Genomic DNA, 115343 nt, shown 5'->3' with positions numbered 1-115343 from the left:
GAGACGATAAATACAGAACGCACGCCTAATAAATCGGCTAACATCCCTACTCCTAAAGCGGAGATACCGAAAAATCCCGTAGTAATTGCACCTAAGCTCGTATAGACAGTGACTAATTTATCCTTTGATACAGCGCGTTGGATAATCGTCTGCTGAGGAATATTTTTTAGCTGTCCAAATAGACCAATTCCTAATGACAGAATGAGCGCAGTCCAAGGATTGTGAACCATTCCAAATATGATTGTTAGTATTCCTGCAGCAAGCACACCTAACCCCATAAAATAGAATTTATTTCGATCGACAAATGCGGCAAACCTCATGCAAAGGATGCTTCCGAGTAAAAAGCCAACAAAGAAAGCACCGTTTAGATAGCCCCACCACTGCTCTGATTGACCGATTGCCTGCTCCACATAAATATATAAGATGGCGGCAATCCATGCGACACTTGCAATTGTCTCTATTAAATCCATCCATACAATCTTTCGTAAGACCAACGTTTCACGAACTACTCTCCACCCTGCTGTCAGCTGTTGCCAAAACCCTTCTTCTTCCTCTTCCTCCGTCTTGACCACTTTTGGAAGCGTAAGCCAAAGAACGAGTGCGAGAATATAAAGCACACTAACCGTCCATAGCACACCGGCTGGATCAATCATTAGTAACAGCATGCCCCCTAAAAACCAGGAGCCAATTTGGATTAGCTGATTAAGCGTCTCCACCAGACTATTTGCTTTCAGGAGCTTTGTCTCCTCCACCAGCTGTGGCAAATACGAGTGGATGATAGGATTGGCGCAACCATCTAGGAAGGCGACAAGACTAATAATCACAAACACTACCACATAGTTCTCGCTGTCTAAATAGAAGTAGCAGAACAGGCCTAGTAGCAACATAAGCAACGTTTTGCTAGCCTGTGACACGACAAGAATCCTCTTCACTTGAAATTTCGCAACCACGAGTGGTGTTAATAGACTGGAAATAAATAAGGATGTCGTGATGACAACAGGTACCAATGTAGTCACAAAGGCAGAATTTGAAATCGTATACAGGAGAGAAATCACTCCAACGATATATAGAACATCTCCTAAATTGGCTAGGCTTTGCCCGATTAATAGACGGTTCAATTGTTTATTCATTTTATTATCCCCCAATATTATTTAACTTTGGATAGTTAAATAGGGGATCAAATTGGATAAGTCATTTTATATTATCCCCCAATAATATTACTGTTGGTAAAATCGGGGGATCTTAAATTGGACAGTTCATAAAGGAACTCCTTTTCTGAAGCAACGAAAATAAAATCCACGGGGGATCCTGGATTTTATTTCCCAAGCAATATTTGTATTTATAGCTTAATCTACCATTCTTTTCTTGTAAATAATGGTTGTTAAAATAATTGCTAGTACTGCCCAAATGCTGATGATTCCTAAGTTGGAAAGGATATCTACGAAGCCAGCTCCCGCTTCTATGCTTTCTGCTAAGTAGATCAGCTGTAGGTTTGGCATATAATCCGCTAGCTGAAGTACAGGATATTTATCGGCAAAGGCCGTAAGGAAAGATCCCATTGTGAAAATACCCACAACTGGTAGAACAAGCACGGATGCTTCCATAACCGACTTTGCAATCAACCCTAAAAGGGTACCTACTGCGATGTAAAAAATAGTTGAAACAATAACTCCAGCTCCAAATGCAACTAAATTCTTTGGAGTATACTCAGCTACAAATATACTAGCACTAATAACCAAAATCGTTAATACAAAGGACAGAAGGCTTTTTCCTCCCAGAATATCAAACGTACTTGCCGGGGATAGCATCAATCCACGTAATGTGTTCTTTTCCTTTTCTTCAGCAATTAAACAGCATTGGACATAGGTAGCAACAAAAGCGAAGGTCATATTAATATATAAGAAATGCATTTGAAGGTTCTCCGTTCCCATTCGCCCATAGATTGCTGCAATAATGATTGGCAGAAAAACAACTACGCTTACTGCCATGTTTCTAAAAAAGTCTTTGTAATCCTTCATAAAAATTGCGCTTAATCGTTTCCATGAAAATGTCATTGTAATTCTCCTCCTGTCACTTTTACAAAAATATCACCTAAGGTTGGCTCGTTCGAATGAATCGTCACTACTCTATTTTCTTTCATTAAACGGTATACTTCCTCTGCTCCATCGTCATTCTTTGAAAGCGTGATGGTTTCATTTGTATCTAACTCAATCGTCACACTGTTATCTGCAAACTTTTTCTTTAGCTCGCTCGGCTTATCCAGCAATTGAATCTTCCCTTTATGTAGGAAAGCCACTCGATCACAAAGCGTATCCGCTTCATTCATATCATGCGTTGTCAAAAAGATGGTAGTCCCTTTTTTATTTAAGGCACGAAGTCCTTCATATATATGAAGCGTGTTCACAGGGTCTAGTGCCGATGTTGGTTCATCTAAGAACAGCAGCTCAGGCTCATGTAGGATTGCACGGGCTAATATCACCCTTTGTGTCATCCCTTTGGAGAGCATACTCACCTTCTTTTTCTTTTCCTCCGTTAAGTTCACAAAAGAAAGCGCCTCTTCTATTCTAGATAGTGGAAGATCATACAGCTCACAGTAAAGCTTTAAGTTTTCATAGATTGTCAGCCTTCCATATAAGCCGCTGTTATCTGTCAGAACACCGAAACGTTTTCGTGCACTTGGTGTTTTTAATTCTGCAACTGGAGTTCCAAATACCTTTGCATCTCCTCCGGTTGGATCGAGCTGACCAGTTAAAATTTTAATAGTAGTTGTTTTACCAGATCCACTTGGGCCTAAAAATCCAAAAATCTCACCCTTCTTTACTTGAAAGTTTACATCCTCCACTGCCTTATAATTGGAGAAGTATTTTGCCAAGTCCTTCACTTCAATCACGTTTTCCATTTTTGTTCCCTCCATGTTTAGATGTCGTATGTACATCCTTAGATTACGAGGAAATGAGCATGTCTGCCTTATATTTTCTGTGAAAGGAGCTATTTTTAGGGTGAATGAGCGTATTTTTAGGGTGAATGGAGCTTATTTGAGACCCAACATTCCCTTTAGTTCCGCCATTTTGGTCTTTGAAAGTGGAATCGAGGATTTTCCGATGTCTTCTAAAACCAAACTATAGCTATTTCTTGTCCAGGTGATAACCTCTCTCACTTTTTGTAGATTTACAATGTAGGATCGATGACAGCGGAAAAATCCGAAAGCCATTAATCGCTCCTCTAATTCATTTAACGTAAAGGTACAAGGAAAGCTTTCTCCTCGAATATGTAAATAGGTTTGTCCTTCTGTACTTTCTATGTAGTCAATCTCCGGCGGATCAAAGAGGACAATTTTTTCATTGACCTTGGTAGGAATTTTTTCAAACCGAATTGGTTGAACGATTGGTGCTTCCTCTTCTATTTGAATTTCCTGTGCCTCTTTCTCCTCTGCATCCTCCAACTGCACATTATGTAAACCATTTTCGTCCAGCCTGTATACTTCATCCGAATAAGAGATAGCCTGTTCAATCCCACTTGTCAGGATGAGCACGGGTTTATGTAAGTTTCTCAGTTCATTCATCCAGGTAATAAATAAGCGTTTGGATTCTAAATCTAAATTTTGATCGGGCTCTTCGAGGATATATACATCTGGATTTTGAAGATATAAATTGGCAAACTGTACTCTTTTTCTTTCTGAAAAGCTCAATTCTCTCAGTTTTTTTCGTTGAAAGTCATCAATCTGAAGCAAACGCATTGCATGTTCTACAGGAACGGACGAATTATAGATAGAATTTGTAAAGGCTAATGATTCTTTCACGGATAATCGTTCATAATAACCTTCCTCTAAAAACAAAAAGCCTGCCCTCTCACTTTTGATAATCTCTCCTTTCGATAGCTTCCCTTTCCCTAATAAAATCTTGAGTAGCTGCTCCCGAATATTTAAGCTGGATGAAATCGCTGCCACTTTCCCCGGGGATACCTTTAATTCGATAGCAGGAAATAAAAGGACATCATGCAACTGCTTTTCTGCTTGGATAAATTGAATAGACATCGTGTAACCTCACTTTTATCTTCATCACCATCCGAGAATCAAACCTCCCTTATTTGTGATGAACAGTATTTTTTTACATTCATTATATTATTATACCAATTTATAATAGTATGAATAGTAAAAAAATCACGAGACCTACGAATAGGCTCGTGATTAACGCTACGCTGTAATAGCAGCTGCTTTGTTTCCTTTATTCTTCGTTAAAATCTGGATTACTACTAGCACGATAAATATAACTAAGCCAATCATGTCTGAATATCCTTCTGGATAAATCAATAATAGACCAGCAGCTAGGGCCACAATTCTTTCATACCAGGCAACTTTTCGATACCAATACCCGATGACTCCTGCTCCAATTGCTATCATTCCCGTAATTGCTGTAAACACAACCCAAAGTATCTGAGGAATAGTGGTATCAATCATTAATAGCTCTGGAGAGAAAATAATCATATATGGGATAATGAAAGCTGCAATTGCTAGCTTAGCAGAATTTACTCCCGTTTTTATCGGGTCTCCACCTGAAATACCAGAAGCAGCAAATGCTGCGAGAGCAACCGGTGGTGTGATATCCGCAATAATTCCGAAATAGAATACAAATAAATGTGCAGATAAGGCGATAACTACAGGTACTTCTGCTCCTGCTGGCATATCTAGCATTAATAAGGTAATGATTGCCGGTGCAGCAATGGTAGAAGTAATTACATAGTTAGCTGTCGTTGGCGATCCCATACCTAGAACAATGGAAGCAATCATCGTAAAGAATAAGGTAAGTAGGATACTTCCTCCAGAAGCAGAGATTAATCCATTTGCAAGACTTAACCCTAATCCTGTTTTTACTACCACCCCTACAATAATCCCTGCCGCCGCAGTAGCCGCTGCTACTCCTAGTGCAGTTCTAGCTCCATCTGCTAACGCTTCAATGATATCTCGTAAGCTTAATCGAGTTTCCTTGTTAAATGCGCTTACAACAATAGCAGCAACGATACCCCATAAGGCAGCTTGTATTGCCGGCACTCCAGTAAACATCAACACGATGATCACTATGATTGGGAGTAATAAGTAAATCTTCTTAAATACTTCTTTTTTGTTCGGAATCTCTTCAGGTGGGAGACCACTCAAGCCAACGCGCTTTGCTTCAAAGTGAGTCATGATCCAAATTCCAGAGAAATAAAGGATTGCCGGTATGGCAGCAGCCTTGGCAATTTCCCAATAAGAAATACCTCCAATAAACTCTACCATTAAGAATGCAGCTGCCCCCATGATTGGTGGCATCAACTGACCTCCTGTGGAAGCTGCAGCCTCAACTCCACCTGCAAATTCCTTTCGATAACCAAGTTTTTTCATCATTGGAATCGTATAAGAACCAGAAGTAACAACGTTCGCTACGGAGCTACCTGAGATAGTCCCTTGAAGCGCACTAGAAAAGATTGCAACTTTCGCTGGTCCCCCAGTTAATCTCCCAGCCAATGCTACAGCTAAGTCATTAAAATATTGACCCACACCTGTTTTTACAAGGAATGCTCCAAATAGTAGGAATGCAAAAATGTAAGTGGCAGAAACACTAATCGGTGTACCTAAAATACCGTCCGTTGTAAAGAACATTAGTTGAATAAGACTTTCTAAATCCTGCCCTCTATGAGCAAGGAATCCTGGGAAATATTGTCCAAAAAATGCATAAGCCAAAAACGCAATGGCGATAATGGTAATTGGTAGTCCAACAGCCCTTCTAGCTGCCTCTAGTACAAGTAGAACGGCGATTATACCTACTATTAAATCTAGTGTGGTTACTGCACCGAGACGAGTAACTAGCTGATCAATATTTAATGGCCAATATAATCCAACACCAATAGCTAGTAGAGAAAGTATATAATCATAAAACGGGATTTTTCTCTTTTTCTCCCCTTTAGCCTTCTTACTAACAGGAAATAATAAGAAAATGATGGATAATGCAAAGCCTAAATGGATCGAACGTTGAATATAGGCAGTAAATTGACCATCAATAGCTGTATAAAGCTGGAAAACAGAAAACGCAATGAGTGCAAAAAATATAACCTTTTTTGTGATACCTTGAACATTTCTAGTATTGGATTCGGGATCGTATTTTTGAAGAAGCTCAAGCTGTTCCTCTTCCGATAACTGTTGAAACGTTTCTTCCTTCTCATGGGACTTGGAATTATTCGTCATCCATCTTAACTCCTCTCATTTGCTGGTAAACTGACATTTTCTTCACTTGAAATTGATAAGATTTACCCTTGGTAAGTTGCTTCTTTAAGTCTATTTCCTTCTTGTCATAAATGAAAACCAAATCTGTATCAATCGTTGAAATAAATATTGTAAAACTAGGCAGGAAGTAATTGTCATGTCTTAATACATATTTTCCATCCTCTATTTCAAACGTCTGTCCTTCCTCTGCATAGCCCGGCATACCAATGGCTAAATCCTCATACTCCATGGAGACTAGCTGAATATGATTGTCCTCACTAGCTTGATATGTTTCTAAAACGTCAGTTTTATGTATGGAATGTGTGTATCTAATTTGGAATTCGTTTGATTGAAAAGGTATATAATGCACCGTAGGATGGTCAGTTCGAGTTTCAGTAAAAACAAAGGAATTTTTATAGGGTACAAAAAGAAGTGATAATAAAAGACATACTAACAATACAAGCAGTATTTTTTTGAGGATACGCATCGTCCATCCTCCATTTCATTCAAAAGAAAAGGGACTTGAAGCTTACGCATCATGCCCCTTTCATTTCGGGAAAAATATCTATTATTTATTTACTTCATCGAAGTATTTTTGAGCACCTGGATGCACCTTGATACTAATACCTTCTAAGCCCGTTTCTGCTTTAATTAGTTTTGCTTTCGCATGCTGAATGCTGCCAGCGTTTTCATAAATAGCCTTCGTCATTTCATAAACTAGGTCTTCTGGAAGTTCGTCACTTACAGCAAGCATTGCAAGAACAGAAACTGTTGGTACATCTTCTGTTAAGCCGTAAGTGCCAACCGGTACCGTGTCTTTTGCATAGTACGGATATTTTTCAATTAATTCATCCGCTTTACTATCTTCTACTGGTACAATTACAACATTTGCTACAGCGTTTAATGCCTCAACTGCTCCTGTAGGAGTACCAGCTGTAATAAATGCTGCATCAATTTGACCTGATTGAATACCATCAGTAGATTCACCAAAGTCTAAGTTTTGTGCTTCAATATCGTCTTCAATAGATATTCCATGAATTTCTAATAGTTGTTCAGCATTCGCATAAGTACCTGAACCAGGAGCCCCTACGGATACCTTTTTACCCTTTAAATCTTCAAAGGATTCGATTCCTGAACCTTCAGTTGTTACCAGTTGAACTGTTTCTGGATAAAGTGCACCTAATGCAGAGATATTGTCTACCTTGTTCCCTTCAAACATTAACTGCCCCTCAGTAGCGTAATATGCAATATCCGTCTGAACGAATGCGATTTCCCCGTCTTTTCCTTCTTGAAGTGCAGTTACATTCGCTGCAGATGCTTGTGAAACGGTTGCAGTTGTGTCAATACCTGTTTCTTTCTCAATTAAATCTGCAAATGTACCACCAAGAGAATAATAAGTCCCTTGCGTACCGCCCGTTAAAATACTTAGAAATTTAATATCTTCTTTCGTCTTTTCTCCGGAACCGCTTTCATCCGATCCACAAGCTGTAAGAATAAATAATACCAATACACTTAGAACGGATAACCATTTTAATTGTCTCTTTTTCAAATAAATTCCTCCCCTTTATATTAGTAAAATACTAATCTTCTCAATTTTAACACAACGTTTTCTCTCTTTGTCAACCAATTGCCTTTATTCTGCAATTTTTCCGCAAAAAAATACACATTTAACTAAATCTAGTCAAATGTGTATGAATTCATTAAGAACAGCTATCTCCAGCTGAATTTCTTACTTTCGAGCCTGTTTCTCCTCTTAGTAAATCTCCACCTGTGTCTTTAATAATATGATTGGTCACGTTATTGGAGATGGAGTTTGCCACCATCTGAAGTAGGCTGTTTACATCACCCTGAGATTGCTTGAACTCTTGAACAACTGGAAGACCGTCAATCTCTTCTTCGATTGCTTCAATTTTTCCTTCAATCATTTTTAACGCCTTTTCTTTTCCAAGATGCTGGAAGTTTACTGCCTGCTTTTGCAAGCTCTTTAGGCTAGCAATTTTTTCACGGACAAATTGGTTTTCGTTTATTTGTGCTTCTGCACGCTTGAAGAAGTCCACCTCTTCTGTGTGTGCAATCATATAAGCAATCTCTCTTGCTTTTTCTAGTATCTCGTCTTTTGTATATTTGGTTGTCATTACATTCCCACCTCTTGACCGATAGATGCTTCTACTAGCTCACCTGTCAGTGACCATGTTTTGGCTTCGGTAATTTTTACTTGCACTAGCTTGCCAATAATATCTTTCGGTCCAACAAAATTCACGAGCTTACTCTTACGAGTGTATCCCGCTAGTACGTTCGGGTTATTTTTACTTTCACCCTCCACAAGTACTTCTACAATTTGTCCTTCATGCTTCTTCATTGCTTCCGCAGACATCTCGTTTACTAAAGCATTTAAGCGCTGCAGGCGTTCCTTTTTCACTTCCATTGGAATATTATCCTTCATTTTTGCAGCAGGCGTTCCTTCACGTGGTGAGTAGATGTACGTGTAGGCAATTTCAAAGCCTACTTCCTTGTAAAGGGATAACGTTTCCTCAAACTGCTCATCTGTTTCATTCGGGAAGCCTACAATAATGTCTGTAGATAGAGAAGCGTTTGGAATTGCAGCTTTAATCTTTCGTACTAGCTCCAGGAACTGCTCCCTTGTATATTTACGAGCCATGATTTTTAGAATATCGGATGATCCTGATTGAACCGGTAAATGTATATGCTCTACCAGGTTACCGCCTTTTGCGAGTACTTCGATTAAATGATCATCAAAGTCTCTTGGATGACTTGTCATAAAACGAATTCTTGCTACATCGATTTTACGTAGCTCGTCCATTAAATCACCGAAACGGAAATCGATATCCTCAAAGTCTTTTCCATACGCATTAACATTTTGTCCTAGCAACGTGATTTCCTGATAGCCTTGAGCAGCAAGCTGACGTACCTCTTGAATGATATCCTCTGGACGACGGCTACGCTCTTTCCCACGTGTATACGGAACGATACAATACGTACAGAACTTGTCACAGCCATACATGATGTTTACCCAAGCTTTAATAGCCCCTTTACGAACTCTTGGAAGGTTTTCAATTACATCCCCTTCCTTCGACCAAACCTCCACGACCATTTCCTTCGATAGGTAAGCCTCTTTTAGGATGTTCGGTAGGCGGTGGATGTTATGAGTTCCGAAAATCATATCCACTTGGTTGTAGGTTTTTAATATTTTATTAACAACAGATTCTTCTTGTGACATACAGCCACAAACCCCGATTAGAAGGTCTGGATTTTCACGACGCAGATGCTTCAAATGACCAAGCTCTCCAAACACTTTGTTCTCCGCATTTTCACGAATTGCACAGGTGTTTAAAAGGATTACGTTGGCATCTTCTACTTTGTCCGTCGGTTCATAGCCTAGTTGCATGAAAATCCCCGCCATGACTTCCGTGTCATGCTCATTCATTTGACAACCATACGTACGAATTAAAAACTTTCGATTTTGCCCCATTCCTTTAAACTCATCCGAAATGGAAAAATCTTTATGGTAAGCAACTGCCTCTTTCCCTCGCTTTTTTGCATCCTTTAAGGAAGGAGGAGTGTAGACAGATTGAAAATATTTGCTATAATCTTTCTCCTCTTTTTTGACAGGAGATTTGATTTGAGTACTTTGTAAACGTGATTCCTCGTTCATAAAAACTCCCCTTTCTATGTTACCGATACTACGCACATCCATCCTATTATACTGAATTGCATAGGACTGTCACAAGGTTTTCAGCTTAAATTTAAATATTTGGACAAATAATGAGGTTTTTTCCATTAGAAAGCGGGGAAAGAAGATGGGTTGGAGAGGAAAAATGACTCCTTAATTGGAGTAAAAATGGTCCACTGGTTACACAGTCTTGACTTTCGCTAGTAAACTGGCTGGAACCGCACGTAACCTTGGGGCGAGCGCTAGTAAGCCTTTTACTACCGCAAGTAACTGAATTCTAAGTGCAAGTATCCTTTCGGAGACCGCACGTATTGGAAACAGCCTGGAAATGCAACTCATTTTTGCAAGCAAAAATGCCTCCTATTCGGAGACATTTTCAATAGGAATGAGAATTTCGACTGTTTCATCAGATGGATTTTCTTGTAGATAAAAAATCTCTATCGGCATGGTTGCCTGCAAATGATTCACCTTTAGATTCTGATCTTCTATCCACTGATAAAGCCTCCCATATGCTTCGCCAATTGTTGCAGCCGTACATTGAATGCTCGCATAAGTCATCTTAGGTAAGGTGAAGCCAATCATGTCGTTTGGCACCTGTGATAAATCATGCACTTCTACACAAGCAAAATAAGTAGCAACGATATCATTGCACATATACGGACTGAATAGTACGGAAGTGCTTATTGCATTGGGAATACTACTCATCTGCTTCTCGAATGCCTGCTGAACGGTAATTGAGGCAGTTGGAAAGTCAGCTGCAAAATTAGCGGTAACCGATGTGCCAACAAGATGAAAGCTTTTTGTTACAGTAGTACATTGGAACATTGCTAGCTGTTCTGTCAAAACGGTCTTCCTCCCTTTCATTCATTTATAAATCTCTATGTTATTCTCACGTTGCAGGAACAAAGTAACTAAGAATATAGCAAGCCCCAACTATCAGTAGAAAGTAACCTAACACTCGATTTATCCCTAAGGCGACGTCACTTGTCTCAGCATTAGAAAATTGCCAGCCTGTTGAAAGAAACCAAATAAATGCAGGAAATTTAACATTTATTAGTCCTGCTAAAAGACACATAATCCCTATAAATATAGACATATTTTCTCCTTGAAGTTATACCATAAAATTTGTTTATACTTGAAAACTTATGTAAAGGGCTTTCAAAAATATTACCCATTTACTATACTATAAAATTGTATTTATTACCATATCAGTAATTTTACTGTAGTTTATTTAGTAGATAAAACTTCTGCAGAACGTGGATAAGAAATGATCCGCCAGATACCAGCTATTGACTTTCGCAAGTAGACCAGTTGGAACCGCACGTATTGGTAGTACCCTGGAAATACAGCCCTTACTAAGAAGCGATGATACCATACAAAAAAGACTGAAGACATCTCTACATTATGCAGAGCTTGTCTTCAGTCCATGTTTTATTTTACATAAATTCTTTCATTAAAATATCAAATTGTTCTTCCGAGATTTTAATATCTTGATCTACAAGTGGCGTTGGTGCATAGCCTGGTACCTGCTCTTGGTAAGAAGGAGCGTTTTCATCTTGATAGATAATCCCTGTTACTAGGCCTTCCTTCTCCATTACTACACGCATTGCTTCCTCGCGATTCGTATTGTCGTAGCCTTCGATATCGGATAGCTTTGTTAAATGCTCTTTGAACCAGTCGTAGGTATTTACTTTGTTGTATGTTACACATGGGCTAAACACGTTGATGAAGGAGAAGCCTTTGTGCTTGATGCCTGCTTCGATAATCGCTGTAAGCTCCTTGATATCTGTCGAGAAGCCTTGCGCTACGAAGGTTGCACCTGAAGTAAGTGCCAATTCTAATGGCTTTAGGGATGGCTCAATTGCTCCACCTGGAGTCGACTTCGTTTTGAAGCCTTCTGCAGAGCGTGGAGAAGTTTGCCCTTTTGTTAAGCCATAGATTTGGTTGTCCATTACGACATATGTTAGGTCGATGTTTCGACGAATCGAATGGATCGTATGTGCAAGCCCGATAGCAAAGCCGTCTCCGTCTCCACCAGAGGCGATGACGTGAAGGTCTTTATTGGCCATCTTCAAGCCTTGTGCAATCGGCAATGCACGTCCATGAATACCATGGAAGCCATATGAATGGATGTATCCAGAAATACGACCAGAACAGCCGATACCAGAGATCACTGCAAGCTCATGCGGCTCGATTCCTACATTTGCAGCTGCACGTTGAATAGCCGCTTGTACGGAGAAGTCACCGCATCCTGGACACCAGTTAGGTTTGACGTTATTTCGAAAATCTTTAAATGTTGCCATCTGTCAGCAACTCCTTTACTTGGTTTGCCAGCTGAATTGGTAAGAATGGCGTACCATCGTATTTTAGAACGCTTAGGATTTTTTGATGTCCTCCTACGTTCATTTTCAAAATGTTTGCAAGCTGACCTGTTGCGTTATTTTCCACCACGAGTACCTTTTTTGCATTGGCAACTAGTGGTTGCATTTCCTCCACTGGAAATGGGTGAATTAGGCGAACATGTGCATGATTCACTTTTACTCCCTGCTCGTTCAGCATTTGCTGTAATTCCTCTAATACCCCTCTTGTGGAGTTGAAGCCGACTAATAGGATGTCAGCCTCCTCGTGAGGTGCGTTCACATAAACTGGCTCTTCAAAATTCACGTAATTTAATTTACGGAAACGCTTGTCCATTTGTGCTTTACGATTAGTCGCTGCCTCTGAAGGCTTACCAGTTTCGTCATGCTCCACCCCTGTTACATGGTGAATGGCATTCTTCATACCTGGAAGAACTCGAGGAGAAACTCCGCTTTCTGTTACCTCGTAGCGCTTAAAGTACCCTTTGTCCTCTACTTCCGGAAGCTCTTCATTTATCACAAGCTGACCGCGACGGATTTCTATCTTGGAATAATCAAAAGGCTCCACTGTTTGCTTTCCTAATGAAAGCTGCAGGTCAGATAAAATGATTACCGGCAACTGAAGCTCCTCCGCGATATTAAAGGCTTGGATTGTGTCATAGAAAGCTTCCTCTCCAGTACTTGGAGCAATTACTACCTTTGGAATTTCCCCATGTGTACCGTAAATCATCTGCATTAAATCGGATTGCTCTTGCTTTGTCGGCAATCCAGTGGATGGACCTCCACGCTGTGTGTCAATAATAACAAGCGGCTGCTCCGTCATACCGGAAAGACCGATTGCTTCCATCATCAACGACAGCCCTGGACCTGCAGATGCAGTGAATGCACGTACTCCACCATAGTTAGAGCCGATTGCCATTGTTGCTGCTGCAATCTCATCCTCTGTCTGGATTACAGCTCCCCCAACTAGTGGAAGCTTTTTAATCATGTACTCCATGATTTCCGATGCCGGTGTAATCGGGTATGCAGCCATAAAACGTGAACCCGCAGCAAGTGCACCTAGTGCAATCGCGTCGTTTCCGATCATGAATAAGCGTCTCTTGCCGTCTGCAGGAGCTAGCTCCCACTCCCCTTGGCGGCCGCCAAGCTGAGTTGCCATAATTTCAAAGCCCTTTAGAATGGCCTGCATATTTTTTTCTACTACCTCTTGTCCCTTTTTACCAAAGATTTCATCCACCACGTCTTGGAATACCTCTTTGTTTAGGTTTATTAAAGCAGCTGTTGCACCAATAGCCACCATGTTTTTCATGAGGGATGTGCCTAGCTCAGCTGCTATTTCAGTAAACGGTATTGCATATAAAGGTGCAACACAGTCCTCTGGTGCAACTGGATTAAATTTCGCATCCGCTAGGATGATACTGCTTTCTGTAAGCTCTTTATAGTTTACGTCAATCGTTTCCTGATCGAACGCTACAAGTATATCTAAGTTATCTGGAATGATTCGAACTTGGGTCGGTCTTACACATATTTTATTGTTTGTGTGGCCACCCTTTATTCGAGAAGAAAAATGTCGATAGCCGTAAAGGTAATAACCAAGGCGGTTCATCGCCATTGAAAAAATTTCCCCTGTACTTTCAATTCCTTCTCCTTGCTGCCCTCCTACTTTCCAAGAAAGCTGTTGCAACATATAAACATCTCCTTACCTTCTGGTTAAATGCTTTTTCCCTTCATAAGTTTATCACGAAGTGGTGGGATTCACTATGTATTCCCTATATATTTCTAGAAAATCAGACCTTTGACGGAAACCTGGCGTCACAATTCCTTCAGAATTCGACACAACAAGAAGTCGCTACTAGTGTTAGTAGCGACTTAAGAGCTTATTCATAGTAATAAAACCCTGGTCAGATTTCTAGTTTATTTTGTTTTCTTTTCTACTAAAAGCTTTAAAGCCGTTCTATCTTCACCAGAGATAATAATATCGGTGAATGCTGGAGAGCATGTTAAGTCTGTACCACTAGGTGCGACAAAGCCTCTTGCAATCGCAATTGCTTTAATCGCCTGATTTAAAGCACCAGCTCCTACTGCCTGCATTTCTGCATATCCTTGATCTCTGATTACTGCTACTAGTGCACCCGCAACGGAATTGGGGTTTGAACGAGAAGATACTTTTAAAGAATCCACTATCATTTCTCCTTTTATCGCTATATTTATGAACTTGCATTTGTTCATAACCTAACTTATGCAGGAGAACCATTATTTAGACTTTTCTATCCCTGAAACGGATAATCTTCATTAATATAAATACGCTCTTGGTGAATAGCCTTGCCTGTTTGATTGTCCACCTCTACGAAGAAGCCGCTAAGGACCTCTCTCCCACTCTTCGGAACCTCAAAGCGTGTTGGCATATTCGTTTGAAAGCGATAGAGGACATCCTCTTTTTTCATTCCTAGGACGCCATCATATGGACCTGTCATCCCTACATCTGTGATATAAGCCGTTCCCTTTGGAAGGATACGAGAATCAGCAGTCTGCACATGTGTATGTGTCCCTACAACGACCGATACTTCCCCATCTAAGTGCCAGCCAAAGGCAATTTTTTCACTGGTCGCTTCCGCGTGAAAATCAACGAAAATGATAGGAGACACCTTCTTCGCTTCCTCTACAAGCTCTGTAGCCTTTTGAAAAGGATCATCAAAGGGAGGTAGAAAGGTTCTACCATGCATATTGATGACAGAAATCGTATGACCATTTTTGGTGATAGTGGTCATTCCTTTTCCGGGTGCTTCTGGAGAGAAGTTGGCTGGTCGGATTAAATAATCCGTATCATCAATAAAGTCCATGATTTCTTTTTGGTCCCATGTATGATTTCCCATTGTTACGACATCCACTCCCATGTGAAGCAGAGAGTTGAAGATATTTTTGGTAATCCCACGACCCGCAGCTGCATTTTCTCCATTTGCAATCACTACATCTGGCTGGTACTTTCTTTTCAGTCTTGGCAAGTAGCTCTCTAGCGTATCTCTCCCGATCGAGCCTACTATGTCACCAATAAATAATATTTTCATGTTTTCAAACGCCCTTTCACAAAAAAAAGGCTTCTTTTACGAAGCCATTCAATCAAAACAGATTGTATAAATGAGTAATTATTTTTTATTATTTTGCGTATTCTACCGCTCTAGTTTCTCTGATTACTGTAACCTTGATGTGACCTGGATAATCGAGCTCTTCTTCGATACGCTTACGGATATCTCTTGCCAAACGATGGGCTGTTAAATCATCAATTTGGTCTGGACGTACCATAATACGAATCTCTCTACCAGCTTGAATAGCGAAGGATTTTTCTACTCCATCATAGGATTCTGAAATTTCCTCTAGCTTTTCCAAACGACGAATATAGTTCTCCAGTGTTTCACTTCTTGCTCCCGGTCTTGCTGCTGATAATGCATCAGCTGCTGCAACTAATACGGCAATAACAGAGGTAGCCTCTGTATCTCCGTGGTGGGAGGCAATACTATTAATAACCACTGGATGTTCTTTATACTTTGTAGCAAGCTCTACACCAATTTCCACGTGGCTTCCTTCTACTTCATGGTCTATTGCTTTCCCAATATCATGAAGTAAGCCAGCTCGTCTTGCAAGTGTTACATCCTCTCCTAACTCAGCAGCTAGCAGTCCTGCTAAATATGCTACCTCGGTAGAATGCTTTAATACGTTTTGTCCATAGCTTGTACGATAGCGTAGACGTCCTAGAATTTTAATGAGGTCTGGATGTAAATTGTGAATACCGATGTCAAACGTCGTTTGCTCACCGATTTCACGGATTTGCTCATCCACTTCTCTTCTAGACTTTTCAACCATTTCTTCGATACGTGCAGGGTGAATACGTCCGTCCTGTACTAATTTTTCCAGTGCCAGGCGGGCAGTTTCTCTCCTGATTGGATCAAATCCTGATAGAATAACAGCTTCCGGTGTGTCATCAATGATTAAATCAATACCAGTCAATGTTTCTAGCGTACGAATATTACGTCCCTCACGGCCGATAATTCGTCCCTTCATCTCATCGTTTGGTAAGTTAACAACAGAAACGGTTGTCTCTGCCACATGATCCGCTGCAAAGCGTTGTAATGCAAGTGACAGAATTTCTCTAGCTTTCTTATCAGCTTCTTCTTTTGCTCTTGTTTCGGATTCCTTCGTCATCACAGCAATGTCTGTTGCAAGTTCATTTTCCACCTCTTGAAGAATGATGTTTCTTGCCTCTTCACGAGTAAGTGTGGAAATACGTTGAAGCTCGCTCTGCTGCTTGCCAAGTAATTCGTCCACTTCGCTTTCCTTCTGTTCGATATGCTGTTGTCTTTGCGTTAGAGCATCATCTTTACGCTCAAGGCTTATTTCTCTCTTGTTTAGAGCATCATCCTTACGATCAAGATTCTCTTCTCTTTGTAATAACCGATTTTCCTGTTTTTGCAGTTCCATACGGCGTTCACGGATGTCAGATTCAGCTTCCATTCGTAATTGGTGAGTTTCATCTTTGGCTTCTAATAGTGCTTCTTTTTTCAATGCCTCTGCTTCACGCTTTGCGTCTTCCAAGATAAGTGCAGAGGTTTGTTTTGCACCAGTCACTTTTGAATCGTTCACTTTTTTCAGATATAAATAACCAACAAAAGAACCAACAACGGCACCGACAAGAAGTCCAAGCAAAGCGGGAATGATAATATCAGTCATTCGAACACCCCCTATTGCTATTTAAGTTTCAGTCGGTACATACATGCAATGCTAATGCATTTTTGTACAGCGTTTTATTCATTCAATAAAAGAAATTATACAATTTTAATTGTATAGATGTAGAAATACTCTGTCAAGGAATCGAGAAGAATATTCTTTCCGACAATAAAAGATTTATACTCCGTAATTTCCTGCTAGATAAGGTATCTATAGCTATTCTATCAAATTAGGAAAAGAAAAAGGTCTCCCAAAATATGAGAGACCTTCCTGTTATTCGGTTCTTCCCTATAAGATATGGTTGATCTCCGTTTTGGCTGGACGCTTTCCTGGGGGCGCGGCTCCAACTAAATTGTTTCGGATGCTTCCGAAACAATTGGATTTTCCGCACGCGCTTTATCCCCTAGGAGTCGCCAGCCGACACTTCAATCAACTTTTTCTTTTATAAGTCATCCCTAACTTATGGTGAAGAACCCGTTTATACAGATTTTTACCATACAACGGAAATTGAATTCCGTTCTAGTCTTTCACCTTTCGTACCAATATCCTACTAAACTTCATAATCGAAGCAAACTATTATTTATCATCAAGAAGTAGCTCAAATTCCTCTTCGTCTTCCTCTTCGTGTGCAGCAATTGTAAAGGAACCAGCTGCCATTCCAAGAGATTCACGAATTTTAGTTGCAATTTCGTTCTTAATAGATGGATTTTCTTTTAAGAACTGCTTCGCGTTTTCACGTCCTTGACCAATACGCTCTTCATTATACGCATACCAAGAACCGCTTTTTTGGATAATATCAAAATCAGAGGCCATATCGACGATTTCGCCCTCTTGTGAGATACCTTCTCCGTACATAATATCCACTTCTGCTGTCTTGAATGGCGGAGCAACCTTGTTTTTCACAATCTTGATCTTTGTTTTGTTACCAATAATGTCTGTACCTTGCTTAATAGCTTCCGCACGTCTTACCTCTAGTCGAACAGAGCTATAGAACTTTAGGGCACGACCTCCTGGTGTAACCTCAGGGTTTCCGAACATTACCCCTACCTTTTCACGAATTTGGTTGATAAAGATAGCAATTGTATTAGATTTATGGATGACACCTGAAAGCTTACGTAGCGCCTGAGACATCAAACGTGCTTGAAGCCCGATATGAGAGTCTCCCATTTCTCCTTCAATTTCTGCTTTTGGTACTAACGCTGCTACTGAGTCAATAACGATAATCTCAACAGCACCACTACGAACAAGCGCTTCAGCAATCTCAAGGGCTTGCTCTCCTGTATCTGGTTGAGATAAAAGTAATTCGTCAATATTTACACCTAATTTTTGTGCATAGACAGGGTCAAGCGCATGCTCTGCATCGATAAATGCAGCTTGTCCGCCTGTTTTTTGTATCTCGGCTATTGCATGAAGTGCTACCGTTGTTTTACCTGAGCTTTCAGGACCATATATTTCAATAATACGACCACGTGGATAGCCGCCTATACCTAGTGCTGCATCTAACGCAAGAGAACCACTGGAGGAAGTGGAGATTTCACGATCTGTTTTTTCTCCAAGCTTCATAACAGAACCTTTCCCAAACTGTTTCTCTATTTGTTTTAAAGCCATTTCTAACGCTGCTTTGCGATCATTAGCCAAATGTATTTCCTCCTAGAAACTATCATTTTTTTTACTAACTTTAGTATACTCGGTTTCTGAGAAATATTCAAGAAAAAAGCGAACGTTTATTCGTTTATTTTTCTCGACAATACTATTGTGTGTGCAAAAAACGACCCAAAATGGAATTCTGAGCCGTTTTTCGTTAAAAAATAACTTTTGTCATAATCCTTCTTCACGCAATAGCCGAATGAGGTATTGTATGGTGAATTTTACTGTTCTCAGCCTGTTTGTATTGCGCATTCCCGAAAGGTTAAGCTTATAGGATAGTAGCTTTTCTTTGAACGCTATCCCTATCCACACGGTTCCTGCCGGCTGGTCACCATGGCCATCTGGTCCAGCAGCACCGGTTATCCCGACACCGATATCTGTCTTAAATACTTCTTTTACGCAAGAAGCCATTTCCTCCGCAACCTCGCTGGAAACGACACTAAACTGTTCAATTGTTTCTGCCTTGACACCAAGCTGGTTTATTTTTACTTCTTCTGTATAAGTAATCATCCCACCGCTTAAGGCTACTCCCATTCCAGGAACGGAAGCAAGCTCCGATTGGAAAAGACCAGCCGTCATGCTTTCGGCAGCGGAAATAGTTAATTCATTTTCAATTAACAAATCTCTTAGCTTAGAAGCCAAGGACTCGTTATTGTAGCCATATACATATTTTCCTACTCTGTTGAGGATTTCTCCTTGAAGCTGCTCAATCAGCTTCCATGCTTCCTCCTCCGAGCGGCTTTTCGCTGTCAGTCGGAGCGTCACCTCACCGTCGGATGCCAGTGGAGCAATGGTAGGATTCGTTTGATTGTCCAATAAATCCTGAACCTTCGTTTCAAGTTCCGCTTCTCCAATTCCATAGAATCGCATCACGTGTGATAAAATAATCGTCTCTTCATCACCTAGAAGCTTTGGTAATAATGGTTTTGCCTCAAATTGAAACATTGGTTCTAGTTCACTAGGAGGTCCAGGAAGCAAGAGGTATGTATGAGAATCGGTAGAAACTAGCATACCAGGTGCCATCCCATGCTTATTCTCCAGTACTGTCGAGCCTTCAAATACAAGAGCCTGTTTCTTGTTGTTCTCGGTCATCTCTCGGCCAGCACGCTTAAAAAAATCTTCGATATAACGAATGGCGTTTTGGTCGAGCACCAGCTCCCTGTTCAAGTGCTTTGCAATGGTTTCTTTCGTTAAATCGTCCTTTGTGGGACCTAAACCACCTGAAAAAATTAACAGATCTGCACGATCCTCTGCGATTTTAATCGCCTCTAATAAACGCTGAGGATTATCTCCAACAGCAGTGTGATAGAAAACATCGATACCTAACTCTGCTAAATGCGAGGAGATGAAGCGCGCATTTGTGTTTGCGATTTGCCCGAGTAACAGTTCCGAGCCAACTGCCAGTATTTCTGCTTTCATTAAAAACTTCCTTCCTACTTAGAGTCTAGTAATACTCTTCGATTGATATAGAAATAATCAAAACCAGACCATAGAGTGAAGAAGAGGCAAACATATAGCATGATCATGTCAAATGGAATTCCAAACATCTCGAAGAATACATTCCCTAGTAATAAAGAAGAGATTGCAATTATTTGGGTCCACATTTTAATTTTCCCTAGTTGGTTTGCCGCTACAACTTCACCACCGCCCGCTAAAATAAGGCGTAATCCGGTTACAGCAAACTCTCTGCTGATAATAAGTATTACTACCCAAGCTGGAGCCATTCCAAACTGGACTAAAATAATTAATGCCGCAGAAACTAGTAGCTTATCGGCAAGTGGATCTAAAAATTTTCCCATGTTTGTTACTAAGTTATGCTTTCTTGCGTAGTAGCCATCGATAAAATCGGTAATCGAAGCAATAATGAAAATGATGGCTCCGATTAAGTGCCCAACCGGAATTGTAGCGCCTAGGAAGGAAACATCTCCCCAGTTGAAGTCCACCAGCATAAAAATCATAAAGATTGGAATTAAAAATATACGAAACAACGAAATTTGGTTTGGAATGTTCATATTCATTTCAGTAAAGCTCCCTTCATTTTCAAACAAAATAGCCATCTAATCGATGACTATTTGTTGAACTGTATTACTAAGTTTTGTGGTGTTCTTTCAGTTGGAAATTCAACTAGCTCATCATTAATATATACGCTGCTACCTGGCACATAACCAACCCTAACAGTAATCTCTGTGTATTGGCTTACGTCTAGCTCATAAGAAGAGCCCGCTTCCACAGCTGCATCGTATAAGGAATTACCAGCTTGGTCTCGCAGCGTTAACCATGTACGGTCTTTCGCGTCTACCTTCAATTGATAAGTATCGGCCCCAGTAATTTGATAAGTAGTTGTAACTCCCTCTGTGTTCACCATAGTCATCGCCTGTTCTTGGACAGGCTCCTCTTCCACTGGCTCTTCTTGCTCAACAGGCTCTTCCTCGTCTGGTTGTTCTTGTTCAACCGGTGTAGAAGAAGGAGGAGGATTATTTGTTTGATACGTAAGTGCTGGGTCGTTCTCTACCACATCACTATCATCTTGTGGAGCACTCTGTTTAAGCGTCCAAACAATGACTATGATAGCGATGATGAACAAAGCGACTATTACCATTGGGAAGATTTCCATAAATCTACCTGAAGACCTTCTGCCAAGCGTTCTTCTAGAAGGAGTGACAGGAATATTTTTCGTCACCTCTTCGTTTGATGGAGAAGGAACCTCTGAGCGATAAGTTTCCAATAGCTCATCGCCATTCAGTCCTACCGCTTCTGCATATTGCTTAATAAATGCACGAACATAGAAAGATCCTGGCATAGTAGCATAATTACCTTCTTCGATACTTGCCAGATATCTTTTTTGGATTTTTGTTATTTCTTGAAGGTCATCAATACTATATCCTTTTGCCAATCTCGCTTCCTTCAAGCGAGCGCCAAGTTCTGTCAATTAAAACACCTACCCGTTAAAAATTAAAGCCTCCGAATCCTCCAAAATCATTCATCCCTCTATTAGACATGCCATGATTTTTCTCAAGCATTTCATAAGTGATTTCCTCATCTGGAGTATGGCGAAGCTCAATAATATAATCAAAATCATCGATAGAATACTCAGAGTGCTGAACAAACATATCGGGATGCTCCACTACCTTAATGGTAGGCATTCTCATCATTTCACGTACTAGCTGCAAGTGCTTCTCATCATTCGATTTCCTTGTTACAATTCCATCTAGAATGAAGATATTGCGATCACTAAATTCATCTCCAGCCAGCTGACTTCTAATGGTCTGTTTGATCATAGTAGAGGATAGGAAAATCCATTTTTTATTGGCGCATACGCTAGCTGCTACTACCGACTCCGTTTTACCTACCCTAGGCATCCCTCGAATACCGATTAACCTATGCCCGTCCTTTTTAAAAATCTCTGCCATGAAGTCTACCAAAAGCCCAAGCTCGTCTCGAACGAAACGAAACGTTTTTTTGTCGTCTGCATCTCGTTGTATGTATCGCCCATGTCGAACCGCCAACCGATCACGAAGCTTAGGCTCTCTAAACTTGGTTAAGTGGATGGTTTCCATTGTAGAAATGATATGTTCAAAGCGCTCGATGCTTTCTTTCTTTTCGGACTTTATTAGCATACCCCTTCGTCCTTCATCCACACCATTAATGGTGACAATATTAACACGAAGCATTCCAAGAAGAGAAGAAATGTCCCCTAAAAGTCCAGGACGATTTATTTGAATCTCGTATTCAAAAAACCATTCATAAGCCATGATGTTTCCTCCCTACTTAGAGACGTTAACCTAGTCTGATTAGTTCTATCATATATGATTTTTTGTTCAAATAAAAGGAAAAAAGAAAAGACAGAGAGATTATCTATTATACTGCAACCCTACTCAGTTTTTCTATCCTACGTTTTAGACAATTTTAGATTTAGTTACCAAAATACGGGTTGGCATCGACACCTAGCACAAATAACTACAGGATATCATGTAAGCAGCAGCGCCAGATTACTGGTATTACTGGCCATGCAGTTGAGCATTCAAGTTTTTTATACCCTAATTTGTTAATGATAGACAAAAATATAGATAAAAATAAAAGATTGGCGGCTTCTGAAGTTGTATGGAATTAGTAGGAAAGAATCAAAAAGTTCGGTTGATTGGGAGATAAATGGTAATACGTGTGGTTGTGGCTGTGTTACTTGCGGTTCGTCATAGTTTACTTGCGCGCCGGCTGACTTTTCTTGCGATGAGCTACCCTTTACTTACGATGCTCCCCATGTTACTTGCGATTGTCAAGCTGAAGTCTCCCTAGTTGAGGTCGATTCCTTTTTAACATATCGTCCCTTAAAATTTAGTTGCACTTTCTCCTGATTTATTTGCTATTTCCGTCAGTTCAGTTGCACTTCCCACCATTTTAGTTGCGCTAATAGCAGTTTTAGTTACAAAACGGAATATAATGGTAAATAATCAAACCCCTCCCTTTAACAAATAGTAATTATAACTCAGCAGATTACTCACGTTTATCATCCAACCCACTCTTCCCCTTCAAAAGCTTGCCTCTCTAAAAAAGGATTCAACCCAATAATCAGGTTGAATCCTTCACTATTACATATACCAGCCGCCGTTCACTCGGATTATTTGCCCGGTGATATAGCTTGCTTTTTCGCTCACTAGGAAGGCAATCATATCTGCTACGTCTTGGGGAGTACCAAACTTTCCAGCCGGTATCTCCTCTAACAATAGCTGACGTGATTCTTCATCTATATGCGCATTCATCTTTGTGTCAATAAAACCAGGGGCCACGACATTCACCGTTGTATTTTCCAATGCCGTTTCCTTGGCATATGCCTTTACAAAAGCATGCTGTGCGCCTTTAGCTGCAGAATAGGCAACCTCATAGGAGGCTCCGGTTTCTCCCCAGATAGAGCCTACAAAGATGATGGAGCTATGCTCTTGTTTGCGAAGCTTGGAGGATAGCTTGGCAATTAACAGCATCGGATGCTCAACATGGACTTGGAATAGGGAACGAATTTCGTCTGCCGTCGTTTCCTCTAAGCTTTTGTATAGGCTTTGTCCCTGGGCAAATATAACAGAACGCACAGAGAAAAGAGAGCTGGCCAATCTTTCGACAGAAGCTGCATCTAACAGATCTGCTTGGACAGGGATAAATTCTTGATCTGGATACGTGGTTTGGAGCGTAAAGACCAGCTCCGTAATACGCTCCTCATTACTGGAGTAATGCAGGTAGAGAGACCAGCCTGCTTCGGCAAGTGTAGTACTTGTAGCAAGTCCTATCTCCCCTGATGCGCCCATTACTAGTGCAAATTTATTTGTCATCGGATTTCGACGGAACTATTTTAAAGATGGTATGCGTTTCTTCCTCTTTAAAAGGTTCAAAGGCATTTTTTACTTGCTCCATTGTCAGCTTTTCAAGGGCAGGCACTACGTCGAATAAATTCATTTGATTAAACGAGTAACGAGTGAACTGATTTGCAATATATTCAATGGAATTAAGCGCTCTTAGGAAATGACCGATTTTACGGCGAGTGATTCGCTTTAAATCTGCTTCTGTAAAATGCCATTCCGCTGTATGCTTGTTAATCGCTTCTTTAATTTTCTTCGCGAGCTCATCTGGGTTAGAAGAATCAGACCCAATCATGGTAAAGCCGTAGCCCTTCTCCATTTGAAAGTCCGCACTATACGACTCATCAATCAAACCAGCCTCGTACACCTCTTGATAGAAGCTAGATGTTCTACCGAAGATCATTTCAATTGCCACCTGCATTGCAAGCTCATATTGCAGCATTTCATCTCCGGAAATATTCACATTGTTTGATTTGACCCCATAAATCATTTTAGCTTTTTGAACATCCATTTTTAAGGTACGTTCTCTTTCAGCAACTCCACTTTGCTCCTCAGGATAGAATCGTTTAATGTCCTGTGGCTCTTTAAAATCCTTGGAAGCTTGGTTTTCTTTCACAAACTCCATCATTTGTTCAGGATTTACCGCACCAACTACAAATAGCACCATATTGGATGGGTGATAGAAGGTGTTATAGCATTCATACAGATGCTCCGCTGTAATGTGGCTAATGGACTCTATCGTACCAGCAATGTCGATTCGTACTGGATGCTCTTTGTACATATTCTCAATTGCACCGAAGTACAAGCGCCAATCTGGTTGATCATCATACATCGTGATTTCTTGCCCGATGATTCCCTTTTCCTTTTCCACCGTCTTTTCAGTGAAATATGGCTCCTGCACAAAGTCTAAAAGGGTTTTCGTATTATCCAAAATGTTATCAGTGGAAGAGAAAAGGTAAGCTGTTCTCGTGAAGGATGTAAATGCATTGGCAGATGCCCCTTTTTCACTGAACTGCTGGAACACATCCCCGTCTTCCTTTTCAAACATTTTATGCTCTAAGAAGTGGGCAATCCCGTCCGGCACTGTCACTGGCTCTTCTTTCCCTAGCGGAATAAATTCACGGTCAATAGATCCATAATTTGTTGTAAAGGTCACATAGGTTTTAGAGAATCCTTTTTTAGGCAAAATATAAACATTCAGACCGTTTGGAAGCTTCTCGTGATATAGGGTTTCTTCTAGCTGTTCAAAATATGTTTTATTCATTGTCCGACCCCTCCTTGCCTGATAGAAGATATACAAATTCTTTTTCAATTGTTGAGGCCATCTCTTGAATTTGTTCTTTCGTTACATCCGCCCATTTTTCAGACCAGCCTTCGACAGAGAAATCTTCGTCGACTTCCTTGTATTGGTCATAAATCTCAATTTGGGCTCTTGGAGAGTCAAACGCTTCCTTCAGCTGGTTTTTCAGCATAGATTTCGTTTGATTCAGCTCTAAATCAGAGATTTCTCCTGCCTGAACCGCCTTTAACTGCTCGTCAATCAGCTTCACTGCTTTTTCCTGAAGGGAAGCATCAATTCCTGCTATAACAAAAATTCGTCCGTAAAGAGAAGAAAAGCTACTAGAAGCATAATAAGCCATGCTTTCCTTTTCACGCACATTCATGAAAATTTTTGAATGGGCAAAGCCACCTAAAATACCATTTGTCAGCTGCATGATTGGAAAATCTTTTGAATAGAAGGTTACTGGCGTACGGTAAGATATATGAAGCTTCCCTTGCTTCATCTCTTGCTTTTCATGTAGAAAATCCTTTTGTGTAGCTCCTTCTGGGCTTTCCGTCTCCTGTTTTAAATCAACCTTTCTACCTGGGAAGGAGAAATGCTCTTTAATTTTCGTTTTCATTTCCTCTACATCCACATCGCCTACCACATAGATGGATAGTGCATCCTGGTTAAGTAAGCTTTGGTGCATATCTACCAGCTGCTCGTTCGTAACGGCTTCCACCGCCTTCACAGACCCATTCGCATTGATAGAAGCAGGATGATTGGGAAGAATATTTTCTAATAGTCGCTGCTGTGCATATCTTGTTTTATCATCATACATCGATTGAATTCTCTCGATAACCTGTTCTTTTTCACGTTTTACAATGGAAGGGACAAATTTGCCATCCTCTAGTAAAGGGTTAAAGATTACGGTATGTAGTAAATCAAATACTTCATCGACCACTTTTTCATTGGACAGATAAGCATCATTCACTGTTTCTGCGTTCAATGAAAAAATATGGTGGCTTCCCTTCTTCGCTGTATCAAAATATAGTACCGCCCCATATAGGTCATCAAGCTTTTTTCGGAAGTCCGCGTTGGAAGGATATTTGGCATTGCTGTACTGTAAAACATTGGCTAGCACTGCTCGTATAGCTGCACTCTCCTCCTGAAGCGATTGCTTCCACTTAAAAGAAATGTTAATCGTCTTAAATTGATCAGTAGGTCGTATATAGAGCTTTACGCCTTCTTCTAAATCGAATTGCTGAAACATATATCTTCCCCCTTTTTTCCGTAGTTTTACACATATACCTATTCACTATACATCTTCTAATTATATCAGCACAAATAAAAAGGGACCAACGAATCGGTCCCTTTTAGCTAATTATCAAATATGATTAACGTTTTCCTTTGATATAAGGAATACCACTTGCTTTTGGTGCGTAAGCTTTTCCAATAAATCCAGCCACCGCTAAAATCGTAAGCGCATATGGAAGGATATACAATACGTAGCTCGGAACTTTCTCAATATATGGAATTTGTCCGCCTACAATACTTAAAGCTTGTGCTAATCCAAAGAATAAGGCAGCTCCTAATGCACCTAGTGGATGCCATTTACCGAAAATCATTGCTGCAAGTGCCATGAATCCTTGTCCATTGATCGTTGTGTGAGAGAATTCTGCTGAAATAGCCTGAGAATAAGCTGCACCACCGATACCTGCAAGCATACCAGAAAGTATTACTGCTATATAGCGCATTTTTGTGACATTGACACCCATTGTATCTGCTGCCATTGGGTGTTCCCCAACCGCACGAAGGCGTAAACCGAATGGTGTTTTATAAATAACAAACCAAGCAATGATAGCAACAGCGAAGGCTAAAATGGATGTCCAGTATACATCCTTAAATAGCATCGGCCCAAGGAATGGAATGTTCTCTAAGAATGGAATATCAAAGCGAATAAAACGCTCTTGAATATAATCTGTTTGCCCTTTACCGTAAATCATTTTTACAGAGAATAACGCTATTGCTATACCAAGCATGTTAATCGCAACCCCAGAGATGGTTTGATCCGCTCTGAAGGAAATAGAGGCAACCGCATGCATTACAGAGAATAACCCTGAAACTAGCATTGCTGCGATAAGCGCTACGAATGGGGTAGAAGCCCCAAATGTATCCACAAATGTAAGGTTGAAAACAATCCCGACAAAAGCACCCATCACCATGAGTCCTTCTAGCCCAATGTTTACTACACCAGAACGTTCGGAGAACACTCCACCAATTGCAGTAAATACTAGTGGAGCAGCGTAGAATATGGCAGCGGGAACTATGAAATATAAGACTTCTAAAAAGCTCATATTATTTCGCCTCCTTTTTCTTGTTTGCCTTTTCAAGGAAGTAGCGAATAATATATCCTGAAGCCACAAAGAAAATGATAATACCAATTACAATTGATACAATCTCTATTGGAACGCCTGCAGCATTAGGCATGTTTGAAGCCCCATACTTTAAGGAACCAAATAATGTAGCACCAAATATTACTCCAAGCGGCGTATTAGCACCTAGTAATGCTACAGCAATACCATCAAACCCAATTCCTGTAAAAGCACTCTTCATGCTGACATTTTGAAAAGTACCTAGTGCTTCCACAGCCCCAGCTAAACCTGCAAAAGCACCTGAGATAACCATGGAAAGAATAATGTTCTTACTAACATTCATACCTGCATACTCTGAAGCATGCTTATTAAATCCTACTGCCTTTAATTCATATCCAAGTGTCGTTTTTTCAAGTATAAACCACATAACTAGAACCATCGCTAATGCGATGAAAATTCCATAATGCAAACGGGAATAATCTGTAATACTTTCAAAGAATGCTGATTGTAAAGATGCGGATGGATGAATTCTTTCTGTCGTGTCACCGCCATCAGCTAAAGACTTGATTAAAGCATTTGTTATATGTAAAGCAATGTAGTTCATCATTATCGTTACAATTACTTCGTGCACCTGTAATTTAGCTTTAAGCAGACCAGGAATGAAAGCCCAAAGTCCACCCGCTACCGCTGCTGCAATTATTGCTAATGGTAGGTGAATATACATTGGAAGATCAAATGCAATTCCTACATATGCAGCTGCAAACCACCCAACAATTAACTGACCCTCTACCCCTATATTAAATAGACCGGTACGGAATGCGAATGCTACCGCAAGACCAGCTAGTATGTACGGAGTAATCTGACGGACCGTTTCTCCTAATCTATACGCGTCTCCAAAAATACCTTCCCAAAGAGCTGCATACCCAGCAATAGGGTCATAGCCACTAACCAACATAATTACGGCTCCAACAAGTAAGCCAAGAATTACAGAAATAACAGGGACAAGTATATTGATTAATCTATTCGACATTTGTTATTTCCCCCCTATTTCTTCTCTCTCTTATTTTGACCAGCCATTAATAATCCGAGCTCTTGCTCTGTTGTTTCCTTCGGATATAATGTGTCTACAATCTGGCCATCATATATAACTGCAATTCTATCTGAAACATTCATTACTTCATCAAGCTCAAAGGATAGTAGTAATACCGCTTTTCCTTTATCTCGTTGCTCAATCAAACGATGGTGAATAAATTCGATAGCCCCAACATCTAGTCCACGAGTAGGCAATGCTGCAATAAGTAAATCTGGATCACGCTCTACTTCACGCCCAATGATAGCCTTTTGTTGGTTACCACCAGATAATGCACGAGCAGGTGTATGTTCTCCTTGAGTTCGTACGTCGTAGTCTTTTATCACTTTTTGAGCAAGCTCTGAAACTTTGTTATAATTCATAAACCCTTTTTTCGAAATAGGCTCTTGATAATAAGTTTGAAGTGCAATATTATGACCAATTGGGAAATCAAGAACAAGACCATGCTTATGACGATCCTGTGGAATATGCCCAATTCCAGCCTCCGTAATCTTACGTGGCTTTTTGTTCGTGATGTCTTTCCCATTCAAGGAAACTGTTCCACTCTTCACTTTACGTAGACCAGTGATCGCTTCTATCAGCTCACTTTGACCGTTTCCATCGATACCTGCAATACCAAGGATTTCTCCTTTACGAACAGATAAATTCAAGCCTTTTACTTTTTCTACTCCACGGAAATCGGTAACTACTAAATCCTTTACAACCAACGCTTCTTGCTTTGGCTTCGCTTCCCCTTTAACCGTTTTGAACTCTACCTGACGTCCTACCATTAAAGAAGCTAGCTCATTTGGATTCGTTTCTGCAGTAATGACAGTACCGATTCCTTTTCCTTTTCGAATAATCGTCACACGATCAGATACATCCATAATCTCTTTCAGCTTATGGGTAATAAGAATAATAGACTTTCCTTCTTTTATTAAGCGCTTCATAATCTGAATCAGCTCACTAATTTCTTGCGGAGTTAAGGAAGCTGTTGGCTCGTCAAAAATCAAGATGTCAGCACCACGATAAAGCGTTTTCAAAATTTCAACACGTTGCTGCATTCCTACAGAAATATCTTCTATTTTCGCATATGGATCAACATTCAGACCGTACGTCTCAGAAAGTTCCGCAATCTTTTTTGCAGAATCCTTAATATTAATCGTTCCTAGTTTAGTAGGCTCACTACCTAGAATGATATTTTCTGTTACGGTAAAGTTCTCAACAAGCATAAAATGCTGATGAACCATTCCTATACCTAGATCGTTCGCTACGTTCGGGTCCGTTATTTTTACTGATTTACCATTTACCTTAATTTCACCGGCCTCTGGTTGGTAAAGACCAAATAGAACGTTCATTAAAGTAGATTTACCTGCACCATTCTCTCCTAGAAGAGCATGGATTTCTCCTTTTTTAAGTTGCAGGGTAATATTATCATTTGCAACAAAGGAACCAAATTCCTTTCGAATGCCAAGCATCTCTATTACATACTCCATGGTTTCACTCCTTACTTTACTCAAGCTAAATTAATACAGGAAAGACTTTATCATTTACCATGCTGTTTCCGTACCTAGTGGTAGAAACGGTTATGTCTATCTGTCTATCACTCTTTAAAATTATAAGTATTCGAAACTACTAAACTGACGGAAATCAATCAGAGGAAATATTTAAAATCTTTCTTCTATTAATTTAAAATATCATAAAGACCGAATGACTCGGTCTTTATGACAAAAAGAAACTTATTTTTCTACTGTTTCAGGAACAACGATGTCGCCAGCGATAATTTTGTCAGCGAACTCGTTTACTTGATCAAGAACTTCTTGTGGGATAGCCCCGCGAGAATCAGCAAGTACAACTCCACCTTCAGCTAAACCATAAGTAGTTGTAGTTCCACCTGGGAAGTTTCCTTCCATTGTTTCTTTCGCAATGTTTTGTACAGCTACATCTACACGTTTTTGCATAGAAGTTAGAGTGACGTTAGTGTCACCTACAGCGCCCTCTTCATATTGGTCAGAGTCAACTCCGATTACCCATACGTTTGCATTAGCGTCTTTAGTTTTACGTTCTTTTGCTTCAGCAAATACTCCGTTACCAGTACCACCAGCTGCGTGGAAGATAATGTCTACTCCTGAAGAATACATACGGTTTGCAGTTGTTTTACCAAGTGCAGCGTCATCAAATTTACCAGTATATTGAACGTCTACTTTAATATTAGGGTCTACTGCTTTAACACCTTCAATGAATCCTGCTTCGAAGCGCTCAATTACTTCAATTTCCATACCGCCAACAAAACCAACTTTATCAGTTTCAGTCATTAGAGCAGCAGCAACACCTGCTAGGAATGAACCTTCATGCTCTTTAAACATTACTGATGCAACGTTTGGAGCATCTACAACAGCGTCAATGATTGCTAATTGAGCGTCAGGTTGTTGCTCAGCAATAGTTTTGATTGGTTCTTCCAATAACATTCCAATTCCGTAAACAATATCAAAGTCACGGCGAATTAAGTTATTTAAATTGTTATTGAAATCAGCGTTTGAGTTAGACTGAAGGTAGTCGTAGCCACCATCACCTTTTGATAGACCATATTCTTCCCCAAATGCTTCAATACCTTCCCAAGCTAATTGGTTGAAAGATTTGTCATCTATTCCACCAACGTCTGTTACCATTGCGATAGAAATGTCTGCTGCTTCTTTACCAGAACCAGTGCCAGTGCCTTCATCTGTTTTAGCATCCTCATCGTTTGTCCCACAAGCTCCTAGGATAGTACCTGCAGCTAAAACAAGTGATAAACCTAAACCATATTTGCGTTTTGTCAACTTGAAAACCCCCATAATTTTTCTCTTCTTAGCAGGAACACTACTACACTCTTTTGCGCACTACATGAAAGTTAAACTTGTCAGCCCGAAAAAAGTTTTTCGAATATAGTACAACTCGATCCATCTCATCGTAATGAAGTTGTTTTAAAATTAGCAGTGAAGTCTCAGGCTCACAATTAAGTATCGGTGAAGCAACCTCATGATATCCCACTGGATCAATATAGGCTACCGCATGCGATATACGAATGTCTCCCGATTCTTCTAAAGTATTAAAAATAGAGCCTTCTTCACGAGTTAAGAAATCTTCCGGCAAATATATTTTCGGAACCTTGTCTACACAGTACACAAGCGGTTCCCCATTTGCTGTTCGAACACGCTCCATGGAGATGATATCCACATCCTCCGTACAATGAAAACGCTTAATATCCTCTTCACACGCTGCTACTTGCATGGAACTTAAATAAATAGTCCCAGGCTCCATCCCTGCATTTCGAATCATAGAGGAAATACTTGTAAGTTGTTCGATTCCCGATGAAAATACAGGCTTTGTATTTACAAAAGTACCTACACCGTGTCTTCTCACAATCACATTGTCTTCCTCTAGTACGCGAAGAGCTTCTCTTAATGTCGCACGACTAACTCCAAGTGACTTTGCAAGGTCAAATTCGGAAGGAAGCTTTTCCTTCTCCTTATATTTTCCTAATTCAATATCTTGTTTGATATGATCAATCACTTGGAGATATAAATGCCGATGGTCTAATTTAATTGTCATTTTAAAACACCACCATTACGAAGAGGTCAGACCTCAGATGTAAAACTTTCCTACTAATCAGTCATACTATATCACTTTTAATGTTAGAAATAAATACTTTATTTTAGAATATATTAAATTATTTCACACAAATTTTAAGAGAATGTAATATATTAGACATAATATATAATTAATATGTCACATTATATAGTTAATGTGGTGGCATTATTAGGTGTCTTGGTTCAAGTCATGTCTAGCTGTAAGTACCTGCCTCGGTTTGCTTCCCTCATAAGGTCCTACTATTCCAGCCAGCTCGAGCTGATCAATAATTCGCGCAGCTCTAGAATAGCCAATGCGGAACCTACGTTGCAGCATAGAAACAGAAGCTGTCTGCATCTCTGTCACGAGCTGTACCGCATCATCAAAAAGATCATCTACATCTATATTCCCTTGAGCTTCCTCTACCTCATCAGGTATCATTTCTTCTTGATAATTGGCCTTCTGCTGTTCAATGACAAAGTCTACGACGCGTTCTACCTCTGCATCTGAGAGATATGCTCCTTGCACCCTAACCGGCTTGGAGCTTCCGGCTGGAAGGAACAACATATCTCCTCTACCAAGCAGCTTTTCTGCCCCGCCCATGTCCAGAATCGTTCTGGAGTCAACGGCAGAGGAGACAGCAAAAGATATTCGAGATGGGATATTTGCTTTAATAATTCCCGTAATAACATCTACACTTGGTCTTTGTGTCGCAATAATTAGATGGATACCTGCTGCACGTGCCATTTGCGCAATTCTCGTGATAGAATCCTCCACGTCACTAGAGGCTACCATCATCAAGTCTGCAAGCTCATCCACGATTACTACGATAAATGGAAGCTTCGGATGCTTTTCTTCATTTTCTTCATTCCATTTTTCAATATGCTCATTATAACCTTGGATGTTACGGGTACCTGTATGGGAGAAAAGATCATATCTTCTTTCCATTTCAGACACAATCTTTTTTAGCGCCTGAGAGGCCTTACGTGGATCCGTCACTACAGGAGCAAGCAAATGTGGGATACCATTATACACATTAAGCTCTACCATTTTCGGGTCAATCATCATCATTTTTACTTCATGTGGCTTTGCACGCATCATAATGCTTGTAATTATCCCATTGATGCACACACTTTTCCCACTACCAGTAGAACCGGCAACTAATAGATGGGGCATTTTGTTAAGCTCGGCTAATACTGCTTGACCGGTAACATCTCGTCCAAATCCAATCAGCAGCTTTTTATTCGGCTTATTATTTTCCTTTGATTCTAATACTTCACGTAAACTAACAACTGCCACCTCTTTGTTAGGTACCTCAATACCAACAGCCGACTTACCAGGAATCGGGGCTTCAATTCGAATGTCCCGAGCTGCAAGTGCTAAAGCCAAGTCATCGTGCAAGCTCACAATTCTACTTACCTTTACCCCTACATCCGGAAGCACCTCGTACTTCGTTACAGCCGGGCCTAGGTGAACCTGTGTCACCTTTGCCTTAACGCCAAAACTCAAGAAGGTTTGTTCTAGCTTTTTCGCATTCGCTTGGATGGCATTTAATTCTCCACTTTGATCATTATGTGTGGGAGCATCCAACAAATTGATGCTCGGCAATTGGTAATCAACGTTTTCCACTGCTTCTTGATCCATGGGGATATGTAATGGCTCTGCATGGACTTCTTCCTCTTCTTTTTTCGAGATTCGCTCCGTGAATGCAGAGATAATTGGAGATTCAGGCTCCTGCTCCACCACTTGCTCTACTGAATTAGTTGGCTCTAGGGCAGTCACCGCTTCTTCTTGAATAGCCTCTCGTTTACTACGTCTTGATGCTCTTCTGGATTCCTTCACGTCCGCTTTTTCAGGCTTCACTCGTTTTTCACGTGTAAATAACTGTTTTATTTCCTCTAGCAATTTTGGATACTTCTCCACTAAGAAAGGAACTAACGCCTTTCCCGTAATCAGCAAGATACCGATGAACAGCAGAAACCAGCTAATAACCTTGGTTCCGGACGCATCAAATAAAACATGAAACGCCGCAAACAGAATTGCCCCTACCATTCCGCCCCCTAAAGAGCTTGTCTGATTCGTAATACCGCCGCTGTCCACCAGCACACGATAGCTTTCTCGCAGCACCGAATTGGTAACTAACCCATTTCCTTGAAATAACTGCTCAAATAACGCCAGATGGCTAAACAGCAGCAAGCTCCCCAGAATAAAGCCACTTCCTAAAAGGAGTCGATTATTCCACTTCGGAAAGGTTTGGTTAATCATGACAATAAGCGCATAAGCTATCATTAATAGCGGAATCGCAATATGCCAATTTCCAAATAGAAAATAGCCGACATATGCAAATGCCTGTCCTACTAATCCATATTCAAAAAAGGAAATGATCGCTATTACAATAATTAGCAGACCGATAATTTCATACATCAAAGGATGAAGACCCTTTTTCGATTTCTTCTTTGATTGTTTCTTCTTTTTCTTTTTGGCCATTTGCCTCACCTACTTCTTCTTATTATGTAAACGATTTATAGTCTCCCAGATAAGCGGGATTTTTTCGCCTTTAATCGGGAGTTACTCTCTGTTGGATATCCCACTAGTCGTTACTCTCGGATAAGCGGGGTTTACTCTCGTTCAGCTGACTTACTCTCGTTCGATGGAGATTTACTCTCAGATAGAGCAATTTTATTCTAAGTTCGATATCCCACTAAGCTTTACTCTCGGATAGCTCGTCGTTACTCTCGGTCAACCGCCATTTATTCTCGGTCGGCTCACCGTTACTCTCGGATAAGCGAGATTTACTCTCGTTCAGCTCAGTTACTCTCGTTCGACCGGTAGTTACTCTCGGATAGAGCAATTTTATTCTCAGTTCGATATCCGACTAAGCTTTACTCTCGGCTAGCTTGCAGTTACTCTCGTTCGACTGCCATTTATTCTCGGTCGGTGCAACGTTACTCTCGGATAAGCAGAAGTTATTCTCGTTTAGCTGATTTACTCTCGTTCGACCGGTAGTTACTCTCGGATAGCCTGACTTTACTCTCATTCAAAATGGTGGAAGAGCATGGCCAGGTCCACATGGTATTCGGCAAGGTGCTGTTTTCGCGGTGGCCTTTTCTTTACTCTCACTTAGAAAAGGTTTATTCTCACTCATGGAACCTTTACTCTCGGTTCGATATCCAGCTATACCTTACTCTCGGATAGCTCGCCGTTACTCTCGTTCGGCTACGATTTATTCTCGGATGGCTCACCGTTACTCTCGTTCAACCACAATTTACTCTCATTCAGCTCAGTTACTCTCGTTCGACCGGTAGTTACTCTCAGATAGAGCAATTTTACTCTCGATTCTTATGTTAAAAAGAGCACCTTATTCCATTTTATCGAAACGAACGATTCTGGTCATGGTAAATATGGCACAACCTAATAGATATGGGGCATACCAGATAATCTAGAGATTTATATTTGATACAAGTATTTCCTATTTATCCCTATTTTATCACTTAGTGACGAAAATAATCTTGATATTATTTTCACCAATGAGAATTACTATTAGGTACTCCTACTACTGGGTAAAATAAATAAATTTACAGGTTGTCTTATCTAAGAAAGTGCTCGGAATCTCGCAACCTCGTTTTGCAACTCAATCGGTAGCAAGTGCAACTAAATTCACAAGTGATTCCGCAGACAACTTCTTATCATTTACTTCATTTCGGTAGAATGTAAAAAGGATTTCCTCCCGCCAGCGAAAGGAAATCCTTTAATACTTATTTTTAGTATTCCATAATAATTGGAATGATCATTGGACGTCGTTTGGTTTTTTGGTATAAATAAGAATTTAACGTGTCACGGATTTCTTGCTTGATGTTTGTCCATTCGAACGTTTCCTTATTTACGTATTTTTCCACAATGTTTCGTACTAGTTTGGAAGATTCGTCCATTAATTCCTCGGATTCTCTTACGTAAACGAAACCGCGAGACAGGATTTCGGGACCAGAGGCAATTTTCTTCTGTGCTCTGTTTAGTGTCACGACCACGATAAAGATACCATCCTGCGAAAGGAGCTTACGGTCACGAAGAACGATGTTTCCTACATCCCCTACCCCGATTCCATCTATTAAAATATTGCCTGCTTGTACACGACCGCTCATTCGCATTTTGCCGTTTTTCCACTCTACGATGTCTCCTTTATCCGCAATGAAAATCTCGGATTTGGACATACCTAGGTCTTGTGCCAGCTTGGAGTGTGCCATTAGCATACGATATTCCCCTTGGATTGGGATGAAATATCTTGGTCTTGTCAGGTTTAACATCATTTTTAGATCCTCTTGGCTTCCGTGCCCAGAAACGTGGACATTTTTGCTAGAGGTTAGCACCTTGGCACCAGCTTTTGCGATTTGATTCATCGTTTGGAACATTCCAACCTCCATGCCTGGAGATGGTGTAAATGTAATTAAAACAGTATCTGTATCTTTAATTTTGATATCCTTATGATGCTTGCGTACCATCTTCTCTAAAGCCTCTAATGGCTCTCCTTGATTACCAGATACAATCACTACTATTTCATGATCCTCATACTTGGATATTTCCTTGACGGAAATAATTGTATCCTCTTCCACGGTAAAATACCCTAGATCAAGCCCGATTGCAAAGATGTTTTCTAGACTTTTTCCAACGATTGCGACTTTTTTTCCTGTTTCGGCTGCTTTATCCAACACCTGCTGAATACGAATAAAGTTTGAAGCATATAAAGATACAAGGATACGACCTTTAGCAGCGTGGAATGTTTCTGATAACTGGTTTTCGATAACTGCTTCTGAAGTTGTGTGCCCTGGTCTTTCAGCTTCCGTAGAATCAGAGAGAAGGATAAATACACCCTCTTCACCAAGCCCTGCTATTTTTGCGATGTCTGGACGATATTTCCCCTTCGCCGACTGATCGAATTTAAATTCTCCCGTATGAACGATCGCACCTTCTGATGTATGGAAAACGATTCCCAAAGAATCAGGAATGCTATGCGTTGTATGGAAGAATGTCACATGGGTGTTTTGGAAGTTCATTCTGCTTTTATTTGTTACTTCAAAATATTTTACCGAATGCTTTGTAGGCATTGCTTTCAAATGCGTTTTTGCTAAAGCAATCGTCAGCTTAGAACCATAAACAGGCGCTTGAATTTTCTGTAAAAGGTAAGCGATAGAGCCGATTGCATCTTCGTGTCCATGCGTCAAAAAGATTCCCTTTACTCGGTCCTTGTTTTCCTCTAAATAAGTTACCTCAGGGATGACGATATCTATGCCCAGCATTTCATTTTCAGGGAACATAAGTCCACTATCCACGACAAAGATTTCATCGTCTATCTCCACTACATACATTGCTTTTCCTATTTCCCCCACGCCACCGAGCGGGATAATACGAATTGTTTCATTTTTTACTTTAACCAATTGTTTTCCTCCTAATTGTTAACCCGACCAACATCCACTAATTTTCATTATAATGTACGCATACGATTCATACAAATAAAATTAGTTGAACGATGGAATTTTAAGTTCGCTATGTATAAAGAAAGAGTGCAGCCCTAGTCGGCGTGACGACTCGGGCTACACTTTCTAGTCGCAGAATAACTTTCTCCACTTTATTTCTTTAATTGAAGATATTGCTCCCAGATAGCATCAAATTCTTCTTTTTCCGTAGGAGTCATATCAACTAATGGTAGTCTTAATGGGCCGACTTCGAGGCCAACCTTGGAAAGTGCATATTTCACTACTACTGGATTTGGATGCTTGAATAACGCTTTGATAACCGAAAGCGTGCGTTGGTGAATCGTTGCAGCCTTCTGATGCTCGCCTGCTTCAAAGGCCTGAATCATCTGTTGCATATCCTCCCCGATGACATGTGACGCAACCGAGATTACACCTGCTCCTCCAATAGCCAATAGAGGGAGAGTTAAGCCGTCATCCCCGCTATAGACGAGGAAGTCCTCTCTAGTTTCGGCTAGAATCTTTGTCATCTGATCCAGATTGCCACTAGCTTCCTTGGCAATTTGAATAGAAGGAATTTTGCTTAACTCAATCATGGATTCGGCTTCCAAGTTTACGACAGACCGACCAGGTATATTATAGACAACTATAGGTAACGTGGTAGCCTCTGCAACAGCAGTGAAATGAGCAATCATCCCTCGCTGGTTTGGCTTATTATAATAAGGGATCACAATCATTAAGGCATCTACCCCAAGAGCCTCTGCTTTCTTTGATAGCTCGATAGTAGCTGCTGTGTTATTGCTCCCCGTTCCTGCGATTACTGGAACTCGGTTCTTTACTTTTTCCACGACGAATTTGATGAGCTGAAGTTTTTCTGCCGTAGAGAGAGTTGGAGATTCTCCTGTAGTACCACTTACTACGAGAGAATCAGAGCCAGTGCTTAATAGGTGTTCAATCAGTTGTTCTGTTGCTTCGAAATCAATGCTCCCATTAGCAGAAAAGGGAGTTACCATAGCTGTGGAAATTTTACCAATATTCATGCTTACACCTCTTTTAGTAAACCTTCCTCTATCATTGCCTCTGCAATTTGGATAGAGTTAAGTGCCGCTCCCTTCAGTAGATTGTCTGAAACAATCCACATATGGAAGCCTCGATCATTTGAAAGATCCTTCCGAATACGCCCCACAAACACATCATCCTCGTCCTCTACAAAAAACGGCATTGGATATTCTTGCTTTGCTGGCGAATCCTGTACCGTCACTCCTGGAGCTGTTGAAAGAAGCTGTTTCATCTCAGCGACTGTAACACCCTCTTTATCTATTTCAATATAAACAGATTCCGAGTGACCAGTGATAACAGGGACTCGCACACAGGTTGCTGCAATCTCAAGATTTGGTAAGGTCATTATTTTTTTCGTCTCGTTCATCATTTTATGCTCTTCAAACGTAAAGCCATCATCCGTAAATACATCAATTTGCGGGATGACATTTCCAGCGATTGGGTAATGCATCTCTGCACTCTTAACTGGCAAAATCTCAGGAATCGGATTCTTCTCTGCTATCTTTTCACTTTGTTGTGTAAGTTCCTGAATCGCAGCTGCTCCTGCACCAGATACTGCTTGATAGGTGGAGACAATGACTTTATTTAACCCAACTGTTTGTCTAATTGGTTCAAGTGCACACACCATTTGGATGGTAGAGCAATTAGGGTTTGCGATAATCCCATTATGCTCATGCAGTGCATGTTTGTTTACCTCAGGCACCACTAATGGAACATCTGGATCCATACGGAAGGCGCTTGTATTATCAATCACCACAGCCCCCCTGCTGCTCGCTTCCTTTGCTAACGCTTTGGAAATAGCTCCCCCTGCGGAGAAAAATGCAATATTTACACCCTCAAATGCTTCTGGTACTGCTTCTTCTATTGTATAGGTTACCCCATTAATGTCTATTTGCTTACCTGCGGAATTCTTAGAAGCTAATAGCTTTAATTCTCCATAGGGAAAATTTCTTTCCACAAGTTTTTCGATAATCTTTTGACCAACAGCACCTGTTGCTCCAACTACAGCAGTTGTATATTTTTGGGACATACTACAGTTCTCCTCTCTCTCTAATTAACACATATTGGCGATATTGTAACATACAATTACATGAAAATACACACTATTTAATATTTATTACTTGTAGCTAATTAAAAGAGGCTGTAGCTGTTTTTGTTGAATTGCTTGTTCAACTGTAGCACGAAGCTGCGAAAAGTCTGCGATTAATGAGTTTGGCTTGTTATACGGATTGTCTTGCCCAAAAGGGATAAAGTAAATGTTTTTCGTGGATAGCAGCTTCATAATATTCATTCCATTTAATCCTAGCGCATCGTTTGTAGAGATACCGATGACTACCGGTTTTCCGTTACGCAATGTTGCTTTTGCTGCCATTAAAACAGGGGAATCGGTTTGCGCATTCGCCAGCTTGCTAATGGAATTTCCCGTCATTGGAGCGATCACCATACAGTCGAGTGGGTTGGAGGGACCGAATGGCTCAGCCTCCACAATAGAGGATACTACTTTGCTGCCACTAGCCTCCTCTATTTTCTCCACCCATTCCTCACCTGTTCCAAATCTTGTGGCAGCGGTTAATACTGAGTACGTGATGATAGGCACTACCGTAGCACCCACATCCGTAAATTGCTTGATCATCGGAATCACTTCTTCATACGTACAATGAGAAGCGGTAATTCCAAGACCAATACGAAGACCTTCTAACACAATGTTTCCTCCTCTAAAGAGCCAGATGCTTTAAAACAGCCCTGGCAATTAACTGCCCTGCATCCTTTGGAAAATACATACCTGGTAGACTAGTAGTGAGATGATAGTTAGGAGGGATTTTTTCTGTTTCTAATAGACAGCCCGGATTAGACGCCAAATCGAATACCGCTTGAAATACTTGTGCTTGATTGCTGGAAAGCCATCTTGACGGAATCGTGTTAATAAGATAAGTGTCCCTCTGATCCCCCTTCTCCATCAACCGGTCAAGTGTCTCAAATTGAAACCCATAGCTTTTTGCTTCATATAATTGATGCTCAGAGCGCACCGAAATGATGACTTTTGCACCGAGATGATGAAGTGCAAAGGCTAGCCTCTTTCCTACCCTTCCATATCCAGTAATGATGAATTCTTTATTGTAGATAGCCTGCTTTTCATTTAAATAAAAATAATGAATAAATCCTTCTGCTGTTAAGTTGGCATTATCCCAAATCCATTCCTCATCCTCCAGATAAAAATGTATCTGACGGCCATCCTTGTTTAATTCGTCTTTGATTTCCTTATACTTTTTCCCAACAAAGAGAGTTTTACAAGACTCAGGAAAATATATCGGTGTCTCAGTTTTTAGTTGCTGAATGGGTAAAAAGATAATATCTGGCTGAAGCTCCTCTAGCTGTTCTTGCAGCCCCCTTGACCAAATCATGGTGGAAAATAGGCATGCATCTAAATGTTTTCCCACTGCCTCTTGTAAAGTAACGAGACGCTTATCAGTTCCTATAATCGCCATCTTCTTCATATATGCACACTCAAATCTCCTGCTGTATCGGACTCGTTGAAAAGAATACGATCCTTACCAATCAGAATTATTTCTTCCCATGCAATGAATTCTTTTCTAGCTGTTTTATTAGACTGGAAAAAGGAAGCTGTTCGTTGAAACACCTCAAACCCTTCAATCTTCCCTGTGGCAGGATTGAAAACTAATTCCGTGTCCGCCATCTTTCCGTATCTTGAGCCGTCCTTTACCTTAATCAGTTCCTTTTCCGCAAGCTCTGTCAGTAACAATCTATTCCCTCCTTCAATATCTCTACTTATGTATATGCCATTTTCAAAGACAAAGTGAATATAAAATAGAAATCGTACTATTGCCTAATTAGCAAATAAAATAAGAAAGCACCTATGATTCAAATCATGCTTTGAATCATAAGTGCTCCTATTTGGTAAATTCGTTTATGCAGGTCTTCCCTCATGTTTTGGTAAAATAACCGAAACCGCCGGCTTATGCTGGAACATCTCCTTCGCAAGCTCCATGACAGAATCAAATGTTACTTCATCTATCGTGTCACTTACTTCATCTAATGTGCGGTGCTTCCCAAATACCAGCTCATTCTTCCCATTTCTACTCATTCGAGAATTAGAGCTTTCCAGCCCTAGCAATAAATTGCCCTTAAGCTGCTCCTTTGCATTGGTTACTTCCATAGCAGTAAAGCCTTTTTCTAATATGGAGGAAATGGAGTGATGAATGCATTGCTGCAACTCTTCTAATTGATTACTAGAGGTTGCCCCATAAATAACTAATGCACCTGTGTCATCATAGGAGGAATGATAAGAATAAATGGAGTACGCTAATCCTTTATCCTCTCGTATCTCTTGAAACAATCTGGAAGACATATTCCCACCGAGTATACTATTTAACACCACTAGGCTATAAATATTGTCTGCCTTAACCCCGATACCAGGGTAAGCCAAGCAAAGATGCGCCTGCTCTGTATCTCGAGTCGCCTCTGTATAAATAGGCTGTAAAGTCGGTGTCGTAATAGCAGTCTTTTGCTGTCCTCTTCTTGTAAAGCTACCAAACAACTCCTGAATATACCCGAGCAGTCCGTCCGGTATATTCCCTGCCACTGATATGACGACATTCTCCGGTGTATAATGCTTTTCCATGTAAGAAAGGATCATCTCCTTCGTAAAGGAGTGAAGCGTTTCCTCCGTCCCAAGAATCGGAAGACCTAGTGGATCGCCCTTATACATTTCCTCCCAAAGATACTCGTGAATAATATCGTCCGGCGTATCCTCCACCATTTTAATTTCCTCTAGCACGACCTGCTTTTCCTTCTCCATTTCCTCTGCGTCAAACTGAGAATGAAAAAACATATCCGCTAGTATCTCTACAGCTAACTTCGCATGATGATCTAGCACCTTCACGTAATAGCAAGTGTTCTCCTTCGAAGTGAAGGCATTAATATTGCCACCAATTCGGTCAAACTCCTCGGCAATTTGTTTGGCCGTACGGGTTTCCGTGCCCTTAAACAGCATATGCTCAATAAAGTGCGTAAGGCCATTTTCCTCTGGCAACTCATACCTTGACCCGGCCTCTACCCAAATCCCAACTGCAACCGACCGTATATGTGGCATCTTTTCATGGACAATACGAAGTCCATTTTGACAAGTAATTGTTTGTATCAATCTAACACCTCTATCTACTTTTCCTATTTTCCTATCATAGCATAACTCCATATGCTTTCACTCGCTTGGATTTACCTATTTATTTTAATGCTTCTGTTCCAAAAAATGAAAAGATTAGCTCGGGGATGGAGAGAAGGAGTGGGGTATTGCTTGGTTAAGGTGGCTACTGAGCGATTCTGGGGGGCTAGTGCTCGGTTCGGCGGTTCTATCGCGCGATACGAGACTTCTATCGAGCGATAGTGACTTCCTATCGAGCGATTCCGGCATTCTATCGTGCGATGCTCTAGCTCTCGTGCGATTCTGCGGTGCTATCGCTCGGTACGAGACTTCTATCGAGCGGTAGTGACTTCCTATCGAGGATTCCGGCATTCTATCGTGCAATGCTCTAGATATCGCGCGATTCTGCGGTTCTATCTCGCGGTACGAGACTTCTATCGAGCGGTAGTGACTTCCTATCGAGCGATTCCGGCATTCTATCGAGCGATGCTCTAGCTATCGCGCGGTACGAGACTTCTATCGTGCGGTAGTGACTTCCTATCGAGCGATTCCGGCATTCTATCGTGCGATGCTCTAGCTATCGTGCGGTAGTGCGGTGCTATCGCTCGGTACGAGACTTCTATCGAGCGGTAGTGACTTCCTATTGAGCGATTCCGGTATTCTAATCGGGCGATGCTCTAGCTATCGCGCGATTCTGCGGTTCTATCGCGCGGTACGAGACTTCTATCGTGCGGTAGTGACTTCCTATCGAGCGATAACGGCATTCTATCGTGCGATGCTCTAGCTATCGTGCGATGCTCTAGCTATCGTGCGATACGAGACTTCTATCGAACGGTAGTGACTTCCTATCGAGCGATTCCGGCATTCTATCGTGCGATGCTCTAGCTATCGCGCGATTCTGCGGTTCTATCGCTCGATACGAGACTTCTATCGTGCGGTAGTGACTCCAGTTCCAGCCCACGATACGGTAGCTCTACTGGTATCTTAATAAGCAGAACCAGTTTCCCCCATCTCTTTCCTCGTCCAGCTGATACTCCATAGGAGAGTCCCTGCGTTTTCCAACAAAAAACCCGCAGCTCCAATGCTGCGGGCAGTTGCTTATTGATCTTTTTGCTCGGCACGTTCTTTTTCTTCTTTGAGAACTACCTTGCGGGATAGGTTGACGCGACCTTGGTTGTCGATTTCGATTACTTTTACCAAAAGCTCGTCCCCGATTTTTAGGACGTCCTCTACGTTTTTCGTACGTTCCTCTTGGATTTCGGAAATGTGTAGGAGACCGTCTTTGCCGTTGAAGATTTCTAAGAAAGCACCGAATTTTTCAATACGTTTTACTTTTCCTAGGTAGTATTCGCCTACTTGCGCTACGCGAACGATGTCTTCAATGATTTGTTTTGCACGGGCAATCATCTCTTCATCTGCAGAAGCAATATAAATAGTGCCGTCCTGCTCTGTATCGATTTTTACGCCGGTTTCATCAATGATTTTATTGATTTGCTTACCACCAGGTCCGATAACATCACGGATTTTGTCTGGGTTGATTTTGATCATTGCGATTTTTGGAGCATATTTAGATAAGCGTTCACGTGGCTCGCTGATTGTAGCTAGCATGCTTTCTAAAATCTGCATACGGCCAATTTTCGCTTGCTCTAATGCTTCCTCTAGGATTTGCTTAGATAGCCCATCAATTTTGATATCCATTTGAAGTGCAGTGATCCCTTTAGATGTACCTGCTACTTTAAAGTCCATATCTCCAAGATGGTCTTCCATGCCTTGAATATCCGTTAAAATTGTGTAGTGCTCGCCTTTTTTCACAAGCCCCATTGCAATACCTGCTACTGGCGCCTTAATTGGAACCCCAGCATCCATCATCGCTAAAGTGGATGCACAGATACTAGCTTGAGAAGTAGAACCGTTAGACTCTAACACTTCCGCTACTAAACGCATTGTGTATGGGAAATCCTTTTCGTCTGGAATAACAGCCTCTAAAGCACGCTCTCCAAGTGCACCATGTCCGATTTCACGACGTCCTGGAGCACGAATCGGTCCAGTTTCCCCTACACTGAATTGAGGGAAATTGTAGTGATGCATAAAACGCTTGGATTCTTCAATGCCTAAGCCGTCGATGATTTGCACATCGCCTAGTGGCCCTAATGTACAAATACTTAATGCTTGTGTTTGACCACGTGTGAATAAACCAGAGCCGTGTGTACGTTGAAGGATTCCTACTTCGGATGAAAGCGGGCGGATTTCTGCAACGCCACGACCATCAGGACGCACTTTTTCCTCTGTAATCAAACGACGTACTTCCGCTTTTACTAAAGCATCTAGAATATCACGAACTTGTTTTAACGTATCTTCTTCTGCTTCTTTTTCTGTGTAATGAGCAATTACTTCTTCTTTTACTACCGTAATTGCATCCTCACGTGCATGCTTCTCTTGCACCTGGATAGCTTGTACCAATTGAGTTTCGCACATTTGGCGAACCTCTTCAAAAAGGTCTTTGTCTAATTCGAATAAAGGAATATCCTTTTTCTCTTTACCAACCTCAGCAGCAACTTTTTCTTGGAACTCGATTAATTTTTTAATTTCCTCGTGTCCATACATAATAGCCTCAAGCACGACTTCCTCTGAAACTTCTTTCGCTCCAGCTTCCACCATGTTGATCGCATCTTTTGTTCCTGCCACAGTAAGATCTAATGTGCTTTTCTCCATTTGTTCAACTGTTGGATTGATAATAAATTCGTCACCAATCAAACCGACTTGAACGCCTGCGATTGGACCATCAAATGGGATATCTGAAATAGATAATGCCAAAGATGAGCCAAGCATTGCCGCCATCTCGGATGAGCAGTTTTGATCAACGGACATAACGATAGAAATAACTTGTACCTCGTTACGGAATCCATCCGGAAAAAGTGGACGGATTGGACGGTCAATTAGACGGCTTGTTAAAATAGCTCGCTCTGAAGGACGACCCTCACGCTTGATAAATCCACCAGGGATTTTCCCTACTGCATATAATTTCTCTTCATAATTTACTGTCAATGGAAAGAAATCAAGATTTTTTGGCTGTTTAGAAGCAGTTGCAACAGATAATACGCTAGTGTCTCCGTATCTTACCATTACTGCTCCATTTGCTTGCTTCGCAAGCTGTCCGACTTCTATTTGTAGCGGACGGCCAGCCCATTCATACGTAAATACTTTCTTTTCACTCATTTGCCTGGTACTCCTCTCAACTTCTAAAACTCCTTCAAATAAAAGGGCATATAAAAGGTTATATGTATCATAAGTAGTGTATCAAAAATAACGAAACTATGCGAAATATTTTGTTAAAACCTGCAAATGATTTCTATATATACTGTTCCCAAAAAACAACAAGGATTATACCAATAGAAAAAGCGGGAAAAATCCCGCTTTCTAAAGTCTCGCTTATCGACGTAAACCAAGTTTTGCAATTAGCTCACGGTAACGTTGAACATCATTTTCACGTAAGTATTTTAACAAGTTACGACGACGTCCAACCATTTTGAATAAACCACGACGTGAATGATGGTCTTTCTTGTGCGTACGTAAATGTTCGTTTAAAGAGTTGATCTCTTCAGTAAGGATTGCGATTTGAATTTCTGCAGATCCTGTATCGCTTTCGTGAGTTCTGTACTCAGCGATTAATTCGTTTTTGCGTTCTTGTGTAATTGCCATGTTTGTTTCCTCCTAGTTTCTAATGATCCCCGTTTCCTGAGCAATTCGTTGGAGAATCGAAAAAGCCAAGGAAAGGTTCATACATATTTGTACTTATAAAGAATAGCACATCAGGTCACGAGAAGCAACCTTTTAGTGTTGTTGAAAGTAAGCAATAGCAGCAGCCTTATCCTTTACCAGCTGTGCCTTCAGCTCCTCAATCCCATTAAACTTTTTCTCTTCTCTTAACCTTTTATACCAGTGGATAGAAACTTCTTCTCCGTAGATATTTTGGTCAAAATCAATGATATGTACTTCAATGGAAAGCTTTTTTTCATTTGGGTCTGTAAAAGTAGGCTTGTAGCCAACATTACATACTCCCTCATACCATTTTTCTTGGACATAGAACCTTACCACGTATACGCCGGTGGCAGGAATGAATTGTCCTTCTTTCGGCTGAACGTTTGCAGTAGGAAATTGAATTGTTCTTCCCCTTTTGTCTCCATGCACTATAACACCAGACACCATGAAAGGTCTACCGAGGAGTGATTGGACCTCTTCCATCTCTCCAGCCTTTAGAGCCGCTCGTATTCTCGTAGAGCTGATTTTATCGCCATCTTGCTCCTTCTTGCCTACGACAGAGACCGTATAGGCTCCATCAGACAGCTCCTCCATTTCCTTCATCGTGCCTTTTCCAAAGGACCCGAAGGTAAAATCAAAGCCTGCCGTAACATGCTTCACATTTGCCTGTTTAATAAAAGCCTGGATGAACTGAGCAGGAGAAAGCTTGGCAAAATCTGAAGTAAAGCGTACAACAAATACTGCGTCTATTTCTAACTCTTTTAGAATATCAAGTTTCTGTTCTAGAGGAGTAATGTAAAATACTTCCTCTCTTCGACCTCCTAATACGATAGAAGGGTGAGGATCAAAGGTCATGACCGCTGTTTTGATGCCTAGCGCTTCCCCTTTCTCCTTCGCCTCCTGAATTACTGCACGATGTCCCTTATGAACACCATCGAAAAAGCCGATTGCCAACGAATATGCCTCATTTTCCTCATATAAATGATTAGGATAAGATAAATGATAGACTTTCATATTAATCTCCTTCTGAAAACATTTTCTCTGGCTTCATCATACCACTTTTCGATGGGTGTTTGATATAAACTGCTTTTGGCTTGCCAGCGTGTGTATACACAAGTTTCTCATGCTCGTCTAGCAGTTCATGCATTGGTAGCACCTGACCATTGGAGATTCCTTTTGCGTTCTCTTCATTTATTTCCAGAGTTGGCCATTTCCCTAATGCCTTGCTGATTGGCTGAATAAAACCGTCTAGGCTGCCTTTATTAGCAACTTCTTCTACTTGTGCAAGTGTTAGACATTGCTCCTGACGAAAGCTGCCAGATGCGGTACGAACCAAGGATGCCATATGTGCCGGGAACCCCAGCAGTTCACCAATTTGCACGGAAAGTGTGCGGATATAGGTTCCCTTACTGCAGTCAATTCGAATTTGGAAACGGACCTCTTCCCCTTGGAATGAGTCAACCTCCTCTAGAAGCTCTAGTTGATAGATGGTTACTCGTCGAGTTGGTCTTTCTACTTCTTTCCCCTCACGTGCATATTCATATAGCTTTTTACCGTTGACCTTTACCGCGGAGTACATAGGAGGAGTCTGCTCAATTTCACCTGTAAGCTGCTGTAAAACACCGAGGATCTGCTCTCGTGTGAAAGATTTCGGGGAGCTGTCTAGATCCACTGTCTCGCCTTCTGCATCTTCCGTTGTTGTCGAACGTCCAATTGCTATGGTGGCAATGTATGTTTTTCCTTCGTCCATGACATACTCAGATACTTTCGTTGCTTGTCCAAGGCAAATCGGAAGAACCCCTTCCACAGCAGGATCTAGTGTTCCAGTGTGTCCAATTCTTTTCATTTTGAGGATTTTTCGAAGCTTGAAAACACAATCATGGGAGGTCATCCCTTTTTCCTTCCATAATGGAAGTATTCCTTCGTACATAGTTTTCACTCCATTTAATACAACAAAGAAGTCTGCTTATTAGATGAAAGCAGACTTCTTGTTCTTTTTTAATCTTCAGATGGTTGCTTGATTTGTCTAAGTAGGTTATCGATTCGATTCCCATATTCCGCTGACTCATCAAATTCAAAATGCAGCTCAGGTGTGACACGTAATCGAATACGTTGTCCTATTTCGGAACGAATAAAGCCCTTTGCTTTTTCTAAAGCTTTCAACGTATCAGCTTTACTACCGTTAAGTACAGTAACATAAATAGTTGCTTGCTGTAGGTCACCAGTTACTGCAACATCTGTAACCGTTACGAAGCCGATACGAGGATCCTTTAATTTTCGTCCAATAATTTCACCTAGCTCTTTTTTCATTTGCTCGGCAACTCGGTTAGCACGCATTGACATTTGCTACACCTCATTTATTATAAATATTCTTTTTTTATTTCCATGCATTCCCACTCTGGGTTTGATTCCAGGTACCGGATGGCATGCTGTATCTCCCGCTCCGCTGCTAGCTTATCAGAAGCGATGGCAACGATACCGATACAAGTTCGCTGCCAAACGTCCTGGTGGTCAAGCTCAGAAATGGAAACATTGAATTTTTGCTTCGTTCTTGTAAGCATACGCTGAAGAACTGCTCGCTTTTCCTTCAAAGAATGTGCAGTGGGGATGATAAATTCACATTCTGCATAGATTATCATTATCTTTTGATTTCTTCCATAATATATGCCTCAATAATGTCATTTTCTTTTACATCATTGAAGTTTTTAATGGTAATACCACATTCATAGCCTTTGGCAACTTCCTTCGCATCATCCTTGAAGCGTTTAAGTGTATCTAATTCTCCTTCAAAGATAACGATGCCGTCACGAATTACACGAACACCACTGTCTCTAGAGATTTTACCCTCGGTCACATAAGATCCTGCAATTGTACCAACTTTAGAAACCTTGAATGTTTCGCGAACTTCTGCTTGCCCAATAATTTTTTCTTCAAATTCTGGATCAAGAAGTCCTTTCATCGCTGATTCAATTTCTTCAATAACCTTATAGATAACGCGGTGAAGACGGATATCTACACCCTCTTGCTCAGCAGCACGTTTTGCATTTACGTCAGGTCGAACGTTAAATCCGATAACGATTGCATTAGAAGCTGCAGCTAGGGAAATATCAGATTCGGTAATTCCACCAGCACCTGTGTGAATGATACGAACGTTTACACCCTCTACCTCAATTTTCATGAGAGAGGCAGCCATTGCTTCAACAGTACCTTGAACGTCTGCTTTCACAATTAGGTTTAGTTCTTTCATTTCCCCTTGTTTCATTTGATCAAACAGGTTATCAAGGGTTACACGAGTTTTTTCTGAGCGTTGGTTCACTTGTGCTTGAGAAGCACGAGATTCTCCAACCTGACGAGCAGTTTTCTCATCTTCAAAGACAACAAAACGGTCTCCAGCTTGTGGAACATCACTTAATCCAGTAATTTCTACAGGCGTAGAAGGACCAGCCTCTTTCACACGTCTTCCTAAGTCATTGACCATTGCACGGACGCGACCAAAAGTATGACCTACAACGATTGGGTCTCCTACTTTTAATGTACCATCTTGCACTAATAGTGTTGCAACAGATCCTCTTCCTTTATCAAGCTGTGCCTCGATAACTGTCCCTAATGCAAGTCGTTTTGGATTTGCTTTCAGCTCAGCTACTTCTGCAACAAGTAATACCATTTCTAAAAGATTATCGATACCGTCACCTTTTAAAGCGGAGATTGGTACGAAGATTGTGTCTCCACCCCAATCCTCTGGTACTAGTCCATGCTCGGTAAGCTCTTGCATGACACGATCAGGATTTGCGGATGGTTTATCCATTTTGTTTACAGCAACAATAATTGGAACCTCTGCTGCCTTCGCATGGTTAATCGCTTCAACCGTTTGAGGCATTACTCCATCATCAGCTGCAACTACAAGGATTGTTAGGTCCGTGATTTTTGCACCACGAGCACGCATCGTAGTAAATGCTGCGTGTCCAGGTGTATCAAGGAACGTAATCTTTTTCCCATTTTCGACAACTTGATAAGCACCGATATGCTGCGTAATCCCGCCAGCTTCACCAGCAGTTACCTTTGTATTTCTGATAGAGTCAAGAAGCGTTGTTTTCCCATGATCAACGTGTCCCATGATTGTTACCACTGGTGGACGCTCTTTTAAATCCTCTGCTTTTTCTTCTGTAGATTCGAAGTGTGTTTCCAAATCAGTGATATCTACTCTGATTTCCTCTTCTACCTCTACTCCATAATCTGCACAGATTAGCTCAATTGCATCCTTATCAAGCTCTTGGTTGATAGTTGCCATTACACCAAGTAAGAAAAGCTTTTTGATAATTTCTGAAGGCTCTCTTCCTAGCTTTTTCGCTAGCTCTGTCACAGTTAAAGATTCTGTAAACGTAATCTTTGCTGGTAATTCTCTTTCCTTACGTGGAACTGGTGGCTGTACAGGAGTCGTAGGCCCTTTTCTACGCTTATGCGGACGTCCTCCTGGTCTATTTTGATTTTGACCACCTGGACGGTTTTGTCCTTGACCGCCAGATCTGTTTTGCCCTTGACCTGCCGGACGATTTTGACCACCTTGGCCGGATGGTCTGTTTTGTCCTTGACCTGCCGGACGGTTTTGACCACCTTGGCCGGATGGTCTGCTTTGTCCTTGGCCTGCTGGACGGTTTTGACTACCTTGGCCGGATGGTCTGTTTTGTCCTTGACCTGCTGGACGACTTTGACCACCTTGGCCGGATGGTCTGTTTTGTCCTTGACCTGCTGGACGGTTTTGACTACCTTGGCCGGATGGTCTGTTTTGTCCTTGACCTGCTGGACGGCTTTGACTACCTTGGCTGCTAGTAGAACCTTGTTTTTGCTCGTTTGATCCAGAAGAAGCTGGATTCGACTGATTCGATGGTCTATTGTTATTCGGTGTATTCGATGCTTTCTTGTAAATGCCATCTAGTTTACTAACAGCATCTCCTTCTAGCGTAGACATATGATTCGTAACGGAAATGTTTAATTTTCCTAATTGCTCAATTACTTCTTTACTTGATTTATTAATTTGTTTCGCGTATTCATGAACTCTGATTTTAGTCATTAGCTCACCCCCGGTTAAATTCGTTGAGAAGGCCGGACAGTTTTTTAGCGAAACCGTCATCCATAATGGCAATCGCCACTCTGGCCTCTTTTCCCGTCGCATGCCCGAGATCGTGCCGGTCTCCAAAGACATGCAGCTCAACGTTAAAAGATGCACATTTATCATTCAATTTTTTTGCCGTATTGGCAGAAGCATCCGAGGCTAGTATTACTAGCTTGGCTTTTTTACTTCTGATTTCTTTCACGACCAATTCTTCACCAGAAATGGTCTTGCGAGCTCTAGTGGCAAGTCCTAGTAGCTGTATAATTTGTTGTTCTGTTGTCATTTTAGTTTTTCTCTTTCAATAATGACAATTAGCTCGTCATAGATTTCATTTGGAATGGTTGCTTCTAAATGATTGCCCAAAGAGTTCTTCTTCTTCGCTTGGTTCACAGCCTCTGTTGACTTTGAAACATAAGCGCCACGACCAGATTTTTTTCCTGTTAGGTCGACAGAAACCTCTCCCTCTTTTGAGCGTACTACTCGAATCATTTCTTTCTTAGGAAGCATTTCCCCAGTAGCAACACATTTACGTAAAGGAATTTTCTTTTGAGTGGCCATGAAGCTCACCGTCCTTCCTTATTTGTTACTCTTCGTCTTTATAGAAATCAAAATCATCCAACTCGTTATCTAATGTTTCAATGATTGTCTGTGGAGAATTTTCGTTTGGATAAATACCCAGCTCTCTAGCATCAGTTTCACTCTTGATATCAATTTTCCAACCAGTTAGCTTAGCAGCAAGCCTTGCATTTTGTCCACGCTTCCCGATTGCAAGGGACAGCTGATAATCCGGAACGACAACCGTTGTAGATTTTTCTTCCTCATTTACCTGTACATCAAGCACCTTGGATGGGCTTAAAGCATTGGCAACAAATACTACTGGATCCTCTGACCATTCTACGATGTCGATTTTCTCTCCACCTAGCTCGTTCACGATTGTTTGAACACGTGCGCCCTTTGCACCAACGCAAGAGCCTACTGGATCGATTTCTTCGTTATGAGCATATACAGATATTTTTGAACGGTCTCCCGCTTCACGAGCGATTGATTTGATTTCAACGATTCCCTCAAATATTTCAGGAACCTCCATTTCGAAAAGACGACGAAGAAGACCAGGATGTGTACGTGATACAAACACTTGTGGACCACGAGTAGTACGTTCTACTTTTGTAATATACACCTTAATACGGTCATGTGGACGGTATGTTTCTGTTGGAATCTGTTCATTGACTGGAAGAACAGCCTCTACTTTCCCAAGTCCAACATAGATATTACGAGCATCTAAACGCTCCACGATACCGTTGACAATATCGTCTTCACGATCCACATATTCTTCATAAATTAAGCCACGCTCTGCTTCACGAACTCGCTGAGTCACTACTTGTTTAGCTGTTTGAGCAGCTATACGCCCAAAGTTTCTTGGTGTTACCTCTTCTTCCACTACATCACCAATCGCATAATGCGGATTGATTGCTTGCGCATCCTCTAGGGAAATTTGAAGTCGGCTATCCTCTACGTCCTCTACTACGTCTTTGCGTGAATAGACGATCATAGACCCATTATCTAAATTAATGTCCACTCGAACATTTTGTGCTTGGTTAAAATTTCTCTTATAAGCAGTTACTAATGCAGCTTCAATAGCCTCTATTAAGACATCTCTTGAAATTCCCTTTTGTTTCTCTAATGCAGTCAACGCATCTAATAAATCACTACTCACAGCTTTCACTCCTCCATTTACGTTATCCAGAGAAATCGATTGCTAAACGAGCAAGCGCGATCTTCTCTTTTTCAATCTCTACTTTTACTTTTCTTGTTTTGATGCGGACCTCTAAAAGTGCGCCCTCCTCTGCTGAATAGGAAAGGAGTGTTCCTTCAAATTCCTTTGCACCGTTAATTGGCTCATATGTTTTGATATATACATATTTCCCTACTGCTGCAACATAGTCAGCTTCTTTTTTCAACGGACGCTCTGCTCCTGGTGATGACACCTCAAGGAAGTAATTTTCCTTAATAGGGTCTTCCTCATCCAGCTTCACACTTAATTGCTCACTAACTTGTGCGCATTGCTCAATATCAATCCTGCCTTGTGGTGTATCAATATACACTCTCAAAAACCAGTCGCGGCCCTCTTTTACATATTCAATATCCACAAGCTCTAGGTTCATTTCTTGAAGAATGGGTTGTACTAGTTCTTCAATTTTGTCAGTAATATTACTCATATAAGCCTCCTTACGTAACTCTTACCTGCTAAAGAGGAGCAAATTGCTTCAATTTAGTAGAAGTATGGTTAGTTTCTACGAATGTGACCGTATAATTCCTTCCAAACAACAGAAAAGAGCGGGAAATCCCACTCTTTCGCCACAGAACTATGAAACATTGGTAGTTTTATATTACCATACCATAAAATTGTTTGCAAATTACAAGCTTAGAAAAGGGATAATTGGTTTGCATCAGGAAGTCCTTCCAAGCATCCCATTGAATCTAAGTATTCAATGATTGTCTTCGAAACCTTTCCTCTTTGCTGAAGATCTTCTTTCGATAAAAACTCTCCTTGCTCCCTTGCCTTTGTAATTTGAAACGCTACGTTTGTCCCAAGTCCTGGTATTGCATTAAAAGGTGGGATTAATGTATTCCCCTCAATGATGAACTCAGCAGCCTGCGATTTATATAAATCTACCTTCTGCATTCTTATACCACGTTCGGACATTTCTAAAGCTATTTCTAGGACAGTCGCTAAACTTTTTTCCTTCGGAGATGCTTCAAGACCCTTCGAATTTATTTCCTCTAGTCTCGCACGAATTGTTTGTGAGCCGTTCATCATACAAATTAAGTCAAAATCCGAAGCACGTACGGTAAAATACGCAGCATAATAAAGAATCGGATAATGTACTTTAAAATAAGCAATCCTTACTGCCATCAATACATATGCAGCCGCATGGGCTTTTGGGAACATATATTTTATTTTCTTACAGGACTCAATATACCAATTAGGGACACCTTTTGACTTCATCTCTGCTTCAAACTCGGGAGACAGTCCCTTCCCTTTACGTACAGACTCCATAATTTTAAATGCCAAGGAAGGCTCGAGACCTTGATAAATTAAATAAACCATAATATCGTCACGACAGCCGATTACATCGGACAGCTGGCAAGTTCCATCTTGAATCAATTCCTGTGCGTTTCCTAGCCACACGTCCGTCCCATGGGAAAGTCCTGAGATCTGAACTAGCTCGGAGAACGTTGATGGCTTTGTTTCCTCCAGCATCTGACGAACGAAGCGTGTACCGAACTCTGGAATACCAAGCGTACCAGTTTTACAGTTAATCTGCTCCTCCGTCACTCCTAAGGATTCTGTACCGCTGAATATCTTCATTACCTCTGGGTCATCTACTGGAATGGTCTTTGGATCAATACCAGATAAATCTTGGAGCATACGAATAACGGTCGGATCATCGTGTCCCAGAATATCGAGCTTCAAGAGATTATCGTGGATAGAATGGAAGTCGAAATGGGTAGTTTTCCATTCAGAATCTTGCGCGTCCGCCGGAAATTGGATTGGCGAGAAATCATAGATATCCATATAGTCAGGCACAACAATGATTCCCCCTGGATGCTGTCCAGTCGTACGTTTTACCCCTGTACAGCCTTGCACGAGGCGATCAATTTCTGCTCCGCGAAGGTTTAAATTATTATCATTCATATAGCCTCTAACATATCCATAGGCCGTTTTTTCCGCTACGGTACCAATTGTTCCTGCTCTATACACATAGTCTTCCCCGAAAAGCACCTTCGTATAATTGTGGGCAGTCGGCTGATATTCTCCACTAAAGTTAAGGTCGATATCCGGGACCTTGTCTCCTTTAAAGCCTAGGAAGGTTTCGAAAGGAATATCCTGTCCTTCCTTGATATAAGGAACGTCACATTTCTCACATGTTTTATTCGGAAGGTCAAAGCCAGAGCCAACTGACCCGTCATGGAAGAAAATCGAATCCTTACAGCTCGGACAAATGTAATGCGGCGGCAATGGATTTACCTCTGTAATTTCCATCAGGGTCGCCACAAGAGAAGAACCAACAGAACCACGAGATCCTACTAGGTAGCCATCATCCAATGATTTTTTCACAAGCTTATGGGAAATTAAATAAATTACCGCAAAGCCGTGTCCAATAATCGAGGTCAATTCTTTTTCAATACGCGCTTCTACTATTTCAGGAAGCTCTTCCCCATAGATTTCTTTTGCCTTTGTATAGGTCAGCTGTCTAACCTCATCATCTGCACCTTCAATTTTAGGCGTATACAAATCATCCTTAATCGGCTTGATATCCTCGATCATATCCGCAATCTTATTCGTATTGGTTACGACGATTTCTTGTGCGATTTCATCTCCTAGGAAGGAGAACGCATCTAGCATTTCATTGGTTGTTCGGAAATGAACCTTTGGCAGACTGTGTCTGTTAAGTGGATTTGCTCCTCCTTGAGAGTTAATGAGAATCTTACGATAGATTCCATCATTCTCGTGAAGATAATGCACGTTCCCTGTAGCAGCTACTGGGATATTCAGTTTCTTCCCAAGCTTCACCATCTTACGGATGATATCCTCCAGGTTCCATTCATCTCGAACCAATTCCAGCTCAATCAGGTGTGCATAAACCTCTTTCGGATGTACTTCCAGGTAGTCATAGAACTTCGCAATCTCTTCCACTTGCTCTAGCGGCTTTTGCATAAGTCCTTCAAAAACCTCTCCTCGGTCACAGCCTGACCCAACAATCAACCCTTTTCGATGCTTCTGCAAATCTGAGCGCTTAATACGAGGAACACGATAAAAGGTAGATATATGAGAAAGTGACACTAATTTAAATAGATTTTTTAGCCCTTCATCGTTCACAGCCAATATTGTACAATGAGACGGTCTTGCCCTTTTATAGGCATCCCCTTCTCCAATATGCTTATTAAAATCATCATGGAAATGAATATTCTTTTCTTCTGCTTCTTTTAATAAATGCTGGAGCAAGTATCCAGTTGCCTCACAGTCATAGATCGCACGGTGTGCTTGGGTAAGCTCGATGTTGAATTTTTTCGCCAAAGAACCTAGACGATGATTTTTCAGCTCCGGATGTAAAAATCTTGCGAGCTCTAACGTGTCAATAACCGGATGATCAAAATGATTGACTCCACTTCTACGATATCCCTCGTATAAGAAGCCCATATCAAAGGAAGCATTGTGGGCAACCACAATTCCGTCTCCGATGAACTCATGGAATTCACGGATTACATCCTCAATTTCTGGTGCATTGCGGACCATATCATCGGTAATCCCCGTTAATTCAATCGTAGTAGCCGATAGAGGATGATGTGGATTCGCAAACCGCTCAAATTTGTCGATGATGGCGCCTTGATGCATTTTCACTGCAGCAAGTTCTATAATTTTGTCATAAGTTGCAGAAAGCCCAGTCGTTTCCACGTCAAAGACAATATAAGTAGCATCCTCTAATGCTAAATGCTGTTCATCGTAAGCAATCGGAACACCGTCATGGATCAAGTTTGCTTCTAGTCCATATAAGATTTTAATCCCATTCTTTTTCCCTGCCGCGTATGCTTCTGGGAAGGACTGCACATTGGCATGGTCCGTGATGGCGATTGCCTTATGCCCCCATTTGGCAGCCTGCGACACAAGTGATGATACAGAGGATACTGCATCCATTTGACTCATCGGCGTATGAAGATGCAATTCCACTCGCTTCTCTACTGCTGTGTCATGTCTTACGACAGGATTTATCTCAGACATGTCCTGCGCCATGATAATCAAGTCACGCACAAACGTATCGTTTTGTACAGATCCTCTTACCTTGATCCACATACCTTTTTTCAGTTTTTCCATCATTTGAGCATCTTCTTTGTCTCGTGAGAACATCTTCACGAGGATAGAGTCTGTGTAGTCCGTCACCTTTGCAGTAAGCAGAGAACGACCACTACGAAGCTCTTTTACCTCTACATCGAACACGTAGCCCTCTATTGTCACACGACGTTCTTCGTCTTGTATCGTACGGATTTCCACGATTGGCTCTTCTTTTTTCAATGGGACACCAAGCTGGAAAGGACCATCGATTGTAGATTCCTGTGATTCTTGTTTTTGCTCACGTTTCTGCAAATCTACCAATGCTTTCTTTCCTAATTCTTCCTCTTCCCGTCTTCTTTGTTCCAAGAATGCTTGATGCGCTTCCGCTAGCGCTTGTGTATCCTCTACTAATTTGAAGTCAAAGCCCATTTTCGGAAAACCAAAGCTTTCATAGATGCTAGATAAGTGCTCAACATATTTTTTCTTGAATGCTCGCTGTTCTAGCTCTTGGGCACAGGTTAGCTGGATGGTTTGTCCGTTCCACTCTGGCATTTGCCCTAGAAGGCGCTCTCGCAGAGGAGGAGCCATATCGCTTAGTTCATTGATTACCTTTGGCCAGTAGTCTTTGATTAGGCTGTCGGTCAGGGTTGTATTTTCACATTGTATGTTTACAAGGACATTTGCGATTCCTGCAAATTTTTCTTGTAGTCTGGAATGAAACAGGGTATATACGTCAATTGGAAGTATGGAGGCTAAGTTCAGTTGAAAATGCCATTGCCTTTGCTTTTTATGTACTGTAAACCTTGTAATTGAGGCGTTTTCAAAGTATTGCACTACTGCGTCTTCTGTGAGTTCTAGCTGTTGCAGTAGTAGCTGCATTCTCATTTTACCGTCCTGCATGTGATTCCCTCCCTTGTACAGAAAAAGAAAGGAAAGTTCTGGAATGAACTTTCCTTCCTATACTATTTTTTACTAGTAATTTTATCATTCGTGAGGCGCAAAATATATACTCAAAAAGTAGTAGTTCATCCAGTTAGCTTTCGCTTAACCAGTGATTATCAGAAATAAAGTGATTTATGGTGAACCTAATTTATTAGGTAACCTTCTTATAGATTACTCCTATGTTACATTAAAGTCGCTTCCTGGCGGACGCTTGGAGTGGAGGCCAACAGGATGTTGGTCAGGAAATCGTTGTCACACGATGTGACGTTCTTAGTTTTTCCATCCTTTAAATAGCAAGTGATTCGATATGAATAAATTTAATTTTGGTTCATCACCAAAAACTTGGATTGCCTTATAAGAAATAGTTGATTGGAGTGTCGGCTGGCGACTCCTAGGGGATAAAGCGCGTGCGGAAAATCCAATTGTTTCGGAAGCATCCGAAACAATTTAGTTGTAGCCGCGCCCCCAGGAAAGCGTCCAGCCAGAACGGAAATCAACCCTTGTCCTATAGCTGGCTCCCATCGTTCAAATTGTTACTGGAAGAAGAATCGCTGGATGTCGTTCCAGGTCACTACTACCATCAGGATCATTAGGAGCATGATGCCTACGAAGTGAACCATTCCTTCTTTTTGCTTGTCTATTGGTTTTCCTCTAAGTGCTTCAAATAAGAAGAACAGAAGACGACCGCCGTCTAATGCTGGTAGTGGGAGCAGATTCATGATTCCTAAGTTGATACTTAGAGCTGCTGCCCAAGCCATTAGGCTGTATATCCCAAAGCTAGCTACTTTATCAGTCGCTTGGTAAATTCCTACCGGTCCTGCTAGGTCATCTATAGAAAAGTTACCAGTGATTAATGTACCTAGTACAGTGAAAATCCTTACTGTCCATTCGTACGTCTGCTCAGCACCGAAAGCTACTGCTTTAATCGGATTTTTTTCTACTGGGCTAGTATATTGTACACCAATCTGGCCAACCTTTTCTTTGTCAACCTCTACCTCAGCAGGTGTAATGGTCAAGTCATACGCTTGTCCATCTCGCTCCACTGTAAAGTCTACTTGCTGATTAGCACTGACACGAATGGTTTCTGATAGCTCTTCCCAAGAAGTGATCGCTTGACCATTTATGGAAGTGACTAAATCGCCTGACTGCATGCCAGCCTTTTCTGCAGGACTGTTTTCCAGCACTTCTGTAATAACGGGCTCCATCGTTGGAATCCCTTGGAATAATCCTAATAAAACAAAAATGAAAAAGGCTAAGATAAAATTGAAAAGAGGGCCAGCAAAAATAGCTAGAGATCTTTGACCGACTGTTTTTGAGCCAAATTGGCGATCGTATGGTGCAATAATTGTTTTATTTCCATTTTCCAAAATGACTGCATTTCTAGCTACCGTATATCGAACAAATCGTTCCTCTTCATCATATCCCTCGATGAACATTTCCTTCATCAAATCAGATTTTTCTACTTCTAGGAATAGCATATCAGGAAATTGCTTGTTCTGATTCAATGCGATTTGGTCAATTTCATTATCTTGATTCACGTGAATCCCAATACGATATCCTGGCTGAAGCTCTATACTATCCAAATCCTCGCCAGCCATTCTTACATATCCACCTAATGGTAAAAGTCGAATCGTATATAAGGTTTCCCCTTTTGTCATACCAAAAATCTTAGGTCCAAATCCAATTGCAAATTCTCGAACCATAATTCCGGCCCTTTTTGCAAAAATAAAATGGCCTAGTTCATGAAAGAAGACAATGCTTCCAAAGATAACAATAAACGCAATGGCCGTTTCCATTTTACCCCACCTTTTTTAATCAACTCAGTAATTTCTCAGTTCACTATATCATAAATTCTTCTTCTTGTTTCCTGATCAACATGCAAGATTGTGTCTAAATCAGGATTCTGGATTATTTGATGCTCTTGCATCGCTTTTTCAATTAGCTCGTCTATTTCTAGGAACTTTATCTTTTCTTGAAGGAATAGACCTACCGCTGCTTCGTTCGCCGCATTTAACACTGTCGTCATCGTTCCACCAGCTCGTCCAGCATCAATTGCTAGCTTTAACGCATAGTAACGATTGTAATCCATCTTTTCGAAATGAAGCTTTCCAATCTCCGCTAAGTTTAAGCGTGTGGCATTTGGTCTGTCTAAACGCTTTGGATAAGAAAGTGCATACTGAATCGGCACGCGCATATCTGGTGTTCCCAGCTGTGCAATTACACTAGTGTCTTGGAATTCAATCATAGAGTGAATGATGCTTTCTCTATGTAGAAGCACCTCGATATCATCATAATCTATATCGAATAACACATGCGCTTCAATTACCTCTAAGCCTTTATTCATCATAGTTGCAGAATCAATCGTAATTTTGGAGCCCATGGACCAGTTTGGATGATTTAGCGCATCCTTGACCGTAACATGCTGCAGCTCTGCTCTTGTTTTATCACGGAAGCTGCCACCGGAAGCGGTAATAATAAGCTTTGCTATCTCCGATTTATTTTCTCCATTCAACGCTTGGAATAACGCAGAATGCTCACTATCTACTGGAAGAATCGGAACTTGGTGCTCCTTTGCGGCCTGCATGACTAAATGACCGGCAGTCACCAATGTCTCTTTATTCGCAATAGCAATCGTGATTCCTTTTTTAATAGCTTCTAGCGTAGGCTTAAGTCCAACACTGCCTAAGACAGCATTGACTAGAATATCTGCATTGGTATGTGCAGCTACATCAATTAGGCCCTGTGAACCAAATACGATTTCAACGTTCGGAAACTCTTTTTGTAGAGTACGAGCATCCTCTTCTTCTTGAACAGAGGCAAGCTCTACTGAAAACTCACGCAAGATTCTTCTTGTTTCTTCGATATTTCTCCCAGCAGAAAAAGAGACTAGCTGAAAGCTCTCGCGGTGATCCTTTAGTATATCAAGTGTTTGGAGCCCAATAGAACCTGTTGCTCCTAATAAGCTTATTCTTTTACTCATGAAATAATGTCGTCTCCTTAAATGAAATGTAAAAAGTTTAGTAATGGTATCACGAAAAGAAGACTATCAAATCTATCTAATATACCACCGTGACCAGGTAATAGCTTCCCTGAATCCTTCACATGGTAATGTCTTTTAATCGCTGATTCAACCAAATCTCCTAGCTGACCAAATACAGAGGCAACGACTGTCACCACTATTAACATTAGATAAGAATCTGTTAAAGGGTGAATCCACTGAAAAATTAAGGCAGTGATTAGCGCCCAAATAATTCCGCCGAAAAAGCCCTCCACTGTTTTGTTTGGAGATATTTCCGGCCAAAGCTTCCGTTTCCCAAGCTTTCTACCTGTAAAATAAGCACCAGAGTCGGTTGTCCATACAATTAGGAGTGCATAAATTACGTATGCTAGTCCTCCTTCTATTCTTGTTTCTATGAAATAATAAAAGCCAATTCCTACATACAGTGTCCCAAGGATGATATAGGAAGCATCATCAAAGTGGAAGTGATTTTTCTTTAACACTGTATAAATAAGAACCAGGAAAACAGCAACAAATAGCCATTCCATTTTTGTATGGGTAGTTAGCTCATATAAATTATCTGCTAATGAACTTGGCAGTAATAACAGAAATAACAATAAGAATGAAACGAGACTAGGAAAAGAAACGACCTTGATCCCCTTCATTCTCAGTACTTCATATAACCCTATCGAAGCGATCAAATAAGTAAAGACCGTAAACACGGGCCCACCAAGTAGGACGACTGGGAGAAAAACAGCTATTGCGGCTGCACCAGTCAATATTCTTGTCTTCAATTAATTTCTTCCCCCTTAAGACCACCATATCTTCGTTGTCTCTTTTGGTAGCTTTCAATGGCATCCATTAAGCTTTCTTCGTCAAAGTCTGGCCACAGTGTATCCGTGAAGCAAAACTCTGTATACGCAAGCTGCCACAGCATAAAGTTACTTAAACGAACCTCCCCGCTTGTTCTAATTAACAAGTCAGGATCTTTTAGATTCTTTGTCATTAAATAAGAGGAAATAAGATCCTCATTGATTGTTTCAGATTGTAGCTTTCCATCCTTCACATCATCTGCAATTTGCTTTACCGCTTGGACGATTTCGTCTCTGCTTCCATAATTTAAAGCAAAATTTAAGGTCATCCCATCATTTTTAGAGGTTTGCTCCATCGCTTTATATACCGCTCTTTTTGTATGCTCAGGTAGCGATTCTATATTTCCCATCATTTTCACTTGGATATTCAGTTCAGTGAGCTCAGGTAAATAAGTACCTAAAAATTCTTCTGGAAGCCTCATGAGGAATTCTACTTCCATTCTTGGTCTCTTCCAATTTTCCGTTGAAAATGCATAGAGAGTAAGTGTTTTTACTCCTACTTCGTTTGCAAATCGTGTAATTTTGCGTACCGTTTGCATCCCTTCATGATGTCCGGCAATTCTAGGCAATGATCTTTTCTTTGCCCATCTTCCATTCCCGTCCATAATAATGGCGATATGCTCGGGAATTTCTTCCTTTTGCGCTTTCTCTATCCGTTCTTTTATTTGTGCACTTATCGTTTTGTTTTTTTTACGAATAAGATTTTTTAGCATATACTAACCCCCACATTAGACCTTCTCCGGACATATATAACTATCATATCAAAATAAACCAAATATAAAAAGGCGTCCTACCAAAAGGACGCCTTTTTAACATAAAGGTTCAAATTATCAAGCCAGCCTTTTTTAGTATCATATACCTTTTAGCAGGGCCTGTCATTCTTCAGCTGATGAAATATATCAGTAAAAGTCTTTTCGCAGGTTATACTTATACGTCTAGGATTTCTTTTTCTTTATCCTTTGTAATGGAATCGATTTTTTCAATATTTGTATCAGTCAGCTTTTGAACATCTTCTGTGTATCCTCTTAACTCGTCCTCTGTGATTTCTCCAGCTTTTTCAAGCTTTTTCAAATCATCATTTGCATCACGACGAATGTTGCGGATGTTTACTTTCGCTTCTTCCGCCTCTTTTTTTACTTGCTTCACTAAGTCCTTACGGCGCTCTTCTGTTAAAGCAGGGATTGCGATACGAATGACAGAGCCATCATTTGTCGGTGTAATTCCAAGATCCGACTTCATGATTGCTTTTTCGATATCCCCTAGAATTGTTTTATCATAAGGCTGAATTACTAGAAGTCTTGCTTCTGGAACTGAAATACCAGCCATTTGGTTGATAGGTGTCGGCGCACCATAATAATCAACGGTAATCTTATCGAGTAAAGAGGCACTTGCACGCCCAGCTCTAATAGAGGCAAGCTCTCTCGTATACACCTGAATCGTTTTGGCCATTTTTTCTTTTGTTTGCTCCAATACTTGTTTCGGCATTATGAATTCCTCCTCACGACTGTTCCGATTGATTCCCCAATAACAGCCCTTTTTATATTACCTTTTTCCATAATAGAGAATACAATAAGTGCAATATCATTGTCCATACATAACGTGGAAGCAGTTGAGTCCATTACTTGCAGTCCTTGTTGAATAACCTCAATAAAGGATAGCTCGTCATACTTTACTGCGTTCTTATCTGTTTTTGGATCAGCTGAATATACACCGTCTACGTTGTTTTTTGCCATCAGAATGACATCCGCTTCAATCTCTGCTGCACGAAGTGCTGCTGTAGTATCAGTAGAGAAGTAAGGATTTCCTGTTCCTGCTGCAAAGATTACAACTCGTTTCTTTTCTAAGTGACGGATAGCTTTTCGTCTTATGTATGGCTCTGCTACCTGTCTCATTTCAATAGAAGATTGAACTCTCGTCTCAATCCCTAATTTCTCCAAAGAATCTTGAAGTGCCAAGGAATTCATAACGGTGGCAAGCATGCCCATATAGTCAGCTGTTGCTCGGTCCATGCCCATTTCGCTGCCAATCTTTCCGCGCCAGATGTTGCCTCCACCTACGACTACCGCTACTTCCACTCCAAGCTCTACTACTTCCTTCACTTGTTCTGCAACGGATTTAATGATTTGAGGAGAAAGTCCGAAGCCTTTTTCTCCCGCTAACGCTTCGCCACTTAGCTTTAAAACGATTCTATTGTATTGTGGTGTGCTCATAGGTATCCTCCATCTCTTTTCTTGAAAAATAGGGAACACAAAATAGTGCTCCCTAGTGATTACTTTATATCCGGATAACTAATTCCTTAGTTCCCTTTAATTATTAGTTACCTTTAACTTGGTTCATTACTTCTTCAGCAAAGTTATCTTCACGTTTTTCAATACCTTCACCTACAGCATAGCGAGTGAATGATACTAGTTTACCACCAGTTGACTCAACAAATGCACGTACTTTTTGGTCAGGGTTTTTAACGAAAGATTGATCTAATAAGCACACTTCTTCGAAATATTTACCAAGGCGGCCTTCTACCATTTTCGCAACGATGTTTTCTGGCTTACCTTCGTTTAATGCTTGTTCAGTTAACACTTTACGCTCACGCTCTACTTCTTCAGCAGAAACTTCATCACGAGTGATGTAAGTTGGGTTTAAAGCAGCGATATGCATTGCAACATCTTTCGCAGCCTGCTCGTCTGTAGAACCTTCAAGCACTGTTAATACTCCAATGCGTCCACCCATGTGTAGGTATGGTCCGAATGCATCTGCATCAGTTTTTGTTTCAATAACAAAACGACGAAGAGTAATTTTTTCTCCAATTTTCGCTACAGCATTAGAAATTAAGTTATCTACAGTAGTACCTTCTTCGATTGTAGAAGCTAATGCTTCTTCAACTGAAGCTGGCTCAGTTGCTAATAGGTGAGTAGCAACTTTTTTCACTAGCTCTTGGAATGCTTCGTTTTTCGCAACAAAGTCTGTTTCAGCATTCATTTCTAATAATACTGCTTTGTTTCCTTCTACTTGAATGAAAGTAGTACCTTCTGCCGCAATACGGTCAGCTTTTTTAGCTGCTGAAGATAATCCTTTTTCACGTAAAAAGTCGATTGCTGCTTCTAAATCACCGTTTGTTTCAACAAGTGCTTTTTTGCAATCCATCATTCCTGCGCCAGTTTTTTCACGTAATTCTTTTACCATTTGTGCTGTAACTGCCATTATAAAATTCCTCCTAGAACATTTAATATCCATTTCTCAAAAAAAGGTGATAAGTGGTTGGTCCGCTTATCACCTGTACTTACATGTCTTACTCAGCAGCAACTTCAGCTGGAGCTACTTCGTCTTCACCTTGTCTTGCTTCAAGTAATGCATCCGCCATTTTAGCTGTTAATAATTTAACCGCACGGATTGCATCGTCGTTTGCAGGGATTACATAGTCGATTTCATCTGGATCACAGTTTGTATCAACGATTCCTACGATAGGGATGTTCAATTTGCGAGCTTCCGCAACTGCAATACGCTCTTTACGTGGGTCTACAACGAACATAACATCTGGAATAGCTTTCATGTCACGGATACCGCCTAAGAATTTAACTAGACGCTCGTGCTCTTTTTTAAGTTGTACTACTTCTTTTTTAGGAAGTACAGAGAAAGTTCCGTCTTCTTCCATTTTTTCAATCGCTTTTAAGCGTGCTACACGCTTTTGGATTGTTCCGAAGTTAGTTAAAGTACCACCTAACCAACGTTGGTTGATGTAGTAGTTACCAGAACGCTCAGCTTCTTCTTTGATCGCTTCTTGCGCTTGTTTTTTCGTTCCAACAAATAGAACTTTCCCACCATCTTCGCCAACTTGACGCATGAAGTCATAAGCTTCTTCTAATTTCTTCACTGTTTTTGCTAGGTCGATGATGTAGATTCCGTTTCGCTCAACAAAAATGTATTTTTTCATTTTTGGGTTCCAACGGCGAGTTTGGTGACCAAAGTGTACACCAGCCTCAAGTAATTGTTTCATAGAGATTACTGACATGATATTTCCTCCTGATTTTGGTTTAGTCTTCCGCATTCATCATTTTTCGTCGGCTACTCCAGAGAGCACCTACCAACTCCATCAGAAATGCGTGTATATTCATACCGTATTGTACTATACCATACCTTTTTTATACTTTCAACTATTTATTCCCTAAATTTCAGGAAAAGCTCTACTTCCGTTTTCCCAATCTGCAGGAGTTTCGCTATTTCATCAATCGACATTCCTTTATCCTGATAATAAAGAACCTTTTCTTGCGTTGTTTCAGGCTCCGCCATTTTAGGTGTCTGCTTCATTTGAGTGTAAGTAGAAGCAGCTAGCTGCTTAGAAACATAGGTTTTAGGAAGAGGTTGCTTTGTTTCATGATTACTTTGCGAATCTATAGTTCTCTTTGGAGATTGACTTTTTGCATCCCTATTCAGCTCAGCCAATAACCGATCATTTTCATCCTTCATCTCTGCTAAATAAGCACTAATGGAGTTTTCTAGATTGTTCATCATACTCTCTTGTTTTCTTTCAAAATCTTGGAACTTAGATAGCTTTGTATATAGCAATGCGATGAAATAGAAGCTGATTATTTGTAGGATAAATAAAAACACTAGCATGATGGTCATTATAAGCTGCTCCTATCCATTAAAATCTACAAAGTTCCCCTTAAAGGGATGCTTAGAGTTCTTTGGTTGTTGCTTTTTTTTGTTTCGTTGCTGCTGGCCATTTTGTTGCTTTCTAGGATCTGAATCCTTAAACTTCGAGGTTTCGCTTGATTGAAGAACCGTTTCTCGGTTTCGCTCTAGCTGTCTCTCCGTCGCTTCCTGTGCATGTGCCTGACTAATAGTGCTTTGCTGCTGCAACTGCTCAGCTACCTTCCCTGCATCAAATGTTTTGGGAATGGCGATTTGTAATTCTACTCCTTTTAAGCTCATACTTCCGCCTCCTAAGAATTCAGCATTTCTGAAGCTAATAATTTTCGCAGCTTAAACAGTGCCTTGGAGTGAATTTGAGAAATTCGAGAAGTAGATAAGCCAAGCATTTCTCCAATTACGGTAAGTGTTAGCTCCTCCGTATAAAACAAACTTAGAACTAACTGCTCTTTTTCGTTTAAATGTTGGATCTGTTCAGCTAAATCGTGCAGGAGCTCTCGCTTCACTAGATGCTGCTCAGGTGTTCTCTGATTATCATCTCGGATAACAAAGGATTTACTATCAGTCTCTTCGTTATCCTGTAGCTGCTCGTCCATCGATAAGACGTTTGAAAAGAAGTTTTCTTGTACAGTTTGATAGACATCCTCTACCGGCATTTGAGTATAATCCGCTATTTCCTCTGGAGTTGCATGTCTCATCAGTTTTTGCTCTAGCGCTTCAATTTTTCCTTCTAATCGTTTTGCTTTCTCTCTCGATGACCTTGGCAGCCAGTCCTCTTTTCTTAAACCATCTATAATTGCTCCTCTAACCCGAAAAGAGGCATACGTATCAAATTTTAAGTCTCTCGATTGATCAAACTTATTTAGCGCATCAAAGAGCCCCATCATCCCTAAGCTTTTTAGCTCTTCTCTTGAAATGCTTTGTGGAATGCTAGCACCAATACGTTGGACATGATAAGTAACAAGGGGAGTGTATTTTCTCAGAAGCAAATCTCCAGCTTGAGGGTCCTTGCTTTCACTCCATTTTTTCCACAAGAGCTGCTCTTCTGCCGAATGTTGTTTTGACACAATTATCCTCCTTTCGCATTTTCCTGGTTTTCCCCATAACTTGGGGTTGATTTCCGTTCTGGCTGGACGCTTTCCTGGGGGCGCGGCTCCGGGACAACAGGATGTTGTTCAGGAAAACGTTGGCACACGATGTGCCGTTCTTAGTTTTCCATCTTGTTTCGTATGCTTCCGAAACAATTGGATTTTCCACACGGGTGCTCCTGTCGCTTCGCTTTCGTCGCAAATAAATTCGCTAATCCCCTAGGAGTCGCCAGCCGACACTTCAATCAAACATTTCTTATAGATCATCCCCAGCTTTTGGTGATAAACTATTTTTCTTACTCGATATCATTATTATACCAATTTATATACGAAAAAGGGAGGTCGAACGCGGCGACTCTCCCTTCCTCTGCTACTCGTTCAACATATTTTTAATAGCTTTCGCATATTCTTCTGATGTTATTTCCTCATTAACTGGGTTACTCTGCATCTTTTCTCCTGCTTGTTCTGTAGTTTCATTTTTATCCTCTAGAATAAAAGATAGAATTCCTCTTACCAAAAAGGTAAGAAAAAAGACAACAATGGCAACAACAAAGGCAGTCGTAAGTATTCCTAGACCGGCAGTAAATGGGTAACAGCTAAGAAAATAAATAGTAAAAGCGAATAAAGCCGCCCAAAAATTAGAAAGTATTGAACCTACCATGTTATATTTCTCTCACTCCCTGATTGACAGTTCGTATATGTAAGAATCCCTTTGCAGGGTCGAATTCAATCGTTCGCCCGCTATTTCCCCCCGTGTCCTCCGCGATTAGAGGGATGGAATGTATTTTAAGTTGCACTTTTACCGCTTCTACATTCCTTGGACCAATTCTCATCGTCTCACTGCTGGAGGAAAAGGAAAACATTTGAGCGCCTCCAGCAATCTTCGCCTTTAAGCGAATAGGAATAACACCTTTTTGCTTTAATAAATCAATAAGTGCAGGAATTCCTGTATCCGCAAACTTTGCATGATTCAAGTTTTCCGTTCTTCCAAGACTGGATTCAGGCAACATTACGTGAACCATTCCGGCAATTTTTAGTCTTTCCTCATACAACACTACACCAACACAAGATCCAAGTCCGGAGGTTCTGATGGTATCAGGGGCTTGGATCACTTTCATGTCCGCTATCCCGACTTTTACCACTTGACCGGTAAGCTCTTGATTTCCCATGTCAATCGACTCCCAATGCCTGAAAGATTGTATGAAAGGAATCAGGCTCCGGCAGTAAGAAAAAGTGCCCTGTTACAGTTTCTCCAGTGAATGCCTCTTCATCACTTATTGTGGTATTGATGACGATAACAGAATCACTAACATGTGATATCTCCACCAGGCCAAAGCTGATGATGGCCCCTACCATGTCCACACTTAAAGCAGGGACAGTCGGAAAAATATGTAAGGAGGTAAAATCAGAGAGTGCTGAAAGATAGGAGCCAGAAAGAATATTACCTAGCTCCTGTAAAGCAGATGCTGCGATTTCCGAAACAGCACCTGTTTGAAAGTCAATCGTGTCGTCCTGTACTAGCTTTTGTATAAACCTGCTAGCCTGTTCGACAGGCAGGACAAAAAACATGCTTCCCTTTACATCTCCTTCAATACGTAGGTAGATACCCGCAACCACGCTCTCTGGCCCACCGGCTAGCTCCATCATATGATCAAACGATACCATTTCAACCTTTGGAACGTTCATCTCAATTCTCTTATTCAATAAAGTGGAAAGTGCAGTAGCGGCGTGGGCCGCACCAATATTGCCAATCTCCTTTAAAATGTCTAGATGCATGGAGGTAATGTTGTTCTCGTACATCTTATTCACCATTTCCATTCACATGCAAAATAGTGGGTAAATGTAAATGAATCAATAACCGTTTTTCTATTTTAGTTACACCAGCGATGAAGGCTTGTTCTACACCACCAACGACCTCAGGCTGTGGTTCAATCAATTCATCGGGTATATCTAACACATCGTTAGCAGCATCTACAATCAACCCAACATTCTTTTCCTCCGATGAGATGATGATAATTCGAGTTGCCTCTGTAATTTTACTTTTCTCTAAGCCTAGCAGTATTTTCAGATCAATGATTGGCGTTACCACCCCTCGGAGATTGACAACTCCCATTACATGGGAAGGTGTGTTTGGAACTCTGGTGATGTCCATCATTTTTTCGATCCCCTGCACTTGGCTTACCGGAACAACGTACTCATTATCTGCTAGCTGGAAAACAACAAACTTCTTACTTTCTGTACTTGTAGTCTGTGTCATGCTTTATACCTCCTCTCTACTTAATTAATGCGTTACAGTCGATAATAAGTGCCACTTTTCCGTTACCTAAAATCGTTGCTCCAGATATAGCAAAGACACTGGATAAGTAACCACCGAGTGATTTTAAAACGACCTCTTGCTGACCAATAAAGGAGTCTACCACCAAACCAGCCATCTTATCTCCTTTTCGAACTAACACGACAGAGAGGAATTGATCCTCCTCCTTGGCATTTGGTACTTCTAATACCTCCTCCAAATAGACTAGTGGCACTACCTTCCCTCTAAAATCTATTACCTTCTGATTATGTCCATTTAAGATATCAGATTTACGTATAATTGCGGTTTCAATAATAGAAGACAATGGAACAGCATAAATTTCCTCTCCAATTTCCACGAGCATGACAGAAATAATGGATAGAGTTAATGGCAGCTGAATAGAGAATAGCGAGCCTTTTCCTTCTGTGGAGGAAATGTCCATCGTACCACCAAGAGATTCAATGGTAGTCTTTACCACATCTAGCCCTACTCCTCGGCCAGAAACATCTGAAATAACCTCAGCAGTAGAGAACCCGGAGGACATGATCAGCTCTGCTACTTGTTTGTCCGATAACGACGCCGCCGTATCCGCTTTGATGATATTTTTGGCAATGGCTTTTTTTAATACTCTCTCCCTATTAATCCCAGCTCCGTCATCTTCAATTTCAATGAAGACATGATTGCCACTATGATAAGCTCTTAAGACAACCGTTCCTTCTTCTGGTTTTCCATTTGCCTTCCGAACCTCTGGGCTTTCAATACCATGATCTAAGGAGTTACGAATTAAGTGGACAAGCGGGTCGCCAATTTCATCAATCACTGTGCGATCTAGCTCTGTCTCTGCCCCAATAATCTGCAGGTTAATTTTTTTATTCAAATCACGGGCAAGCTGTCGAACCATTTTAGGGAATCGATTAAACACAGTATCTACTGGTACCATTCGCATGTTTAAAATAATGTTTTGTAGATCACCAGTGATTCTTGCCATTCTTTCTACCGTTTCATCTAACTCACTATCCTTTAGGTTGTTGGATATAGATTGTAGACGACCTCTGTCGATGACTAATTCCTCAAATAAATTCATAAGGATATCTAAGCGTTCAATATTCACTCGGATTGTTTTACTTGCTGCCGCCGAAACAGTCCTAGAAGAGGATCTATCTTCCTTTTTCACCACATTCTGATCTGCTTCCACTGCCTGTGCATCTTGTTGTTCTATTTCTTTCTTCAATAATTCCTCGTTTTGACGAAGCTTCAGCTGATCCAAGGTCACCTCTAATACGAACACCTCTGTTACTTCCGAAACTTTTAACAGCTTTTGCTGCAGGTTCTCCTTCGTTTCTGTTGTAACGAAGGCTACAAAGAATTGATTGTCAAAGTCCTCATTCTCGAGCCTTTCAACCGGCGGAGAAGATTTGATGACCTCTCCCATTTTTTCTAGCAGCTCGAATACCATGTAAACCCGAGCAGCCTTAAGTAGGCAATCATCTCGAAGCGTCACGGCTATTTCATATGTATAGAAGCTTTGCTCACCTGATTGTTGTATGACCGTCAACTCATAATCGTCGTAGGTTAACCAATTAGAGACTATGTTGCTTTTCGCAGGTGCTTCTTCCACGATAGTAGCTGCTGCTGGCACTGCTTCTCCGCTCTCGATTAGATGCAGCTGTTTAACTGTTTCCTCCACATCTAGCTTGCCGTCCCCACCGCCTGCAATGTCCAAAACCATTTCCTCCAGCTGATCCACTGCCACAAATACGACATCTAACAGCTCCGTTGTAACCTCTAATCGCAAGTTCCTTATTTCATCTAAGACGTTCTCGAGTTTATGAGTTAGGTTTGCAATATCCTCATAGCCCATCGTCGCGGACATTCCCTTTAGGGTATGTGCAGAACGAAAAATTTCATTCACGATGGAAATATCTGCCGGATTTTTTTCTAGTTCTAATAAATTCTCATTACACGCTTGCAAATGCTCTTTACTCTCATCAATGAACATCTCTAAATATTGATTTGTATCCATTTTGACACCCCTTCAAGGCAAATATTGAATAATTGAATTTGCGATTCTTTCTAAATCTACTACTTCATTTACTAGCTGCGTTTCTACTGCCGCCTTGGGCATTCCGTAAACGATTGCAGTATTTGCGGACTCTGCTATTGCAACAACGTTACCGTGCTCGTTTAATTGGACAAGGCCCTTGGAGCCGTCAGAGCCCATTCCCGTCATGATGACAGCAATTTTATTAAAGTCATGAAGCTTACTAACATTCTCAAATAACACATCTACTGATGGGCGATGTCCACCACGAGGAGGTTCCTGGTTATCAAGCTCGATAGTGAAGGTAGGACCCATCTTTCGAACTTTCATGTGGTAGCCACCTGGTGCAATATATACATGCCCGTCGGATAAAATGTCCCCTTGCTCTGCTTCCTTCACCTCCATATCAGACAGCTGATTTAGTCTGGTTGCCAACGATTTCGTAAAGCCTGCCGGCATATGTTGGACAATTAAAATAGGTGCTTGGATAGTGCTTGGAAGTCTACACAGAACCTCTTGAAGAGCCCTGGGACCCCCTGTAGAAGTTCCAATCAGTACGAGCTTCTTGCTACTTTTATTCCACCCACTAGATTTAACTGGATTTGGAAGTGTAGGCTTCTCTGTTGGTTTCGAAAACGATACCGGTTTCTTCACCTTTTGAATGGGTACATTCGCCGCGTGAATCACTTTTTCCACTAGCTCATCTTTTATTTTTTCCAAATCAAGCGAAATGGTCCCACTCGGCTTTGCCACGAAGTCTATTGCACCAACTTCTATAGCCCTAAGCGTATTTTCTGTCCCCCTGCTAGTCGTACTGGAAAGCATGACCACAGGGACTGGAGTGATGGCCATAATTTGACGTACTGCCTCAATCCCATCCATCTCTGGCATTTCAACATCCATCGTCACTACATCTGGTTTCCATAGCTTGATCTTTTGGATTGCGTCCCTTCCATTTCTGGCGATACCTACAACCTCTACCAGGTCATTTCCTTTAAAAAAATCACCGATAAGCTTTCGCATAAATGCGGAGTCATCTACTATTAATAGCTTTTTCTTCCTAGCATTCAATGTTCTCACGACCTTCCAAATAAGCTTCTTAACCGTGTGATAAATTTGCTTTGCTTTGGATACTCTTCTTCCATTTGAACATCGGTGAATTTGCTGACTATTCCATTTAGCGCTTTTGTTATCTCTGCATGTGGAAAAGCAATAGAAAATGGTACCTGCTGCTGGACAGCTTTTCTCACGTGTGAATCCTCTGGCAAAGAGCCGAGAATGGTAATCTCTTTTGATAAGAATCTTTCCATCGCAAGCTGCAGTCTAGCCACTGTTTCTCTTCCCTCTTCCTTCGAGAAAGCCCGATTACAAAGTAAGTAGAAATGTTTATCTGCATCTTTATGGTAGATAAATTTCATCATCGAATAGGCATCTGTGATTGAAGTAGGTTCGGCAGTTGTTAATACGATGATGTCATCCACTGCTACTAGCAAATCTAATGTTTGAGGGGTAGCACCTGCCCCCATGTCAAATAAAATATAGTCATAGTTTCGTTGAAGGTATTCAAAGGCTTCGATCAACCGATGGAACATATCCTCTGTCCAATCCATTACACCATTTAAACCAGACCCTCCAGAAATATATTGGAGATGATTCGGTCCCTCATACATCACTTGCTCTAAAGAACACATTCCCACCAAATAATCCCTTAAGTTTTTAGGAGCTGTTTTCCCTAGAAGGATGTGGATATTTCCCATTCCAATATCCATGTCGATTAATACTACTTTTTTTCCGAGGCTACTAAGGGTTGTAGTGAAGTTTGTAGAAAAGTTACTTTTCCCTACGCCCCCTTTTCCACTGACAACTGCAATAGAACGACCAAGTCTGCTTTCATTACGAAGCATGCGTAATCTTAATTCTTCCGCTTGATCTCTCATGATTGCAGCCCCTTCAACAACATATCTATTACTTTTTTAGGGGTTCCATCCCCAATATCCTCCGGGACTTCTTGACCATCTGTATAGTAAGCAAGTCCTTTCTTATATTTAACCATTAAATTGATTAGGGAGCCAACAGAATTTGTTTCATCTAGTTTTGTAAAAATCAGCTTTTCAATTGGAAAATGCTGAAATTGCTTGATAATACTCTCCATATCTCTTTCTTTAGAGGTGGAGGACAGCACTAAAAAGGTTTCCGAATCATGCTTAACATCTACGAGAGACTCAAGGTCCTCCACAAATTTTTGTTCCTTATAATTACGGCCAGCAGTATCGACAAAGACAATGTCCAAATGTGCGAACTTTTCAGTTGCTGCTTTCAGGTCAGCTTCGTTGTAAATGATTTCGATTGGAGCTTGTAGAAGACCGGCATAAGTTTTAAGCTGTTCGATGGCCGCGATACGATAAGTATCCGTAGTGATAAAGCCAATCTTTTTCTTTTTCTCTAATACAGCTCTAGCCGCTATTTTGGCTATAGTGGTCGTCTTCCCTACACCGGTCGGACCTAGAACGTTAATATATTTCTTTTGATACGTAATGCCACCGAAGGAAAGATCTGCGAGCTGCTGAAGTAAGATTCTTTCTACTCCAGCTGCAAGCTCCTGAAAAGAGAGCTCTTGCTTTTTGGAAAGCACAAAAAGCTCATCACTAACTGTTGTGATAAGCTCTTCTGCTAACTCCTGCTCCTTCAAGTAATGAATAAGGTTCTTCATTTCCTGTGGATACTGCTGTTCAAAAGAGGGTCTTTGAATGGATTTAAGCATAATTTTAAGATCTTCCAGCTCTTTTTTTATTTCCAAAGAGCCATCCGATGTTTGCTGTGGGGGGGAAGGTAATGGCTCCCCAGAAGGCTTATAAAAATCCTGCTGTGTATCCATCCCAGCTACCACTTCAATTGACTTTTTCTTAAACATGCCTAAAAACCCTTTGGAATAAATAGCCTTTTGACTCATTATAATGGCGTCGTCTCCAAGTTCCTTACGGATTAGCTTCATCGCCTCCGGAAGGCTAGCAGCTACAAATTTTTTCATTTTCAATCTACATTCACCACCCCAACGCTTTGTACTTCAATGGAATTTTCCAATTCATTGTAGGAGAGAATTGGAACCTGTGGAAAATATCTCTCCGTCATTTGCCTGATATACATCCGAACTGCTGGAGAGCATAGAACAATTGGAGACTGCTCCATGAGAGACACTCGCTCTATTTCTCTAGCCATTGATTCTAAGATTACTTGAGAATCATTTGGGTCAATGGACAAGTAATTTCCGTGCTCTGTTTGCTGGATACTGTCTGCAACTAATTTTTCAACGCGACCTGATACAGTTAACACCTTTAAAACAGAGCCATTGATTGCATATTGTGTTGTAATCTGCTTTGCAAGTGACTGTCTAGTATATTCTGTTAATACATCTACGTCGGAAGTCAGCTTCGAGTAATCTGCCAATGTTTCAAATATAATAGGTAGATTTCGAATAGATACACGCTCCCTTAACAGATTGCCGAGTACCTTTTGAATCTCTCCAATTGATAGAGGCGTCGGTGTCAGCTCATCCACAAGGATAGGGGAGCTTTCTCGAATATGATCTATCAGCTGCTTCGTTTCTTGTCTTCCCAGTAAATCGTGTGCATTATTTCGAATAATTTCAGTCATATGGGTCGATACAACACTAGGAGGATCTACCACTGTGTATCCTAGTATTTCTGCATCCTCTTTGACAGATTCCGTTATCCACTTCGCAGGCAGCCCGAAGGAAGGCTCAATGGTATCAATTCCTTCAATCGTATCATCATCGCCAGGGCTCATCGCTAGATAATGATCAAGCAGCAGCTCTCCCCTTGCCATTTCATTGCCTTTTATCTTAATGCGGTACTCATTTGGCTGTAGCTGAATATTATCTCTAATTCGAACGACCGGGATGACAATTCCCAGCTCCAATGCAAGCTGTCTTCGAATCATTACTACTCTATCCAGCAAATCTCCGCCTTGTGCTGTATCCACTAACGGAATTAATCCATAGCCAAACTCAAATTCTATCGGATCTACATTTAATAAATTAATAACATTTTCAGGACTCTTCATGTTGTCTGTTGCAGCCTCTTCTTCAAACTCTTCCAGCTCTATAGGATCCTGCTTACTGTTTTTGCCCATCATATAAGCCCCTACCGCTAAAGCGATAGCTATCGGGAAAGTAAGGATTATACCGATTGGAGTAACGACACCTAAAAGAGCAATCGTAACAGCACCTACGTACAATAATTTCGGTTGCGAAAGAAGCTGTCCAGTAATATCACTACCTAGGTTTCCTTCTGACGCAGCTCTTGTTACTACGATACCCGTTGCAGTAGAAATTAAAAGTGCTGGTATTTGAGATACCAAGCCATCTCCTACAGTCAACGTAGAGAATTGCACAGCAGCTTCGGCAAATGGCATGCCCATTTGGACAACACCAATGATCATTCCAGCGATAAGATTGATCAGCACCATAATAATACCGGCGATTGCATCTCCTTTTACGAACTTTGTCGCCCCATCCATCGCACCATAGAAATCGGCTTCTCTACTTACTTTCTCTCGTCGCTCTCTAGCTTCTCGCTCCGAAATCATTCCGGCGTTCAAGTCAGCGTCTATACTCATTTGTTTCCCTGGCATTGCATCTAATGTAAATCGTGCAGCTACCTCAGAAACACGCTCTGAACCTTTTGTAATAACTAGAAACTGGATAATAACTAAAATCGCAAATACTACTAAACCTACTACGATATTGCCACCGGTTACGAATGTACCAAATGTCTCTACAACTTTTCCCGCATCTCCTTCCGAAAGAATTGCACGAGTAGTAGAAACATTTAATCCTAAACGAAACAAGGTAACGATTAGTAACAAAGGTGGAAACACAGAAAACTCAAGCGCTTCCTTCATATTCATTGCCGTCATAAGAATGAGCAGCGCAATGGTAATATTGACAATAATTAAGAAGCTCAATAACCAATGTGGAAGTGGGATAACCAGCATTGCCACTATAGATATGACACCAGCTAAAACAGCTATATCGCGGATTTGCATTACCTTCCACCTCTATCTTTTTCATTAAATTTTTTGTTTAATTCGATACACATACGCTAAAACCTCTGCTACTGCCTTAAAGAATTCATCAGGAATTCTTTGGCCAATCTCTACTTGATCATACATCGCCCTAGCCAAAGGTCGGTTTTCTACCATGACCACATCATGCTCTTTTGCAATCATCTTAATCTTCTGAGCCACAAAATCCGCTCCCTTTGCTACCACAATGGGAGCGTCCATTGAGTTATCATCATACTTTAAGGCAATTGCAAAGTGAGTGGGATTGGTGATGACAACATCTGCATTTGGGATTTCCTGCATCATCCGTCTCATCGCCATTTCTCGTTGTCGCTGCCTTATACGAGATTTGATTATCGGATCCCCTTCGGTATTTTTGTGTTCATCCTTTATATCCTGCTTGGACATCTTTAGATTTTTTTCATAGTCATATCTTTGATAAAAATAATCAAGGACTGAGATGAACAAAAGAACAAAAGAAGCAGCTATCCCCATCATCCCTGTTAACCAACCAACTGTAGATAGGATATCCCAAGGAGTTTTAAAGGAAAGAGACAAAACCTGTTCTAGATTCATCCAAATAATAAGGGCTGTAACAGAGCCTATAAAGGCTATTTTCAAAATAGATTTTAAAAGCTCTATTATAGCCCTCATAGAAAATATGCGTTTTAATCCTTTTATTGGATCAATCTTTTTCAAATCCAATTTAAGCGGCTCTGTTGTAAATAAAAGACCAAATTGAAAGAAATTAGCTGCGATCGCTGCAATGACTGCCACCGCCATTATAGGTAACAAAATAACTGCAATTTCCATTAGTAAATCTTTATAAATCTCAATGGTGGTATCAATTGTCAACGAATCCATTAGCATGTAACTATTAAATGTTATATCGAAGAAAGAGAAGATCTCTGAGCGCAAAAAGCCGCTAAAGAAAAAGAGAAACAAAAAAACAGCTAGTAGCACAAAAGCACTTGTTACATCCTGGCTCTTTAAGACCTGCCCTTTCTTTCGAGAATCGAGTCTCTTCTTAGGCGTAGCTTTTTCTGTTTTTTCTCCGGCAAAATACTGTAAATCTAATCGGAGCAACTCCAAATTAGCCACCACCTAAAATTATCATTAAATCTCGCATGCTAAACATCATAATCTCAAACATTTTCTGCATAACAGCTATCAGCACGCCCATCATCACCAACAAAACGATGAAGCTCACACCGATTTTTATAGGAAATCCGACTACGAAGATATTTAGCTGAGGCACCGTTCTGGCTGTAATACCAAGTGCAATATCCACTAGAAAAAGAGTTGCAACGATTGGAATAGACATTTGAAAGGCAACTGCAAATATTCCGGCAAATGTTTTTGCAATAAACTCTGCATAATTGCCTCCAAACGCTGGCCATCCTGCATCCAATGGCATGAATTGATAGCTATAAAATATTCCATCGAGGAGCAGATGATGGCCATTTATTGCTAATAGCAAAAGTAAAGCAATCGTATTAAAGAATTGTCCGACTAAGGGACTCTGTGCTCCAGTCTGTGGGTCAATCACATTGGCAATCGCAAAACCCATTTGAAAATCAATAAATCCACCAGCGATTTGAATCGCCGACATAATGATAAAAGCAAGTAGACCAATCAGTAATCCAACCAGTACCTCTTTTATGATAAGCATCATGTAATCACCATTAATCTCAAATGGTGGATGATCGAAGCTATAATACATCATCCAAGATAGAAGCACCGCAAACGCAATACGATGATTTGCCGGTATTGTTCTATGAGAGAATAAAGGAAGCGTTACAAAGAATGCTGATACTCTGGCGATAATTAATAACAAAACAGTAAAATTAGGTAATATTTCTTCCATACTGATCAACCTATGTATCTAACTAAATTTTCGAAGATGTCTGCAGCATACGTTGTTACTTGAGAAAGCATCCAAGGGCCAAAAAATACGATTGCCACTAATACAGCCACAATCTTTGGAACAAAGGCAAGCGTTTGCTCTTGAATTTGGGTGGTTGCTTGAAAAATACTCACGATAAGACCTGTAACCAATGCAACTAAAAGTAAAGGACCTGAAGCTAGTAGAATAATCCAGATAGCTCTCTCTGCAATTGCAATTACCATTTCACTATTCATAACAATCAGCTCCTAAAAACTTTGTAGAAGGGATTTCATCACGAGATACCAGCCATCCACTAGTACAAATAAAAGAATTTTAAATGGCAAGGAGATCATTACCGGTGGTAACATCATCATCCCCATAGACATAAGCACACTTGCAACAATCATATCTATTACTAAAAAAGGAATAAAAATCATAAATCCAATTTGAAACGCGGTTTTTATCTCACTTAGAGCAAAGGCTGGAACCAATGTAGTTAGAGGAATATCCTCAATTGTTTCCGGTCTTTCCGATTCGGTATATCGTAAAAATAACTCCAAATCCTTTTGACGAGTATGCTCACTCATAAACTCCTTAAACGGTCCACTCGCTCTGGAGTAGGCCTCCTCCAACGTTATGTCCTCATTAAACAGAGGTGTTAACGCTGTCTCATTTACTTCCTGTAATGTCGGAGCCATGATAAAGAATGTTAAAAATAAAGCTAATCCTACTAACACCTGGTTAGGTGGCATTTGGTTCGTTGCAAGCGCAGTCCGTACGAAGGATAAGACAATGATAATCCGTGCAAAGGAAGTCATTAAAATAAGAATACTTGGTGCCAAAGATAAAACCGTCAGCAACAGCATTAATTTGATGGATGTGGAGACATTAGATGGATCACTGTCCGAGAAAAATTGGACGAAATCATTCATGGTCATTACGCTCCTTTGCTTTCCAATCCTTTAATACGTTACTGCGGTCTTGTTTAACCTCTTGCAGTCTTTTTTGCAAGGTATCCTGAAAAGAGGAAGAAGGCTGAGTGGAGGTTGAATCCTTCCTAGCTCTAGCACGCTGAAAAATTTCCACCAAATAAGGAACTGCCTTACCACTCACGGTTGTTTCCTCATACATGGTCGTTAATTCTTCTATTTCCTTTGGATTTGTGATTTCTTTCAATAAGGTGATGTTTTCCCCAATACCAACAACATATAAGGAGTTGCCTATTTGCATAAGCTGAATAGACTTACCTTGCCCTACTCCCATACCTCCGAGATTTTGGACAAGACAGTTTTGCTGGAACGTTCTATTTTTACTGTTTAAAAAACGTAGGACAGCAAATAACAGTCCAATCACCAATAAAAGAGCAAAAATCATCTTTATATAGTCCCAAGCAGTGACAGAAACACCTGCAGAATCGCTTATTGGCTCGCTATCCAGCGGTGGAACAACTTCTGTCTCCGCTTCAGAATCTTGTGTACTTCCATCTTGCTCTGTTTCTTCTTCCGAATCTTCCTTGCTTGACTTGTAATTATCCTTTACCATATCGTGTTGGTTCACTGCTGCATTCGCCTCTATCGGATTTGGTAGAAACAAAATACATGTAATAAAACAACAAAGTAAAAGGGAATAATATTTCATTTCTATTACCCTATCGCTTTGGAGATAGCTTCAATTACTCGATCAGCTTGGAATGGTTTCACAATAAAGTCTTTGGCTCCAGCTTGAATTGCATCAATAACCATTGCTTGCTGCCCCATAGCTGAACACATAATGACAGTTGCAGCAGGATCCTTTTCTTTAATCTTTTTAAGTGCATCGATGCCATCCATCTCGGGCATTGTTATATCCATTGTTACTAAATCCGGCTTAAGTTCTGTATATTTTTCTACAGCTTGTATACCATCTGCTGCTTCTCCTACAACCTCGAAACCATTTTTCGTTAGAATATCCTTAATCATCATTCTCATAAATGCTGCATCATCCACAATTAGTATTCTCTTTGACATTTTTCCTTGTCCTCCATTGCTTATCTTAAATTATGAATTCGCTCTGCTTGGCTTAATATTTCTGTAATACGCACTCCGAAATTCTCGTCAATTACCACTACTTCACCTTTAGCAATCTGACGGTGGTTCACTAATATATCAACGGGTTCGCCAGCAAGTTTATCCAATTCTATAATCGAGCCACTTGTCAGCTCTAAAATGTCTTTCACGGTTCTTTTCGTACGTCCTAATTCTACTGTCACATGAAGCGGTATATCGAGGAGTAAATTTAAATTTCTCGATTCATTCTGTGACAAATGAGGAGCTTCAAAGCTAGTAAACTGAGCCTGCTGAACCTCTACTTGTGCCTTAGAAGGTTTTGGCTGACTAATTGGCATAGAAGACATTTCCTGCACATCCTCTTGATAAGTCTTTTTAGTTACTGAAATAGGAGCTTCTTGAATTTTGTCCTCTACCACGGTAGCTGCTACCTCAGATTCGTCTTGCTCTCCAATCAGAGATTTTACTAACTCTAATCCGAAGTCCAGCGGTAAGAGCTGCATGATATTGGAATCTATTAAACCTCCTACTCTTAGGCGGAAGGAAATTTTTATTAACAGCTCTTTACTTGGTATAGCCTCTACTCCTTCACCCTCAAGCAAATTCATTAAATCTATCGTTGGTGGCGAGATATCGACCTTTTTATTAAAAACTGTAGACATAGAGGTTGCTGCAGAGCCCATCATTTGGTTCATGGCCTCTTGTACAGCACTCAACTGTATCTCACCTAAATCTGAACTCGGATCAGTGCCGTCCCCACCAAGCATCAAGTCAGCGATAATCGCTGCATCGGATTGCTTGATCACTAAAAGATTAGAGCCAATCAAGCCGGCTGTATATTGAACTTGAACAGCCACATAAGGATGTGGGAATTCCTCCTTCAACTTACTTTGGTTAATCATACTTAAATTAGGAGTAGTTATATCTACTTTTTGCCCGAGTAACGCTGATAAAGCGGTAGCGGAGCTTCCAAAAGAAATATTCCCAATTTCTCCGAGTGTATCCTGTGCAAAGGAATCTAAATAATCCTCGATTCTCGTTTCCGTATTTTTATCTTCTCCAACTGTACCTCTTAGGAGAGCCTCAATTTCTTCTTGAGAGAGCATATCATCACTCATCATCATCCTCTCCTCCTTTCAAAGTCTCAATAATTTGAACTGCCATCCGTTTTTTTAGCTTTCCAGGCTGCGCACTAAATTTAGGAACATCGCCAACCTTTATAGTCAACGGATCCTCTATTTTTGTTTGAAGCTGGATGACATCACCCAACTGCAAGAAAAGTAAATCCTCCATTGTAATATCTGTTTTGCCAAGCTCCGCAACAACTGGTAATTCTGCAGACTTTACTTGCTTTTTTAGAATCTGTAATTGCTGCTCAGAAACCTCTTTCTTGTTTGATTGCATCCAATATCTCACGGAGAGATTAGGTACAATCGGCTCTAGCACAACATGTGGTATACAAATGTTTATCATTCCACTCGTTTCTCCAATAACCGTGTTGAAAGAAATAACAACAACTGTTTCATTCGGTGAAATCATTTGGAGAAACTGAGGATTTACCTCTAGCTCTGTCAATATTGGATCTATATCCGCTATATTGGACCATGCTTCTCGTAAGTTATCAAAGGATCTTTCAAAAAGATTCGTCATGATTTTTGTCTCTATCTCTGTTAGATTATCTGTTTTTGAATAACTCTGCCCTTTTCCACCCATTAATAAATCTAACATAGAATAAGCAATGTTTGGGTTAATTTCCATTAATATATTTCCTTCAAGTGGCGGAACTTCAAAAACATTAATTAATGTCTTGTGCGGGATAGAGCGTATAAATTCTTCAAAGGGAATTTGGTCGACTGATACTACAGAGATTTGTACATATGTTCTCAGCTGAGCAGAGAAAAAAGTCGTTAACAGACGAGCAAAATTTTCATGGATACGCGTTAAGCTTCTTATTTGATCCTTTGAAAAACGAAGTGCTCTCTTAAAATCATACACACGCACTTTTTTTGCTTCTTGTTCGAATTTCATATCATCTGCTGTCATTTCTCCTGTGGAAAGAGCGCTTAACAACGCATCTATTTCTGATTGAGATAAAATATCTCCTGCCAATTTGCCCACCTCCATTTCACATAATGCGTATCCTACTGAATAATGTAGGATGTAATATAAACTTGCTGAATCTCTCCATTACTCATGAGCTCATTGATTTTCGTTTTGATGGAAGATTCAAATGCCAGCTTTCCTTCTTTTCCTTCTAAATCCTTCGGAGTCATTTCCGATAATTCCGTTATAATAATATTTTTCACTTGGAAATCTCTTTTTGCCAGCTCCTCTGCACTATCCTTACTATCTGTTTGAACCTTCAAAGAAAGTCGAATGAATTTATTACCTGATAAATTTGTAGTTATCTCAGGAATATCAATGGATGCCTCAATGATTTCATCGATAGTTGGCTCAGTACCCTCATTCCCTTTACTTAATTGGAAAAATGCGATAAGGAATATCACTCCTACTAGAGTAATAGAAACTAATATGATGAGTGTTATCGTTAGTAGTCTGTTATTGTTCTTCAAATTGAACACCTCTTACTTGGGGATTCGATAAAATATGTATAGCTTGATAAAACTGCAGAATCTTTTCGGCTACTTCTTCTCTGCTCTCTTTGGCTACATATTTATGACCGTTCGTTAGCGTTATCGTTGTATCTGGAAAAGATTCTACCGTCTCTATGTATAGAGCATTCAATGAAAATTCTTTACCATTTAATCTAGTTAAGTGAATCATATAAAAGGGCCGGGCACTAAGGAACGGCCCAACCCTCCCTTGCTAATAAAATTAATTATCGTTTTAGATTTACTAATTCCTCTAAAATTTGATCTGATGTTGTGATGATTCGTGTGTTAGCTTGGAATCCACGCTGAGCAACGATCATGTCTGTGAATTCCTCGGAAAGATCCACGTTGGACATTTCAAGGAAGCCTGATTGCACGGAACCAATTCCTTCTTTTAATGCAACTTGATTCATTGGATTACCTGAGTTCGATGATGCTTGATAATAGTTAGATCCAGTTTTTTCTAACCCGCCTGGATTAGCAAATTTAGTTAATACTAATTGTCCTGCCCATCTAAGAGTACCAGCAGCATCTACGAAAGTAATGGAACCGTCTTGTCCTACCCCCATACTTTGGGCATTTGTTGGTATACGGATAGGAGTATATGCTGGGGTTCCTCCTACAGCAGTTACTGGTATTACATCGGGCATCTCACCTGGCGTTCCTGAAAGATTTCCAGTTACAGCTGCAGCTGTAACGTCTGTGTTGGCTGGATATGTTGTCCCTACAGTTGTTGGATCTCCATCCCACCCTATACCAACACCAACTAGGAATTTACCATTTGAATCTACTAAATAGCCATTGTTATCCATATAAAAATTCCCTGCTCTTGTAAAAGATGGATTAGTAAATGTTCCTGCTCCTGTTGTTGGATCTACATCATTATTCCCGTCAGCAACTTGGAAAAAACCATCTCCTGAGATCGCTAAATCCAATGTATTACCAGTGGATTGTAAAGAACCACCCGCATGAATAGTATCGATTGCAGATAATTGAGCTCCTAGACCTACTTGCTTCCCATTAACTCCCCCGCGAGTTAATGTAGCTGCAGATGCTGCAGCAGTTGTTTGTGATACTAAATCTTTAAAAACAGTACGACCTTTTTTAAAACCATACGTATTAACGTTTGAAATGTTATTCCCAATTACATCTAACTTTGTTTGGAAGTTTTTTAAACCTGAAATACCTGAATACATTGAGCGAATCATTCTTATTTCTCCCTTCTATTTTCGTGCTGCTTCTATCATTCCACAGCACATAGCATCCTTTAAAGGTCCTGCTATCCCAGCACAATGGTGCCGTCTATATTTGTGAATAATTGATTTGTTGCTTCCCTGCGATCCATGGCCGTAATCACCGTCGAATTCTTTGCACTGACAATTAATGCCACCTGATCCATTAACACCAATGAATCATTCACACCCTTTTTGCGCGCTTCCGACACCTTATCACTTACAAGTCGCCAATCTGCATCTGTCAGATGAATATTACGTTCTGCCAGTCTAGCGCTTGCATGCTTGCTAATCTTTAGCTGTGTGTTTTCCTGCGCATCTTGTAGATGCTGTAAAAACGATTGCCTTGGCGTAGTTACTTGTTTCGCCTGAATAGGCTGGCGTATTACCGGTTGCAATGGGACGCGATTAATCATCATTTTGTCCATTGACCAAACCTCGTTCTATTTAATGGATGTTATTTGCTCTGTACTTACAGCAGTCCCATCTGAAAGGTTATATACTATTTTCCCTTCCTTTTTAGAGACAGATTCAACTGTACCACTTCCTACTATTTCACCAGCTTTAAATTCTATTAACCTGCCAATCATCATGCTAGCTTCTACTAAGCTGTTAGAGGACGAACCGGCTGTTAGTACTTCAGATATATTTCCTGGTGAGATTACTTTTCCATCAGCTAGCGTAAATTCTGCTCTGCCTTCCACAAACTTAACAGCTACAATGGAACCCGTTCCTTCTTGGATAATAAAGTCGCCTTTATCATCTTTCTTGTCCGTGATTTCATGCCATTTAATTTCTTTTCCAACAAAATTGCTATATTGAATCAGCTGTGTTTGGTTTTGAGCCTCGGCATATTTTTCAAATGCCTTTGTCATATTTGTCATTTGCTCTAGCGAAGAAAACTGTGCCATTTGGGAAATAAACTCTGTATCCTCCATCGGACTGGTTGGATCCTGATTCTGAAGCTGAGTCATGAGTATTTTTAAAAACTCATCTTTCCCTAATGTCCCGTTACCTGTAGTTCTTGTAGACTTTTGCTGTTGAGACAAGTACATATTGCTTGTTATTGGTTGAAAATTAGTCATTCGTTATACCTCCAATCCATCTAGTAAATCTTGGAATGATAGTGGAACCTCTTCCTTATTATCCTGTTTTTCTTGTTCCTGTGATTGCTGCTGTTGCTTAAAGGATCCATCGAAACTCTGCTGACGATCTTGACGAGCAGTATCCTGAAGAGCCAAACTGACCTCAAGCTTTTCAACCTGAATATTTTGACTAAGCAAACCATTTCGAAGCTGCGAAGCATTGGTATCAAGCAATTCTTTACCGAGTGGCGTGCTAGCAAGCATTTTTGCAGTCAGCATCCCGTCCTTCTGGATTAGTTCAATGCGCACTGTTCCAAGTTGCTCTGGATATAGCTTTAGTACTAAACGATTAGCTCCACCAGACTGACCAAATTGCACTCTATTCATGATTTTTTGAAGCTCTTTTGCCAATTCCTCTGATTGAGCAGGCTTATTGAACGGCAGAACAATCGTGCCTGTCTCTACCTTCGGCTGTGTAAGATTAGGTAGCTGCCCTTGAGTTGCCATTGTTTCCTTCGCCTCTACCACTGTATCCGAAGTGATTGGCTGGGAAAGGATTTTTGTGAAATGCAGATTCGAGTTAATTGCTTTCATTGATTGATACGCTGGAAAACCCTCTGTCTTTCCTGAGTTTGCTAACCCTTCCTTAATAGAACCTAATAATTGGCTTATATCAAATAAAACGGATTCTTGCTTTAAGGTTAAGTCAGATTTTTTGCCTATCATTTCTACCATCTTTAGTTGCCCAACCAGTTGAATAGCCAAATCTTTCTTTGGCTGCCCTGATTGAACAGAAGTTAAAATAGCCTCCCTTATTGCTGGATCCTGCATTAGCAATCCTTCTATAAAGCCCCACATATCTGTTTCTTTCTCTAGAGATTTTTCCCCGACTAAATCAGTGAAGAGTGCGTGTAGCTCGTCCTGACTTACAGGCTCTCCGACCATTTCTTCTATCTCCTCTAATGACGTTAGATTTAATAGCGCAAGAAGATCTTCCATTCCTGAAGCTTGTTCTGTAAGGGATTCGGAAGCTGGATTTGTTAGCATCTGACCAAACACTTGACCAAACACTTGACCAAACGCTTGCATGTTACCGGGCTGTTTCGTAAGTTGGATGGAAGCCATTTTCGGCATAACCGGTGTAATATTCATTTTTTTCACCTCCCTTCAAGTATTCTGTTTATTACTGAGACATTAACTCTATATATTTCGCCGCATCTTCTGGAGACATTTTTTCGTATATTTTCGCTACCGTCTCTGGATTTAAGGAAGTCAAAATTCGAAGAGCTTCTGCATCGCTCATTTTTGTAATGACTGGTGCTGCAGTTTTTGCAGACATGTTTTCAAAGGTTGTCACCACTTCTGCAAATTCTCTCTTTGCACCTTCCTTTTGTCTTTGCAAACTTTCGATTTCATCAAGCAATCTCTCTTGCTCTAACAAAAGTTCTTCTTTCGATTGCTCTGACTGTTCCATTTGACGCTGAAGCTGGTCGATTTGTACTTCTTTCTCTTGAATATCGGACTGCAATGACACTACTCGTTGCTCAAGCCGTTCATTTTTTATCTCCTCTTTAGCTGTCCCATCTTCGTTAAGACTAGTTAGCTCCTTCGCCTTTTCGAAAATATTTACATTGGTAAGTTGAGCAAAGCCTAACAGGAGAGCTAAAGCAAATAAGAAAGGGATAAAAAAGAAGTGGAAAAACATTTTCCCCTTGCCTATCTTGTTAGGTTTAGAGTTATTCACTTGTACACCTTTAGTTGTTTTGGTTGGTTTAGCCATGGTTTACTCACCTAATCTCTTTGTTTTGAAACTTTAACGAGGATATCTCATCCAAGAATAAGGATTCTTGTCTATTTTGTTCTATCTGGAAGCTTTCCAAGTCTTTTTCTCTTATCTTTTCAAACTTTCTTACTTCTAGAGATTTCTCTAACAATCGCTCCTCATACCAGTTCATTTTGGCTCTCGCCTGAATTACTTCCTGCTGAAGAACTTCTATTCTCCTTTGAAGAGCATCCAAGTAATGAGCATAATGGTGGATTCCATCTACGGATAGCCCGTTACTCAGGTGACTATTTTGTTGATCTAATGTATCCTCTCTTTTTTTTAAGAGAGTATATAGCTCTGTTGCAACCTGTTCAAAGATGTTTACAGATTCCTTATAAGCAATTTCTGTATCAGACTTTTCTTGCTCTTTGACAGTTAAAACCTTTGAAAATTTGTAATGAAACGTAACCATTATGAACCTCCACCAGATAAAGTTACTAATTCACGAACACTTTCCTTGAATGAAACCTTATCCAGGTAACTTTGCTTTAAGAAGGCTGTAATGATTGGCTCGTATTGAATTGCTTCATCTATTTCTTTTGATGTACCACGTTTATATGCACCAATATTAATAAGATCCTCTGATTTTTGATAAGTAAAATATAGCTCTCTTAATCGTTCAGCAGCTTTTACATGCTGTTCATCTGAAATGTGATTCATTAGACGACTTATGCTTTTTAATACGTTTATCGCTGGGAATTGCCCTTTGTTCGCAAGTGCTCTATCTAACACGATATGACCATCTAGTATCCCTCGCACCGTATCCGCAATAGGTTCATTCATATCATCCCCATCCACTAGCACTGTATAAAAGGCCGTGATGGTTCCTTGCTGGTTTGTACCGGTTCTTTCTAAGAGCTTTGGTAAGATTGCGAAAACGGAAGGGGTATATCCTCTCGTTGCCGGCGGCTCTCCAACTGCTAGCCCTATTTCTCGTTGAGCCATTGCAACTCGCGTTACTGAATCCATCATAAGCATGACATTTAACCCTTTGTCACGGAAGTACTCGGCTATCGCCGTTGCAGTAAATGCTCCTTTTATTCGCATGAGAGCCGGCTGGTCTGACGTAGCAGCAACAACAATCGTTCTTTCCAGCCCTTCTTTACCTAAGTCTCGTTCAATAAACTCTCGTACCTCTCTGCCACGTTCTCCAATGAGTGCAATGACATTTAAATCTGCATTTGTATTTCTGGCAATCATCCCAAGAAGTGTACTCTTACCTACCCCTGAGCCCGCAAAGATACCTACACGCTGTCCTTTACCGACAGTAAGCATGCCATCAATTGCCTTTACGCCAACCTCTATCTGCTCATGAATTGGCGGCCTGGTGAGCGGATTAGGTGGATCCTCCTCAGTTCCAACAGTACTTAGACCTTTTGGGAGGGTAGATCCATCGATTGGATTTCCCATGGAGTCTAAGACCTTTCCTATTAGCTCCGGACCGACTCTTACCTCTAACGGACTGCCTGTACCCTCTACTAGACATCCTGTTGAAATCTCTCGAATGTTGGTATATGGCATTAAGACTACTACTTCCTCTCGAAAACCAACTACTTCTGCAAGAAGTTCAGAGTGACCATTCTTGGGGGATTGAATATGAATTTTGCAAACATCACCAACTGAGCACTCAGGTCCTTGTGACTCAATCATTAATCCAACAACACGGCTGACGCGACCAAATTTTTTAAAGGTTGGTATATTCGAAACTTGTTGGATCAACTCTTTCGCTTTCATCACATTCACTCCATACTCTCTAAGATGTCTACCAGTTTCCTACGTAATTCCTTTAACTGTTCATCGACGCTTACTACGATTCTTCCACGATTTGTTTCTATATAACAATCTGTCTCATTCATTTCTTCATCCACAAAAATCATAAAAGGAACATCTACTGGGAAAATTGCTGCTAATTCCTCTCTATTGCTAGAAATAAGGGAGAAATAGTTCATAGAAACATATAATTTTATTTCTTTCATCTCTCTAGCTTCCTTGAGACCTCTTCTTACTACTGATAAGAAATAATCAGCGTTATCTTCCAGCTTTTCACCCAGTATTCTTTCCGCTGTACGAATAGCCAGCTCTAGAATTACGTGCTCCTGCTCTTGTACATAAGCTGCAGCATTTTGATAAGCCTCGTTCAACACCATATTCGTTTGCTGAAGGGTCTCTTGTAGCTCAGCATATCCTTTTGCTCGGCCTTCTTCTACACCTTGTGTAAAGCCTTCCTCATACGCCTCATGCTGTAGAGCAAGCTTTTCTGATTCCCAGCTTTCTTTTTCCGCTTGTATCCTTGCTCTTGCAGCAGCTTCTTCCTCTAATAACTTTTGCTCGCGTTTCGCTAGCAAACCTTCTTGCTTATCGTTCCTTCTTTCTCTTTCTCTAAATAAATTCTCCCTATTGTTCTCATCCTTTTCATCATTAGGCAGAGTTAGAGAAAGATTTTTTATCTGAATTTGCTTTGCCTGCTCTGTTTGAGTCCTGAGCTGTGCATTTCGGAAAATCTTAGACAATGATGTCATCTCCTCCACCGCGAGCAATGATAATCTCTCCGGCGTCTTCCAATCTTCTAATCACTGAAACAATTCTAGTTTGTGCTTCTTCAACATCTCGTAGACGAACTGGTCCCATAATCTCCATTTCCTCTTTAAATGTCTCTGCCATTCTAGTAGACATGTTTCGGAAAATAATTTCTTTCACTTCGTCACTTGAAACCTTCATGGACAAGATAAGATCCTCATTTTCACAATCTCGAATAACTCGTTGAATAGAGCGATTGTCGAGTGTAACGATATCTTCGAATACAAACATACGCTTCTTAATCTCTTCCGCTAGCTCAGGATCTTGAATTTCTAGTGCGTCTAAGATAGTCTTCTCTGTTGTACGATCTACTCCATTTAACACTTCGACTACTGCGTCTACACCGCCTGTCTCTGTGAAGTCTTGCGTAACAGTAGAAGACAGCTTTCTTTCTAGAATGGATTCAATCTCGCTAATTACCTCCGGAGAAGTAGAATCCATGGTTGCGATTCTTCTCGCTATATCCGCTTGCACATCCTGAGGCAGCGAGGATAAAATCACTCCTGCCTGCTGTGGCTCTAAATAAGATAGTATCAGCGCAATTGTTTGTGGATGTTCGTTTTGAATAAAGTTAAATAATTGAGTTGGTTCCGCTCTTCTAGCAAAATCGAAAGGTTTTACTTGCAACGACGATGTCAGTCGATTAATAATCGCCTGGGCGTGCTCACTTCCAAGCGCTTTTTCCAGAACTGTTTTGGCATAACCAATGCCACCCTGTGAAATATAGTCCTGAGCTAAAGCGATATGATGAAACTCTTCAATAATATCCTCTTTCACCTCTGGCTCTACTCTTTTCACACCAGATATTTCAAGGGTCAACCGTTCAATTTCTTCCTCATTTAAATGCTTATAGATGGAAGCTGATACTTCTGGTCCCAATGAAATCAATAGAAGAGCCGCTTTTTGCTTACCAGTTAGCCCTTTCTCCTTCTTAGTCATGACCATTCCCCCATTAATCCTCAGCTATCCAAGTACGCAACAATTTCGCAAAGTCTTCTGGCTTGTCCTTCGCCATTCTTTCTAATTGTTTCCGTCTCAATGTAGCCTCTGTTTCTTTTTCATTGTTTATGTCCTCAATCTTTATCTCTTCCATTTGCTCTTCAAATACGAATTCATCCTCTTGAGCCTCTCTTCTTTTAGAGCGGATGATAAAGAATACTAATAGGATGATTGCTGCAAGTAAGATTGCTCCGATAACGAAAACCCACCAAGGAATCGTTTGGCTGGTCTCTGCAGTGAGAGAATTTTTTCCGTTAAACGGTTGAACAGAAACAACTATTTTATCCTGTACTTGTTCCTCTGTTAGTTCGGCTACTGCCCCTTTATCAATGGAAGTACGAATAATCGTTGCAAGAATTTGCTCGATATCCTCTTGAACTCCATTAGAAAGAGAGTTAACATCCTCAGGGTTTGGTGGTTCAACCATCACTTGGATACCGATGTCCCTGATTTTATATGGGCTTTCCACAATTTCTTTTCTTATTCTGTTAACTTCATTGTTAATCGTTTCTTCTGTCCGTTCATAATCACCATTTGCATTAGAACCTTCTAAATAACTAGTAGAGTTATCTGTTGGATCCTCCGATTGAGGAGTACCACCAGCTATCGGATTGTTTCCAGTAAAAGTTTCCGATATCCGCTGAGCACTTAGTTGAATCCCAGACATACTATCTTGGTCCACCGGCTCCACTAGATTTTCTTCACGATTTTCTTTCTTAAAATCAATATCTGTTGTAACAGATACAACAACCTTGTCTTGTCCCATTAAAGTACCAAGCATTGTTTGCACCTGCCGTTGAAGATCTCTTTCAATTGTTTTCTTCAATGTCATTTGGTCTGTAACAAGAGAACCTCCTGTGCCATTACCTGCTTGGTTTAAGTCGTAATACTCGGAATACTGATTCATAATCACAATATCGTTCGTTGATAAGTTCGGTACAGATTTCGCCACTAAATTATAAAGAGAATTAATTTGTGATTCAGTGAATTGGTATCCTGGTGCTGTGTTTAATACGATGGATGCACTAGCTGTTTGGTTGCTTTGTGTAAGGAATACTCCTTCTTCTGGCAAAGTAATCATTACCTTGGCATCCTTCACGCCTTCTACACTTTTTATAAGATTGGCAAGCTCCGTTTGCATGGAGGCAAGCTTTAATACATTAAATTCATTATCAGTCATTCCAAAGCCAGCATTTTGCGAGAAAAAGCTATAATCGATCATGCCAGATTGAGGAAACCCTTCTGCTGCCATTTGTACAAGCAATGCTTCTGCCTGTCCATCAGGAACTAAGATGGATGTTCCACCAGGACCTATTTCATTCGGTACTCCTTGAGCATCTAATGTTTCTTTAATCCGTCCTATTTCTGCTGGAGAAGCTTCCGAGTAGAGGGGAATAAAGGTAGTTCTACTCATAAAATAGGTCAGAGCTGCTGCAGCAAGGATAATCGCAACAATGCTCCCTATAATGGTACCCTTTTGTGCTTTTGTTCTACTTTTCCAAAAGCCAGTTAAATTTTGAGTGATGTTTGTTATTCGTTCATTCATATTTTTCCTCCGGCTACGTTGAATATTTCGGCTTTTCATTCACTAATAACCGAGAGCTTACACCTGCATTCGCATGATTTCTTGATATGCTTCTACAACTTTATTACGTATTTCGAGTGTAGTATTTAATGTAATGCTAGCCTTTTGAGAAGCAATCATTACATCGTGTAATTCTATATCTCCACCATTAATTAATTTCTCTGTCGCTATATCCGATGCTTGCTGGGATGAGTTTACTGAATCAATCGCACCTTTAAGCATCTCACCAAAATTTTGTTGTGCTTCTGCTGGGCTACTCTTAGGAGCAGCGAGCGTATTAATCGGGGAAGTCTGAAACATAGAAACTGATTCGATTGCCATTTATATATTACCCTTCTTTCTATTTTCCTATTTCAAGCGCTTTCGACATCATTGCTTTGTTCGCATTGAACACTGTAACATTTGCCTCGTACGACCTTGTGGCAGATATTAAATCGACCATTTCTCTTAACGGGTCAACATTAGGCATTTCAACATAACCATCTTCATTAGCGTCTAAATGTGTTGGATCATAGACAAGTTTAAATGGCGTCTCTGTGTCTTCTTTTACATTTGTCACCTTAACACCGCTACCTGCTCCATTCTTACCCCCAGCTCCCATCGCTACATTTAAGAAGCTAGAAAAACGACCATTTTCTAACGGCTGCAGGGTAACCGACTTTCTTCTATAAGCCTGCCATTCTCCATCCACCATTTTGGCCCTTGTTGTCTCAGCATTGGCCATGTTAGATGAAATGACATCCATTCGAAGTCTCTGTGCAGTAAGGGCAGAGGCAGTTGTATTCATCCCATGAAAGATTGACATGATTATCTTCCTCCCTTGATTACATTTTGAAGTGTATTTAACTTCCCGCTCATTCGGTCAATTAAGGCATTATAATATAGCTGGTTTGTCGCAAGGTTTGCCTGTTCTTTATCCATGTCCACTCCATTGCCGTTACTATTGTATTGGAAGCTTGAGTAATCAAACACCTCCGATTGACCTGCGTTCGCCGAAAAATTATAGTGCTTCTTGTCTGTACGGTATGCTGAAATAGACATACTTTTCGCCTCTGTCAAATATTGCTGAAAATCCACATCCCTCGCCTTGTAATTCGGCGTGTCAACATTCGCTATATTCTGAGCAATTGTCTTATGCTTCACAGCAGAAAAGTCTAAAGCTCGTTCTAAATTATTTATAGTCCCTCCAAAAAAAGTCATTTTTCACTCACCCCTAATTATTTTTCTATACTGTAATTTAGTAATATTCTATCAAAATCATAATATTATAATTGTAATGAATATATAACTTAGTGTCTATTATATTTTTTGAATTTTCATAGTACTTTCTTCCCTTTTTTATAATAAAAATTCATCATTATTACCATTTTTGTCGAAAGTAGTCACATTTCATACATATATGTATTTTTTTACCTTTAATTAAGTCCCTATAAAAATATTTTCTCTTTTATTCTGTTTTATTCGACTAGTTTTATTGGTCTAGGTAACTCACAATCATTGGCTGTCGATATTATGAAACCACTAGATTAATTACGTATTATACCTATGTGGGTACTAACGCTAAAAGAAACAGAAAAAAAAATTATTTTATCACTAACTAGTCTTAAAATTTGCGGTCATTCAACTTGAGATGAACTAGTGAAATCTCTTCAAGAAAGGACAAATTACAGTTAATCTAGTTTTGTCGTTGATTATGACAAATTACTCCTGTAAAGGATAGATTTATTCTTGGACAGTCTATTTATATGCAATAGATTGCTTTAGCAAGGTTAGTCCTGATACTTATTCTTAAGAAGATTGTTTATAGGTAGAGGTTGGAGTTAGTGCATTTGTTCAAGATATCTTACAAGCACATATGCAGTATTCGAAGGTATTTTTTAAGGGGAGATACTTTCGAGGTAGATAATATAAAATACCTCTAGGTATGCTCGAGGGCACTGAAAAATTTCATTAATACTTGAAGCGAGGATGTAGGGGAGAATCTTTCACATACTCGCTTTTTTAAATCTTTAATTTCCATTGTGGCGGATTCGGATGTTTAAATAACTACTACTAAAAGCAATTCAAGACCTATCAGATGTCCACCTTCTCGAATATTTGGATACAGCTATTCAGATAAAGATAATTTACTGCACGTAAAGTCTTAAGGACTTCAACTGATATCCCCATTGCATCTCGCCATCACCAATGGCAACGGACAACGGAAGAGAGAGTTTGATTTTAACAAGGATGCGCAGGCTTGTTTGTTTGCCGGCGGGATATATGGCAATCAAACAAGCGCGTACCGGAAAGAAAAATTAAGCTAAGAACCAGCAAATCACTTTCTATTTTATATTGAAAAATGTAAAGTTTGCCCTATTAGAGAAGGTTGTTATAAAGAAGGTGCCAAAAGCAAGTCAGTCTTATTCGGTTACTATCAAGTCCACGTTCCATTAGGAACAAGCGGAATTTCAAGAGACAGAGGCTTTCAAGCTAATAGCGAAGAAAAGCTATAAAATAGAGGCGAAAAATAGTGAAATCAAGAATCCACATGGGTATAAAACAGCCAAGTCAGTGGGTTTATTTGGCATGGCAATACAAGGACAGATATAGAAATAAGACCCTTTCTGTTCAAAAAAGAACAAAAAGGGCCTTATTTTTTCTAGATATGAATCGATTATAAAAAGACTACAGTTTTCAGTGCCCTCGGTATGCTCTTGAGGTATTTTTCTTCACTTATAGCAAATAAAAAGTTTTACCGTAGTCAATGCTATTAGCGTAATTTAAGTTGTGCAAGCTCTGCTAAGAACTTATCGTTTAACACTTTGATATAAGTTCCTTTCATTCCTAACGAACGAGACTCGATAACCCCTGCACTTTCTAGCTTACGAAGTGCATTTACGATTACTGAGCGAGTAATTCCAACGCGATCAGCGATTTTAGAAGCTACAAGCAAGCCTTCATTTCCATCTAATTCTTCAAAGATATGCTCAATTGCTTCAAGCTCACTATAAGAAAGTGAGTTAATCGCCATTTGCACCACAGCTTTGCTTCTTGCTTCACCTTCGATTTCTTCCGCTTTTTCACGAAGGATTTCCATTCCTACAACTGTAGCTCCGTATTCAGCAAGGATTAAATCATCTTCGCCAAATTCCGCTTTAAGACGTCCAAGAATAAGTGTACCTAGGCGCTCTCCACCACCGATGATTGGAACGATTGTTGTAAGACCATCTTTAAATAGGTCTCTGTTCTCTACTGGGAATACAGAATGCTCACTGTATACATCTAGGTTAGAGGATGTTTCATTAATTTGGAAAAGGTTTTGCGTATATTCTTCTGGGAATTGACGCTCTTCCATCATTTTAATCATACGGTCATTTTCAATTTGTTGATGTACTTCATGACCTAGAAGCTTCCCTTTTCTGCTAACGATAAATACATTACATTCAATGATAGCGCTTAGAGTAGCTGCCATTTCTTTAAAGTTTACTGGCTTCCCAGCAGATGCTTGTAGCATCGAGTTAATTTTACGAGTTTTTTCCAAAAGATTCATGTGTATAGTCCTCCATATAGTTTTTCATTTTTTCAAAATTCAAAAGTTTTTTAATTGTTTCCGATTCTAATAACATTCATATCTTACAGTATAAATTGCGATAAGTCTTTGTTTTTCACAATATTGTCAAGTTTAGAGTCTATATATGCAGGGGTTATCTGGATTTGTGCTGGAGATATGTCAGAAGCTTCATAGGACAGCTCTTCCAATATTTTTTCGAGGATGGTATGAAGCCTTCTCGCTCCTATATTATCCGTCTCCTGATTGACCTGATAAGCTATGTCTCCAATACGTTCGATTGCTTCCTCAGTGAAGGAGATTGAAACCCCTTCTGTTTCTAGCAACGCCTCATATTGCTTAATAAGAGAATGATGTGGCTCTTTCAAGATCCGAACAAAGTCCTCCTGTGTCAACTTTTCGAGTTCCACTCTGATTGGAAAGCGTCCTTGCAGCTCTGGAATTAAATCAGACGGCTTTGACATATGGAAGGCTCCAGCTGCAATAAATAAAATATAATCTGTTTTGACAGCACCATATTTAGTAGTAATAGTAGACCCCTCTACTATTGGCAGAATATCTCTTTGTACGCCCTCTCTTGAAACATCTGCCGAGCTTCCACCACTTTTACTTGCGATTTTATCCATTTCATCAATAAAGATAATCCCAGATTGCTCTGTCCGCTCAATTGCGATTTGGGAGAGCTCATCATTATCAATTAGCTTGCTAGCCTCTTCTTGAGTCAAAATTTTACGAGCATCCTTCACCTTCATTTTTCTTTTCTTCTTCTTTTTAGGCATTAGGCTAGATAAAGCGTCTTGCATGTTCATTCCCATGCTTTCCATCCCGCCACCTTGCAAAGCGTCAAAGATAGAAGGGGCTTGCTCTGTTACCTCTACCGTGATGATTTCATTTTCTAATTTGCCGTCTCTTAAATCCTCGGCAATTTGCGAGCGTTTTATACGTATCTCTACATCATCATTTTCTGAGGCTTCATCCTCCATTTTCCCTCCAAAAAGGGCTTCAAACGGATTTTGTCCAGAATTCTTCTTTTTCAGAGATGGAACTAATAGTTTCACAATCGCATCATTAGCAAGTCGTTCGGCCTGATCCTTGACTTCTTCCATCTTCTCTTCTTTTACAATACGGACAGCAGCCTCCACCAAATCTCTTACCATAGACTCGACATCTCTACCTACATAGCCAACCTCTGTAAATTTCGTTGCTTCCACTTTTACAAATGGGGCTTTCGTTAGCTTGGCAATTCTTCTCGCAATTTCTGTTTTCCCAACTCCTGTTGGACCAATCATAAGAATGTTCTTTGGTATTACCTCCATTCTTATTTCCTCGTCTAGCAACTGTCTTCTATAACGATTACGTAATGCAACAGCTACTGATTTTTTTGCAGACTCTTGACCAACAATATATTTATTTAGGTGCTCAGTTATTTGTTTAGGAGTTAAGTTAGTTTCTTTCATTTTCACCTATTACCTCCACAATAATTTGATGGTTTGTAAATACACAAATATCAGCGGCCGTGTTTAATGCCGCCTCAGCTATCTCCTTCGCCGTCAACGTATCTCCGGCAAACTTCTTCAAGGCTCTTCCTGCAGCCAAAGCATAGTTCCCACCAGACCCGATTGCAAGTACACCATCATCCGGTTCTATAACCTCACCGGTTCCTGCTATTAGTAATAAATGATCTTTGTCCATCACGAGTAGCATCGCCTCCAGCTGACGAAGCATTTTGTCTCCTCGCCACTGCTTAGCTAACTCTACTGCTGCTCTTTGAAGATTCCCATTATACTCTAGTAGCTTACCTTCAAACATTTCAAAAAGGGTAAAAGCATCAGCTACCGAACCTGCAAATCCTGCCACCACTTGGCCATTAAATAGCCTTCTCACCTTTTTAGCCGTGTGCTTCATCACTACTTGATTGCCAAGTGTTACTTGACCATCTCCTGCCATTGCACAAGAACCTCGATGTTGTACCGCAAATATAGTAGTTGCATGAATTTGACTCATAAACTCTTTCCCTCCTACTTTTAAGCCCTCGGATGGGCGTTCATATAAGTTTTTCTTAAATGCTCTTTTGTTACATGTGTATATACCTGCGTAGATGATAAATGTGCATGGCCCAAAAGCTCCTGCACACTTCGTAGATCTGCTCCATTATTTAATAAATGTGTAGCAAAGGTATGTCGTAACATATGAGGGTGAATGGAGTTATGTAAGGCAGCTTTCTTCATCATGCTGTTTAAAATATACCTTACTCCATCTGTGGTCAGTGGTTCTCCCCTATGATTGACAAATAAATAGGAATGAGACTTGTTCTTCATAAGTTTAGGTCTGCTTGTTTTTGTGTATTCTTCTACCGCACCAAGCGCATAGTCACCCACAGGTATGTACCTTTCTTTCCTACCTTTTCCCATAACAAGAATTACTCCGTAGCTACTATCTATATGACTGCATTCAATGGAAATAAGTTCGCTCACTCGAATACCGGTAGCGTATAGTATCTCCAGAATTGCGATGTTTCGAATAGATAAAGGATCTGTTCCTTTATTTTTTTCAAATAAAACATCCAATTCCTCTTCATAAAAAAACTGAGGAAGCCTCTCCTCTTTCTTGGGATGATAAAGACTCTGAAATGCATCATCTCGTATGTTATATTCCTTGTTTAAATATTTATAAAAGGACCGAATAGCGGATATCTTTCTGGAAATTGTAGTTCGTGCCAATTGCTGTTCATATAATTTTGTGACAAAAAGTCGTGCATGAATATATTCTACATCATTTAAGTCGCTTACGCCCTCTTGTTCGAGAAAGTTCATAAAATTACCAATATCCTTTTGATATTCTCGTACAGTCAAGCTTGAATAATTTTTTTCCAACTGTATATGCGTAATAAAAGCGTGTAATTCTTCCGTCCCGATCATTATAACCAGCTCCTATACAACCAATATAAAGGCCTCTCAAAGTATACAACTTTTAAGAGGCCAAAATCAATTATATTGACGTATTTTTCATAAAATTTCGAATTGTTGTCAACGCTCTATTTGCTAGTTGTTCTGTGCGCTCTTTTTTGTCTCTCACTTTCGGTTGAAGCTCTGGAAATAAACCAAAGTTGATGTTCATCGGCTGAAAGTTCTTCGGATTAGCTTCCGTAATATATCTCGCCATACTTCCTAACGCCGTTTCACTCGGGAATACAACAAGCTCCTCGCCCTTCGCAAGCTTAGCAGCGTTAATACCAGCTAATAGACCACTTCCAGCGGACTCTACATATCCTTCCACACCAGTCATTTGTCCTGCAAAGAAGATTCGTTGTTCTTCCTTCAACTGATAAGTCGGCTTTAATACATAAGGAGAATTGATAAACGTATTTCTATGCATTACCCCGTATCGTACAATTTCTACGTTTTCAAGCCCAGGGATTAGGCGAAGAACTTCTTTTTGTGGTCCCCATTTTAAATGCGTTTGGAATCCAACGATATTATAAAGAGTTCCAGCAGCATCATCTTGACGTAGTTGTACAACAGCATAAGGTCTTTTACCTGTTTTCGGATCTTCTAATCCAACTGGCTTCATCGGACCAAACAATAATGTCTTTCTACCTCTAGCAGCCATTACCTCAACAGGCATGCATCCTTCGAAATAAATCTCTTTCTCAAATTCCTTTAATGGCACAACCTCTGCAGCTATGAGCGCATCATAAAAACGATTAAACTCCTCTTCTGTCATTGGACAGTTCAAATAAGCGGCTTCGCCTTTATCATAACGAGATTTTAAGTATACCTTATCCATATCAATGCTGTCTTTTTCTACGATTGGCGCAGCAGCATCATAGAAATAAAGATAATCCTGCCCAGTGATTTCTTTTACCTTCTCTGCTAATGCAGGAGAAGTAAGTGGACCAGTTGCGATTACCGTTATTCCTTCTGGTATTTCAGTTACTTCTTCATTCACAATTTCAATATTTGGGTGATTTCGAATTGCTTCTGTCACACGACCTGCAAAATCATGACGATCAACTGCCAATGCCCCACCCGCTGGTACGCTGCTATTATCAGCTGACTGGATAATCAAAGAATTAAGCATACGCATTTCTTCTTTTATGACCCCTACAGCGTTTGTTAGATTATTTGCTCTAAGTGAATTCGAACAAACTAATTCAGCGAATTTATCTGTATGGTGGGCTGGCGTTTGTTTCACTGGACGCATTTCATATAAGCGAACCTTTACACCGCGATTCGCAATCTGCCATGCCGCTTCACTTCCTGCCAAACCAGCACCAATTACATTTACGATTTCAGTCATATTAGAATCCTTCTTTCCTAACTTTGCGGATCTTCTTTATAGTCACACGCAACACATTGTATTTGTATTCCTTTTTTCAGCTTTTTCTCTACGAGCATTTCATTACACTTAGGACACGGTCTATTGATTGGCTTATCCCAAGAAACGAAATCGCAATCTGGATATCGATTACAGCCAAAGAAGACGCGCTTCGTCTTACTTTTTCTCTCCACAATCTGTCCTTCCTTACAGGTTGGACAAGTGACACCGATTTCTTTCACAATCGCTTTTGTGTTTCTGCAATCCGGGAAGTTACTGCAAGCCATAAATTTCCCATATCTGCCTAGCTTATATACCATTGGAGAACCACATTGTTCACAGTCCTCTCCAGTCGGCTCATCTTTAATTTCAATTTTTTCCATTGCAACATCCGCATGTTTTAGATGCTTTTCAAAGTCCTTATAGAAGCCGTCGATAACATCTCTCCATTGGGCTGCTCCCTCTTCAATACTATCTAAGTCCCGCTCCATTTGGGCAGTGAATTCGATATTTAGTATGTTTGGGAAGAACTCCAGTACTAGCTCATGGATGATGGTCCCTAGCTCAGTAGGAACAAATCGTTTTGCTTCTAGTGTCACATATCCTCTTTTTTGGATCGTATCCAAGGTAGGCGCGTAAGTAGATGGTCTACCAATACCTAGCTCTTCTAACGTCTTTACTAATCTAGCCTCAGAATATCTTGGAGGTGGCTGTGTAAAATGTTGCTTAGGTAACACCTCTAAAGCCTCCACCTTGTCTCCAACCTCAAGTTTTGGCAATAGCTTATCCTTGTCATCCTTTTGGTCATCCGTTCCCTCTACGTACACCTTCATAAAACCAGGGAACTTTACTTGAGAGCCGTTTGCTCTGAAAATAGCATCTCCACTTTTCAAATCCACAGCTACTGTGTCTAAGGTAGCAGGTGCCATCTGACTTGCAATAAAACGCTCCCAAATAAGCTTGTATAAACGATATAAATCCCTAGATAGGATGTTTTTCAAGGAATCCGGTGTTCTAGTAACACTCGTCGGTCTAACTGCTTCATGCGCATCCTGAGCATTTTTTGCTTGCTTATCTGCTTTCTTATCTGCTTTCTTAACTGCCACGAACTCTTGTCCATACTGCATTTGAATAAAGCTTTCGGCATCCGCCTTAGCAGTTTCAGAAATCCTTGTGGAGTCAGTACGCATATAGGTGATTAACCCGACAGTACCTTCTTTTTTCCCAAGGTCGATTCCTTCATAAAGCTGCTGTGCCAGCATCATGGTCTTTCTAGCTCGAAAGTTCAGCTTCCGTGCTGCCTCTTGCTGAAGGGATGAGGTAGTAAAGGATGGGGCTGGATTACGCTTTCTTTCCTTCTTCACTACGTTTGTTACCTCAAAGTCATTTCCTTTCATCAGCTTTAGGACTGCATTTACCTCTTCTTCATTTGCTAGCGTTGTTTTTTCCTTGTCTTTTCCAAAGAACATTGCATCAAAGGGTTTTTTATCCTTTTCGAATTTCCCTTCAATGGACCAGTACTCTTCTGGAACAAATTGTTCTATCTCACGTTCACGATCGATAATTAAGCGCAAGGCCACCGATTGAACACGACCAGCGGACAGACCCTTCTTCACTTTTTTCCACAAGATTGGGCTAATGTTATAGCCCACCAATCGGTCTAGTACTCTTCTTGCTTGCTGAGCATCTACTAGGTCCATATCAATAGGTCTTGGGTGCTTAAAGGATTCCACAATCGCATCCTTCGTTATCTCATTAAAAACAACTCGGCAATCTGAGTCTAGTTCTACATTCAATGCCTTCGCCAAATGCCAAGCAATCGCTTCCCCTTCTCTATCGGGGTCGGCCGCTAGATAAACTTTTTTTGCTTTTTTAGCAGCGCTCTTTAAGTCTTGAAGAATCGGACCTTTTCCTCGAATTGTAATATATCTAGGCTCATAGTTATTTTCTACATCAACAGCCATTTGGCTTTTAGGGAGGTCGATAATATGACCGATTGAAGCTTTTACTTTATACTTCTTCCCAAGATATCTTTCTATTGTTTTTGCTTTTGCAGGTGATTCCACTATCACTAAATAATCTGACATAGATTTGCCTCCTTATAGAAGGTAACTCGCTTCATACTCAAAACAAATACCTGTTGCAAAATGTATAACAGTTTTTCGAGAAATGCAAGACTTTTCATTTCTTATCCATTTTTTTATTTTATATTTTCTAATTCTTCTAGTATTTGATTCCCATCCCAAATTGGCTTTGCCCCTTCTAGAATCAAGTGATTTGGTCCTAATGACAGAGGAGAAAAAATAGGTCCAGGTACCGCAAAAATTTCTTTGCCATTTTCTAGCGCATGCTCCATGGTAGAAACTGTACCACTTTTTAACTCTGCCTCTGTAATAACGACACCTTGTGACAAACCACTAATAATTCGATTCCTCTTAGGGAAATTCCACTTTTTAGGCGGTACATATGGGGGATATTCAGTTAGCAGCAAATGATGGGTCGACATGATTCTAGCCAATTCCGTATTCTCCTTCGGATATATATGCTGGAAGCCCGCCCCAAGGACAGCAATCGTTTGACCTGATAACTCAATGGTTGTTCGGTGAGCCATCGTATCTGCCCCCTTGGCTAGACCACTGACAATAATATAATCATTTTTTATTAAAGGAGGGAGAAGAAGTTTCATACTTTCTGAGGAATAACTGGTAGCTTTTCGAGAACCTATGATAGCGACTTTCTTCTTATTTTTAAGTATCTCACTGTTTCCTCTTATATAAACTACTGCGGGTGGGTCATACAGGCTTAATAAACTTTTTGGGTATAGAAGATCTGTAAAAAGAATAGGGGTAATTTGATGTGCTTGATACATATCTTCCAGAGGGACTATATGATACTTCTTCCAAAGACTTAGGATATTCGATGCTCGAGCAGAGGGAACATGACAGATGGTGGAAATCATGTTAGGAGTTATTTCATTACATTCAGAAAGATTCGCGGTAAGTTTGATGAGAGGAAATATTTGATGAAGAGGTGCAGGGAATACATAATGTAGGGCTAACAAGTTTCTTCTATATAATTCTTCCATTGATTACCTCCTAAATATTGAAGTACCTGTAAACGGGATAAGAGTGGGAGTAAATGAATGAAAACCGGAATCGTCACTTTTAAAAAGGGTATCCAATACTTCATGCTTTGGATACCCTTTGTTGCAGCTGCTATTTTTGTAGCTGCTCTGTTTTCCTATTTGAAGAATCTATTAATGTGTTTTACAAGCTTCGTAGATTCCAGCTTCTTTAATTGCTTCAATTAACGTTTCACCAATAACGGATGGAGTAGCAGCTACCTTCATGCCTGCTTCCTTCATCGCTTTGATTTTTCCTTCCGCTGTACCTTGTCCACCAGAGATGATAGCTCCAGCATGACCCATACGCTTTCCAGGAGGTGCAGTTTGTCCACCGATGAATCCTACAACCGGCTTCTTCATGTTCGCTTTGATCCACTCAGCAGCCTCTTCTTCTGCAGTACCACCGATTTCCCCAATCATTACTACTGCATAAGTGTCTTCATCTTCATTAAATTCTTTTAATACATCAATGAAGTTCGTACCGTTTACTGGGTCTCCACCGATACCAACAGCAGTTGTTTGGCCAATTCCCGCTTGTGTTAATTGATGAACAGCCTCATACGTTAAAGTACCAGAACGTGAAACTACGCCAACATGGCCTTTTGTATGAATGTATCCTGGCATGATACCAATTTTACATTCATCCGCAGTGATAACACCTGGGCAGTTTGGTCCCACTAAACGTGTTTTCTTACCTTCCATATAGCGTTTTACATTCACCATATCTAACACTGGGATATGCTCAGTAATACAGATGGTCATATCAAGCTCAGCATCAACCGCTTCCATAATTGCATCAGCTGCAAATGGTGCTGGTACATAGATAACAGAAACATTTGCGCCAGTTGCTTTTACAGCATCCGCTACTGTGTTAAATACAGGAACGCCTTCCACTTCTGTGCCGCCTTTTCCTGGAGTTACACCGGCAACAATTTTTGTACCATATTCCAGCATTTGTTTTGTATGGAAAAGAGCAGTTGAGCCCGTAATTCCTTGAACAATTACTTTTGTATCTTTATTAATATATACGCTCATTCTATGTCCCTGCCTTTCTTATCCTACAAGATTAACGATTTTTTGAGCACCGTCTGCCATGGAGTCTGCTGCAACAATATTTAAGCCTGATTCATTCAGTAGTTTCTTTCCAAGATCCACATTCGTTCCTTCTAAACGAACAACTAGTGGCACTTGAAGTCCTACTTCTTTTGCTGCTGTAATAACACCCTCTGCAATAACGTCACATTTCATAATTCCACCGAAAATGTTTACGAAAATACCTTTTACATTTGGATCAGCTAGAATAATCTTGAATGCTTCTGTTACTTTTTCTGCTGTTGCACCGCCCCCAACGTCAAGGAAGTTCGCAGGCGAGCCGCCATAATAGCTGATTGTGTCCATAGTTGCCATCGCAAGACCGGCACCATTAACCATACAGCCGATATTTCCATCTAAGGAAATATAGCTTAAATCATATTTAGAAGCTTCGATTTCCTTTGGATCCTCTTCATCATAGTCACGTAATTCTAAGATGTCCTTATGACGATATAGGGCATTGCTATCGAAGTTGAATTTTGCATCTAACGCCAATACGTTGTCGTCACCTGTTACTACTAACGGGTTAATCTCTACGATGGACGCATCCTTTTCTTTATACACTTGATATAACCCTAGCATGAATTTCGCAGCTTTGTTGACAAGCTTAGCTGGAATATTCATATTAAAAGCCATACGACGTGCTTGGAACCCTGTAAGTCCAACAACCGGGTCAATTTCCTCGTAGAAAATTTTCTCAGGTGTATTTGCCGCTACTTCTTCAATGTCCATTCCGCCCTCTTCAGAGCCCATTAATGTCACACGAGAAGTTGCACGGTCTAACACTAGTCCTACATAATTTTCCTTCTTAATGTCGCTTCCTTCTTCAATAAGTAAGCGCTTTACTTCTTTACCTTCAGGACCAGTTTGGTGAGTAACAAGAACTTTCCCTAGAAGCTCTTTCGCATATTCACGTACTTCGTCTAGATTTTTAGCGATTTTTACTCCGCCCGCTTTTCCACGTCCACCTGCGTGAATTTGCGCTTTTACAACGATAACCTTAGAGCCCAACTCTTTTGCAGCTTTTACTGCTTCTTCCGGAGAAAAAGCAACAATTCCATTCGAAACTGCTACCCCATACTGTCTTAGGAGTTGTTTTCCTTGATATTCATGGATATTCATTTTACATCCTCCCATCAAATGTCAAACATTTATACTACTTTATTATTGTATTAGAGCTGTCACATCTTGTCCACAAAAGTATGATAATTCTCCAAATCAAAGAATATTCGCACATTATAGTATATTATGGATTATTTTAGGGGCGGAAGAGCTTTTGGAATATACTGGGTTAGGGAAGGGATAATTGGTGGTATTGGATAGTTGATGTGGAGTTGGGGTAGGGTTACGGTTACTCTCAGGGGGCTTGCGGTTACTCTCGGTCGCGGGGGGATTACTCTCGGTTAGCCACTTATTACTCTCACTCGCGGGGAGGTTACTCTCAGTTGAAGGTCTTTTATTCTCATTCAGCCTGTTTACTCTCGGTCGGGAGCAGTTTACTCTCGCTCGGACACCAGTTACTCTCACTCGCGGGGAGGTTACTCTCGGTTGAAGGTCTTTTATTCTCATTCAGCCTGTTTACTCTCACTCGGGAGCAGTTTACTCTCGCTCGGACACCAGTTACTCTCACTCGACCAACCCCACTTTCTATTAATTTCGGTTACTCTCACTTGAGGGATATTTACTCTCGGTTAGCTGTCGATTACTCTCACTCGCGGGGAGGTTACTCTCGGTTAAGGATCTTTTATTCTCATTCAGCCTGTTTACTCTCACTCGGGAGCAGTTTACTCTCGCTCAGACGCGCTTTACTCTCGGTCGACTTGCCACTCCATATTGGAATCGCCCCCCTTTAGAAGTAACAACAAATAAAAGCTCCCTATTCCCAGGGAGCTCACTTCCGATCTGATAATCCTTTGTCGACGCGATAGATAAAAGCAAATACCTCCGCTACTGCCTGGTAGAGCTCCTCCGGGATGGATTGATTGATATCTAGGCCTCCCAGTAGCTCGACCAAACTGGGATCCTCCTGGATAGGGACTTGGTGCTCGCTTGCCTTCGCTAGAATGTTTTCGGCTATTTTTCCCTTGCCCTTTGCAACTACTGTGGGAGCATCTACGCCTGGCTTATAGGTTAAGGCGACCGCTTCTTTTCGTTTGAATTTTTCGTCACTCATATTCGTATATCGACTCCCTGGTTTTCTAACCCAACTGATTTTTGCTTCCATTTGGAGGATAGCTGCTGTTCTTGAAAACCTTTCACGAAGACACCTGATAGCTTGTAATCAAGGCTAGCGAGCCCTGCCTTCAACTGATCCTTTAGTGGGTCCACCATGGCTTGTAATTGAGGAAGCTCGTTAAATAACGTAATCGTCACCACTCTATTTTGCACTTGCATATCAACAACAGTTTCCTGTAAAGATTCCAGCTGCAAATAAAACAAGATACGGGCATAGTCGGAGTCGATTTTCCCATCCTCTTTCATCCTTCCATTCCATTCTAATGTTGCATCCATTTTCTTTCCCATTAACTCTAATGGCAGCTGCATGAGAAGCTGATGCTGTGCCCCGTTTTCGGCAGAAAGAAGCTGAAGACCGTTCATTCGATGCAATAAACCCTCCGCTATCTCTCTTATTGCAGAAGAGATTTGTGGCTGTTGCAGTAATTCGACTAGCTGCGGCTTAAGCTGGGCAGATAACTGCCTTACGTTATCGCCGGCTCCTGAAAGCTTCCCTTCGTAGCTAAATCCAAGCGAACGAAGCACCTCCTTCATCGCATGCTCCATTGCTTTCCCATCTAATTGCTGCACGATCAATTGCTCCGCAGCTTGGTTCCCTGCAGAAAATGCTTGCGTTCTACCTAACTGAGCGATTTGAGTTAGCGACTGCTGCATCGCTTCTCTTGTTTCCCCTTTACCAAGCAAACTCAAAAGATGGTCCTTCGGCGTAAACCCAGCTTCATCTTTCTCAAAGATCGCTTGTTGACTAAGGGCCGAAAAGGCTTTGATTAATTGCTGCTGTATATTGTTACTATCTCCCTTAAGCGAGGCTAATAGCGTCTCTTTTTGGGAAGAGGTAAGAAGCGATTGATTCTCCACCCAGCTCCGAACGAATTCCACGTTCTTTGTTTGCAGCACTTCCCCAGCCGTCCCCTTAATAGCAGCTCCTTCTCCAAGCACTACAGAGTTCAACGTCGAATTGCTCGGAAGAATCCCTGCCTCTTTCAAGGCCTGCATAATCTGCAGTCTGTCTGCAACAGGTGTTTGCTCATCCAGCATGGTAGCAAGCTGATTTCCTAATAAAGCCCCTGCCTGAGGAAATCGAAATGGCTCCTGCAGTCTTACTAAGCTGTCCTGCATCGTATGTTTCATGACAGCAGGGATGCTATTATCCTGTTGAATTGCATTGTTTAGCTGCTGAATCAAAGGCAGCATCCCTTTCGTAGATTTACCGCTTACCAGTGTCTGCAGCATCTGCTCCGTTAAAGGTAGCTTGAGCTCCATCATTTTTTGGATTGCTTCAAGTCCCGCCTTCAGAGAGGCTCCTTGTGGAAGGTTTTTCATTAGCTGCTCAGCCTGAAGCAGGATTTCCTTCGAAATCGGCAGTTGTTCTTTTAAGAAAAATTGGGCTGCAGCCTGAAGCTCCATTGATTTATTCAGCCCCATCGCCTGAATCAGCTGCTGAGCCTGTTGAACAATTCCCTTCCCTTGTTCAAGCGGCCCTGTCACTACCTTTAATTGAAGCTCCGGCGCTCCTTTTGTCACTTGAAAAAAATGAGCGTCTCCTGCTTTTAAGGGTGCTTCCAGCTTGGCAATTACTTTTTGACCACCGATTTGCACCTCCGCCGTTTGGTTTGGAAAGAGCTGCTTAATCGTCCCATGCACAACCTGTCCTTCCTTCATTGCCATCGGACCATTTGGTTGGATAGCAGAAGGCTGGTTTCCGGTAATCGTCGAAAAGGAAGAATAGCTCATACATTCACCTCGCTCTTTTGTAGTAGTGATTTAATTGGCTCAAATGTTTTCCGATGATGGATAGAAGGACCATATTCCATGATTTTATTCACATGCTCCTTTGTTCCATAACCCGCATGCTGGTGGAATAAATACTGTGGATACTCCTCATGTAACTTTTCCATATACGCATCTCTTGCCGTCTTAGCTAGGATAGAAGCAGCGGCAATCGCTAAGCTCTGGGCGTCTCCCTTGATAATAGAATGTGTCTCTATATCAATTGGTAGCTTCATAGCATCTACTAGCACAACCTGTGGCCTTGCTTCCAAGGCGTTTACTGCTTCCATCATGGATAGCCTCGTTGCTTCATAAATATTTAATCGATCGATATTTTCAACAGATTGAAAATGAATGGAGTAGCTCAGTGCCGTATCTTTTATTATTTTCGCTAGTTCTTCTCTTTTCTCCTTTGAAATCTGCTTCGAGTCATTTAAACCTATCAAGGCGTCTGTGTTTTCTCCGAGAACCACTGCTGCTGTTACTACTGGACCGGCTAACGGTCCACGTCCAGCCTCATCCACCCCTGCTACTAGGTCTAACGGACTCTTCGTAAAGCTTCGATCAAAGCGTACTTTTTCTTCATGCTGGCGCTTAACCTCTAGTAGCTGCTCCTGCTTCTTTTTCCAGCTTACCAGCAGCTTTTGGACACCCGCTCTTTGATCCCGTTCTAACTCCTCTATCCATGGCTCCATAGTTTGTGTCATTGCTAGTTTACTTTTTATCTCTTGAATGTTCATTTTTTCACCACTTTATCTAATTGCTTATTTTATGTATCGGTTGATTTCCTCCAAAATAGAGAGAAACGATGGAAAAGGGGTGCCCTTTTTGGACACCCCTAAGTCAAGCATTATCTTCCACAAAATCAAATGTCAGTCGACCCAAATGCTGGCTTCGTATATCTCTGACAATTAACTCCGCCACTTGGTCATAATCTATTTCGCCGCCACCAGCATAGCATCTTCTCAGCTTGCCGATATGATCGAACGTTTCTACCAAGTCCTCACTTACCGCTTCAATACCATATCTTTCTTTCATGCGATTTGGATAGTGAGAAGCAAGGAAGCGTAGGCCATATACTGCTAGGTCCTCCATGTTTACGACAGCATCCTTGATAGCACCGGTAAGTGCCAGCTTATAGCCTGCCTCCGGATCCTCGAACTTCGGCCAAAGTATACCTGGAGTGTCTAGCAATTCTATTTCTTTTTCTACCTTGATCCATTGCTGACGCTTCGTCACCCCTGGTGTATTCCCCGTCTTGGCAATGTTTTTCTTGGCAAATCGGTTGATAAGCGTTGATTTCCCTACATTTGGAATTCCTACTATCATTGCCCTAATTGCCCTTGGCTTCATGCCTCTATCCTTCATACGGTCCCATTTCGGCTTTAGAAGCTCTTTAGCAGCCTTAAAAATAGTTTGGAGACCTTTTCCCTCCAAAGAGTTTACTGCAACCGTAGGCAGGCCCTTCTCCTCGAAATAGGCAATCCATTTCTTTGTTTGCATATCATCCGCCATATCCATCTTGTTTAAAATGAGCAAGCGTGTCTTTTGATTGATGACATCGTCAATCATCGGATTTCTAGAGGAAAGTGGTAAGCGAGCATCAACTAGCTCAAAAATGATATCAACTAGCTTGAGGTTTTCCGTAACCTCTCTTCTTGCCTTTGCCATATGTCCTGGAAACCATTGAATTGTCACCCGTGCCCCTCCTCTTAAACAAACAACAAACTTAGCGATACTAAGTTTGTCAGTAGTTTCGTCATTTATTTTCATTGAACGCTTGAAGCTGTGCCAAGCGTCCCTTACACTCTAATTATTTAACTGTGCCAAAATCTTCAATTGGCCAGAATACAAAGTTCGTGCTTCCAATAATCTCATCGATTGCAATGAGACCTATTAGACGGCTGTCCTTACTATAGCGACGGTTATCGCCCATAACAAACACATAGCCTTCTGGAATCTCTTCCATGTTCACCTTTTCTTCAAGCGTAAAGTCCTCTGTAAGTGTTCCTTCATCTATTTCTTTTTTGTATTGGTCAAGGTATGGCTCATCAACAGGCTTACCATTGATAAAAAGCTGATCGTTTTTATACTCGATATGATCTCCTGGAAGACCAATTACACGTTTGATATAATTTTTTTGCTCTGGTGCATGGAAAACAACGATATCAAATCTATCAGGCTCTCCTATCTTATATCCTATCTTATTAACGACCATCCGATCCCCATTCTCTAATGTAGGCATCATGGATTCTCCGTCTACTACGATAGGGGTAAATAAAAAGAGGCGAATTATCGCAGCTAACCCAAATGCAATCAGCAATGCTTTTGACCATTCCCATAATTCATTTTTCTCTTTTTTTACTTGTTCCATTTACTTGCCCCCTTTAGTTACTATCTTCATTGTACAGGGAAAATGGTATGGTGGCAAAAGGAAATACCCTTTCTTTTATAACTTCCCAACATCCCTCTTTTTATGCGAGAGAAGAAAAATTTGAATGAATACAGAAAACGAGGAAAGAGGTAGTACTCTCTTTCGTTCTCATTATGTATATTTAAATGGAGACACACGTTTAGAAATCTAGCTACTAGAGAAAATAAAAATGCTGTAGCAAAAGTGTCGCCACCTTCACTACAACATTTACTTTTCTTATTAGCGACGCTCTTTAATACGAGCAGCTTTACCACGTAGGTCACGTAGGTAGTACAATTTAGCACGACGTACTTTACCACGACGTACAACTTCTAGGCTTGCAATTTTTGGTGTGTGTACTGGGAAAGTACGCTCTACACCAACACCAGAGGAGATTTTACGAACTGTGAAAGTTTCGCTGATTCCGCCTCCACGACGTTTGATTACAACACCTTCGTACATTTGGATACGCTCACGAGTACCCTCTACAACTTTTACGTTCACACGTACTGTATCTCCTGGACGGAAATCAGGTAAGTCTGTACGTAATTGTTCTTTTGTGATTTCTGAAATAATGTTTTGCATCATTTTCTCTCCTTATATAGAATGCTCTTACACACATAGCTGTTGCAGCGGAACACCCAAAATCAGTACTTCACATAAAAGTACATAGTAAAATATATCATAACTCTTGCTAGTATGCAATAATAATTCCGCTGAAATTACTTTCCTTTTATAGAATCGAGGAGCTTCCGATCTGCCTCAGAGAGGTCTGCTTCCTCCAGCAAATCTGGTCGCCTTTCCAGCGTCCGCTTCAAGGACTGCTCTCTACGCCACTTTTCAATATTTGCATGGTTGCCTGACATTAAGACATCTGGCACTCTATGCCCTCTAAATTCTACTGGACGCGTATAATGTGGGTGCTCTAGCAATCCAGTAGAAAAAGAATCTTGCTCATGAGATTCTGCTTTTCCTAGGACGTTTGGAAGCAAGCGCACTACACTATCTACTACAGTCATGGCCGCAAGCTCTCCGCCTGTCAGGACAAAATCTCCAATAGAGATTTCATCTGTAATTAGATGCTCCCTAATGCGCTCGTCATACCCCTCATAGTGTCCACAGATGAAGATCAGCTCTTCCTCTTTCGCAAGCTCTTCTGCCTTCTTTTGAGTAAAGCGCTCTCCTTGTGGACATAACAGAATGACACGTCTTTTATTGCTAGGAGGCAGTGCCTCTACTGCATGGAAGATTGGCTCTGGCTTTAATACCATCCCCGCTCCTCCTCCGTATGGGTAATCATCGACTTGGTTATGCTTATTCCCTGCATAATCACGAAAGTTCACTACGTTAATAGATACCTCATTCTTTTCTTGCGCCTTCTTCAGTATGGAAGAGTTAAAGACACCTGTAAACATTTCTGGGAACAATGAAAGAATGTGGATCTTCATCATGATAGCAGACCTTCTAACACTTCAATCGTAATCTTTTGGTTCTTGATATCCACTTCTTTTACCACATCTTCGATATAAGGAATATAATGCGTTTTACCCTTTGCTGGCTGAACTGCCCACACATCATTCGCTCCCGTTTGAAGAATCTCCGTCACAGTGCCGATTGTTTCTCCCTCAGTTGATACAACCGTACAGCCAATAATTTCGTGGAAATAAAATTCGTTTTCCTCTAATTCAGAAAGCTGCTTTTTCGAAACCTTTAAGATTGCATCGCGGAATCCCTCTACTTCCTTCAAAAGCCCGTAGCCTTCGAATGTAAGTAGATCAAAGTTTTTATGCTTACGATGACTCGCAATCTTTACTTTCATCGGCTTAGAGCCATCTGACTTAAACAGAGTCAGCTCATTTCCTACCTGATAACGATCTTCAGCGAAATCCGTTGTAGAGATGACACGCACCTCTCCCCAGATGCCATGGGTATTCACAATTTTTCCTACGTTAAACCATTCCATCGTCCAAAACCTCCTTTGAAAAGCAGAAGCATAAGGAAGGCAATATGACCGTTCCTACTGTAAATTCCCTCTATGCTTGCCCCTCTTATGCTACAAAAAAGGAAGAACAAATTGTTCTCCCTTTTTGTAAACTACAGATTGTAAGTTAATCTAAAATGTCGACATATATTTTCTTCTGGTTACTGCCTGCTGCTGAGTACACAATAGTTCGAATAGATTTCGCTACTCGGCCTTGTTTGCCAATTACTTTCCCCATATCTTCAGGATGAACAGAAAGCTTGTAAACTATACGGTTCACACTTTCCTCTTTTCCAACCTGAACGCTATCTGGATAATCAACTAATGGTTTTACGATTGTCTCGATCAGCTGCTCCACAAAGTACCCTCCGATTATTTGCCGAATTTTGTGTTATGGAATTTCTCCATGATTCCTTGCTCAGAGAACAAGTTACGTACTGTATCAGATGGTTTTGCACCATTTTGAAGCCATTTTAACGCTAATTCTTCGTTAATTTTTACTTCAGCTGGTTTAGTAAGTGGGTTGTAAGTACCTACTGTTTCAATTTGACGACCATCACGTGGTGAGCGAGAGTCTGCTACTACAATACGATAAAAAGGAGATTTTTTAGCTCCCATACGTTTTAAACGAATTTTAACTGCCATTTTTTATTGCACCTCCGAATAGTTTCACACAAGATAGTATATTATCAAGGTTTTAGATGTTTGTAAAGTGTTTTTTCTTAACACCTTATTTATTTGAAAAAAATTATTTAAAAAGAGAATCAAAACCAGGCATTTTCATCTTTTTCTTCCCTTTTTGGGTCATGTTCGTCATTTGCTTCATCATTTTTTTCATTTCATCAAATTGCTTCAGCAAACGGTTTACATCTTGAATAGACGTACCAGAACCTTTGGCGATACGTTTCTTTCTTGGACCATTAATAATCTCAGGGGTAGTTTTTTCCCGAGGCGTCATCGAATAGATAATCGCTTCAACTCGACCCATTTGTTTTTCATCTACTTTGGCATTTTCTAGCCCTTTGATTTTTCCAGCGCCCGGAAGCATCTTTAAGATTTCATCCAATGGCCCCATCTTTTTCACCTGGCTAAGCTGCTCTAGGAAGTCATCAAATGTGAAGGATTGGGTTCTAAACTTCTCTTCCAACTCCTTCGCACGCTGTTCATCCACGTTTGCCTGCGCTTTTTCAATAAGAGACATCATATCTCCCATCCCTAGAATTCGGGATGCCATACGTTCTGGATGGAATGGCTCAAGCGCATCCATTTTTTCACCCATCCCAACAAATTTAATAGGTTTTTGGGTGATCGAACGGATAGATAATGCTGCCCCACCACGAGTATCACCATCTAGCTT

Annotated in this window: 112 protein-coding genes (2 of these 112 running past the window's edge); all 112 read right to left on the bottom strand. The window is 40.7% G+C overall.

Going from position 1 to position 115343, the window contains the following annotated elements:
* A protein-coding gene (locus tag AC1VU3_RS01090) for an MFS transporter (protein ID WP_482982482.1) crosses the window boundary here: on the bottom strand, positions 1-1130 show its 5' portion. 64 nt of this gene lie to the left of the window's left edge; only the first 1130 of its 1194 coding nucleotides appear in the window; its start codon is at positions 1128-1130; the stop codon falls past the left edge of the window.
* 216 nt (positions 1131-1346) lie between these two features.
* On the bottom strand, positions 1347-2054 hold the full coding sequence (locus tag AC1VU3_RS01085; RefSeq protein ID WP_480388315.1) for an ABC transporter permease: 708 nt from the start codon (positions 2052-2054) through the stop codon (positions 1347-1349).
* Positions 2051-2899, bottom strand: a complete 849-nt coding sequence (locus AC1VU3_RS01080; RefSeq protein ID WP_480388314.1) for an ABC transporter ATP-binding protein — start codon at positions 2897-2899, stop codon at positions 2051-2053. Before AC1VU3_RS01080 ends, AC1VU3_RS01085 begins: the two co-directional genes overlap by 4 nt.
* 132 nt (positions 2900-3031) lie before the next feature.
* Entirely contained in the window at positions 3032-4033 is a 1002-nt protein-coding gene (locus AC1VU3_RS01075; protein WP_482982481.1) for a LytTR family transcriptional regulator DNA-binding domain-containing protein, read from the bottom strand.
* A 159-nt stretch (positions 4034-4192) separates the two neighbouring features.
* Positions 4193-6217: a TRAP transporter permease gene (locus AC1VU3_RS01070; protein ID WP_480388312.1), complete on the bottom strand. Its 2025-nt coding sequence runs from the start codon at positions 6215-6217 to the stop codon at positions 4193-4195.
* Positions 6207-6722: a DUF1850 domain-containing protein gene (locus AC1VU3_RS01065; protein WP_482982480.1), complete on the bottom strand. Its 516-nt coding sequence runs from the start codon at positions 6720-6722 to the stop codon at positions 6207-6209. The genes AC1VU3_RS01070 and AC1VU3_RS01065 overlap by 11 nt, the downstream gene beginning before the upstream one ends.
* Before the next feature lie 81 nt (positions 6723-6803).
* Positions 6804-7784 (bottom strand): TAXI family TRAP transporter solute-binding subunit, encoded by a 981-nt coding sequence (locus tag AC1VU3_RS01060; protein WP_482982479.1) that lies wholly within the window; start codon positions 7782-7784, stop codon positions 6804-6806.
* A 151-nt stretch (positions 7785-7935) separates the two neighbouring features.
* Positions 7936-8370, bottom strand: coding sequence for a YlbF/YmcA family competence regulator (locus tag AC1VU3_RS01055; protein WP_480388309.1), 435 nt, complete (start codon positions 8368-8370; stop codon positions 7936-7938).
* Positions 8370-9908, bottom strand: a complete 1539-nt coding sequence (miaB, locus tag AC1VU3_RS01050; protein ID WP_480388308.1) for a tRNA (N6-isopentenyl adenosine(37)-C2)-methylthiotransferase MiaB — start codon at positions 9906-9908, stop codon at positions 8370-8372. Before miaB ends, AC1VU3_RS01055 begins: the two co-directional genes overlap by 1 nt.
* Before the next feature lie 378 nt (positions 9909-10286).
* A complete protein-coding gene (locus tag AC1VU3_RS01045) occupies positions 10287-10769 on the bottom strand; it encodes a GyrI-like domain-containing protein (RefSeq protein ID WP_480388307.1) in 483 nt (160 codons plus the stop codon).
* A 46-nt stretch (positions 10770-10815) separates the two neighbouring features.
* Positions 10816-11001 carry a DUF6199 family natural product biosynthesis protein gene (locus AC1VU3_RS01040; protein ID WP_482982634.1) on the bottom strand — a complete coding sequence of 62 codons (186 nt, stop codon included), beginning with the start codon at positions 10999-11001 and terminating at the stop codon, positions 10816-10818.
* Positions 11002-11362: 361 nt separating this feature from the next.
* Positions 11363-12229, bottom strand: a complete 867-nt coding sequence (locus AC1VU3_RS01035; protein WP_480388305.1) for a 2-oxoacid:ferredoxin oxidoreductase subunit beta — start codon at positions 12227-12229, stop codon at positions 11363-11365.
* The gene (locus AC1VU3_RS01030; RefSeq protein WP_480388304.1) at positions 12216-13970 is read right to left on the bottom strand and encodes a 2-oxoacid:acceptor oxidoreductase subunit alpha; all 1755 of its coding nucleotides are present in this window, start codon (positions 13968-13970) and stop codon (positions 12216-12218) included. Before AC1VU3_RS01030 ends, AC1VU3_RS01035 begins: the two co-directional genes overlap by 14 nt.
* 227 nt (positions 13971-14197) lie before the next feature.
* Entirely contained in the window at positions 14198-14464 is a 267-nt protein-coding gene (locus tag AC1VU3_RS01025; RefSeq protein ID WP_480388303.1) for a stage V sporulation protein S, read from the bottom strand.
* A gap of 86 nt (positions 14465-14550) precedes the next feature.
* A complete protein-coding gene (locus AC1VU3_RS01020; RefSeq protein WP_480388302.1) occupies positions 14551-15348 on the bottom strand; it encodes a TIGR00282 family metallophosphoesterase in 798 nt (265 codons plus the stop codon).
* Between the two features lie 88 nt (positions 15349-15436).
* On the bottom strand, positions 15437-17005 hold the full coding sequence (gene rny / locus AC1VU3_RS01015) for a ribonuclease Y (protein WP_480388301.1): 1569 nt from the start codon (positions 17003-17005) through the stop codon (positions 15437-15439).
* Positions 17006-17578: 573 nt separating this feature from the next.
* The gene (gene recA, locus AC1VU3_RS01010; RefSeq protein WP_480388300.1) at positions 17579-18640 is read right to left on the bottom strand and encodes a recombinase RecA; all 1062 of its coding nucleotides are present in this window, start codon (positions 18638-18640) and stop codon (positions 17579-17581) included.
* A gap of 180 nt (positions 18641-18820) precedes the next feature.
* Positions 18821-20068, bottom strand: coding sequence for a competence/damage-inducible protein A (locus AC1VU3_RS01005; RefSeq protein WP_480388299.1), 1248 nt, complete (start codon positions 20066-20068; stop codon positions 18821-18823).
* A gap of 14 nt (positions 20069-20082) precedes the next feature.
* Positions 20083-20661, bottom strand: a complete 579-nt coding sequence (pgsA, locus tag AC1VU3_RS01000; protein ID WP_480388418.1) for a CDP-diacylglycerol--glycerol-3-phosphate 3-phosphatidyltransferase — start codon at positions 20659-20661, stop codon at positions 20083-20085.
* Between the two features lie 56 nt (positions 20662-20717).
* Positions 20718-21578, bottom strand: coding sequence for a helix-turn-helix domain-containing protein (locus AC1VU3_RS00995; protein ID WP_480388298.1), 861 nt, complete (start codon positions 21576-21578; stop codon positions 20718-20720).
* A gap of 16 nt (positions 21579-21594) precedes the next feature.
* On the bottom strand, positions 21595-22401 hold the full coding sequence (locus tag AC1VU3_RS00990) for a DUF3388 domain-containing protein (RefSeq protein ID WP_480388297.1): 807 nt from the start codon (positions 22399-22401) through the stop codon (positions 21595-21597).
* 834 nt (positions 22402-23235) lie between these two features.
* A complete protein-coding gene (gene ymfI / locus AC1VU3_RS00985; RefSeq protein ID WP_480388296.1) occupies positions 23236-23967 on the bottom strand; it encodes an elongation factor P 5-aminopentanone reductase in 732 nt (243 codons plus the stop codon).
* The gene (gene yfmH, locus AC1VU3_RS00980; protein ID WP_482982478.1) at positions 23957-25258 is read right to left on the bottom strand and encodes an EF-P 5-aminopentanol modification-associated protein YfmH; all 1302 of its coding nucleotides are present in this window, start codon (positions 25256-25258) and stop codon (positions 23957-23959) included. The genes ymfI and yfmH overlap by 11 nt, the downstream gene beginning before the upstream one ends.
* Positions 25251-26528: an EF-P 5-aminopentanol modification-associated protein YfmF gene (gene yfmF, locus AC1VU3_RS00975; protein ID WP_482982477.1), complete on the bottom strand. Its 1278-nt coding sequence runs from the start codon at positions 26526-26528 to the stop codon at positions 25251-25253. Before yfmF ends, yfmH begins: the two co-directional genes overlap by 8 nt.
* A 124-nt stretch (positions 26529-26652) precedes the next feature.
* Positions 26653-27612: an ABC transporter permease gene (locus AC1VU3_RS00970; RefSeq protein WP_480388293.1), complete on the bottom strand. Its 960-nt coding sequence runs from the start codon at positions 27610-27612 to the stop codon at positions 26653-26655.
* 1 nt (position 27613) lies between these two features.
* Positions 27614-28660 (bottom strand): ABC transporter permease, encoded by a 1047-nt coding sequence (locus AC1VU3_RS00965; RefSeq protein WP_480388292.1) that lies wholly within the window; start codon positions 28658-28660, stop codon positions 27614-27616.
* A 14-nt stretch (positions 28661-28674) separates the two neighbouring features.
* Positions 28675-30195, bottom strand: a complete 1521-nt coding sequence (locus AC1VU3_RS00960) for an ABC transporter ATP-binding protein (RefSeq protein ID WP_480388291.1) — start codon at positions 30193-30195, stop codon at positions 28675-28677.
* Between the two features lie 243 nt (positions 30196-30438).
* Positions 30439-31518, bottom strand: coding sequence for a BMP family lipoprotein (locus AC1VU3_RS00955; RefSeq protein ID WP_482982476.1), 1080 nt, complete (start codon positions 31516-31518; stop codon positions 30439-30441).
* Positions 31519-31561: 43 nt separating this feature from the next.
* Entirely contained in the window at positions 31562-32290 is a 729-nt protein-coding gene (locus tag AC1VU3_RS00950) for a GntR family transcriptional regulator (RefSeq protein ID WP_480388289.1), read from the bottom strand.
* A 207-nt stretch (positions 32291-32497) separates the two neighbouring features.
* On the bottom strand, positions 32498-34795 hold the full coding sequence (locus AC1VU3_RS00945; RefSeq protein ID WP_482982475.1) for an FtsK/SpoIIIE family DNA translocase: 2298 nt from the start codon (positions 34793-34795) through the stop codon (positions 32498-32500).
* 1274 nt (positions 34796-36069) lie between these two features.
* Positions 36070-37737 carry a ribonuclease J gene (locus tag AC1VU3_RS00940; protein WP_480388287.1) on the bottom strand — a complete coding sequence of 556 codons (1668 nt, stop codon included), beginning with the start codon at positions 37735-37737 and terminating at the stop codon, positions 36070-36072.
* Between the two features lie 191 nt (positions 37738-37928).
* Complete coding sequence (gene dapA, locus AC1VU3_RS00935) at positions 37929-38813, bottom strand: 4-hydroxy-tetrahydrodipicolinate synthase (RefSeq protein ID WP_482982474.1); 885 nt, start codon at positions 38811-38813, stop codon at positions 37929-37931.
* 2 nt (positions 38814-38815) lie between these two features.
* Positions 38816-39862, bottom strand: a complete 1047-nt coding sequence (locus AC1VU3_RS00930; protein WP_482982473.1) for an aspartate-semialdehyde dehydrogenase — start codon at positions 39860-39862, stop codon at positions 38816-38818.
* An 87-nt stretch (positions 39863-39949) separates the two neighbouring features.
* Entirely contained in the window at positions 39950-40534 is a 585-nt protein-coding gene (locus tag AC1VU3_RS00925) for a dipicolinate synthase subunit B (protein WP_482982472.1), read from the bottom strand.
* A 13-nt stretch (positions 40535-40547) separates the two neighbouring features.
* Positions 40548-41327, bottom strand: coding sequence for an NAD(P)-dependent oxidoreductase (locus AC1VU3_RS00920; RefSeq protein WP_482982471.1), 780 nt, complete (start codon positions 41325-41327; stop codon positions 40548-40550).
* Positions 41324-41593: a YlmC/YmxH family sporulation protein gene (locus AC1VU3_RS00915; RefSeq protein ID WP_480388282.1), complete on the bottom strand. Its 270-nt coding sequence runs from the start codon at positions 41591-41593 to the stop codon at positions 41324-41326. The genes AC1VU3_RS00920 and AC1VU3_RS00915 overlap by 4 nt, the downstream gene beginning before the upstream one ends.
* A 165-nt stretch (positions 41594-41758) precedes the next feature.
* Positions 41759-42994, bottom strand: a complete 1236-nt coding sequence (locus AC1VU3_RS00910; RefSeq protein WP_482982470.1) for a M16 family metallopeptidase — start codon at positions 42992-42994, stop codon at positions 41759-41761.
* 1095 nt (positions 42995-44089) lie between these two features.
* Positions 44090-46207 carry a polyribonucleotide nucleotidyltransferase gene (gene pnp / locus AC1VU3_RS00905; RefSeq protein ID WP_482982469.1) on the bottom strand — a complete coding sequence of 706 codons (2118 nt, stop codon included), beginning with the start codon at positions 46205-46207 and terminating at the stop codon, positions 44090-44092.
* Positions 46208-46420: 213 nt separating this feature from the next.
* Positions 46421-46690: a 30S ribosomal protein S15 gene (gene rpsO / locus AC1VU3_RS00900; protein ID WP_480388279.1), complete on the bottom strand. Its 270-nt coding sequence runs from the start codon at positions 46688-46690 to the stop codon at positions 46421-46423.
* Between the two features lie 132 nt (positions 46691-46822).
* A complete protein-coding gene (gene ribF, locus AC1VU3_RS00895; RefSeq protein ID WP_482982468.1) occupies positions 46823-47764 on the bottom strand; it encodes a riboflavin biosynthesis protein RibF in 942 nt (313 codons plus the stop codon).
* Between the two features lies 1 nt (position 47765).
* Complete coding sequence (truB, locus tag AC1VU3_RS00890; protein WP_482982467.1) at positions 47766-48680, bottom strand: tRNA pseudouridine(55) synthase TruB; 915 nt, start codon at positions 48678-48680, stop codon at positions 47766-47768.
* A gap of 68 nt (positions 48681-48748) precedes the next feature.
* Positions 48749-49093: a 30S ribosome-binding factor RbfA gene (gene rbfA / locus AC1VU3_RS00885; protein WP_482982466.1), complete on the bottom strand. Its 345-nt coding sequence runs from the start codon at positions 49091-49093 to the stop codon at positions 48749-48751.
* Between the two features lie 17 nt (positions 49094-49110).
* Positions 49111-49389 (bottom strand): DUF503 domain-containing protein, encoded by a 279-nt coding sequence (locus AC1VU3_RS00880; protein ID WP_480388275.1) that lies wholly within the window; start codon positions 49387-49389, stop codon positions 49111-49113.
* Positions 49389-51818, bottom strand: coding sequence for a translation initiation factor IF-2 (gene infB, locus AC1VU3_RS00875; protein WP_482982465.1), 2430 nt, complete (start codon positions 51816-51818; stop codon positions 49389-49391). The genes AC1VU3_RS00880 and infB overlap by 1 nt, the downstream gene beginning before the upstream one ends.
* A gap of 4 nt (positions 51819-51822) precedes the next feature.
* Positions 51823-52143, bottom strand: coding sequence for a YlxQ family RNA-binding protein (locus AC1VU3_RS00870; protein ID WP_480388273.1), 321 nt, complete (start codon positions 52141-52143; stop codon positions 51823-51825).
* Positions 52140-52418 (bottom strand): RNase P modulator RnpM, encoded by a 279-nt coding sequence (gene rnpM, locus AC1VU3_RS00865; protein WP_480388272.1) that lies wholly within the window; start codon positions 52416-52418, stop codon positions 52140-52142. Before rnpM ends, AC1VU3_RS00870 begins: the two co-directional genes overlap by 4 nt.
* A gap of 25 nt (positions 52419-52443) precedes the next feature.
* On the bottom strand, positions 52444-53574 hold the full coding sequence (gene nusA / locus AC1VU3_RS00860; protein WP_482982464.1) for a transcription termination factor NusA: 1131 nt from the start codon (positions 53572-53574) through the stop codon (positions 52444-52446).
* A 22-nt stretch (positions 53575-53596) separates the two neighbouring features.
* The gene (gene rimP / locus AC1VU3_RS00855) at positions 53597-54076 is read right to left on the bottom strand and encodes a ribosome maturation factor RimP (RefSeq protein ID WP_480388270.1); all 480 of its coding nucleotides are present in this window, start codon (positions 54074-54076) and stop codon (positions 53597-53599) included.
* A 206-nt stretch (positions 54077-54282) separates the two neighbouring features.
* Positions 54283-58593 (bottom strand): PolC-type DNA polymerase III, encoded by a 4311-nt coding sequence (locus tag AC1VU3_RS00850; RefSeq protein ID WP_480388269.1) that lies wholly within the window; start codon positions 58591-58593, stop codon positions 54283-54285.
* Positions 58594-59168: 575 nt separating this feature from the next.
* Entirely contained in the window at positions 59169-60431 is a 1263-nt protein-coding gene (gene rseP, locus AC1VU3_RS00845; protein WP_482982463.1) for an RIP metalloprotease RseP, read from the bottom strand.
* Positions 60432-60466: 35 nt separating this feature from the next.
* A complete protein-coding gene (locus AC1VU3_RS00840; protein WP_480388267.1) occupies positions 60467-61615 on the bottom strand; it encodes a 1-deoxy-D-xylulose-5-phosphate reductoisomerase in 1149 nt (382 codons plus the stop codon).
* 17 nt (positions 61616-61632) lie between these two features.
* On the bottom strand, positions 61633-62427 hold the full coding sequence (locus tag AC1VU3_RS00835) for a phosphatidate cytidylyltransferase (RefSeq protein WP_480388266.1): 795 nt from the start codon (positions 62425-62427) through the stop codon (positions 61633-61635).
* Positions 62424-63218 (bottom strand): isoprenyl transferase, encoded by a 795-nt coding sequence (locus AC1VU3_RS00830; RefSeq protein ID WP_480388265.1) that lies wholly within the window; start codon positions 63216-63218, stop codon positions 62424-62426. The genes AC1VU3_RS00835 and AC1VU3_RS00830 overlap by 4 nt, the downstream gene beginning before the upstream one ends.
* A 214-nt stretch (positions 63219-63432) precedes the next feature.
* Positions 63433-63990: a ribosome recycling factor gene (gene frr / locus AC1VU3_RS00825; protein WP_480388264.1), complete on the bottom strand. Its 558-nt coding sequence runs from the start codon at positions 63988-63990 to the stop codon at positions 63433-63435.
* Positions 63990-64715, bottom strand: coding sequence for a UMP kinase (gene pyrH / locus AC1VU3_RS00820; protein ID WP_480388263.1), 726 nt, complete (start codon positions 64713-64715; stop codon positions 63990-63992). The genes frr and pyrH overlap by 1 nt, the downstream gene beginning before the upstream one ends.
* 103 nt (positions 64716-64818) lie before the next feature.
* Positions 64819-65703 carry a translation elongation factor Ts gene (gene tsf / locus AC1VU3_RS00815; protein WP_480388262.1) on the bottom strand — a complete coding sequence of 295 codons (885 nt, stop codon included), beginning with the start codon at positions 65701-65703 and terminating at the stop codon, positions 64819-64821.
* 88 nt (positions 65704-65791) lie between these two features.
* Positions 65792-66511, bottom strand: a complete 720-nt coding sequence (rpsB, locus tag AC1VU3_RS00810) for a 30S ribosomal protein S2 (RefSeq protein WP_480388261.1) — start codon at positions 66509-66511, stop codon at positions 65792-65794.
* A gap of 146 nt (positions 66512-66657) precedes the next feature.
* Complete coding sequence (locus tag AC1VU3_RS00805; protein WP_480388260.1) at positions 66658-67125, bottom strand: DUF6115 domain-containing protein; 468 nt, start codon at positions 67123-67125, stop codon at positions 66658-66660.
* 12 nt (positions 67126-67137) lie between these two features.
* A complete protein-coding gene (locus tag AC1VU3_RS00800; protein ID WP_480388259.1) occupies positions 67138-67434 on the bottom strand; it encodes an RNA polymerase subunit sigma in 297 nt (98 codons plus the stop codon).
* Positions 67435-67445: 11 nt separating this feature from the next.
* A complete protein-coding gene (locus tag AC1VU3_RS00795; RefSeq protein WP_482982462.1) occupies positions 67446-68219 on the bottom strand; it encodes a FliA/WhiG family RNA polymerase sigma factor in 774 nt (257 codons plus the stop codon).
* Between the two features lie 391 nt (positions 68220-68610).
* Positions 68611-68901, bottom strand: a complete 291-nt coding sequence (locus AC1VU3_RS00790) for a hypothetical protein (protein WP_480388257.1) — start codon at positions 68899-68901, stop codon at positions 68611-68613.
* Between the two features lies 1 nt (position 68902).
* Positions 68903-69409: a chemotaxis protein CheD gene (locus tag AC1VU3_RS00785; protein WP_480388256.1), complete on the bottom strand. Its 507-nt coding sequence runs from the start codon at positions 69407-69409 to the stop codon at positions 68903-68905.
* A 1-nt stretch (position 69410) separates the two neighbouring features.
* Positions 69411-70052: a chemotaxis protein CheC gene (locus AC1VU3_RS00780; protein WP_480388255.1), complete on the bottom strand. Its 642-nt coding sequence runs from the start codon at positions 70050-70052 to the stop codon at positions 69411-69413.
* Positions 70042-70497, bottom strand: coding sequence for a chemotaxis protein CheW (locus tag AC1VU3_RS00775; RefSeq protein ID WP_480388254.1), 456 nt, complete (start codon positions 70495-70497; stop codon positions 70042-70044). Before AC1VU3_RS00775 ends, AC1VU3_RS00780 begins: the two co-directional genes overlap by 11 nt.
* Before the next feature lie 16 nt (positions 70498-70513).
* Positions 70514-72556: a chemotaxis protein CheW gene (locus tag AC1VU3_RS00770; protein ID WP_480388253.1), complete on the bottom strand. Its 2043-nt coding sequence runs from the start codon at positions 72554-72556 to the stop codon at positions 70514-70516.
* 12 nt (positions 72557-72568) lie between these two features.
* The gene (locus AC1VU3_RS00765; protein ID WP_482982461.1) at positions 72569-73645 is read right to left on the bottom strand and encodes a protein-glutamate methylesterase/protein-glutamine glutaminase; all 1077 of its coding nucleotides are present in this window, start codon (positions 73643-73645) and stop codon (positions 72569-72571) included.
* A 5-nt stretch (positions 73646-73650) separates the two neighbouring features.
* Positions 73651-74511, bottom strand: a complete 861-nt coding sequence (locus AC1VU3_RS00760) for a MinD/ParA family protein (RefSeq protein ID WP_480388252.1) — start codon at positions 74509-74511, stop codon at positions 73651-73653.
* The gene (locus AC1VU3_RS00755) at positions 74508-75608 is read right to left on the bottom strand and encodes a flagellar biosynthesis protein FlhF (RefSeq protein ID WP_480388251.1); all 1101 of its coding nucleotides are present in this window, start codon (positions 75606-75608) and stop codon (positions 74508-74510) included. Before AC1VU3_RS00755 ends, AC1VU3_RS00760 begins: the two co-directional genes overlap by 4 nt.
* On the bottom strand, positions 75605-77638 hold the full coding sequence (flhA, locus tag AC1VU3_RS00750) for a flagellar biosynthesis protein FlhA (protein ID WP_480388250.1): 2034 nt from the start codon (positions 77636-77638) through the stop codon (positions 75605-75607). The genes AC1VU3_RS00755 and flhA overlap by 4 nt, the downstream gene beginning before the upstream one ends.
* A gap of 24 nt (positions 77639-77662) precedes the next feature.
* Positions 77663-78748 (bottom strand): flagellar biosynthesis protein FlhB, encoded by a 1086-nt coding sequence (gene flhB / locus AC1VU3_RS00745; protein WP_482982460.1) that lies wholly within the window; start codon positions 78746-78748, stop codon positions 77663-77665.
* A 1-nt stretch (position 78749) separates the two neighbouring features.
* Positions 78750-79523, bottom strand: coding sequence for a flagellar biosynthetic protein FliR (gene fliR, locus AC1VU3_RS00740; protein WP_480388248.1), 774 nt, complete (start codon positions 79521-79523; stop codon positions 78750-78752).
* A 5-nt stretch (positions 79524-79528) separates the two neighbouring features.
* Positions 79529-79798 carry a flagellar biosynthesis protein FliQ gene (gene fliQ, locus AC1VU3_RS00735; protein ID WP_480388247.1) on the bottom strand — a complete coding sequence of 90 codons (270 nt, stop codon included), beginning with the start codon at positions 79796-79798 and terminating at the stop codon, positions 79529-79531.
* A 12-nt stretch (positions 79799-79810) separates the two neighbouring features.
* Positions 79811-80476, bottom strand: coding sequence for a flagellar type III secretion system pore protein FliP (gene fliP / locus AC1VU3_RS00730; protein ID WP_480388246.1), 666 nt, complete (start codon positions 80474-80476; stop codon positions 79811-79813).
* Positions 80469-81182, bottom strand: a complete 714-nt coding sequence (locus tag AC1VU3_RS00725) for a flagellar biosynthetic protein FliO (RefSeq protein WP_482982459.1) — start codon at positions 81180-81182, stop codon at positions 80469-80471. Before AC1VU3_RS00725 ends, fliP begins: the two co-directional genes overlap by 8 nt.
* Before the next feature lie 5 nt (positions 81183-81187).
* Positions 81188-81550 carry a response regulator gene (locus AC1VU3_RS00720; protein ID WP_480388244.1) on the bottom strand — a complete coding sequence of 121 codons (363 nt, stop codon included), beginning with the start codon at positions 81548-81550 and terminating at the stop codon, positions 81188-81190.
* A gap of 20 nt (positions 81551-81570) precedes the next feature.
* A complete protein-coding gene (fliY, locus tag AC1VU3_RS00715; RefSeq protein WP_482982633.1) occupies positions 81571-82707 on the bottom strand; it encodes a flagellar motor switch phosphatase FliY in 1137 nt (378 codons plus the stop codon).
* Positions 82700-83698, bottom strand: a complete 999-nt coding sequence (gene fliM / locus AC1VU3_RS00710) for a flagellar motor switch protein FliM (RefSeq protein WP_482982458.1) — start codon at positions 83696-83698, stop codon at positions 82700-82702. The genes fliY and fliM overlap by 8 nt, the downstream gene beginning before the upstream one ends.
* A gap of 32 nt (positions 83699-83730) precedes the next feature.
* On the bottom strand, positions 83731-84162 hold the full coding sequence (gene fliL, locus AC1VU3_RS00705) for a flagellar basal body-associated protein FliL (RefSeq protein ID WP_480388242.1): 432 nt from the start codon (positions 84160-84162) through the stop codon (positions 83731-83733).
* Positions 84149-84373 (bottom strand): flagellar FlbD family protein, encoded by a 225-nt coding sequence (locus tag AC1VU3_RS00700; protein WP_480388241.1) that lies wholly within the window; start codon positions 84371-84373, stop codon positions 84149-84151. The genes fliL and AC1VU3_RS00700 overlap by 14 nt, the downstream gene beginning before the upstream one ends.
* Positions 84374-84428: 55 nt before the next feature.
* Positions 84429-85409, bottom strand: a complete 981-nt coding sequence (gene flgG / locus AC1VU3_RS00695) for a flagellar basal body rod protein FlgG (RefSeq protein ID WP_480388240.1) — start codon at positions 85407-85409, stop codon at positions 84429-84431.
* Between the two features lie 71 nt (positions 85410-85480).
* Positions 85481-85861: a TIGR02530 family flagellar biosynthesis protein gene (locus AC1VU3_RS00690; RefSeq protein ID WP_482982457.1), complete on the bottom strand. Its 381-nt coding sequence runs from the start codon at positions 85859-85861 to the stop codon at positions 85481-85483.
* 15 nt (positions 85862-85876) lie between these two features.
* Positions 85877-86518 carry a flagellar hook assembly protein FlgD gene (gene flgD, locus AC1VU3_RS00685; RefSeq protein WP_480388238.1) on the bottom strand — a complete coding sequence of 214 codons (642 nt, stop codon included), beginning with the start codon at positions 86516-86518 and terminating at the stop codon, positions 85877-85879.
* A 3-nt stretch (positions 86519-86521) separates the two neighbouring features.
* On the bottom strand, positions 86522-87670 hold the full coding sequence (locus tag AC1VU3_RS00680) for a flagellar hook-length control protein FliK (RefSeq protein ID WP_480388237.1): 1149 nt from the start codon (positions 87668-87670) through the stop codon (positions 86522-86524).
* Positions 87671-87701: 31 nt separating this feature from the next.
* The gene (locus AC1VU3_RS00675) at positions 87702-88298 is read right to left on the bottom strand and encodes a MotE family protein (protein WP_480388236.1); all 597 of its coding nucleotides are present in this window, start codon (positions 88296-88298) and stop codon (positions 87702-87704) included.
* A gap of 7 nt (positions 88299-88305) precedes the next feature.
* Positions 88306-88755 carry a flagellar export protein FliJ gene (gene fliJ, locus AC1VU3_RS00670; protein ID WP_480388235.1) on the bottom strand — a complete coding sequence of 150 codons (450 nt, stop codon included), beginning with the start codon at positions 88753-88755 and terminating at the stop codon, positions 88306-88308.
* The gene (gene fliI, locus AC1VU3_RS00665) at positions 88755-90077 is read right to left on the bottom strand and encodes a flagellar protein export ATPase FliI (protein WP_482982456.1); all 1323 of its coding nucleotides are present in this window, start codon (positions 90075-90077) and stop codon (positions 88755-88757) included. Before fliI ends, fliJ begins: the two co-directional genes overlap by 1 nt.
* A 5-nt stretch (positions 90078-90082) precedes the next feature.
* Entirely contained in the window at positions 90083-90853 is a 771-nt protein-coding gene (gene fliH, locus AC1VU3_RS00660; RefSeq protein WP_482982455.1) for a flagellar assembly protein FliH, read from the bottom strand.
* Positions 90846-91859, bottom strand: coding sequence for a flagellar motor switch protein FliG (fliG, locus tag AC1VU3_RS00655; RefSeq protein WP_480388232.1), 1014 nt, complete (start codon positions 91857-91859; stop codon positions 90846-90848). Before fliG ends, fliH begins: the two co-directional genes overlap by 8 nt.
* 13 nt (positions 91860-91872) lie before the next feature.
* Positions 91873-93465 (bottom strand): flagellar basal-body MS-ring/collar protein FliF, encoded by a 1593-nt coding sequence (fliF, locus tag AC1VU3_RS00650; protein WP_482982454.1) that lies wholly within the window; start codon positions 93463-93465, stop codon positions 91873-91875.
* A gap of 57 nt (positions 93466-93522) precedes the next feature.
* Positions 93523-93825 carry a flagellar hook-basal body complex protein FliE gene (gene fliE, locus AC1VU3_RS00645; protein ID WP_480388230.1) on the bottom strand — a complete coding sequence of 101 codons (303 nt, stop codon included), beginning with the start codon at positions 93823-93825 and terminating at the stop codon, positions 93523-93525.
* 19 nt (positions 93826-93844) lie between these two features.
* Positions 93845-94309 carry a flagellar basal body rod protein FlgC gene (gene flgC, locus AC1VU3_RS00640; RefSeq protein WP_480388229.1) on the bottom strand — a complete coding sequence of 155 codons (465 nt, stop codon included), beginning with the start codon at positions 94307-94309 and terminating at the stop codon, positions 93845-93847.
* A gap of 2 nt (positions 94310-94311) precedes the next feature.
* The gene (gene flgB, locus AC1VU3_RS00635; protein ID WP_480388228.1) at positions 94312-94704 is read right to left on the bottom strand and encodes a flagellar basal body rod protein FlgB; all 393 of its coding nucleotides are present in this window, start codon (positions 94702-94704) and stop codon (positions 94312-94314) included.
* 1552 nt (positions 94705-96256) lie between these two features.
* Positions 96257-97036, bottom strand: a complete 780-nt coding sequence (codY, locus tag AC1VU3_RS00630) for a GTP-sensing pleiotropic transcriptional regulator CodY (protein WP_480388227.1) — start codon at positions 97034-97036, stop codon at positions 96257-96259.
* An 83-nt stretch (positions 97037-97119) separates the two neighbouring features.
* Positions 97120-98511 (bottom strand): HslU--HslV peptidase ATPase subunit, encoded by a 1392-nt coding sequence (hslU, locus tag AC1VU3_RS00625; RefSeq protein ID WP_480388415.1) that lies wholly within the window; start codon positions 98509-98511, stop codon positions 97120-97122.
* The gene (gene hslV / locus AC1VU3_RS00620) at positions 98498-99058 is read right to left on the bottom strand and encodes an ATP-dependent protease subunit HslV (RefSeq protein ID WP_480388226.1); all 561 of its coding nucleotides are present in this window, start codon (positions 99056-99058) and stop codon (positions 98498-98500) included. The genes hslU and hslV overlap by 14 nt, the downstream gene beginning before the upstream one ends.
* A 20-nt stretch (positions 99059-99078) precedes the next feature.
* Positions 99079-99972, bottom strand: coding sequence for a tyrosine recombinase XerC (gene xerC, locus AC1VU3_RS00615; protein WP_480388225.1), 894 nt, complete (start codon positions 99970-99972; stop codon positions 99079-99081).
* A 70-nt stretch (positions 99973-100042) separates the two neighbouring features.
* Positions 100043-101353, bottom strand: coding sequence for an FADH(2)-oxidizing methylenetetrahydrofolate--tRNA-(uracil(54)-C(5))-methyltransferase TrmFO (gene trmFO, locus AC1VU3_RS00610; protein WP_480388224.1), 1311 nt, complete (start codon positions 101351-101353; stop codon positions 100043-100045).
* A gap of 17 nt (positions 101354-101370) precedes the next feature.
* A complete protein-coding gene (topA, locus tag AC1VU3_RS00605) occupies positions 101371-103458 on the bottom strand; it encodes a type I DNA topoisomerase (RefSeq protein ID WP_482982453.1) in 2088 nt (695 codons plus the stop codon).
* Between the two features lie 113 nt (positions 103459-103571).
* Positions 103572-104456: a DNA-processing protein DprA gene (gene dprA / locus AC1VU3_RS00600; protein WP_482982452.1), complete on the bottom strand. Its 885-nt coding sequence runs from the start codon at positions 104454-104456 to the stop codon at positions 103572-103574.
* Between the two features lie 171 nt (positions 104457-104627).
* Positions 104628-105530 (bottom strand): succinate--CoA ligase subunit alpha, encoded by a 903-nt coding sequence (gene sucD, locus AC1VU3_RS00595; protein ID WP_482982451.1) that lies wholly within the window; start codon positions 105528-105530, stop codon positions 104628-104630.
* Between the two features lie 18 nt (positions 105531-105548).
* Positions 105549-106709 carry an ADP-forming succinate--CoA ligase subunit beta gene (gene sucC / locus AC1VU3_RS00590; protein WP_482982450.1) on the bottom strand — a complete coding sequence of 387 codons (1161 nt, stop codon included), beginning with the start codon at positions 106707-106709 and terminating at the stop codon, positions 105549-105551.
* 769 nt (positions 106710-107478) lie between these two features.
* Entirely contained in the window at positions 107479-107760 is a 282-nt protein-coding gene (locus AC1VU3_RS00585) for an EscU/YscU/HrcU family type III secretion system export apparatus switch protein (protein ID WP_480388219.1), read from the bottom strand.
* Complete coding sequence (locus AC1VU3_RS00580) at positions 107757-109556, bottom strand: hypothetical protein (protein WP_480388218.1); 1800 nt, start codon at positions 109554-109556, stop codon at positions 107757-107759. Before AC1VU3_RS00580 ends, AC1VU3_RS00585 begins: the two co-directional genes overlap by 4 nt.
* The gene (locus tag AC1VU3_RS00575) at positions 109553-110332 is read right to left on the bottom strand and encodes a ribonuclease HII (RefSeq protein ID WP_480388217.1); all 780 of its coding nucleotides are present in this window, start codon (positions 110330-110332) and stop codon (positions 109553-109555) included. Before AC1VU3_RS00575 ends, AC1VU3_RS00580 begins: the two co-directional genes overlap by 4 nt.
* Positions 110333-110435: 103 nt before the next feature.
* Positions 110436-111290: a ribosome biogenesis GTPase YlqF gene (ylqF, locus tag AC1VU3_RS00570; protein WP_480388216.1), complete on the bottom strand. Its 855-nt coding sequence runs from the start codon at positions 111288-111290 to the stop codon at positions 110436-110438.
* Positions 111291-111405: 115 nt separating this feature from the next.
* Positions 111406-111966, bottom strand: a complete 561-nt coding sequence (gene lepB, locus AC1VU3_RS00565) for a signal peptidase I (RefSeq protein ID WP_480388215.1) — start codon at positions 111964-111966, stop codon at positions 111406-111408.
* Between the two features lie 279 nt (positions 111967-112245).
* Entirely contained in the window at positions 112246-112590 is a 345-nt protein-coding gene (gene rplS, locus AC1VU3_RS00560) for a 50S ribosomal protein L19 (RefSeq protein ID WP_480388214.1), read from the bottom strand.
* A gap of 137 nt (positions 112591-112727) precedes the next feature.
* Entirely contained in the window at positions 112728-113453 is a 726-nt protein-coding gene (trmD, locus tag AC1VU3_RS00555) for a tRNA (guanosine(37)-N1)-methyltransferase TrmD (protein WP_480388414.1), read from the bottom strand.
* Positions 113453-113968, bottom strand: coding sequence for a ribosome maturation factor RimM (gene rimM / locus AC1VU3_RS00550; RefSeq protein WP_482982449.1), 516 nt, complete (start codon positions 113966-113968; stop codon positions 113453-113455). The genes trmD and rimM overlap by 1 nt, the downstream gene beginning before the upstream one ends.
* A 145-nt stretch (positions 113969-114113) precedes the next feature.
* Positions 114114-114344 (bottom strand): KH domain-containing protein, encoded by a 231-nt coding sequence (locus tag AC1VU3_RS00545; protein WP_480388212.1) that lies wholly within the window; start codon positions 114342-114344, stop codon positions 114114-114116.
* A gap of 14 nt (positions 114345-114358) precedes the next feature.
* Positions 114359-114631, bottom strand: coding sequence for a 30S ribosomal protein S16 (rpsP, locus tag AC1VU3_RS00540; RefSeq protein WP_480388211.1), 273 nt, complete (start codon positions 114629-114631; stop codon positions 114359-114361).
* 103 nt (positions 114632-114734) lie between these two features.
* A protein-coding gene (ffh, locus tag AC1VU3_RS00535; RefSeq protein ID WP_482982448.1) for a signal recognition particle protein crosses the window boundary here: on the bottom strand, positions 114735-115343 show its end. Its footprint extends 747 nt past the window's final position; the window shows 609 of its 1356 coding nt (coding positions 748-1356); the start codon falls outside the window, past its right edge; its stop codon occupies positions 114735-114737.

It is taken from the genome of Psychrobacillus sp. Z16_25, assembly GCF_056856695.1.
This window is presented reverse-complemented; position numbering and strand designations above follow the sequence as displayed.

Excerpts from the sequence above, each read along its gene's own strand:
- AC1VU3_RS00800 (WP_480388259.1), bottom strand. The coding sequence starts at position 67,434 with ATGAGCTTAAAAGGAGTAGAATTACAAATCGCCATTCCCAAAACATTT.
- flgG (WP_480388240.1), bottom strand. The coding sequence starts at position 85,409 with ATGATTCGCTCAATGTATTCAGGTATTTCAGGTTTAAAAAACTTCCAA.
- AC1VU3_RS00580 (WP_480388218.1), bottom strand. The coding sequence starts at position 109,556 with ATGAGCTATTCTTCCTTTTCGACGATTACCGGAAACCAGCCTTCTGCT.
- AC1VU3_RS01035 (WP_480388305.1), bottom strand. The coding sequence starts at position 12,229 with ATGGCAACATTTAAAGATTTTCGAAATAACGTCAAACCTAACTGGTGT.
- trmFO (WP_480388224.1), bottom strand. The coding sequence starts at position 101,353 with ATGACTGAAATCGTAAATGTAATTGGTGCTGGTTTGGCAGGAAGTGAA.
- fliG (WP_480388232.1), bottom strand. The coding sequence starts at position 91,859 with ATGACTAAGAAGGAGAAAGGGCTAACTGGTAAGCAAAAAGCGGCTCTT.
- AC1VU3_RS00720 (WP_480388244.1), bottom strand. The coding sequence starts at position 81,550 with ATGTCAAAGAGAATACTAATTGTGGATGATGCAGCATTTATGAGAATG.
- trmD (WP_480388414.1), bottom strand. The coding sequence starts at position 113,453 with ATGAAGATCCACATTCTTTCATTGTTCCCAGAAATGTTTACAGGTGTC.
- fliE (WP_480388230.1), bottom strand. The coding sequence starts at position 93,825 with ATGGCAATCGAATCAGTTTCTATGTTTCAGACTTCCCCGATTAATACG.
- AC1VU3_RS00680 (WP_480388237.1), bottom strand. The coding sequence starts at position 87,670 with ATGAATATTACACCGGTTATGCCGAAAATGGCTTCCATCCAACTTACG.
- fliQ (WP_480388247.1), bottom strand. The coding sequence starts at position 79,798 with ATGAATAGTGAAATGGTAATTGCAATTGCAGAGAGAGCTATCTGGATT.
- AC1VU3_RS00870 (WP_480388273.1), bottom strand. The coding sequence starts at position 52,143 with ATGACAACAGAACAACAAATTATACAGCTACTAGGACTTGCCACTAGA.
- fliR (WP_480388248.1), bottom strand. The coding sequence starts at position 79,523 with ATGGAAGAAATATTACCTAATTTTACTGTTTTGTTATTAATTATCGCC.
- AC1VU3_RS00690 (WP_482982457.1), bottom strand. The coding sequence starts at position 85,861 with ATGGACAAAATGATGATTAATCGCGTCCCATTGCAACCGGTAATACGC.
- AC1VU3_RS00760 (WP_480388252.1), bottom strand. The coding sequence starts at position 74,511 with ATGAGAGATCAAGCGGAAGAATTAAGATTACGCATGCTTCGTAATGAA.
- rbfA (WP_482982466.1), bottom strand. The coding sequence starts at position 49,093 with ATGTCAATGCGTGCTAACCGAGTTGCCGAGCAAATGAAAAAAGAGCTA.
- AC1VU3_RS00990 (WP_480388297.1), bottom strand. The coding sequence starts at position 22,401 with ATGGCTTATGAATGGTTTTTTGAATACGAGATTCAAATAAATCGTCCT.
- fliI (WP_482982456.1), bottom strand. The coding sequence starts at position 90,077 with ATGAAAGCGAAAGAGTTGATCCAACAAGTTTCGAATATACCAACCTTT.
- AC1VU3_RS00920 (WP_482982471.1), bottom strand. The coding sequence starts at position 41,327 with ATGAAGAAGATGGCGATTATAGGAACTGATAAGCGTCTCGTTACTTTA.
- AC1VU3_RS00850 (WP_480388269.1), bottom strand. The coding sequence starts at position 58,593 with ATGCAGGACGGTAAAATGAGAATGCAGCTACTACTGCAACAGCTAGAA.
- AC1VU3_RS00805 (WP_480388260.1), bottom strand. The coding sequence starts at position 67,125 with ATGACCATCATGCTAGTGTTTTTATTTATCCTACAAATAATCAGCTTC.
- AC1VU3_RS00725 (WP_482982459.1), bottom strand. The coding sequence starts at position 81,182 with ATGAAATATTATTCCCTTTTACTTTGTTGTTTTATTACATGTATTTTG.
- rimM (WP_482982449.1), bottom strand. The coding sequence starts at position 113,968 with ATGGAATGGTTTAACGTAGGAAAAATTGTGAATACCCATGGCATCTGG.
- infB (WP_482982465.1), bottom strand. The coding sequence starts at position 51,818 with ATGACTAAAATCAGAGTTCATGAATACGCGAAACAAATTAATAAATCA.
- AC1VU3_RS00950 (WP_480388289.1), bottom strand. The coding sequence starts at position 32,290 with ATGACAATTAAATTAGACCATCGGCATTTATATCTCCAAGTGATTGAT.
- AC1VU3_RS00830 (WP_480388265.1), bottom strand. The coding sequence starts at position 63,218 with ATGCTAAAAAATCTTATTCGTAAAAAAAACAAAACGATAAGTGCACAA.
- AC1VU3_RS00785 (WP_480388256.1), bottom strand. The coding sequence starts at position 69,409 with ATGGGAAATCAAGAGCTTACCGGTCAAGTGGTAAAAGTCGGGATAGCG.
- AC1VU3_RS01085 (WP_480388315.1), bottom strand. The coding sequence starts at position 2,054 with ATGACATTTTCATGGAAACGATTAAGCGCAATTTTTATGAAGGATTAC.
- codY (WP_480388227.1), bottom strand. The coding sequence starts at position 97,036 with ATGAATCTTTTGGAAAAAACTCGTAAAATTAACTCGATGCTACAAGCA.
- xerC (WP_480388225.1), bottom strand. The coding sequence starts at position 99,972 with ATGATCGGGACGGAAGAATTACACGCTTTTATTACGCATATACAGTTG.
- fliJ (WP_480388235.1), bottom strand. The coding sequence starts at position 88,755 with ATGGTTACGTTTCATTACAAATTTTCAAAGGTTTTAACTGTCAAAGAG.
- AC1VU3_RS01065 (WP_482982480.1), bottom strand. The coding sequence starts at position 6,722 with ATGCGTATCCTCAAAAAAATACTGCTTGTATTGTTAGTATGTCTTTTA.
- AC1VU3_RS00840 (WP_480388267.1), bottom strand. The coding sequence starts at position 61,615 with ATGAGTAAAAGAATAAGCTTATTAGGAGCAACAGGTTCTATTGGGCTC.
- AC1VU3_RS01040 (WP_482982634.1), bottom strand. The coding sequence starts at position 11,001 with ATGTGTCTTTTAGCAGGACTAATAAATGTTAAATTTCCTGCATTTATT.
- pnp (WP_482982469.1), bottom strand. The coding sequence starts at position 46,207 with ATGAGTGAAAAGAAAGTATTTACGTATGAATGGGCTGGCCGTCCGCTA.
- rnpM (WP_480388272.1), bottom strand. The coding sequence starts at position 52,418 with ATGGCCACTCAAAAGAAAATTCCTTTACGTAAATGTGTTGCTACTGGG.
- AC1VU3_RS00575 (WP_480388217.1), bottom strand. The coding sequence starts at position 110,332 with ATGAACATTCAAGAGATAAAAAGTAAACTAGCAATGACACAAACTATG.
- hslU (WP_480388415.1), bottom strand. The coding sequence starts at position 98,511 with ATGAAAGAAACTAACTTAACTCCTAAACAAATAACTGAGCACCTAAAT.
- frr (WP_480388264.1), bottom strand. The coding sequence starts at position 63,990 with ATGCCGAAACAAGTATTGGAGCAAACAAAAGAAAAAATGGCCAAAACG.
- AC1VU3_RS00945 (WP_482982475.1), bottom strand. The coding sequence starts at position 34,795 with ATGGCCAAAAAGAAAAAGAAGAAACAATCAAAGAAGAAATCGAAAAAG.
- AC1VU3_RS00880 (WP_480388275.1), bottom strand. The coding sequence starts at position 49,389 with ATGATAATCTATGCAGAATGTGAATTTATCATCCCCACTGCACATTCT.
- fliF (WP_482982454.1), bottom strand. The coding sequence starts at position 93,465 with ATGAATGAACGAATAACAAACATCACTCAAAATTTAACTGGCTTTTGG.
- AC1VU3_RS00960 (WP_480388291.1), bottom strand. The coding sequence starts at position 30,195 with ATGGAGTATGTAATAGAGATGCTTGGCATTCGAAAGGAATTTGGTTCC.
- flgC (WP_480388229.1), bottom strand. The coding sequence starts at position 94,309 with ATGTCAATCTTTCATGGGATGAATACAACTGCCTCTGCCCTTACTGCA.
- pyrH (WP_480388263.1), bottom strand. The coding sequence starts at position 64,715 with ATGAGCACACCACAATACAATAGAATCGTTTTAAAGCTAAGTGGCGAA.
- AC1VU3_RS01030 (WP_480388304.1), bottom strand. The coding sequence starts at position 13,970 with ATGTTGCAACAGCTTTCTTGGAAAGTAGGAGGGCAGCAAGGAGAAGGA.
- AC1VU3_RS01070 (WP_480388312.1), bottom strand. The coding sequence starts at position 6,217 with ATGACGAATAATTCCAAGTCCCATGAGAAGGAAGAAACGTTTCAACAG.
- rpsP (WP_480388211.1), bottom strand. The coding sequence starts at position 114,631 with ATGGCAGTTAAAATTCGTTTAAAACGTATGGGAGCTAAAAAATCTCCT.
- yfmH (WP_482982478.1), bottom strand. The coding sequence starts at position 25,258 with ATGAATAAAACATATTTTGAACAGCTAGAAGAAACCCTATATCACGAG.
- rplS (WP_480388214.1), bottom strand. The coding sequence starts at position 112,590 with ATGCAAAACATTATTTCAGAAATCACAAAAGAACAATTACGTACAGAC.
- AC1VU3_RS00775 (WP_480388254.1), bottom strand. The coding sequence starts at position 70,497 with ATGACACAGACTACAAGTACAGAAAGTAAGAAGTTTGTTGTTTTCCAG.
- AC1VU3_RS00930 (WP_482982473.1), bottom strand. The coding sequence starts at position 39,862 with ATGTCCCAAAAATATACAACTGCTGTAGTTGGAGCAACAGGTGCTGTT.
- AC1VU3_RS00790 (WP_480388257.1), bottom strand. The coding sequence starts at position 68,901 with ATGGTAGGTTCAATACTTTCTAATTTTTGGGCGGCTTTATTCGCTTTT.
- tsf (WP_480388262.1), bottom strand. The coding sequence starts at position 65,703 with ATGGCAGTTACAGCACAAATGGTAAAAGAATTACGTGAAAAAACTGGC.
- AC1VU3_RS00675 (WP_480388236.1), bottom strand. The coding sequence starts at position 88,298 with ATGGCTAAACCAACCAAAACAACTAAAGGTGTACAAGTGAATAACTCT.
- flhA (WP_480388250.1), bottom strand. The coding sequence starts at position 77,638 with ATGCAAATCCGCGATATAGCTGTTTTAGCTGGTGTCATATCTATAGTG.
- AC1VU3_RS01005 (WP_480388299.1), bottom strand. The coding sequence starts at position 20,068 with ATGAAAGCAGAAATACTGGCAGTTGGCTCGGAACTGTTACTCGGGCAA.
- fliY (WP_482982633.1), bottom strand. The coding sequence starts at position 82,707 with ATGAGTGATGATATGCTCTCTCAAGAAGAAATTGAGGCTCTCCTAAGA.
- AC1VU3_RS00970 (WP_480388293.1), bottom strand. The coding sequence starts at position 27,612 with ATGAGCTTTTTAGAAGTCTTATATTTCATAGTTCCCGCTGCCATATTC.
- ymfI (WP_480388296.1), bottom strand. The coding sequence starts at position 23,967 with ATGACAAATAAATTTGCACTAGTAATGGGCGCATCAGGGGAGATAGGA.
- AC1VU3_RS00965 (WP_480388292.1), bottom strand. The coding sequence starts at position 28,660 with ATGTCGAATAGATTAATCAATATACTTGTCCCTGTTATTTCTGTAATT.
- truB (WP_482982467.1), bottom strand. The coding sequence starts at position 48,680 with ATGTACGAAGGAATACTTCCATTATGGAAGGAAAAAGGGATGACCTCC.
- AC1VU3_RS00780 (WP_480388255.1), bottom strand. The coding sequence starts at position 70,052 with ATGGTGAATAAGATGTACGAGAACAACATTACCTCCATGCATCTAGAC.
- AC1VU3_RS01075 (WP_482982481.1), bottom strand. The coding sequence starts at position 4,033 with ATGTCTATTCAATTTATCCAAGCAGAAAAGCAGTTGCATGATGTCCTT.
- sucC (WP_482982450.1), bottom strand. The coding sequence starts at position 106,709 with ATGAATATCCATGAATATCAAGGAAAACAACTCCTAAGACAGTATGGG.
- flgD (WP_480388238.1), bottom strand. The coding sequence starts at position 86,518 with ATGACTAATTTTCAACCAATAACAAGCAATATGTACTTGTCTCAACAG.
- yfmF (WP_482982477.1), bottom strand. The coding sequence starts at position 26,528 with ATGTTTCAGCAATTCGATTTAGAAGAAGGCGTAAAGCTCTATATACGA.
- topA (WP_482982453.1), bottom strand. The coding sequence starts at position 103,458 with ATGTCAGATTATTTAGTGATAGTGGAATCACCTGCAAAAGCAAAAACA.
- ribF (WP_482982468.1), bottom strand. The coding sequence starts at position 47,764 with ATGAAAGTCTATCATTTATCTTATCCTAATCATTTATATGAGGAAAAT.
- rseP (WP_482982463.1), bottom strand. The coding sequence starts at position 60,431 with ATGGAAACGGCCATTGCGTTTATTGTTATCTTTGGAAGCATTGTCTTC.
- AC1VU3_RS00770 (WP_480388253.1), bottom strand. The coding sequence starts at position 72,556 with ATGGATACAAATCAATATTTAGAGATGTTCATTGATGAGAGTAAAGAG.
- lepB (WP_480388215.1), bottom strand. The coding sequence starts at position 111,966 with ATGGAACAAGTAAAAAAAGAGAAAAATGAATTATGGGAATGGTCAAAA.
- sucD (WP_482982451.1), bottom strand. The coding sequence starts at position 105,530 with ATGAGCGTATATATTAATAAAGATACAAAAGTAATTGTTCAAGGAATT.
- AC1VU3_RS01080 (WP_480388314.1), bottom strand. The coding sequence starts at position 2,899 with ATGGAAAACGTGATTGAAGTGAAGGACTTGGCAAAATACTTCTCCAAT.
- AC1VU3_RS01020 (WP_480388302.1), bottom strand. The coding sequence starts at position 15,348 with ATGAAAATATTATTTATTGGTGACATAGTAGGCTCGATCGGGAGAGAT.
- rimP (WP_480388270.1), bottom strand. The coding sequence starts at position 54,076 with ATGAGTAATATTACTGACAAAATTGAAGAACTAGTACAACCCATTCTT.
- pgsA (WP_480388418.1), bottom strand. The coding sequence starts at position 20,661 with ATGAACATTCCAAACCAAATTTCGTTGTTTCGTATATTTTTAATTCCA.
- AC1VU3_RS00700 (WP_480388241.1), bottom strand. The coding sequence starts at position 84,373 with ATGATTCACTTAACTAGATTAAATGGTAAAGAATTTTCATTGAATGCT.
- fliP (WP_480388246.1), bottom strand. The coding sequence starts at position 80,476 with ATGAATGATTTCGTCCAATTTTTCTCGGACAGTGATCCATCTAATGTC.
- AC1VU3_RS01055 (WP_480388309.1), bottom strand. The coding sequence starts at position 8,370 with ATGACAACCAAATATACAAAAGACGAGATACTAGAAAAAGCAAGAGAG.
- miaB (WP_480388308.1), bottom strand. The coding sequence starts at position 9,908 with ATGAACGAGGAATCACGTTTACAAAGTACTCAAATCAAATCTCCTGTC.
- rpsB (WP_480388261.1), bottom strand. The coding sequence starts at position 66,511 with ATGTCAGTAATCTCTATGAAACAATTACTTGAGGCTGGTGTACACTTT.
- rpsO (WP_480388279.1), bottom strand. The coding sequence starts at position 46,690 with ATGGCAATTACACAAGAACGCAAAAACGAATTAATCGCTGAGTACAGA.
- AC1VU3_RS00585 (WP_480388219.1), bottom strand. The coding sequence starts at position 107,760 with ATGAGTGACGAAAAATTCAAACGAAAAGAAGCGGTCGCCTTAACCTAT.
- rny (WP_480388301.1), bottom strand. The coding sequence starts at position 17,005 with ATGACTGATATTATCATTCCCGCTTTGCTTGGACTTCTTGTCGGTGCC.
- dapA (WP_482982474.1), bottom strand. The coding sequence starts at position 38,813 with ATGAATATTGGTAAAATTTCCACAGCTATGGTAACTCCCTTTTCTGCT.
- flgB (WP_480388228.1), bottom strand. The coding sequence starts at position 94,704 with ATGACTTTTTTTGGAGGGACTATAAATAATTTAGAACGAGCTTTAGAC.
- hslV (WP_480388226.1), bottom strand. The coding sequence starts at position 99,058 with ATGAGTCAAATTCATGCAACTACTATATTTGCGGTACAACATCGAGGT.
- dprA (WP_482982452.1), bottom strand. The coding sequence starts at position 104,456 with ATGGAAGAATTATATAGAAGAAACTTGTTAGCCCTACATTATGTATTC.